At 55.6% G+C, this 115,343-nt stretch carries 75 protein-coding genes and 1 tRNA gene (2 of these 76 running past the window's edge); 56 read left to right on the top strand and 20 right to left on the bottom strand.

Annotated features, from left to right (window positions below):
* Positions 1-400: the 5' portion of an MFS transporter gene (locus IEW06_RS17220; protein ID WP_187731613.1), read on the bottom strand. 1,295 nt of this gene lie to the left of the window's left edge; 400 of the gene's 1,695 nt are visible here — the first part of the coding sequence; it begins with the start codon at positions 398-400; the stop codon falls past the left edge of the window.
* A 297-nt stretch (positions 401-697) separates the two neighbouring features.
* Between IEW06_RS17220 and IEW06_RS17215 the strand changes: the two genes are divergently transcribed.
* The 4 genes from IEW06_RS17215 to IEW06_RS17200 all read left to right on the top strand — a co-directional run bounded on the left by IEW06_RS17215 (position 698) and on the right by IEW06_RS17200 (position 8,295).
* Positions 698-3,883, top strand: a complete 3,186-nt coding sequence (locus tag IEW06_RS17215; RefSeq protein WP_188548645.1) for a SusC/RagA family TonB-linked outer membrane protein — start codon at positions 698-700, stop codon at positions 3,881-3,883.
* 227 nt (positions 3,884-4,110) lie between these two features.
* Entirely contained in the window at positions 4,111-5,556 is a 1,446-nt protein-coding gene (locus IEW06_RS17210; protein WP_187731614.1) for a SusD/RagB family nutrient-binding outer membrane lipoprotein, read from the top strand.
* A 227-nt stretch (positions 5,557-5,783) separates the two neighbouring features.
* Entirely contained in the window at positions 5,784-7,286 is a 1,503-nt protein-coding gene (locus tag IEW06_RS17205; RefSeq protein WP_187731615.1) for a calcineurin-like phosphoesterase C-terminal domain-containing protein, read from the top strand.
* 127 nt (positions 7,287-7,413) lie between these two features.
* Positions 7,414-8,295, top strand: coding sequence for a glycerophosphodiester phosphodiesterase (locus IEW06_RS17200; RefSeq protein WP_187731616.1), 882 nt, complete (start codon positions 7,414-7,416; stop codon positions 8,293-8,295).
* A 50-nt stretch (positions 8,296-8,345) separates the two neighbouring features.
* Here the strand turns inward: IEW06_RS17200 and IEW06_RS17195 are convergent, their stop codons facing one another.
* From IEW06_RS17195 to IEW06_RS17185, 3 genes are all read right to left on the bottom strand, one after another.
* Complete coding sequence (locus tag IEW06_RS17195) at positions 8,346-8,675, bottom strand: STAS domain-containing protein (RefSeq protein ID WP_187731617.1); 330 nt, start codon at positions 8,673-8,675, stop codon at positions 8,346-8,348.
* 223 nt (positions 8,676-8,898) lie between these two features.
* On the bottom strand, positions 8,899-9,303 hold the full coding sequence (locus tag IEW06_RS17190; protein ID WP_187731618.1) for a hypothetical protein: 405 nt from the start codon (positions 9,301-9,303) through the stop codon (positions 8,899-8,901).
* Between the two features lie 438 nt (positions 9,304-9,741).
* Positions 9,742-10,758, bottom strand: a complete 1,017-nt coding sequence (locus tag IEW06_RS17185; RefSeq protein WP_187731619.1) for a chemotaxis protein CheB — start codon at positions 10,756-10,758, stop codon at positions 9,742-9,744.
* Between the two features lie 322 nt (positions 10,759-11,080).
* Here IEW06_RS17185 and IEW06_RS17180 point away from each other — a divergent pair, with 322 nt between their 5' ends.
* The 3 genes from IEW06_RS17180 to IEW06_RS17170 all read left to right on the top strand — a co-directional run bounded on the left by IEW06_RS17180 (position 11,081) and on the right by IEW06_RS17170 (position 17,902).
* The gene (locus IEW06_RS17180) at positions 11,081-14,119 is read left to right on the top strand and encodes a CheR family methyltransferase (RefSeq protein ID WP_188548644.1); all 3,039 of its coding nucleotides are present in this window, start codon (positions 11,081-11,083) and stop codon (positions 14,117-14,119) included.
* 212 nt (positions 14,120-14,331) lie between these two features.
* Positions 14,332-16,302 (top strand): PAS domain-containing protein, encoded by a 1,971-nt coding sequence (locus IEW06_RS17175; RefSeq protein WP_188548643.1) that lies wholly within the window; start codon positions 14,332-14,334, stop codon positions 16,300-16,302.
* A 313-nt stretch (positions 16,303-16,615) separates the two neighbouring features.
* Entirely contained in the window at positions 16,616-17,902 is a 1,287-nt protein-coding gene (locus tag IEW06_RS17170; RefSeq protein ID WP_187731625.1) for an LruC domain-containing protein, read from the top strand.
* A gap of 88 nt (positions 17,903-17,990) precedes the next feature.
* Here the strand turns inward: IEW06_RS17170 and IEW06_RS17165 are convergent, their stop codons facing one another.
* Positions 17,991-20,156, bottom strand: a complete 2,166-nt coding sequence (locus IEW06_RS17165; RefSeq protein WP_188548642.1) for a hypothetical protein — start codon at positions 20,154-20,156, stop codon at positions 17,991-17,993.
* A gap of 210 nt (positions 20,157-20,366) precedes the next feature.
* Positions 20,367-21,068 carry a TVP38/TMEM64 family protein gene (locus IEW06_RS17160; protein WP_188548641.1) on the bottom strand — a complete coding sequence of 234 codons (702 nt, stop codon included), beginning with the start codon at positions 21,066-21,068 and terminating at the stop codon, positions 20,367-20,369.
* A gap of 231 nt (positions 21,069-21,299) precedes the next feature.
* Here IEW06_RS17160 and IEW06_RS17155 point away from each other — a divergent pair, with 231 nt between their 5' ends.
* Positions 21,300-23,084: a glycoside hydrolase family 15 protein gene (locus tag IEW06_RS17155; protein ID WP_187731629.1), complete on the top strand. Its 1,785-nt coding sequence runs from the start codon at positions 21,300-21,302 to the stop codon at positions 23,082-23,084.
* An 87-nt stretch (positions 23,085-23,171) separates the two neighbouring features.
* Here the strand turns inward: IEW06_RS17155 and IEW06_RS17150 are convergent, their stop codons facing one another.
* Entirely contained in the window at positions 23,172-25,349 is a 2,178-nt protein-coding gene (locus IEW06_RS17150; RefSeq protein ID WP_188548640.1) for a bifunctional alpha,alpha-trehalose-phosphate synthase (UDP-forming)/trehalose-phosphatase, read from the bottom strand.
* Between the two features lie 78 nt (positions 25,350-25,427).
* Here IEW06_RS17150 and IEW06_RS17145 point away from each other — a divergent pair, with 78 nt between their 5' ends.
* The 10 genes from IEW06_RS17145 (at position 25,428) to IEW06_RS17100 (ending at position 44,159) form a co-directional block, all read left to right on the top strand.
* Positions 25,428-25,571, top strand: a complete 144-nt coding sequence (locus IEW06_RS17145; RefSeq protein WP_187731630.1) for a hypothetical protein — start codon at positions 25,428-25,430, stop codon at positions 25,569-25,571.
* Positions 25,572-25,677: 106 nt separating this feature from the next.
* Entirely contained in the window at positions 25,678-28,473 is a 2,796-nt protein-coding gene (locus tag IEW06_RS17140; protein WP_188548639.1) for a hybrid sensor histidine kinase/response regulator transcription factor, read from the top strand.
* Positions 28,474-28,663: 190 nt separating this feature from the next.
* Positions 28,664-29,989, top strand: a complete 1,326-nt coding sequence (locus tag IEW06_RS17135) for a sugar porter family MFS transporter (protein ID WP_188548638.1) — start codon at positions 28,664-28,666, stop codon at positions 29,987-29,989.
* A gap of 261 nt (positions 29,990-30,250) precedes the next feature.
* Positions 30,251-33,409, top strand: a complete 3,159-nt coding sequence (locus tag IEW06_RS17130) for a SusC/RagA family TonB-linked outer membrane protein (RefSeq protein WP_188548637.1) — start codon at positions 30,251-30,253, stop codon at positions 33,407-33,409.
* Positions 33,410-33,430: 21 nt separating this feature from the next.
* Positions 33,431-35,152 carry a RagB/SusD family nutrient uptake outer membrane protein gene (locus IEW06_RS17125; RefSeq protein WP_187731633.1) on the top strand — a complete coding sequence of 574 codons (1,722 nt, stop codon included), beginning with the start codon at positions 33,431-33,433 and terminating at the stop codon, positions 35,150-35,152.
* Positions 35,153-35,194: 42 nt separating this feature from the next.
* The gene (locus tag IEW06_RS17120) at positions 35,195-36,088 is read left to right on the top strand and encodes a carbohydrate kinase family protein (RefSeq protein ID WP_187731634.1); all 894 of its coding nucleotides are present in this window, start codon (positions 35,195-35,197) and stop codon (positions 36,086-36,088) included.
* 147 nt (positions 36,089-36,235) lie between these two features.
* The gene (locus IEW06_RS17115) at positions 36,236-37,744 is read left to right on the top strand and encodes a glycoside hydrolase family 32 protein (protein WP_187731635.1); all 1,509 of its coding nucleotides are present in this window, start codon (positions 36,236-36,238) and stop codon (positions 37,742-37,744) included.
* A 387-nt stretch (positions 37,745-38,131) separates the two neighbouring features.
* The gene (locus IEW06_RS17110; RefSeq protein ID WP_187731636.1) at positions 38,132-40,492 is read left to right on the top strand and encodes a glycosyl hydrolase family 28 protein; all 2,361 of its coding nucleotides are present in this window, start codon (positions 38,132-38,134) and stop codon (positions 40,490-40,492) included.
* A 71-nt stretch (positions 40,493-40,563) separates the two neighbouring features.
* Positions 40,564-42,510 (top strand): glycoside hydrolase family 88 protein, encoded by a 1,947-nt coding sequence (locus IEW06_RS17105; protein WP_188548636.1) that lies wholly within the window; start codon positions 40,564-40,566, stop codon positions 42,508-42,510.
* Positions 42,511-42,536: 26 nt separating this feature from the next.
* Positions 42,537-44,159, top strand: coding sequence for a glycoside hydrolase family 43 protein (locus IEW06_RS17100; RefSeq protein WP_188548635.1), 1,623 nt, complete (start codon positions 42,537-42,539; stop codon positions 44,157-44,159).
* Positions 44,160-44,350: 191 nt separating this feature from the next.
* Here the strand turns inward: IEW06_RS17100 and IEW06_RS17095 are convergent, their stop codons facing one another.
* Positions 44,351-45,445, bottom strand: a complete 1,095-nt coding sequence (locus tag IEW06_RS17095) for a LacI family DNA-binding transcriptional regulator (RefSeq protein ID WP_187731637.1) — start codon at positions 45,443-45,445, stop codon at positions 44,351-44,353.
* Between the two features lie 320 nt (positions 45,446-45,765).
* Between IEW06_RS17095 and kduD the strand changes: the two genes are divergently transcribed.
* From kduD to IEW06_RS17000, 18 genes are all read left to right on the top strand, one after another.
* Entirely contained in the window at positions 45,766-46,536 is a 771-nt protein-coding gene (gene kduD, locus IEW06_RS17090) for a 2-dehydro-3-deoxy-D-gluconate 5-dehydrogenase KduD (protein ID WP_188548634.1), read from the top strand.
* A 129-nt stretch (positions 46,537-46,665) separates the two neighbouring features.
* Entirely contained in the window at positions 46,666-47,484 is an 819-nt protein-coding gene (gene kduI / locus IEW06_RS17085; protein WP_188548633.1) for a 5-dehydro-4-deoxy-D-glucuronate isomerase, read from the top strand.
* Positions 47,485-47,518: 34 nt separating this feature from the next.
* Positions 47,519-50,791: a SusC/RagA family TonB-linked outer membrane protein gene (locus tag IEW06_RS17080; protein WP_187731638.1), complete on the top strand. Its 3,273-nt coding sequence runs from the start codon at positions 47,519-47,521 to the stop codon at positions 50,789-50,791.
* Positions 50,792-50,811: 20 nt separating this feature from the next.
* Positions 50,812-52,695, top strand: coding sequence for a RagB/SusD family nutrient uptake outer membrane protein (locus tag IEW06_RS17075; protein ID WP_187731639.1), 1,884 nt, complete (start codon positions 50,812-50,814; stop codon positions 52,693-52,695).
* Positions 52,696-52,705: 10 nt separating this feature from the next.
* A complete protein-coding gene (locus IEW06_RS17070) occupies positions 52,706-53,050 on the top strand; it encodes a cupin domain-containing protein (RefSeq protein WP_187731640.1) in 345 nt (114 codons plus the stop codon).
* 27 nt (positions 53,051-53,077) lie between these two features.
* Complete coding sequence (gene pelA / locus IEW06_RS20790) at positions 53,078-55,132, top strand: pectate lyase (RefSeq protein WP_223284475.1); 2,055 nt, start codon at positions 53,078-53,080, stop codon at positions 55,130-55,132.
* A 10-nt stretch (positions 55,133-55,142) separates the two neighbouring features.
* The gene (locus tag IEW06_RS17055; protein ID WP_187731641.1) at positions 55,143-56,672 is read left to right on the top strand and encodes a tagaturonate reductase; all 1,530 of its coding nucleotides are present in this window, start codon (positions 55,143-55,145) and stop codon (positions 56,670-56,672) included.
* Positions 56,669-58,324 carry a UxaA family hydrolase gene (locus tag IEW06_RS17050; RefSeq protein ID WP_187731642.1) on the top strand — a complete coding sequence of 552 codons (1,656 nt, stop codon included), beginning with the start codon at positions 56,669-56,671 and terminating at the stop codon, positions 58,322-58,324. Before IEW06_RS17055 ends, IEW06_RS17050 begins: the two co-directional genes overlap by 4 nt.
* A gap of 258 nt (positions 58,325-58,582) precedes the next feature.
* The gene (gene uxaC / locus IEW06_RS17045) at positions 58,583-60,040 is read left to right on the top strand and encodes a glucuronate isomerase (RefSeq protein ID WP_188548632.1); all 1,458 of its coding nucleotides are present in this window, start codon (positions 58,583-58,585) and stop codon (positions 60,038-60,040) included.
* Positions 60,041-60,150: 110 nt separating this feature from the next.
* A complete protein-coding gene (locus IEW06_RS17040) occupies positions 60,151-61,158 on the top strand; it encodes a sugar kinase (RefSeq protein ID WP_188548631.1) in 1,008 nt (335 codons plus the stop codon).
* Positions 61,159-61,279: 121 nt separating this feature from the next.
* Positions 61,280-61,936 carry a beta/alpha barrel domain-containing protein gene (locus IEW06_RS17035; RefSeq protein ID WP_188548630.1) on the top strand — a complete coding sequence of 219 codons (657 nt, stop codon included), beginning with the start codon at positions 61,280-61,282 and terminating at the stop codon, positions 61,934-61,936.
* A gap of 78 nt (positions 61,937-62,014) precedes the next feature.
* Positions 62,015-63,370 carry an MFS transporter gene (locus IEW06_RS17030; protein ID WP_229743155.1) on the top strand — a complete coding sequence of 452 codons (1,356 nt, stop codon included), beginning with the start codon at positions 62,015-62,017 and terminating at the stop codon, positions 63,368-63,370.
* A 55-nt stretch (positions 63,371-63,425) separates the two neighbouring features.
* The gene (locus tag IEW06_RS17025) at positions 63,426-63,899 is read left to right on the top strand and encodes a nuclear transport factor 2 family protein (protein ID WP_223284477.1); all 474 of its coding nucleotides are present in this window, start codon (positions 63,426-63,428) and stop codon (positions 63,897-63,899) included.
* Between the two features lie 192 nt (positions 63,900-64,091).
* Positions 64,092-65,144 (top strand): class 1 fructose-bisphosphatase, encoded by a 1,053-nt coding sequence (fbp, locus tag IEW06_RS17020; protein WP_188548629.1) that lies wholly within the window; start codon positions 64,092-64,094, stop codon positions 65,142-65,144.
* Positions 65,145-65,185: 41 nt separating this feature from the next.
* Positions 65,186-66,538, top strand: a complete 1,353-nt coding sequence (locus IEW06_RS17015) for a Gfo/Idh/MocA family oxidoreductase (RefSeq protein ID WP_187731643.1) — start codon at positions 65,186-65,188, stop codon at positions 66,536-66,538.
* A gap of 250 nt (positions 66,539-66,788) precedes the next feature.
* Complete coding sequence (locus IEW06_RS17010; protein WP_187731644.1) at positions 66,789-68,333, top strand: aldehyde dehydrogenase family protein; 1,545 nt, start codon at positions 66,789-66,791, stop codon at positions 68,331-68,333.
* 226 nt (positions 68,334-68,559) lie between these two features.
* Positions 68,560-69,690, top strand: a complete 1,131-nt coding sequence (locus IEW06_RS17005) for a DmpA family aminopeptidase (RefSeq protein ID WP_187731645.1) — start codon at positions 68,560-68,562, stop codon at positions 69,688-69,690.
* A complete protein-coding gene (locus IEW06_RS17000) occupies positions 69,680-70,540 on the top strand; it encodes an aminotransferase class IV (protein WP_187731646.1) in 861 nt (286 codons plus the stop codon). The genes IEW06_RS17005 and IEW06_RS17000 overlap by 11 nt, the downstream gene beginning before the upstream one ends.
* A 46-nt stretch (positions 70,541-70,586) precedes the next feature.
* On the opposite strand, the gene IEW06_RS16995 is transcribed toward IEW06_RS17000, so the two are convergent.
* Both IEW06_RS16995 and IEW06_RS16990 read right to left on the bottom strand, forming a co-directional pair.
* Positions 70,587-71,456, bottom strand: coding sequence for an AraC family transcriptional regulator (locus IEW06_RS16995; RefSeq protein ID WP_187731647.1), 870 nt, complete (start codon positions 71,454-71,456; stop codon positions 70,587-70,589).
* 153 nt (positions 71,457-71,609) lie between these two features.
* Complete coding sequence (locus tag IEW06_RS16990; protein WP_223284478.1) at positions 71,610-72,059, bottom strand: DUF983 domain-containing protein; 450 nt, start codon at positions 72,057-72,059, stop codon at positions 71,610-71,612.
* 138 nt (positions 72,060-72,197) lie between these two features.
* Between IEW06_RS16990 and IEW06_RS16985 the strand changes: the two genes are divergently transcribed.
* Positions 72,198-73,856, top strand: coding sequence for an N-acyl-D-amino-acid deacylase family protein (locus tag IEW06_RS16985; RefSeq protein ID WP_229743154.1), 1,659 nt, complete (start codon positions 72,198-72,200; stop codon positions 73,854-73,856).
* 129 nt (positions 73,857-73,985) lie between these two features.
* Here IEW06_RS16985 and IEW06_RS16980 read toward each other — a convergent pair whose 3' ends face one another.
* The 3 genes from IEW06_RS16980 to IEW06_RS16970 form a co-directional block, all read right to left on the bottom strand.
* Complete coding sequence (locus tag IEW06_RS16980) at positions 73,986-76,415, bottom strand: ABC transporter permease (protein WP_187731648.1); 2,430 nt, start codon at positions 76,413-76,415, stop codon at positions 73,986-73,988.
* 207 nt (positions 76,416-76,622) lie between these two features.
* Positions 76,623-77,312 (bottom strand): ABC transporter ATP-binding protein, encoded by a 690-nt coding sequence (locus tag IEW06_RS16975; protein ID WP_187731649.1) that lies wholly within the window; start codon positions 77,310-77,312, stop codon positions 76,623-76,625.
* A 75-nt stretch (positions 77,313-77,387) separates the two neighbouring features.
* Positions 77,388-78,647, bottom strand: coding sequence for an efflux RND transporter periplasmic adaptor subunit (locus IEW06_RS16970; protein WP_188548628.1), 1,260 nt, complete (start codon positions 78,645-78,647; stop codon positions 77,388-77,390).
* A 316-nt stretch (positions 78,648-78,963) separates the two neighbouring features.
* On the opposite strand from IEW06_RS16970, the gene IEW06_RS16965 reads away from it, so the two are divergent.
* The 5 genes from IEW06_RS16965 (at position 78,964) to IEW06_RS16945 (ending at position 87,094) form a co-directional block, all read left to right on the top strand.
* Complete coding sequence (locus tag IEW06_RS16965) at positions 78,964-80,346, top strand: sigma-54-dependent transcriptional regulator (RefSeq protein WP_187731650.1); 1,383 nt, start codon at positions 78,964-78,966, stop codon at positions 80,344-80,346.
* The gene (locus IEW06_RS16960; protein WP_187731651.1) at positions 80,336-81,688 is read left to right on the top strand and encodes a sensor histidine kinase; all 1,353 of its coding nucleotides are present in this window, start codon (positions 80,336-80,338) and stop codon (positions 81,686-81,688) included. Before IEW06_RS16965 ends, IEW06_RS16960 begins: the two co-directional genes overlap by 11 nt.
* Before the next feature lie 120 nt (positions 81,689-81,808).
* Positions 81,809-83,803 (top strand): alpha/beta hydrolase family protein, encoded by a 1,995-nt coding sequence (locus IEW06_RS16955; RefSeq protein WP_187731652.1) that lies wholly within the window; start codon positions 81,809-81,811, stop codon positions 83,801-83,803.
* 174 nt (positions 83,804-83,977) lie between these two features.
* A complete protein-coding gene (locus IEW06_RS16950) occupies positions 83,978-85,108 on the top strand; it encodes a metallophosphoesterase (RefSeq protein ID WP_187731653.1) in 1,131 nt (376 codons plus the stop codon).
* Between the two features lie 258 nt (positions 85,109-85,366).
* Complete coding sequence (locus tag IEW06_RS16945; protein ID WP_187731654.1) at positions 85,367-87,094, top strand: CotH family protein; 1,728 nt, start codon at positions 85,367-85,369, stop codon at positions 87,092-87,094.
* A gap of 157 nt (positions 87,095-87,251) precedes the next feature.
* On the opposite strand, the gene IEW06_RS16940 is transcribed toward IEW06_RS16945, so the two are convergent.
* Positions 87,252-88,796, bottom strand: a complete 1,545-nt coding sequence (locus tag IEW06_RS16940; protein ID WP_187731655.1) for a hypothetical protein — start codon at positions 88,794-88,796, stop codon at positions 87,252-87,254.
* 480 nt (positions 88,797-89,276) lie between these two features.
* On the opposite strand from IEW06_RS16940, the gene IEW06_RS16935 reads away from it, so the two are divergent.
* The 10 genes from IEW06_RS16935 to leuB all read left to right on the top strand — a co-directional run bounded on the left by IEW06_RS16935 (position 89,277) and on the right by leuB (position 101,491).
* A complete protein-coding gene (locus IEW06_RS16935) occupies positions 89,277-90,182 on the top strand; it encodes a branched-chain amino acid transaminase (RefSeq protein WP_188548627.1) in 906 nt (301 codons plus the stop codon).
* Positions 90,183-90,193: 11 nt separating this feature from the next.
* Positions 90,194-91,867, top strand: coding sequence for a dihydroxy-acid dehydratase (gene ilvD, locus IEW06_RS16930; RefSeq protein ID WP_188548626.1), 1,674 nt, complete (start codon positions 90,194-90,196; stop codon positions 91,865-91,867).
* A gap of 8 nt (positions 91,868-91,875) precedes the next feature.
* Positions 91,876-93,612 carry a biosynthetic-type acetolactate synthase large subunit gene (gene ilvB / locus IEW06_RS16925; protein WP_187731656.1) on the top strand — a complete coding sequence of 579 codons (1,737 nt, stop codon included), beginning with the start codon at positions 91,876-91,878 and terminating at the stop codon, positions 93,610-93,612.
* 151 nt (positions 93,613-93,763) lie between these two features.
* Positions 93,764-94,369 carry an acetolactate synthase small subunit gene (ilvN, locus tag IEW06_RS16920; protein ID WP_187309164.1) on the top strand — a complete coding sequence of 202 codons (606 nt, stop codon included), beginning with the start codon at positions 93,764-93,766 and terminating at the stop codon, positions 94,367-94,369.
* A 166-nt stretch (positions 94,370-94,535) separates the two neighbouring features.
* A complete protein-coding gene (gene ilvC / locus IEW06_RS16915) occupies positions 94,536-95,600 on the top strand; it encodes a ketol-acid reductoisomerase (RefSeq protein WP_187731657.1) in 1,065 nt (354 codons plus the stop codon).
* Entirely contained in the window at positions 95,593-96,867 is a 1,275-nt protein-coding gene (gene ilvA, locus IEW06_RS16910) for a threonine ammonia-lyase IlvA (RefSeq protein ID WP_187731658.1), read from the top strand. Before ilvC ends, ilvA begins: the two co-directional genes overlap by 8 nt.
* A 349-nt stretch (positions 96,868-97,216) precedes the next feature.
* Positions 97,217-98,383: a 2-isopropylmalate synthase gene (locus IEW06_RS16905; protein ID WP_187731659.1), complete on the top strand. Its 1,167-nt coding sequence runs from the start codon at positions 97,217-97,219 to the stop codon at positions 98,381-98,383.
* 1 nt (position 98,384) lies between these two features.
* Entirely contained in the window at positions 98,385-99,776 is a 1,392-nt protein-coding gene (gene leuC / locus IEW06_RS16900; RefSeq protein WP_188548625.1) for a 3-isopropylmalate dehydratase large subunit, read from the top strand.
* Between the two features lie 9 nt (positions 99,777-99,785).
* A complete protein-coding gene (leuD, locus tag IEW06_RS16895) occupies positions 99,786-100,382 on the top strand; it encodes a 3-isopropylmalate dehydratase small subunit (RefSeq protein ID WP_187731660.1) in 597 nt (198 codons plus the stop codon).
* Complete coding sequence (leuB, locus tag IEW06_RS16890) at positions 100,370-101,491, top strand: 3-isopropylmalate dehydrogenase (RefSeq protein ID WP_188548624.1); 1,122 nt, start codon at positions 100,370-100,372, stop codon at positions 101,489-101,491. The genes leuD and leuB overlap by 13 nt, the downstream gene beginning before the upstream one ends.
* Before the next feature lie 238 nt (positions 101,492-101,729).
* Here the strand turns inward: leuB and IEW06_RS16885 are convergent, their stop codons facing one another.
* The 5 genes from IEW06_RS16885 to IEW06_RS16865 all read right to left on the bottom strand — a co-directional run bounded on the left by IEW06_RS16885 (position 101,730) and on the right by IEW06_RS16865 (position 111,204).
* The gene (locus tag IEW06_RS16885; protein WP_187731661.1) at positions 101,730-103,199 is read right to left on the bottom strand and encodes a glutamate synthase subunit beta; all 1,470 of its coding nucleotides are present in this window, start codon (positions 103,197-103,199) and stop codon (positions 101,730-101,732) included.
* Between the two features lie 222 nt (positions 103,200-103,421).
* Positions 103,422-107,939 carry a glutamate synthase large subunit gene (gene gltB / locus IEW06_RS16880; RefSeq protein ID WP_188548623.1) on the bottom strand — a complete coding sequence of 1,506 codons (4,518 nt, stop codon included), beginning with the start codon at positions 107,937-107,939 and terminating at the stop codon, positions 103,422-103,424.
* Between the two features lie 132 nt (positions 107,940-108,071).
* On the bottom strand, positions 108,072-108,407 hold the full coding sequence (locus tag IEW06_RS16875; protein ID WP_165963526.1) for an ASCH/PUA domain-containing protein: 336 nt from the start codon (positions 108,405-108,407) through the stop codon (positions 108,072-108,074).
* Positions 108,408-109,022: 615 nt separating this feature from the next.
* Positions 109,023-109,724, bottom strand: a complete 702-nt coding sequence (locus tag IEW06_RS16870) for an outer membrane beta-barrel protein (RefSeq protein WP_187731662.1) — start codon at positions 109,722-109,724, stop codon at positions 109,023-109,025.
* A gap of 247 nt (positions 109,725-109,971) precedes the next feature.
* A complete protein-coding gene (locus IEW06_RS16865) occupies positions 109,972-111,204 on the bottom strand; it encodes an NADP-dependent isocitrate dehydrogenase (protein ID WP_187731663.1) in 1,233 nt (410 codons plus the stop codon).
* A gap of 273 nt (positions 111,205-111,477) precedes the next feature.
* Here IEW06_RS16865 and IEW06_RS16860 point away from each other — a divergent pair, with 273 nt between their 5' ends.
* A complete protein-coding gene (locus IEW06_RS16860) occupies positions 111,478-111,930 on the top strand; it encodes a MarR family winged helix-turn-helix transcriptional regulator (RefSeq protein ID WP_187731664.1) in 453 nt (150 codons plus the stop codon).
* On the top strand, positions 111,921-113,276 hold the full coding sequence (locus tag IEW06_RS16855) for a serine hydrolase domain-containing protein (protein ID WP_187731665.1): 1,356 nt from the start codon (positions 111,921-111,923) through the stop codon (positions 113,274-113,276). The genes IEW06_RS16860 and IEW06_RS16855 overlap by 10 nt, the downstream gene beginning before the upstream one ends.
* A 136-nt stretch (positions 113,277-113,412) precedes the next feature.
* Here the strand turns inward: IEW06_RS16855 and IEW06_RS16850 are convergent.
* Positions 113,413-113,484, bottom strand: a tRNA-Glu gene (locus tag IEW06_RS16850).
* A 307-nt stretch (positions 113,485-113,791) separates the two neighbouring features.
* Here IEW06_RS16850 and gap point away from each other — a divergent pair.
* Positions 113,792-114,799 (top strand): type I glyceraldehyde-3-phosphate dehydrogenase, encoded by a 1,008-nt coding sequence (gene gap, locus IEW06_RS16845; RefSeq protein WP_187309187.1) that lies wholly within the window; start codon positions 113,792-113,794, stop codon positions 114,797-114,799.
* Between the two features lie 189 nt (positions 114,800-114,988).
* Positions 114,989-115,343: the 5' end (the start) of a diacylglycerol/lipid kinase family protein gene (locus IEW06_RS16840; RefSeq protein ID WP_187734295.1), read on the top strand. 524 nt of this gene lie beyond the right edge of the window; the window shows 355 of its 879 coding nt (coding positions 1-355); the start codon lies at positions 114,989-114,991; its stop codon lies beyond the right edge, outside the window.

Below are 115,343 nucleotides of genomic sequence, written 5' to 3'. Positions count from 1 at the left end.
GATTATTCAGCGCGCCGCCCAGGCCCAGCATAAACGTAAGCAGCAACAGCAGCCAGGGCGTGGTCAGGCCCATGAGCGTGAGCAGGGCCAGAAGCAGTCCTACCGATGCCATCCAGGTTTGAGTGAAAAGCAGCATCCGCCGCCGATCCACGAGATCGGCCAGAGCGCCGGCCGGCAGGCTGAGCAGGAATACGGGCAGGGCCGAAGCCGTTTGGAGTAAGGCAACCAGCACGGGCGAAGGCGTCAGGTCCGTCATCAGGCCCACGGCGCCCACGTTCTGCATCCAGGTACCGATGTTGGACACAAACGACGCTATCCAGAGCATCCGAAAAAACGGAATCCGCAGGGGCGCGAAGGGAGACGTAGGCGTAGGCTGGGTGAGCGTAGTGGAAGCAGGCATGGGGGGCAAATCTGAAGCTAAGCCGGGCGCAGGCGAACCTGTCAGCTTACGTACGGCTGCCGAAAACTGCCGGTCTCATTTGCCCGCCAAAAAAGCCCCCCACGGCCAAAGCGCCGCAACTGCAAGAGCCCCAGACTTTTCCTGCACACGGCGGCGCTCCTCCCCGCCGCGCGCTGTTAACGCAAGGTTTCTGAGTTAACCGTAAGGCAACTTATTCTACATGTTTTCATAGTCCTGGCTTAATCTCCCGGTAACCTCACGCTTCTAGTTTTGCGGCCACATCGATCAGGCAAAACTATGAAACACAATTACTTGGCTTCGCTGCTCAGGCTGTGCGCGGTCTTCGCGCTTCTCCTCTGGCACAGCGCCGCCCTAGCTCAGGGCCAACCCGTTACCGGCACCGTAACCGACGACAAGGGCGAAGGCCTGCCAGGCGCTACCGTCGTCGTGAAAGGCACCACCACCGGCACCTCCACCGACGTGGGGGGCAAATTTGCTATTACGGTGGCCTCAGATGCTACGCTACAAGTTACTTACATCGGCTTTCTGGCCCAGGAAGTGCGCGTGGATGGCAAGTCGGAACTCAACGTGCGTCTGGCCCCCGACAGCCGGCAGCTGAACGAGGTAGTGGTAACGGCCCTCAATATCAAGCGCGAGCAGAAATCTCTGGGCTATGCAACCCAGACCATCAACGGCGATGCGCTGCTGGAAGCGCGGCCCAACAACTTCGCCCAGGCCTTATCGGGTAAAGTGGCGGGCCTGAATCTGATTTCGCCCGGTTCGGGGCCGGTCAACTCCACGCGTATTTCGCTGCGCGGTGATAACTCGCTGAACCCCAATGGCAACAATGCGCTCATCGTGCTTGATGGCGTGCCCCTGAACAGCGGCCTGACCAGCTCCGGCGTGGGCAGCGCCTACGGAGCCGGCTCCGGCAACGACGTGCCCGTGGACTTCGGCAACGGCATTGCCGACATCAACCCTGATGATATTGCCAGCATCACAGTGCTGAAAGGGGCCAGCGCCACGGCCCTCTACGGCAGCCGTGCCGCCAACGGTGCCCTCATTATCACCACCAAAACCGGCGCCCGCAAACCTAAAGGTCTCGGCGTGACGGTGAATACCAACTACAGCGTGAACACCGTGCTCCGGTGGCCCGACTTCCAGTACGAGTACGGTCAGGGCACGGGGCGCTCCTTCAATGCGGCCGGCGAGCCATATTATTCCTACGGCGCTTCCCCCGACGGGGCCAGCACGGGCGGCACCAGCAGCGCCTTCGGCCCCCGCTTCGAGGGGCAGGAGTATTTTCAGTACGACCCGGTGACGCAGGCCCAGTCGGCGGAGCGGCTGCTGTGGCGGCCTTATGAGGACAACGTGACGGGCTTTTTTCGCACGGGTTCCACGCTCACCAACAGCGTGGCCCTGGAAGGCGGCACCGAAACGACCTCGGCGCGGGCCTCCGTTACCCACTCCAAAAACGAGTGGATTATGCCCAACACCGGCTTCGAGCGCCTGACCGCCGCCCTGAGTTTGAACCACGCCGTGTCAGCTAAACTGAAGCTGGGGGGCAAAGTGAACTTCACCAATCGCACCAGCGACAACCTGCCCGCCACTGGCTACAACAACCAGTCGATATCGTACTTCATGATTTTCCAGAACCCGAATGTGCCGCTCGACGCCTACCGCACCATCTGGAAAAACGGGCAGGAGCAGCTCGATCAGGTTCACCCGTTCAGCTCCTTCATCGACAATCCATATTTGATTGCCCAGGAGATGACCAACTCGGTGAACAACCGCACCACGGTCGGCAACCTGTCGGCCACCTACGAGTTTTCGCCCAAGTTCGACCTGCTGGTGCGCTCCGGCATTGCCATGACCCAGGAGGAGCGCGAGCAGCGCCGCCCTTACAGCACCGCCAACTTCCAGCGCGGCTACTATAAGCAGCAGGATATCAGCCAATACGAGGTAAACACCGACGCTCTGTTTACTTACTACGAGCCCCTGGGCGAGCACTTTGACGTGCGCGCCTCGGTGGGCGCCAACCGCATGGACCGCCGCTTCCGGGGCATCGACGGCGTGGTGCGCGACCTCGTGATTCCGGGCGTGTACAAGCTCACCAACGGCGTGAGCAGCCCGATTTTGTCGGCTACCACCACTGCCCGGCGCATCAATAGCGTGTACGCCCTGACCTCGTTTTCCTTCGACGACAAGATTTTTCTGGACCTGACCGGCCGCAACGACTGGTCGAGCACGCTGCCCAGCCAGAACAACTCTTTTTTCTACCCGTCAGTCAGCACCAGCTTTATTCTGAATGAGCTGCTGCCCATGCCCACGTCGATTTCGCTGGCTAAGCTGCGCCTGTCCGCCGCCCAGGTCGGCAACGATACGGAGCCCTACCGCACCCGCAAGTACTACGGCCGCAGCGACTTTCCCGGCGCGGGTTCTCTGCCCGCCACGCTCTACAACACGAACTTCAAGCCCGAAATCACGACCAGCTTCGAGGCGGGCGTGGAATACTTGATGTTTCAGGGCCGCATCGGTGCCGACGTGACAGTATACCAGAACACGACCCGCAACCAGATTCTGGAAGTGCCTCTCGACCCGACCACTGGCTACAGCCGGGCCGTGCTCAACGCCGGGGAGGTGCGCAACCGCGGCGTGGAAGTGGTGCTCAACGCGCGCCCCATCGACAACAGCGCCTTTAAGTGGCGCAACACCGTTACCTGGGCCCGCAACCGCAATAAGGTGCTGAGCTTAGCCGATGGCCTGGAAGATCAGCAGGTAATCGGGGCGGGTGGCACGGCCACGCTGCTGGCCACCGTGGGCGGCACCACCGGCGACATCTACGGCTTCGGCTTTGCGCGCAGCCCCGATGGGCAGATCATCTACAACAAGGACGGCCTGCCCGTGCAGCCGGCCGCTATCCAGTACATCGGGAGGGCCTTCGCCGACTGGAAGGGGGGCTTTCTGAACGAGTTCAGCTACAAGAATTTCCGGTTCAGCGTGCTGGTCGATGGGCAGTATGGAGGCCGCATCTACTCCCAGACCCACCACAAAATGATGGAGCAGGGCAAGCTCAAATCTACGCTGCCGGGCCGGGAAGAAGGCTTTATCATCGGCGACGGCGTAGTGCTGAACGCCGATGGCACCTACTCGCCCAATGAAACCAAGGTGATTCCGGCGGCCTACTACGCCGAGTACTACCGCCGCGCCAACATCGAGAGCAACTCCTTCGACGCGTCGTTTCTGAAGCTGCGCGAGATGCGGCTGGAGTTCAATTTGCCCCCCGCGCTGCTGGCTCGCACCAAGGCTCTGACCGGGGCCACCATCGGCCTCTACGGCCGCGATCTGGCCATGTGGACCAAGTTCCCCATGTTTGACCCCGAGACGGCAGCCCTCAACGGCGGCACCATTCTGCCCGGCGTGGAAATTGGCCAGCTGCCCAGCACCCGCACCATGGGCGTGAACCTCACCTTACAGTTCTAGCGCTGGAAAATGCCCCCCAGACGGTCATGCCGCCGCTTTATTAGAACGTCATGCAGAGCATGTGGCGCATCAAACCAGGGACGAAGCATCTCGCTCGCGCCGGTAGAGTAGTAATCCGGCGTCAGCACGCGAGATGCTTCGTCCCTGGCTTGATGCGCCACATGCTCTGCATGACCGCCTGGAATACTTTCCATCATCATCCTTTCGGATCAGACATTCCTTCTCCTATGAAAAAATATATAGCTCTAGTAATCTTCGCTTTAGGTGGCAGCCTCGTTTCGTGTACCAAGGATTTTGATGAACTGAACCTCGACCCCAACCGCATCGAGCGCATCAGCCCTGGCACCCTGCTGAACCCCATTATTTACGAGCTAGCTGCCTTCAATACTGAGCGGGCCGACGCGTTTACCTTCGATATTATGCAGGTGGCGCTGCCGTTTCCGAGTGTGTCGGGGGGCGTGCACCGCTACGTGGTAAGCGAAAGCGCCGGCAACTCCACCTGGACGACGTACTACCGCCTGCTGGCTAATATCCGGGAGATGCGCCTTGCCGCCCAAGCCGCCCAGGACCCCAACTACGAGGCCATTGCCCTGACCCTGAACGCCTGGACCTACGCCAACCTCACCGACTGCTTCGGCGACGTGCCCATGACCCAGGCCAGCCAGGCCGAGGAAGGCGTGCTTTACCCCAAGTTCGACACTCAGCCCGAGATCTACGCCCAACTGCTCGCCGATCTGGAAACGGCCAATGGGATGTTCGACAAAAGCCGCACCATGCCCTACGGCAGCGACATTCTCTTCAACAACAACGTGGACGCCTGGCGGCGCTTCTGCAACTCATTGCGGATGCGCCTGCTGCTGCGCATCTCCAAGCGCACCGAAACCAACGCAACCACTCAGCTGGCGGCCATGATCAACGACCCCGCTACGTACCCCGTGTTTACTCAAAACAGTGAAGCGGCCATTCTGCGCATTACCGGCGTCACGCCCACGGTGTCGCCCTGGGGCCGGGCCGTCGATTTTACCACGTTCCGGGCTGCGGGGGGCTTTTTTATTGATAACCTGAATACTCTGGCCGACCCGCGTTTGGCTAAATTTAACAGTCAGGCCCGGTCGAGCGACGGGCGCACTACCATTGGTTACCGTGGCATTCCGAGCGCCTACGCCGGCAGCGACGCCCAGTTTCAGTACCAGCCTTCCAACTTCAATGTATCGTTGGTAACGGCCACAGTGGCGGCGCCCATGCCGCTGGTAATCTTGACCTACGCGGAGGTGGAGTTCATCAAGGCCGAAGCTGCGCAGCGCGGCTACACCACCGCCGATGCCCGCCTGCACTACGAGCGCGGCGTGAAGGCGGCGGTGGAGCAGTGGGGGGCAATTTTGCCGGCTACCTATTTCCAGAACCCCGCCGCAGCCTACAACGGCACGCTGGCGCGCATCATGCTGCAAAAGTATTACGCGCTGTTTTTCAACGATTACCAGCAGTGGTTCGAATACCGCCGCACGGGCCTGCCGGTGTTGCCTCGCGGCCAGGATTTGCAGAATGGCGGCGTGATGCCCGTGCGCTTTCGCTACCCGCTCATCGTGCAAACCAATAACGGCGACAACTACCGCGCCGCCGTGCAGGCCCAGGGCCCCGACGACGTGAACACTAAAGTGTGGTGGGAGAAGTAGGTCGATGTGACGCCTGCTACCACTAGTCCGTCATGCAGAGCGGTAGCGAAGCATCTCGCGTGTTTAGTAGAATTAGTAATCAGACGACCGAGAGCGAGATGCTTCGCTCTGCTCTGCATGACGTTCTTTTTAGGTTATGCAGACTGCCATAAATGCCCTAAAAAGCCCCCTAAAGGCCATTCTGAGGACGCCGATTTACCCTTCTCTAAGAATCAAACCATTACCGCATGTCACAACAACGCCGCACGTTTCTCAAAGCAATCGGCCTGGCCGGGCTGGGCACTACCCTGGACTGGACCCAGGCTGTAGCCCGCCCGAAGGCGCCTGTCCGCGCCGGCAAGGAAGTAAGCGCAGCTACACTCAGCGGCCGGGTGCACGCGGGCGGGCAGGGCCTGGCGGGCGTGGCCGTCACGGACGGCACCACCGTCACGCTCACCGATGCCAGGGGGCAGTACGAGCTGGAAAGCAGCGGCGCCACCGAGTTCGTGTACATCTCGGTGCCGCGCGGCTACGAGTTTCCGCAGGAGCAGGGCGTGGCCCGCTTCTACCGCCGCAAAGAGCCCGTGCGCGGCCGCTTCAAGGCCGATTTCGAGCTGCGCAAGCTCAGCCGAGACGATACCCAGCACAACTTCGTGGTATGGGCCGATCCGCAGATGATTTCCAAGGCCGATGCCGCCGAGTTCAAGGCTACCGCCGTCCCTGATACTCAAAAGCTCATTGCCAGCTACCCGGCCGGCACCCTCTTCCACGGCATCGGCTGCGGCGACCTGGTCTGGGACCATTTCGAGTTGTTTGAGGACTACCAGCAGGGCGTGGCTGCCACGGGCATCCCTTTTTTCCAGGTTATCGGCAACCACGACATGGACCTCACGGCCCGCACCGACGAAGGCTCGGCAGATACTTTTCGCAAGCTGTTCGGGCCCACGTACTACTCGTTTAATCGAGGCGAAATTCACTACGTAGTGCTCGACGACGTGTTTTTCATCGGCGCGGCCAAAAAGTACATCGGCTACCTCACTGAGCAGCAGCTGGCCTGGCTGGAGCAGGATTTGAGCTACGTGAAGCCCGGCTCAACCGTGGTGGTGAGCCTGCACATTCCGCCCACTACCCGCCAGCATTTGCGCAACAAGGAAAAGGAGGAGTCGATGGGCGGCTCGGTGGCCAACCGCCGCGAGCTATACCGGTTGCTCAAGCCTTTCAAAACCCATATTATGTCGGGCCACACCCACTTCAACGAAACCCTCGTGACCGAGCAGAACGTGGTGGAGCACGTGCACGGCACCATCTGCGGGGCCTGGTGGACGGGCCCCATCTGCACCGACGGCACGCCCGCCGGCTACGGCGTGTACGAGGCGCGCGGCGGCGAGCTGAAGTGGTACTACAAAGCCATCGGGCAGGAGCGTACCCACCAGTTTCGCATGTACCCAAAAGGCAGCCTACCCGAGCGCCCCGAGGCCGTAGTGGTGAACGTCTGGAACTGGGACCCGGCCTGGAAAGTGGTGTGGTTTGAAGACGGGGTGCGCCGCGGCGACATGGAGCAATACACCGGCCTCGATCCGTTGTCGGTGCAGCTGCACGCGGGCCCGGCGCTGCCTGCCAAGCACAAATGGGTTGACCCCACGCTGACCGAGCATTTGTTTGTGGCCAACGTAACGGGCGCGGCGCGGGAAATGCGGGTGGAAGTCACCGACCGGTTTGGGCAAGTATACTCGGATACGCTGTCGGCCTAAAGCTACTGAGCCCTCCGCCTGCTGGTGCCCAAGCGCTGCCGGGGGGCTTTTTTGCGCCCTTCATCACACCGGAAAACGCAGCCGGTAGGGTGGGGGGCTTTTTTTGAATTCGCGTATGTTTACCCCGATGCTACGAACTATCCTTTCCTTGCTGATTGCCGCTTTCACGACGCTCGGCGCTTCGGCCCAGCGCCCGCCAATCGATTGGCAGGGCCACCGCGGCTGCCGCGGGCTGATGCCCGAAAATACCATTCCGGCCATGCGCAAGGCCCTTGATCTGGGCGTGACGACCCTGGAAATGGACGTGGTCATCAGCCAAGACCGGCAGGTGCTGCTTTCCCACGACCCTTACCTGAACGCCGATTTTGTGCGCACGCCGCAGGGTCAGCCCCTCAGTAAAGCCCAAGAGAAAAGCCTGCGCCTGTACGCCATGCCCTACGCCGACATCCGACGCTATGACGTGGGCAGCCAGGGCAACGCCAAGTTTCCGCGCCAGCAGAAGCTGCGCACCTACAAGCCCCTGCTGGCCGAAGTCATCGACTCGGCTGAGGCGTATGCGAAACGCAAAGGGCGGCCCGCGCCGCGCTACAACATCGAAACGAAAATGGCCCCCACCGGCGACGGCACCCTTCATCCGGCTCCCGCCGAGTTTGTGCAGCTCCTGCTGGCCGTCATCAACGCCAAAGGCATTCAGGACCGGGTTACGATTCAGTCCTTCGACCCGCGGGCTCTGGAGGAATTGCACCGGCTGCGCCCCGCGCTGCCGACGGCTTTGCTGGTAGATAACACCTCGGGCCTTGCGGCCAACTTGCAGCGCCTGAGCTTCCGGCCCACGCTGTATAGCCCCCATTACCGGCTGGTAACCAGCAACCTGGTGAAGGCCTGCCAGCAGCAAGGAATAAAGATTGTTCCCTGGACCGTGAATACGGCCGCCGAGATTGAGCGGCTGCTCCAGCTCGGCGTAGACGGCATCATCACGGATTACCCCGATTTACGAACTGGCCAGTAAGGAGGGTATGCTTAAGGACAGCACATTTGGCCAATCATCTTTTGCCGGACTCAGGCAGTGGCCGTCCAGCGGTTTGCTTCGTCGCTACGCTTGTTTGAAGGCTTGAGCACTTCAAAAACGGTATCCAGCCGGAGAAGATGCAGGACGCGGAATAGGGTAGGGCTCACGTTATAGAGCTGCACTTTGCCTCCACCTTGGTGCAATAGAAGCAATTGGGAAGCAAGGTGCGCCACGCCGTGTGTACGCAGGCAAGCAAGGTGCTCACAGTTGACGTGCAAGCGGGGCTCGCGCATGGTGGCAACGCGTACGAGGGTGCGGCCAAAATGCGCCGGATTGCTCGGATCAATGGTCAGCTTGACTGCGCGAGGAATCCAAGTCATGTGCCGAGAAGAGTGCGCTTGCATGAGTGGCTGGAATAAGGGGAGAGAATGAATAATTACTAGGTGCAGAGTTAGATACGGTAATAGGGCATGAAACAAATCTAAGCAGAACCGCTCCTGTTTATTACCGTAAAATCACGCATTTTCAACCCCCGTATTTCTAACTGCTCACTACGTAAGTGTGTACAGAGCGCCGCTCAATCTATTAACCAAATGCCGTTCCTCACTGCTTCAGCGTGATAGTGTGCGGCATGGAATGCCCCAGGCTAAACCGCCAGATGTGACTGTTAGAACTCAGACGGGCCAGGGTAAAATCGCCCTCCAGGCGGTGGCCATGCAGGTGCAGGAGCAAGTGCCCCGCTTCGATGTGGTGGCGCAAGGCTTCAGTTGGGTTTTCTTCCGACGCCTGGGTTATCGTACACTCGCCTGTATCTACCTCAACTTCGGGTAGGGATGCCGAATCGGATGCTTCACATAAATAGTAATAAGGAACCTCGATAAGTAAGCGCTGAGCGGGGCCCGGCAGCACCCAATGCATCAGCTGGCGCGTAGGCGAACACAGCGCCATGTGCTGAAAAACAGCACCTTCTGCTGCTTGTCGCAAAACAAACCGGAGTGGGAAGGACATAACCTGGGTAGTATTCTGTGCAAATGGGGCCGTATAGAAGTAAGAATTAAGCTAAATCCAGACGAGCTGTAAGTGGCCACTAAACCGAATTTAGCGTGCTCATGCAGTGGAGCAGTGAGGACTGCCCCACCGATGAGGAGCGACGGAGAGCAGAGGTAGCCCAAACGGCTACTTCAGTGGCGTTGCCCGGCAAAGTCAGAGGATTATACTCCCCGGCCGCAGTTCTTCACATTCCGAGCAGCCCACTCGCTTTCTTTAACGCCATTCAGGCCCACAAATACACTTGCATCATACGGAAAAACCATGGCGCGAACACGTAATTAGGCAAACGTATTTTTCGGACCTGCTCGTAGTTTATACGGATTGCTTAACACCCAAAAAGCCCCCTAGATAATCCTCTGGGGGCTTTTTTGGCTGAATTATGCAGTAGCCGTCCGGCTAGCTTTGCTCTTCCTCCGGAGCCGTCACGGCAGTGCTGCTTTTCACGCCGTTGAGCAAAAACTCACGCAGGCGGTTGATATGACCCTTTATTTCCTCAATACGCTCTTCCTGCTGCACCGAATACAAGCCTTCGCCCCGGCTGGCCATGCTTGTAAGCAGGTTTTTGCGCTCCTCCATCATGCGCAGCGCTACCCACAGGGTTTCCTCAAGGCTGTGCTGGCTGCTTTTGAGCAGTGCATCGGCGGTGAAAGCGTGGCCCGTGTGGCAGCGGTAGCGCAGGAGCTTACCATGCTTTAGCTCAAATAAGGCCCCACCACAGTCGGGGCAGGTCATTGTGCTGGGAGTACCCAAGCGCAGTACTTCATCCATAGTTCCCACAACTCTTTCCGCAATAGCGGCCTCCAGTTTAATATCATCTGGCACATTGCTATTGCCCGAGGACGGTATTTGTACCAATCTTGTCAGCAAGTCGCCCATGCGTGATATGGGCAGTACATAGTCGATGGGAACGTTGCTGAGCGCACTTTCAGGCATGCTCGGAAACTCCGCCTCGTTGGGGTCCTGCACCACGGCCAAGCCGCCAGCGCGCTTAATCAGCTCTAAGCCAGCGGTGCCGTCGTGGAGCATGCCCGTGAGCACCACTCCAATTACGGCCGTACCGTAGTACGCCGCGGCCGAGCGAAACAGGGCGTCGGCGGCGGGGCGGTAGTGGTTTTCGCGGGGGCCTTTGGTCACGAGCAGATGGCCGTCTTTCACCAGCAGATGGCGGTCGGGTGGAGCTAGGTACACAGTGCCGGGCTCAATGGGGTCGCCATCATTGGGTAGGCGACAACTAAGGCCTGTGTGACGCGACAGGCGCTCTACCAGATGCCAGCCCAGCGAATCGGGGGCAAAATGCTGCACAATCAGCACGGCAGCCGGCAAAGAGTCAGGCAGTTGCTCAACCAGGCGGCACAGAGCTGGCATTCCGCCGGCTGAGGCGCCAATCACGATAAGATGAGAGGGACTTTTCACAGAGGAAGAACGAAAAAGCAGCGTTACTGCGCCGAAGATTTACTTTAAGGTACGAGGTATGAAGTATTTAGTCGGTTGCTGAGTTTAAAAATGAAATCACTAGGCTACATACACAGTGATTCAAGCTGGTAGTTGGTCTTATCAAAAGAGGCAAGCAGCAAACACGGTTTTACTCGTCAAACATTCCTAAAAACAGGAGAGAAATGACCAAGCTGCTTGAGTCGATTAGTATAAACTTGACACTATTCATCGGCTTAGGAAAACCGTAACTTTACCTTAGTATACCTTTGGCCTTGCCCAAGCAACGCCCACTATCCTTAGTATGGATTCTCTTCAAGACGACCACGCCAGCGAGCCCGGCATTATTGTTAACTCCCACGACCTGGCTCAAATACCGGCTAACGTAACGCCGGATCAGTTGCGGCGCGCGGGTAGCCAGGAAAACCCGGCCGAGAAGTTCACTATTGTGGCGTTGGGCGGCTCGGCGGGCTCGCTGAATGCGTTTGAGCGGTTCTTCAAAAATATGCCCCCCGACAGCGGCATGGCCTTCGTGGTAGTAACGCACCTCTCGCCGGAGCAGGAAGGAACGCTGGCGCAGGTGTTGCAGCAGTACACGCCCATGCCCGTGCACGAAGTCACCGATGGGATGAGAGTGCGGCCCAATCAGGTGTATGTGATTCCGCCCAACAAGGATATGAGCTTGTTGCACGGCACGCTGCTGCTGTTTGCGCCTACTCAGGCGCGGGGTAAGCGCATGCCCATCGACTTCTTTTTTCAGAGCCTGGCTAAAGATTCGCGCGAGCGGGCCGTGTGCATTATCTGCTCGGGCATGGGCTCTGATGGCACCATTGGGCTGAAGATGATCATGGAAAACTTCGGGATGGTGATGGTGCAGTCGCCCGAAACGGCTGAGTACGACTCCATGCCGCGCTCGGCCATCGCCACCGAGTTTGTCGACTACGTGCTGCCCGCCGAGCAACTGCCGGCCAAGCTGCTCGAATACGTAAACAAGCCCCTGACCAGCCGGCCCCAGCGCGAGTCGGCCGAGTCGGCGGCCAAGCCGGCCCACGCCCTCCAGAAAATCTTCCTGCTCATCCGGGCCCATACCGGCCACGACTTTTCCTACTATAAGCGCAACACGGTAATGCGGCGCATTGAGCGGCGCATGAACTCTCACCAAATCAAGGACTTCACCCATTACGTGCGCTATTTGCAGGAAAACGTATCGGAAGTGGAAGCGCTGTTTAAAGAGCTGCTCATCGGCGTAACCAAGTTTTTCCGCGATGCGGAAGCCTTTGAGTCGTTCAAACAACACTTACTGCCGCTGCTGCGCACGAAGCCCGAGGGCAGCACGGTGCGGGCCTGGGCACCGGGCTGCTCTACTGGCGAGGAAGCGTATTCGTTGGCGATTACGCTGCTCGAATGCCTCGAAAATATTGCGCCCGGCCGCTACCTGAAAGTTCAGATTTTTGCCACCGACATCAACACAGACGGCATCGAGTATGCTCGCGCGGGCCTTTACCCCGACAACATCGTGGCCGACGTGAGCCCCGAGCGGCTGCGGCGCTACTTTACTAAGGTGGAAGGCGGCTATCAGATACGGAAGGACGTACGCGACCTGGTCGTATTTGCCCCCCACAACATCAACAAGGATGCGCCCTTCACCAAGCTCGACGTGCTGGTGTGCCGCAACCTGCTGATTTACTTGTCGTCGGAGCTACAGCGCACCCTGCTGCCGGTATTCCACTATTCTCTCAACCCCGGCGGAATCCTGTTTTTGGGGCCCAGCGAAAACCTGACCGGCTTCCAGGATTTATTTGCCCCCCTGGATATAAAGTGGAAGATTTCGCGGCGCCTGGAAGGAACGGCCACGATGCCGCGCCTCCTCAATTTTCCGTCGGGTTTGCTGGTGCCCACGCCGCACAGTGCACCCATCAGCTCGCGGCTGGAACAGATCCGCAAAGACGGCCCCTTCGCTACGCTGGTTCAGAAAGCACTGCTGCACTATTTTGCCCCCCCGGCCGTGGTGATTAACCCAAAGGGCGAAATCCTGTATGTGAATGGGCGCACAGGCCGCTTCCTGGAGCCGGCACCCGGCCTGAGCAACCTGAATATCTTCGAGATGGTGCGCGGGGAACTGCGCTATGAGCTGAGCGCCTCCATTCATCAGGCTAACACCAACCACAAGGATGTAGTGGTGGAGGATGTGAAGCTGGCCACCGAAGGCGGCTTTCAGCTGCTGCGTCTCAGTGTCAGGCATTTAGCCGAGCCCGAGCACTTGCAGGGGCTGCTGCTGGTGTCGTTTGAGGAGCAGCCCACCCCCCGCAGAGTGCGCAAGGGCAAGTCCGGCATTCAGGGCGAAGAATTGGGCCGCGACGCGGTGGTGGCGGCCCTGGAAAAGGAGCTGCAATACACCAAGCTACGCCTGCAAACCACCATTGAGGAAATGGATAGCAGTGTGGAAGAGCTGAAAAGCACCAACGAGGAGCTGCAAAGCGCCAACGAGGAGCTGCAAAGCACCAACGAGGAGGCCATGACCAATAAGGAGGAAATGCAGAGCATGAACGAGGAGCTGCTGACCCTAAATATGCAGTACGTGAGCCGGACGGAGGAGCTAACTCAGTCGGCCAACGACATGAAAAACCTGCTCGATGCCACTCAAATCGCTACTGTATTTCTTGATAATGATCTTGTAATCAAGCGTTTTACGCCGCCGGTAGGCCGCATTTTTAAGCTGGTGCCTTCGGACGTGGGACGCCCCATCACCGACTTTGCCAATACGCTACGCTACGACCACCTGGCCCGCGATGTGCAGCAGGTAATCGACCGCTTGGTGAGTACTGAGACCAACATCCAGACCACTACCGGCGAGTGGTACGCCATGCGCATTCTGCCCTATCGCACCCTCGATAACTATATCAATGGGGCCGTCATCACCTTCAATGACGTAACCCAACTCAAACATTTGGAAGAAAAGCTGCAGGCCAGCACCAGCTTTGCCGAGAGCATTATCGAGACGGTGCGGGAGCCCATGCTCGTGCTCAACAACGACTTGCGCATCCTTACCATTAGCCAGGCCTTCGCCAAGCGATATAATCTGAATATTGCCGACGTCAAAAACCAACTCCTCATCGAGCTGAACGGCGGCGCCTGGAACGTACCCGCGCTGCATACGCTGTTGCTGAATTTGGTAAGCGATAAGAAGGAAGAGTTTGACGAAGTGCCCCTGGAAATAAAGCTGCCCCAACTGGGCGTCCGCCAGGTGCTCGTGTATGGCCGGCGCCTGCTCAACCACGGCTCGGAAATGGATTGTTTGCTGCTAGGAGTAAGCGACGATAGCAGCAACGCGCCAGCGCAGTAACTGTTACCACTTAAAAGACCAATACGATTACTTTACTTTGGCTTGTCTGTTACAAAAAAGCCCCCCACCATGCTACCATATTTGCTACTTTGCGTACCACAATAACAGTTCAGCGAAAAGGCCGGCAATAATAGACTGGGGGGCTTTTTTGAGCGCTAAAGCGCTCTGCTTTTTGCTTTTGAGAATTAGGTCTATTTAATTCCTTTTGCGCTATGAACGACGAGCACCTGCATTCCGTGCACCAAGCTTTGCAGCAGCTACGCGACCGCGCCGAAATGCGCCAGCATCTGGTAACGCAAAGTGTAAGTGATGCCGTGCCGCCCGATATGCGGCGCCTCGTGCAGGAGCTGCAAGTGCACCAGATAGAACTAGAAATGCAGTACGAGGAGCTGCTGTTGACGCAAGCCTCGGCCGAAGCTGCTACCAGGCAATACATTGATCTCTATGACTTTGCGCCCGTTGGCTACTTTACGCTCACCGCGGATGGCCTGATTCAACAGCTCAATCTGCGGGCGGCACAGCTACTAGGCACGGTGCGTCAGCGCCTGCAAGACCGGCGCTTTGCCCTGTTCGTGACGATGGAATGCCGGTCTAAGTTTCTGGAGTTTCTGGTCAAAACCATGAGCTCTGACTCGCGCCATACCTGTGAGCTGGATATGTTGCGGGAGGATGGCTCGCACTTCTTCGCCCGGCTGGAGGGCCTGGCTATGCTGTCGGCGGCGGGGATAAAGTGCTGCCGTCTGGCAGTCATCGATATGACCGAGTCGAAGGAGGCCAGCCGGGCGCTGGAGGCCAGCGAGGCCCGTTTTCGGCTGCTGTTTGAGCAAAGCCGCGATGCCACCCTGCTCATCCAGGACAATTATATTATTGATTGCAACGACTCAGCCCTGAAGCTCTTTAACATTCATTACAAAGGCGAGCTACAGGGCCAGCACATCACGATTTTTGCCCCCCCTACGCAGCCCAATGGCAAACCCTCTGCGGAGGCCGCCGCTGCTCACACCGCCGAGGCCTTAAGCAAAGGTTGGAGCCGGTTTGAGTGGCTGATGGTTGGGCCGAATGAGGAGGAAATGTGGGCAGAAATCTCCCTAACTTCCTTCTCGCTGGATGGGCAATCGATACTGCACTCCGTAGTGCGCGACATTACCGTTCAGCGGGGCGCGCGCGAGCAGCTGCGCCGGGAGAAAGAGTTCTCTGAAAGCCTGCTCGATAATAGCGTCGATGGCATTATAGCCTTCGACGCCCAGCATCGGGTCACGGCCTGGAACCAGGTGATGGAGCAGAACACTCACAAAACCGAAGCCGAGGTGCTGGGTAAGGATATATTTGACCTGTTTCCGCGCCACCGCGAAGGACTCGAAGGAGAAGCCGTATGCAGGGTGCTGGCGGGTGAGCGCGTCACGCACTACAATCTGAAGCTGTATGGGCGCCCCGGCCACTTTGAGTCCTATTTTGTGCCCCTGCTGAATACTGAGGCCGAAGTAGAAGGAGGCCTGGTGCTGATTCGCGACGTGACCGAGCGCGTCCGGCTGGCCGAAGAGGCTACCCAGCTGAAGCTGCGCCAGCAGCAGGAGGTGCATTCTGCCATCCTCACCACCCAGGAAGAAGAGCGCAAGCGCATCGCGGAAGCCTTACACAACGGCGTTGGACAGCTGCTTTATGCTACCAAGCTAAATCTGGAAAACCGCGCGGGGGGCAATTCTTCCCGCGTGTCGGCGCTGGCCTTGCTGGAAGAAGCCATCAAAGCCACGCGCACCATCTCGTTTGAGCTGACGCCCGGCATACTCCAGGATTTTGGCTTGAAATCGGCGCTGGAGGAGCTGGTAAAACGCATTCCGCACGCGGGTTTGCACGTGCATCTGTATATGAAAGGCGACTTCGATAAATTGCCTCAGCAGCTCGAAGTATCGGTGTATCGTATTGTGCAGGAGCTGCTTAACAACATTATCAAGCACGCAAAAGCCCGCGAAACCTTTGTGCACGTAGTACATGAAGACGGCCACATATTCATATCCGTGGAAGATGATGGCCAAGGCTTCGAACCTGCTCAGGCAAAGGCCAAACACTCCGGTATCGGCCTCACCAGCATCCGCAACCGAGTCGATCTGCTGGCGGGCACCCTCTCTATAGACTCCCGCCCCGGCCGTGGTACTATAGTGAGTATTGAGCTGCGGGTAAAGTAAATGTAATAGTAGATAAGCAAGCAGCGCCGGCACTATGCTTTCAGCATGGTGCCGGCGCTGCTTGCTATTAGTGACTTCGGTAAAGCAGCCGAGCAATTAAGCTCGTGCGGAATGAGATTTCTACCCTTTGGGTAAAACAGACGAAGAACCCCAATTCTTCCGTCGTCTAAACTGCATAGTAGCTAATTGAATAAATTGTCTTTAATATAAATAATACAAGTATGATTATGTCTTTAATTATTATTAGTTAAAAAATTTATAAATTAGATTATAGGAAATTACATGATCTACCACCCTCTAAACCCTTGCAGCCATGAGAACTCAACCTCTACAGCAGAAGCTAACCTGGCTATTTTCGGTTGTAGCGCTGATGCTGACCTTCCAAAGTTGTTCGGATAAAGAAAACATTGCATCTCCTCGCACAACCAGCCAAGCGAGCACCCAGGACGTTGTTCTTCCTCCAGCCTGTCAGTCAGTATGTCTGGTAGCAGGTCAGCACAATCAAGTTGGAACAGTGGACGTGGCGATGGATGGTGGTGACGTATTGGTGACGTATAATCTGACGGCACCCGGTGTTACTCTCAAAGAGATACATCTGGATGTATTTACCAGTCTGCAAGAATTAAGAGATGAAAAGAAACTGAGCAATGGGGGAGCAATACCTGGCAAATTTACTTACAAACAGTCATTTAAGACTGGCGTAACATCTTATACCGTAAGAATTCCTGCCGCGCAGGTTCCAGACATTAACTGCTTTTTCATAGCATCACATGCTGCTCTTTCCAATGGCGAAACAGCTTGGGGTGGTGTATGCGACAACACAAGCAAAGGCGTGTCCTTAGCCAATGCCAACCAGTTCCCAGGTAATAATTGGTCAGTCTATTTCGAGTTCTGCAAGAGCAGATGCAGCCAAGAGATCGACTTCACGTATGCTTGGGAGGACATTAACAACACCAGCCCCGACCAAAACGACCGTGATTACAATGATTTGGTAGTACAATCAGATGTAATAAAAACTCCTACTCAGCTGATCATTAATTTCTTGGCAACAGCTAGAGGCGCTGCTTATGATCATAAGTTCAGCTTTAGGATTCCAATGGCAGGAATAACTAGTATTTCAGGGTCGCCTAGCGTTACGAATGACGGTACTTATTACTATGTCACCGTTTTCGAGAGCACGAAGGCAGCATTACCTGGCACGGGAACCGATGGATTTGCTAATACGGTGCAAGGTGAGCCATGCGTTCCTTTCGCTACAGAACAAATAACGCTCAATATCAACAGCGAATTCTCCTACAACCCCAGCGAGCCTTACGAACCTTATATTACGGTTTATCCATCTGGCTCCGTGAATGTTGGCTCTTCCTATGACTTATACATTTGGGAGGTTTCGAACAGGGATACCTATACTGTTGGAGGGAAGGTGTATCCAAATGGCATCCTGATTTCTGATGACTGGAGATGGCCTCTGGAAAGAGTTTCGGTTAATAATCCCTACTCTAGTTTCACCAGCATAACAGATGGATTCACCTACGGCTGGTTCAACTCCCCAGACCCTGGTTATGAGGCTGAAACGTTCAACAAAGCTACTTGCCTATAATGCGTGCTAAGTATCAGGCGTAAGCACGCCTGAGCATCAAAAAAGCCCCCCAGACGGATGTCTGGGGGGCTTTTTTGATGCTCAAGACTTACAACCGGATGCCGATACCCGGCCCGAGCAGGAAGAACAACTTGCCGCCGTTGAGCAGATAGCCGCCGCCCAGATACAGCGGAAAAGTAAGCTTGGCGTCGCTGCGCGTGGGGTAAACGGAGCCCAGAATCACGATGCCCAGGTTGCGGGCGCTGTTGGCGTCGGGGTTGAGGTTGAAGGCATTCAGTGCCACGAAGCCCGCACCGACCTTGTAGGGGCGCAGCTTGTTGATTTTGTTGGGGTTGTAGAAGCTGAACTGCGCCAGTGTAGCCAGACTGATACCGTTGAAGGTACCTACGCCCTGCACGTCGCTGTTCACCTGCTTAGTCAGCAAGCCCGCCGGGAAGCTCACGTCGATATCGAACTTTACGCGGCGCTGAAGCACGATGTCGAGCTTCTGCTGGAAGCCGGGCTCCGAGTACTTATCCGTGGCGTGCTTCACCGTAATCTGAATGCGGGCCCAGTCGTCGAGGTCGTAGGTTTTGCGGGTGCTGAGGTGGGTGTTGAGGCTAAGGTTGCCCACCTGGCACTGCTTATCCTGATAAAAAGCCCCCCGGATGGAGTTTTCGCCGGGACAGATCACGACGTTGTCGAGGGTGCGCATCTCAATCAACTCGCCCTTGCTGTTCAGAGTCCGGATCTCGAAGCTCAGGTATTGCTTGCCGTAGAGCTGAGCGTCGGTGTCGATGGCATCGGCGTTGAAGCTAAACACCACGTCGCGGATGGACTTGTCGTAGAGCACGGGGCCGTTGAGGCGGGTGATGGGGCGGGGTGCTTCGCCAAAGGTTACGCTTACAAAGTCGAGCGGGTGGGGGCGCTGAAACTCCCGCACATTCAGAACGTGGCTCGTTGGTTGGCCAGCATTGAAAATGGTCAGCCGTTTCTTGTCGATGTTCAAAGGCACCTGCACCCGATACACCACTGCCGTCTCGGAGCGAACGGAAGAATCGGAAGGCACTACCAGCACATCCTCAAAGTGGAAGCGCGCTTTCTGCAACGATTCGCCCTCCAGGCGCACGTCCACAGTTTCGCCGGGATTCACGGTTTGATTGCCTGTCCAGTCGCCACCGCGGTGCCGCACCTGCACGCCTGTAATGCTGGTTTTGGGCGACACGTTGAAGTTGGTGAGGTACTTGGGCTGGTCATTTTCCTTGATGTAGAGGTAGCTATCGGTTTGGCGGTGGGTGTTGTACACGCGCAGCCAGCACAGCACCCGGTCGTTGGAAAGGTAGCTGCGGGTCACCAGCTCAGCAATCAATGGTCCGCCCTGTTCTTCCTGGTCTTCAATGCGATAGGTGCGCTTAAGGTCGAAGCTGCGGCCATTGTCCAGTATAATTTCCACGCCTTGCCGGCGCGACGCTTCATTGAGCGTAATCTCCTTTTTATCGACGCTCAGAAACCGCAAACGGCTGGACTTCACCGTGAAATCCTGACGGAGCGGAGCCAGACTGTAGCTAAGGCGGCGGTTATTTTCGATGAGAAACGGCCGCTCCGTCTGGGGCCGCACCATCAGCGTGCGGTTGCCCGGCACATTGGGCAGCACATGCAGGCGCAAGGTGCCATTCTGCTGACTGAGCCGGTAGTCAATGTCCTGGCCCCGGGTCCAGTCGGTGCTCACACGCACGTTTTTGGGGTTGTTGCTGGTCAGGTCAAACACCTTTTCTTCCCCCACATACAGCTCCGTATCGTTAGGCCGGAAGGCCAGCGTGGTGCGCGTAACGGGCAATGCATTCACCGACTGCGTCTGCAAAATGCCCCCCGTGTTTTCAGGATCCTGGGTGAAAGTGAGCCGGAGGAAGCGCGTAGCAGTCAGGTCGCGGAAACGGATTTTGGCCCGATAAAAGGCATTGTCTACGGCCGTGAGCGAGTCGAGGAGCTGAAAGTCGGCGGAGCGCTGGAGGCGGAGCGGGCGCTGGGAGGCAAATTGGGTGGGGTAAACCAGCAGCTCGGCCGTCTCGTCGTCTTGGCGGTAATAGAAATACAGGTGCGGCTCATTCTCGACCGTTACTACCTGACGGCTAAGGTGGTAGCGGGCCGTATCGACGTGCAGCACCACCTCACGCAACAGGGGCGCCTGCGCGAAAGCGGCAGAGCCGGTTCCCAGGAAAGGCAACAGTAAAAACGCGGTGCCGACAATGCGGCCGAAGTCTGGAAGAATGCGCACGGAGCGGTTCAGGTCAGAGAGTGAGCAGCCGGAAGCCAGAAGCGCGAACCACCCAAGCAGTCCACAACAGGACAAAGGTAGAAGGGTAGAAGCGTCTGGCGAAAGCAAAAAACGGTTTTTTCCGCCTTCTCCCGCCTGCATCCGGTAGGATGAATCAGTTCTGGAAAAGCCCCTACAATGACTGTGCTATTTTACCCTCGAAGCGTTGTTTTAAGCTTTTTGCCGGCGCTTGTCCCACCACACATACCAGCCAAACAGCACCAGGCTCACGCCCGATACCCACAGCAACCCGCTTTTGAGGCGGTCATTCTCTTCGCCCAAGTACGCCAGCAGCGCGATGAGTGGTAAAATGCCCCCCGTGGTAGCTATCAGGAACTTTAGGTAGCCCATGCGTGCCAGGCCCGCCACGAAGCTCACAGCATCGTTGGAGATGATGGGGGAGATGCGGGCAATAACCACGGCCCATATACCATAGCGCTGTACCTGATCTACCACTTTCTTCTCGTTTTTCTCGCCCAATAAGCCCCCCACGAAGTTTGAGCCCAGCACGTGCCCTAGCCCGTAGCCCACCGACGAGGCCACCACTACCCCCACAAAGGACCACATCGAACCCCACCACGGCCCATACGCCAGAATAGCCACTAGAATCAACAGGACCACGTTAATCACTACCAAAAACATCTGGATGATGAAGGCTAATATCAGCCAGATTGGCCCCCACGGACCAAATTGCTGCACCCACTTAGCGATGCGCGGCCGCTCGCCGCTGGTCAGAATATCGAAAGCTTCGCGTATGGCGTTTTGAAATGCCGGCCACAAAAAATAACAGCCCACTAATAAGACGATTGCCCCCGCCGATACATACAAGGGTACATGGTTGGATGCAGGTTGAGCGGAAGCGTTGTCTTTCAAGGCTTTAAAGCTGTTTGTGAGGTGATGGAAATGGCACGCTGAAGATTTATCGCAGATCGCTTAGCACAGTGAAAAATAGATTTTCGGGTGGGTTCAGCATAGCGTAGCTGCCATTACGCAGAACTGCCTGCACGCGGTCGGCGGCAACCTGAGCGGCGCCAATAAGGTACACTACTGCTGAGTGGCGTCTAACATGCCTTTGAGCCGCTTTCATCACCTATTCCCCTCTCCATGACGACAAAGCACACCTACGATATGGGCGTGATTGGCAACTGCGCCTTTCTAGCCTTGGTAAAACAAGACACTTCTATTTCCTGGCTTTGCTGGCCCCGCTTTGATAGCAGCTTCGTGTTTGGCAGCCTGCTCGATACGCGCAAAGGCGGCGAGTTCAGCATCAAGCCGTCCACCGAAGAGTTTAGCTCGCACCAGTTCTACCAGGAAAATACCAACGTACTCTGCACTGAAATCGAGAACGAGGACGGGCGCTACCGGGTCACGGATTTTGCCCCCCGCTTCCCGCAGTACGACCGCTATTACAAGCCCCTGATGCTGATTCGGAAGATAGAGCCGCTATCGGGCACGCCCCGGGTGAAGGTGGTTTGCTCGCCGGTGGGTAACTACGGTGAGCTGCCTCTGAGCCGTCGGCGTAGCTCCAACCATATCGCCTTTCTGGGCTTGGAGGAGGAAATTCGTCTTACCACTAATATTCCCCTGACCTATATCTTGGATGAGGAGTTTTTTGTGCTCAACGAGCCAAAATACTTGGTGCTCACCTATGGAGCACCATTGGAAGCCCCGTTGGAAAGCACCGCCGAGCGGTTTTTGCGCAGCACGGTGCAGTACTGGCAGAAATGGGTGAAAAGTACCAGCATCAGCAGCTTCTATCAGGAGGCCGTTATCCGGTCGGCGCTGGCGCTCAAAATTCACCAGTACGAGGATACGGGGGCTATTATTGCGGCTAGCACCACTAGCTTGCCCGAGGCGCCCGGCAGCACCCGCAACTGGGATTACCGCTTCTGCTGGATGCGTGATACGTACTACATCCTCACGGCCTTCAACAACATTGGTCACTTTGAGGAGATGGAGCAGTATTTCCACTACATCGCCAACATTTCCACGAAGGTTAAAGAAAAGTATCAGCCGCTCTACAGCATTAGCGGCGGCACAGAACTGATTGAGCGTGAGCTGGATCTGGAAGGATACCTCGGCAATAAGCCCGTACGCATTGGCAACGACGCTTACACGCACATTCAGAACGACGTGTATGGGCAGGTGCTAGTGGCCTTGCTGCCGCTCTATGTCGACCGCCGCTTTATCGATGGTGAGCGGACTGACTCGCAAAAGCTGATCTACGACGCGCTGCGCATGATCGACAAAACCATGAATATGCCCGACGCTGGTTTGTGGGAATTCAGAACGCTGGCGCAGTATCACAGCTATACTTACCTCTTCCATTGGGCCGGTGCGCACGCCGCGCGTCACGTAGCCCGCCGCCTAAGAAACCCTGAGATGGAAGCTCTGGCGACGCGCCTCATAGAGGAAGCAAGTCAAAAAATCGAAGAATGCTTTGATACCAAGCGCGGGGTGTACACCAACGCCATCGGCTCGCCCCACCTCGATGCCAGCACTATGCAGCTCATCATGATGGGCTACCTCGACCCAGCCTCAGAAGTTGCCAAAACCCACCTCATAGAGCTGGAAAAGGAGCTGAAAACGCCCGAAGGCCTCTTCTACCGCTACCGCCACGCCGACGACTTCGGCACACCCGAAACCACCTTCCTCATCTGCTCTTTCTGGTACGTGGAAGCTCTGGCCTGCGTAGGCCGCGTAGATGACGCCATTCGCGAGTTCGAGTCACTACTGACGTACACCAACCATCTGGGCTTGCTCTCGGAAGATGTGGATGCGCGCACCGGTTCGCAGTGGGGCAATTTCCCACAGGCTTATAGCCACGTAGGTTTAGTGAATGCAGCTTATCGTATTGCCAAAAAGCTGGACCAGCCGAACTTTGTGTAACACTTACACAAGCCTCTGACTTGTTTAAACTAAAAAAGCCCCCCGGAATACATTCGGGGGGCTTTTTTGTAATCATATAAAGCTAGGCTACGCCTCTACCAAAGCCCGTAACACGCGCCGTACATCGTGGTGGGTATCAAGGTGGAAGCGGGCCAGGGAGCGGTGGGTGCTGCCTACTTTTACGGTGTAGGCGTGGGAGGGCATAGCACCAAAGGTATCCTCATCGGTACGGTCGTCGCCGATGGCGATGATAAAGTCGGCGGGGTAGCTGGCAAGCCAGCGTGCGGCCCCCGCGCCTTTGTTTACGCCGGCGCTTTTTACTTCCACCACCTTATTGCCTTCCATCACTTGCAGGTCGCTGTTGGAGGCCAAAAAGTGCAGATGGCTGGTCAGCTCACGCGCCCGTACTTCGCCAAGCTCTATGTCGGCGCGTCGGTAGTGCCACACCAGCGAGTATTCTTTTTCCTCTACAAAGGAGCCCGCCGTGCGGCTTACATGCAGGTCGAGAATAGGCCGAATTTCGTGCATCCAGTCGTTGGTAAGCGGCCGCAGCATGGTCCACTCTTCGCCCAGCGCCCGCAGCCACACCCCGTGTTCCACAATGAAGTCGAGGGGCAAATGGCCGAGCCATTTCTCCAAGGTAGCCCGGTCGCGGCCACTCACGATAACTACCCGGTTGCGCTTATCGGCGCTCAGCTCGGCTAGCAGCATAAGCAGCTCCTGATCGGGACCAGCCAGTTGGGGGTTGGAGTTGAAACCCGACAGCGTGCCATCATAATCCAGAAATAAAAGCCGCTGGGAGGCATTTTGGTATTCGCTGGTCATGCGCTGCAGCTCATCTGCATTTAGTGTGGTAGTAGCCAAGGTTTCTTGTTTTAACTTGCTGTAGGTGAGGCGGTCCATGAATAGATTTACCCAGTGGTGAATGTTATACTTCTTTACCAGCGCCTGCATGGCGCCCATGCGTTGCCGCTGTTCGTCCTCAGGCATCATCAGCGCCTCGTGCATGGCCTCGGCCAGCTGGTTGGTGTCGGTGGGGTTGATGATGATTGCATCTGATAACTCGCGGGCGGCTCCGGCGCGCTCACTCAGAATAAGGACCCCGGGGTTATCAATCTTGCTGGCTATAAATTCTTTAGCTACCAAATTCATGCCGTCACGCATCGGCGTAACCAGCGCCACTTCGGCCATCCGATACAAAGCCGACAACTCCTCAATAGGAAAGGAGCGGTAGAAATACTGAATCGGATTCCAGGAAATAGTACGGTACATGCTGTTGATGCGGCCTACCAGCTCGTCAATTTCCTCTTTCAGCTCCTTATATTGATCCACCTGGTCGCGGGAGGGCACCACCACCATCAGCAGCGTCGCCCGCTCGCGCCACTCGGGGTAGGTTTGCAGCAACAGCTCGTAGGCCCGCAGCCGCTGGGCAATGCCTTTGGTATAGTCGAGGCGGTCGATGGACAGGATAATGCGCTCGTTGCGGAGCGCGTCGCGGTAGGTTTGCTCGTGCTTGCGGGCCTCCTCCGACTGCGCCACCTCCGCGTATTTGGCCTGATCGATGCCCATCGGGAAGGCGTCAACCAGCACACTGCGCGTGCCCACTTCCACCAGTCCGTTCTGGCTTTGGTAGCCCAGCAACTGCGACACCGAGCTCAGGAAGTGACGCATGTAGCCGTAGGTATGAAAGCCAATCAAATCGGCCCCCAGCATACCTTCCAGCAGTTGGCGCCGCCAGGGCAGCACCCGAATCAGCTCGTAGGAGGGAAATGGAATGTGCAAAAAGAAGCCAATGCTGCTTTTGGGCCGAGCTTTCCGTAGCATCTGCGGCAACAGCAGCAGCTGATAATCGTGCACCCAAATGGTATCATCGGGGCCAGCCAGCTCCAGCACGGCGCGGCAGAATTTCTCATTCACGGCCACGTACGCATCCCAGTGCGATTGGTCGTAGATGGCGTACTGGGCAAAATAATGGAAGGTCGGCCAGAGCGTTTCGTTGCTGAAGCCTTCGTAAAAATCCCGGATTTCACTTTCCGTCAGAAATACGGGTCGCATGCTGTCGGCGCGGAGCTTTTCGCGCACTTCCTGTTCTTCTTCTTCGTCGACAGAGATGCCGGGCCAGCCCACCCAAACGTTATTATCAGCCCGATAAATAGAGCCCAAGCCGGTGGCTAAGCCCCCTTCGCTGGGGGAAAAAGACAGGCCCTCTTCACTGCGTAATACTTTAGTTGGTAGGCGGTTAGAAACGATAATCGTTCGGGACATAGGGTATTCACTTCGTACACAAATAGGTTTTCTTACGGTAAAAAGAACCGTTTCGGCGAAAGTGTTTGTAATCAAACCGTGAAGCAACGCGCCCAAATCGGGGCGGTAACCAGCGAGAATGCCAAAAAAGCTCCCCAGTCGGCACCTGGCGGCGGACAGTCGGATAGAGAGTTGCAATCAATGGGCTTTCTGCCAATAAAGTGCGTCACGGTGTGCGGCTAGGGGAGAAGTCAGTCGGGAAAGGCGCCGCGCCAGCCGAACAATACCAAATCTTTCCTCAGGTATCTGCATCTTTGATTACTCCACGCCACCCAGCCCACCCGCTCGAATGATTATTAATTTCTCAAAACGATGGAATGAGCGCTTGGCCTCTTGCCTGGGAGGCACGGTGCTTTGGCTGCTCGTATTCGTTTTGCTGAGCGGCTGCGCTGAGCCGGCTCCCGCTGATCGGGTCAAGATTGGGTTCTCGCAGTGTACCAACGGCGACGCGTGGCGGCAGGCCATGCTGGCTGGCATGAAGAAGGAGCTGAGCTTTCACCCCGAAGTGGAGTTCAAAATGAAAGACGCCCACGACAACAGCACCCTCCAGCGCCAGCAGATTCAGGAATTCCTGCAAGAGGATATTGACCTGCTCATCGTGTCGGCCAATGAGGCGGAGCCCATTACGCCCATTGTGGAAGAAGTGTTCAACCGGGGTATTCCGGTCGTAATTCTCGACCGCCGCACCACTTCCAAGCTGTATACGGCGTATGTGGGGGGCAATAATGTGGAAGTAGGCCAGACGGCGGCCAACTACATCAGCACGCTGCTGCGGCAGCGAGGCAACGTGTTGGAAATCAAGGGCGCATCTGGCGCTTCGCCTGCCCTCGACCGCCACAAAGGCTTCGCCGAAACGCTGGCCGCGTACCCCGGCATGCGCTTGGTAGCGCAGATGCACGGCGACTGGAAGCGGCCCTCCGTGATGCAGAACCTTCCTGCCTTACTCAAAGCTCACCCCGAAGTCGATCTGATTTTTGCCCACAACGACCGTATGGCCCTGGGCGCCTACCAGGTGTGTAAGCAGCTGGGCCTCGACCGCCGCATTAAGGTGGTGGGCGTAGATGGTCTGCCCGGTCCGCACGGCGGCATTCAGTTCGTGCAGGATGGCATCCTGGCGGCCACTATTCTCTATTCGCCGGGTGGGGAGGAGGCCATTCGGACGGCCATGAAAATTATCAAAGGGCAGCCGTACGAAAAGGAAAACATGCTCGGCACCATGGTCATCGACTCGACCAACGCGCTGACTATGAAGATGCAGACCGAAAAGCTGACCAGCCAGCAGCAGGATATTCAGCGTCAGCAGCAGCTTCTGCAACAGCAGCGCGATACCTACGCCAGCCAGCGCACCGTACTATATATCCTGCTCGCGGCGCTGCTGGGGGCTGCCATATTAGGCTTGGTGGCGTGGCGGGCTTTTCAGGTAAACCGCCGCCTGATCAAGCGATTAGAAAGGCAAAATGAGGAAATCAGCTCCCAGCGCAACCAGATAGCCGAGTTGGCCGAGCAAGCCCGCATCGAGACGGAAGCCAAGCTCCGCTTCTTTACCAACTTCTCCCATGAGCTGCGCACGCCGCTCACCCTCATTCTGGGCCCGGTAGAAGAAATGCTGACCGCCAGCGCCGATTTATCGGCCGGGCAGCGCCACGACTTAACGCTGGTTCACCGCAACACTCAGCGGTTGCTGCAATTGGTGAATCAGCTCATGGATTTCCGAAAAATCGAGGTCGGAAAAATGCCCGTGCGGGCGTCGGAGGGCAATATTGTGGCCTTCGTGCGCGAGATTATGGACGTATTTGAGAAGTCGGCGAGGCAGCGCGGCATACTGCTTCGTTTTCTGCCCTCTGAGCCGGTTCTTCCCCTGTGGTTTGATGTTAATATTCTGGATAAGGTTTTCTTCAACCTGTTATCCAACGCCCTGAAATTCACCCCCGACCGGGGCCAGATTACGGTCAGCATCCAGCGCGTACCCACCGACAACACCGTGCGCGTGAGTGTAGAGGACACGGGCTGCGGAATCTCGGAGCAAGACCGGGAACACATCTTTGAGTGGTTTTACCAAGGGCACCAGCCGGCCGCCAAAGGCTCGGGTATGGGGCTGGCGTTGGCCATGGGCCTTGTGCGCCTGCACCAAGGGCAACTATCGTTTACCAGCCAGCCGGGGCAAGGCAGCACATTTGTCGTGACACTGCCCCTGGAGTTGCCGGTGGCCCTTCGGAGCGATACGCCCTATTCGGCCCTGCCCGCCAGCTTCGCTCAGGAGGACGAAATGCCCCCCAGATCGAAAGAAGAACCAGCGCCCACGCCTATTTCCGCAAGCGAATCCTTGATATTGGTGATTGAGGATAATGAGGATGTGCGCGACTTTGTCGTTCAGAAACTAGCGCCGCACTTCCAGGTGTCATCGGCGGCTGATGGCGATACGGGCTTGCGCCTAGCCGCCGAAACCATCCCTGACCTTATTGTGTGCGATGTAATGTTGCCCGGCCTCACCGGCTTGGAAGTAGTGACGCAACTGCGCGCCGATTGGCGCACCTCTCATATTCCGGTGGTTATGCTCACGGCCCGCAACGCGCCTGAGCAGCAGCTGGAAGGGGTGCAGTCGGGCGCCGACCTATACCTGACCAAGCCTTTCAACCCAACCTTCCTGCTGGAAAGCATCCGGACTTTGCTGGCCAACCGAGCCCACCTGCGCGAGCACTTCCGCCGCGAGTTGTCAGTGGACACCGCCACCGTAGCGCCTCAGCGTGTCGACCAGAAATTCCTGGCTGAACTCACCGCCATCGTGGAGGCCAACCTTACTCGCACCGATCTGAGCGTGGAGGATGTGGCGCGCAGCTTGGGCATCTCGCGGGTGCAGCTCTACCGCAAGGTGAAGGCCCTGCTGGGCACCGGCGTCACCGACTTTATTCAGGGCATCCGCCTGACCAAAGCCCGGCAGATTTTGCTCGATGATAGCCTGACTATTGCCGAAGTAGCCTACCAAACTGGCTTCTCTTCACCCTCCTATTTCTCCACCGCCTTCAAAGCCAAGTACCAGATTTCGCCTTCCGAGTTCAAGGCCTTGCACGTGACGCCCCAAAGCTGAATCAAATTCGAAAGTCAGGTATCATGAGCGAAACTTTAGCTTTAAAAATGAAGCGGGTTCAATAGTTAAATGGTTGATTATAACACCTTTAAGTATTACGTAAACGTTGTATCAAAAATGGAAGACTTTGGAATAATAGAGCACGCTTAGGCAGCCTCCACGACCGAATTTTGAAGAAAAAAAAACGGTCGTGAAAAACAGCAAAGTATTCTTCTGGTCCATTGTCATTGCCCTGGGGGGCTTTTTGTTTGGCTTTGATACGGCCGTTATATCCGGCGCGGAAAAAGCGATTCAGCAGCTCTGGCAACTCACCGCTTTCGAGCACGGGTTCACCATATCTATTGCGCTTATAGGTACGGTGCTCGGCGCCTTGCTGGGGGGCATTCCTTCCGATAGGCTAGGTCGCCGCAAGACGCTGATTTGGATTGCGGTCCTCTATTTCATCTCGGCTTTGGGCGCGGCATTGGCGCCGAGTTGGGTGCCTTTTCTAATCTTCCGCTTCCTCGGTGGGCTGGGCGTGGGGGCCTCCTCCGTCACGGCGCCGCTCTACATTTCTGAGATTTCGCCGGCCGCCTCGCGGGGTCGCATGGTGGCGCTGTTTCAGTTCAACATCGTCTTCGGAATCCTGATTGCTTATCTCTCCAATTACCTGCTGGCCGGCAGCGGCGACGCGGCCTGGCGCTGGATGCTTGGCGTACAGGTGTTCCCGGCCGCCGCGTTTTTACTTCTGCTCTTCCGCGTGCCCGAAAGCCCCCGTTGGCTGATCACCAAGAAGGGGCGGGTAGAAGAAGGCCGCGAGATTCTGCGCATCATCAACCCCACCTCATTTGACAGCGACGTCACGGCGATCCTGACCTCACAGGCGCAGGAAGGCGCGGGCGGCGAGTCGCTCTTTACCCGCAAGCACATGAGCCCGGTGATGCTGGCAGTGCTGTTCGCCGTCTTCAACCAAGTGTCTGGCATCAACGCCATCCTGTATTATGCCCCCCGCATCTTTGAAATGACGGGTTTGGGCACCAACTCGGCGCTGCTTTCGTCGGCGGGCCTGGGGCTGATCAACTTCGCCTTTACGCTGCTGGCCATGAACTTCATCGACCGTTTTGGCCGGCGTAAACTCATGCTCATTGGCTCGTTCGGCCTGATTGTCACGCTCGGTTTGGTAGCCCGTTCCTTCTACACCGAGCAGTTTACGGGCTTCACGGTACCTATCCTCCTGTTCGTGTACATCGCCTTTTTCGCCTTCTCGCAGGGGGCTGTTATCTGGGTGTTTATCTCCGAAATCTTCCCCAACAGTGTGCGCGCCAAAGGGCAAGCGCTCGGTAGCTCCACACACTGGATTATGGCGACCATCATCGCCTTCACCTTCCCTTATTTCGCCGAGCACCTAGGCGGGGGCCACACCTTCCTGTTTTTCTGCCTGATGATGGTGCTGCAATTAATCTTCGTGTGGCGCTTCATGCCCGAAACCAAAGGCACGAGCCTGGAGCAAGTCGAAAAGATCTTGGTGATCCACTAAGAGTCTATTCAAAGACATAAAAAGCCCCCCACAAGAACGTCATGCAGAGCGGCGCGAAGCATCTCGCGTGCTGACGAGAGGTTAGTAATCTTACTAAACACGCGAGATGTTTCGCGCCGCTCTGCATGACCATCTGATTGGATTGTGGCAATGACCGCCTGATTTAAAAGCGTCTTTCCGAAAACGATTACAGCTCCTTAGCAGACTTTTTTGCCCCCCAGAGCTGACCAACCTATACTCCCTCCACTTTACACAACACCCATGAAAAAGATTGTACTCATGCGCCGCCGGACACTCTTGCCCACGGCGCTGGCTGCTCTGCTACTTGCGGCTCCAAGCTTGGTAGTAGCGCACACCCGGATAGAACGAATCAGCGCGTACCAAGCTGATATACAAGTGACTGGTCAAGTTGTGGACGACAAGGGTGCCGGAATACCCGGCGTAACGGTGCTAGTGAAAGGCACTACCAACGGCACCTCTACCGACCCCGATGGCCGCTTCAGCCTCACCGTGCCCGACAATGCCGTGCTGACCTTTTCTTCTATCGGGTTTTTGTCGCAGGAAATTGTACTCGGTGGCCGCACCAGTATCAATGTGACGATGTCTGTCGATACTAAGACCCTGGACGAAGTAGTGGTGACAGGCTACCAAACCCAGCGCAAAGCCGACCTAACCGGTGCCGTGTCGGTAGTTAAAACGGAGGAAATCAAGGATATGGCCTCCAATGATGTAACCCGCAACCTGCAAGGCCGGGTGCCGGGCGTGAACATCACCACCGACGGCGCGCCGGGCAGCTCTGCTACCGTGCGTATTCGGGGCATAGGCACGCTGGGCAACAACGACCCACTCTACGTCATCGACGGCATCCCGACGCGGGAAGGCATCAACCAGATCAACCAGAACGATATCGAGTCGATTCAGGTGCTGAAAGACGCTTCCGCCGCCAGCATCTATGGCTCTCGGGCCAGTAACGGCGTCATTATCATCACAACCAAAAAGGCCAAGCAGGGCGCCACGCGGGTAGACTTTTCGACCTTCTTTACGCTCCAGACGCCGGGCCCGCACATTCAGATGCTCAACACCCAGGACTATGGCCGGGTGTACTGGCAAGCGGCCACTAACGACGGCGCCGTACCCAGCCGCCCTTTCTACACCTTCCAAACGCGCACCGGCACCGATGGACGGCCCGTGCTCGACCAGGTGCTGGTGCCTGAGTTCATCGACAAGGAGCAAACCATGCGCGCTGCCGACACCGACTGGTTTAAAGAAACTGAGCAGAATGCCCTGATTCAGAGCTACAACCTGAGTGTGAGCAGCGGCGGCGAGCGGGGTGGGGCGTTGTTTTCGCTGAACTACTACGATAATAGCGGCACCCTAAAACACACCGATTTCAACCGCTACACGGCCCGCCTCAACTCCGACTATAACTTCCTGGGGGGCAAATTAAAGATTGGCGAAAACCTGACCGTCGTGAAGTCGCAGCGGGCGGAGTTCGATCTGAACCTAGTGCGCGACCGGACCACTCAGCTGCCGTCTATTGTGCCTGTGCGGACGGTGGATGGAATAGGCTGGGGCGGCCCCGTGGAAGGTATGAGCGACCGTGATAACCCGTTGCGCCTGCTCTCTGATAACCGCCAGAACCGCTCCAACACGGGTCGGGCCTTCGGTAACGTGTTTGCCGACGCCGAGCTGCTGCCGGGCCTGCACCTGCGTACCAGCTTCGGCATCGATTACAGCATGTACAAGTTCCGCCAGATTTATAAAACCTATAAGGCGGGTTTCCTCTCCGAAGCGAACAATCGGGTAACCGACAACCAGCGTTTTTATGGTAACTGGGTGTGGCAGAATACGTTGAACTACGACATGACGCTGGGGGGCAAACATCAGCTGAACTTCGTGGCCGGTACCGAGCGCATCAGCTACTACGATGAGAGCAGCTACGCCTCCCGTACCAATTTCGCCAGCGAAGACCCCACCTACGCCTACCTCGATGCGGGCGCCGCCAACAAAGACAACGGTGGCTCCGGCACTGCCTACAAACTGGCTTCGTACTTCAGCAAATTCAACTACTCGCTGGCCGACAAGTACTTGGCCTCCGTTACAATTCGCCGCGATGGTTCCTCCCGCTTCGGCGAAGACAACCGGTTCGGGGTATTTCCGGCCGCGTCGGTGGGCTGGCGCTTGAGCGAAGAGAACTTCGTGAAAAACACCGCGCCGTTCTTTTCCGACCTGAAGCTGCGCGCCGGCTGGGGCCAAACTGGCAACCAGGACATCGCCAACTTTGCCTCCCGCGGCCTTTACCAATCGTTGCTGGGCACCCTTGATCCCAACTTTGAGTACGACCGCGGCACCGCTTACGACATCTTCGGCAACGACACTAATTTGCCCTCCGGCTACCGCCGCGTACAGCAGGCCAATCCTGACCTGAAGTGGGAAACCACGACCCAAACCAACCTCGGTGTTGACTTCGGCTTGCTGGATAACCGCCTCACGGGCTCGGTCGATTACTTCATCAAGAAAAGCGAAGACATCCTCGTGAATCTGCCTTACCTAGCCGTAGTGGGCGAGGGTGGCGACAAGTTTGTGAACGGTGCTTCTATCGAAAACAAGGGCTGGGAATTTCTGGTAGGTTATCAGAACGAATTGGCTAACGGCCTGACTTACAGCGTTACGGGCAACCTGTCTACGTACCGCAACAAGCTCACCTTCCTGCCCGACGAGGTAATCAACGCCTACGGCGGCAACGGCCAAGACGTAACTCGCTTGGGCCACTCCATCAACGCGGTGTACGGCTACGTGGCCGACGGCTTGTACCAGAATGCCACCGAAGTGAGCGAAGGCCCCACACAAGTAGGCGCCGCTCCCGGTCGTATCCGCTACAAAGACCTGAATGGCGACGGCAAAGTCGACAACTTCGACCAGACCTGGATTACCGAAGGCGTGCCGGATTTCAACTACGGTCTCAACCTAGGCGCTGGCTACAAAGGCTTCGACGTGCAAGTGTTCCTGCAAGGGGTACAGGGCCTGGAGGCTTACAACAACGCCAAATTCCGGACTGACTTCGCGTCTATTGCCTCGGGTGAGAACTGGGGTGAGCGGCTGCTCGACGCTTGGTCGCCGACCAACACGGGCTCTTCCATTCCGGCCCTTACCCTGCAAAACTCCAACAACGAAGGCCGCGCTTCGACCTACTTCATCGAAAACGCTTCTTACCTGAAGCTGCGCAACATTCAGCTGGGTTACTCGCTGCCCGCCACCTTGGTAAGCAAAATCAAGCTGCAAGGAGTGCGCGTGTATGTGCAGAGCCAGAACCTGTTCACCGTCAAGAGCAAGGAGTACACTGGCCCAGACCCCGAGGTGACCAACTACCAGTACCCGGTTCCCCGCATTTTCACCACCGGCCTCAACGTTTCCTTCTAATCATCCGCCAGCCTACCTACCATGAAAATCCTGAAAACCAGCGCACTGGCGATTTCGCTGCTCGCCCTTTCCTCTGGCTGCAACGACAAAGAATTCCTGAATGTGCAGCCCACTGGCGCCCTCAGCGACGACCAGCTGAATACCGCCGCCAATATTGAAAAGCAGGTTATTGCCACCTACTCCCAACTGGGCAACGACGTGTACCGGGCTCCTTACACCTCCCTGTGGCCCTACGGCAACGTGCGCGCCGGCGACGCCTACAAGGGTGGCAATGGCACGGCCGACGTGGATGCGTTTCACTTCTACGAAACCTTCACCTTCAACCGCGTCGACGTGGGCAACACCGACGAGCTGTGGTTCCTGATCTACATAGGCATCTCGCGCGCCAACGACGCCCTGCGCCGCCTGGAGACCATCAACGCTACGGCCATGCCCAACAAGGCCATTCGTCAGGGCGAGATGCGCTTTCTGCGCGGCCACTTCTACTTTATGCTGAAGGAGCTGTTCAAGCGAGTGCCTTATATAGATGAAACCATCCCCACTGAGCAGTATGCTTCGGTATCAAACGTAGCCCTGAGTAACGACGAGCTGTGGACCAAGATTGCTGATGACTTCCGCTTTGCCGTGGCGAATCTGCCCGATACCCAGCCGGAAATCGGGCGGGCCAACAAGTCGGCGGCGCAGGCTTATCTGGCCAAAACGCTGCTTTTCCAAGCCTATGTGCAGAGCGACAATAATGCTGTGACGTCGGTGGATCAGGCCAAGCTTCAAGAAGTGGTGACGTTGACCAATCAGGTCATTGCCTCGGGTAAATATTCGCTGCACTCTGATTTTGCTACCAACTTCCTCACGGCCGGCGACAACGGGGTAGAATCGGTATTTGCCATCCAGTTTTCGCGCAACGACGGCACGCCCAAAGGCCGCACGGACCGGGGCAATGCCCTGAACTACCCGATGAATCCGGACTACGGCTGCTGCGGGTTTCATCAGCCCAGCCAGAACCTGGTCAACGCCTTCAAGACGGACGCCCAGGGTCTGCCCCAGTTTGAAACTTTCAACAACTCGGACCTAAGCGCCCCCGCTGATTTCCAGACGAACACCGTCGATCCGCGCCTCGACCACTCTGTTGGTATTCCCTCGCACCCTTACAAATATTCTCCATCGTTCATCTTCGAAACCTCCTGGCTGCGCGACCAGAACACGTACGGAGTGTACATGTCGATGAAGGAAAACGTGCTGCCTTCGGACCCAAGCTTCCAGAAAACGCCCCCCTTCATGAGCTCATCGAAGAACTGGACCATCATCCGCTACGCTGATGTATTGCTCTGGAAAGCGGAGGCCCTGATTGAGCTGAACCGCCCGGCCGAAGCTCTGCCCATCGTTAACCAGATCCGGCAGCGCGCTCAGAACAGCACCGCCCGGTTGAAAACTACTACTGGTGCCAACATCTCCAACTATCGTATCGGCCAGTATTCGGCCGGGGTTTGGAACCAAGCGTACGCCCGCCAGGCGCTGCGCTTCGAGCGTCGCTTAGAGTTTGCGCTGGAAGGTCAGCGCTTCTTCGACCTAGTGCGCTGGGGAATTGCGGCCGATTATCTGAACACTTACTTCGAAAAGGAAAAAACAAAGCGTCAGCACCTGAAGGACGCCCGCTTCACCCGCGGCCGCGACGAATACTTGCCAATTCCGTTAAATCAGATCAACTTCAGTAAGGGCCTGTATCAGCAGAATCCGGGTTGGTAGACACACGGTTGAATGCCACAAAAATCATCAAATCAGCTTCTTATGAAAGATACAGTTGTGTGTTTCGGCGAAACGCTCTGGGATGTGCTGCCTTCGGGCAAGCAGCCTGGTGGGGCGCCCTTCAATGTGGCGGTGCACTTGCACCAGTTTGGGCAACCTGTGGAGCTTATCAGCCGCGTTGGCGACGACGATCTGGGGGGCGAATTACTGACCTTTCTCGAAAGCCGGGGCGTTAGCACGAAGTATGTGCAGCGCGGCAAAACCCACCTGACTGGCGTAGTGAAGGCCAACGTGGACGACCGCAATGAGGTGGTTTACAAGATTGTGCAGCCCGTGGCCTGGGACTACATTCAGTACGACAACGACGTGCGCGACCTGGTAGCCAACGCCAAAGTATTTGTGTATGGGAGTCTGGCTGCGCGTAGCCAGGCCACGCGCGAAACCTTGTATCGGCTGCTGCAAAGCGCCCAACTCAAGGTGTTCGACGTAAACATGCGCCCCCCGCACTACACCCGCGAGGTCATTAAATACCTGCTGGAGCAGGCCGATGTGGTAAAGATGAACCACCATGAGCTGGCCGAAATCCTGGATTGGTTTGGCGGCAGCACCGACGACGAAGCTGCCCTAGCTGGCCTGGCTAGTCGTTTCGGTTTGAAAGCCGTGTGCGTCACGCTTGGCGCTGATGGGGCTATGCTGTGGGCTGGGGGGCAAATTTACCGCTCACCCGGTATCAAAGTCGAAGTAGTGGATACCATCGGCAGCGGTGACGCATTCTTAGCGGCTTTCCTACGAGCTTGGCTGAGCGGTCGGCCCTACGACGAATGCCTGCGCATTGCCTGCGCGAGTGGAGCGTTGGTTGCCACCTATCAGGGAGCCACCCCGGCGCTTAGCGAATCGCATATTGCGGAGCTGCTGGGAGTAGGACGCCACGCCTAAATTCACTTACATGAACGTCATGCAGAGCAAAGCGAAGCATCTCGCTCGCTTCGTTGCAATGCTAATCCTGACGATTGCACGCGAGATGCTTCGCTTTGCTCTGCATGACGTTCTTTTTTATACAGTAAGCTTTAATCGCCTCTCCCTATGAAAAAACTGTTTTTACTGACTGTAAGCTTGCTGGGCCTGACGCTCAGCGGCTGGGCCCAACGGCCGCAGGCCACCGAGCAGTACCGCCCCAAGTTTCACTTCACCCCGAAGGCCAACTGGATGAACGACCCGAACGGAATGGTCTTCCATAAGGGCACCTACCACTTGTTCTATCAATATTACCCCGACAGCACCATCTGGGGGCCGATGCACTGGGGCCACGCCACCAGCAAGGATCTGGTGAGCTGGCAGCACCAGCCTGTTGCCTTGTACCCCGACAGCCTGGGCTATATCTTCTCGGGCAGCGCCGTGCTGGACGTGAACAATACTTCTGGCTTCGGTAAAAACGGGCAGGTGCCGATGGTGGCCATTTTTACGCATCACGATCCGAAGCTGGAGAAGCTGGGGGGCAATAAGCACCAGAACCAAAGCATTGCCTATAGCCTGGACGAAGGCAAAACATGGACGAAGTACGCCCAGAACCCGGTGCTGAAAAATCCTGGTATTCAGGACTTCCGCGACCCGAAGGTGAGTTGGTACGAGAAGGACAAGAAGTGGATTATGACCCTAGCCACCAAAGACCGCATCACGTTCTATTCCTCGCCCAACCTGAAGGACTGGACCAAGCAAAGTGAGTTTGGCGAGAAGGTAGGCGCCCACGGCGGCGTGTGGGAGTGCCCCGATCTGTTTCCGCTGACGCTGGGGGGCAAAACGCAGTGGGTGTTGCTGGTCAGCATCAACCCCGGCGGACCCAACAAAGGCTCGGCCACGCAGTACTTTGTAGGCGACTTCGACGGCAAGAAGTTTACGCCGCTTTCCACCGACACCAAATGGGTGGACTACGGCCCCGACAACTACGCGGGCGTCACGTGGTCGAACACCGGCGACCGGAAGATTTTTCTGGGTTGGATGAGCAATTGGGAATATGCCAACCAAGTGCCCACGCATCCTTGGCGCAGCGCCATGACCATCCCCCGCGACTTGTCGCTGCGCAAAGTAGGAACGCAAGTGCTGTTGGTGTCGCAGCCATCGAAGGAGGTAAGCAAGCTGGGATCAAGCGAAATTACGCTTGATAATGTGGCGGTGAAAGGGGAGATGAACCTCTCGGACAAAACCAAAAACACGGGCCCATTTCAGTTGAAACTAACTGCTGATCAGCTCGCTGATTTTGCTGTAGTCTTGACCAATGACCGCAAGGAAGAAGTGCTGATTGGCTACGACAAAAAAGCCAACCAATACTACATCGACCGCACCAAGTCGGGCAAGTTTGACTTCAGCAATAAATTTGCGATGCGCGCCACTGCGCCCCGCCTTACCACCAGCGCCAAGATGGACCTCACGCTTATTGTAGACGCGGCTTCGGTGGAAGTATTTGCCGATGAAGGCCTGACCGCCATGACGGGCATTTTCTTTCCCACTGATGAATTTAAAACCATCAAGGTTCGGGCAGCGAATCCGCTTACGCTGCGCAAAGTCACTTACAAGCGCATGGGTGTCGGAATTTGATTGCTCCGTAACAGCTTCATCGTAGGAGCCGCGGAGTGAAAGCCAATCGGGTAGCAGACGGAGCGAAACTTCGACTGCTACCCGATTGGCTTTAGATGCATCATCATAAAATGCAACAATGGCGTAGACTCGCCGGCTTTGCGTACTGCTACGAACCACCCAAATCGGCATCAGAAGCGCGATAATGGAGTACAGCGAAGGGCACAGAACCGAGGAATGAGAACGTTCCCGGTAACGATTGCGCAAATAAACTCTTCGCTAAGTCCGTTTCCCTCACGGCTCCGTCTGTAGCTTAAGCTATTGCTCAATAGCTGCTGAAGCGGCCGTATCAGGAAAGAATTACACTCCAGCCGGTGCTGGGGGGCTTTTTTCCCTAACGCTCATTCGATGAAAAAATACGCTGTATTGCTGCTGTCACTGGTAGCCCTGGCTTTCCGCCCGGCCGAGGAAAAGAAGGTTCAAGTGTTTCTGGTCGGCGACTCTACCATGTCGGAGAAGCCGGACCGCAGCAAGCCCGAGCGCGGCTGGGGCATGTACTTCGACCAGTTTTTTGACGGCGAAACCGTCGTGCAGAATCACGCCATGAACGGGCGCAGCACCCGCAACTTTCGCCACGAAGGCCGCTGGGCCAAGGTGATGGAGCAGGTGAAGCCCGGCGACTGGGTGCTCATCCAATTTGGCCACAACGACCAGAAAAAAGAAGACACCGCCCGCTACGCCGCGCCCCAAACCGACTACCGCAAAAACCTGACGCGCTACGTGCAGGAAGCCAGGCAGCGGGGGGCAAATCCGGTGCTGCTCACGCCCGTTGGCCGCCGCTACTTCGATGAGCAGGGCAAGCGCAAAGACGACCACGGCGAATACCCGGCGGTGGTGCGCGAGGTAGCCAAATCGCTGAAAGTGCCGCTGATTGATATGCACGAAAAAAGCTGGGCCTTGTACTCCCAGCTCGGCGAGAAAGGCAGCCGCGACCTTTTCTGGAGCTACCAGAACGGCTATTACCAGGAGAATCCGGTGGCCCCCGCCAAGAACGACAACACGCACTTTTCGGCCTATGGCGCTGAGCTGATTGCGCAGCTAGTAGCACAGGACGTAAAAAAGCAAAACCTTGGCCTAGCTAGTCACCTGAAGCCGCTGGCCTTCGCGGGCAAGTATGCTTTCGATCTGCCGGTAGTGCTCCAGCCTTCATTCCGTGCCGATACCTTTAACATCACCAAGTTCGGGGCCGTGGCCGATGGGCAAACGCTGAATACGGAGGCATTCCGCAAAGCCATTGAGGCTTGCAGCCAGCAAGGTGGTGTGGTATTGGTGCCACGCGGCCTGTGGCTCACGGGGCCTATTCAGCTGAAAAGCAACGTGAACCTGCATGTGCAGCGCGGGGCGCTGGTGCAGTTCAGCAACAAGCTTTCTGACTACAAACTCATTAAAACCAACTGGGAAGGCGAGGATGCCGTGCGCAATCAGTCGCCCATTTCGGGCTACGACCTCGTAAATATTGCCATCACCGGCGAAGGCACTTTCGACGGTGCCGGCGACGCCTGGCGCATGGTGAAGAAGGAAAAGCTGAGCGAAGGCCAGTGGCAGAAGCTGGTGAAGTCGGGGGGCTTTTTGGATGAAAAAGGCACCACCTGGTACCCGACGTCCAGCTCGCTGAAAGGCTCGCTCTCGCCCAAAATCTGGGTTATTCCGGCTGGTCAAGCCGAAGTAGATTTCAACCGCTACACTGAAGTAAAAGACTTCCTGCGGCCCAACATGCTCAGCCTACAGCGCTGCAAGCAGATTCTGCTGGAAGGCTTTACCATTCAGAACTCGCCGGCCTGGACCATTCACCCGCTGCTCTGCGACAACATTACGCTGCGCAACGTGACGGCCAAGAACCCGTGGTACGGCCAAAACACCGACGCGCTGGACCTGGAATCTTGCCGCAATGGTTTGGTAGAAGGCTGCACCTTCGACGTGGGCGACGACGGCATTTGCATCAAGTCGGGCCGCGACGAGCAGGGCCGCAAGCGCGGTGTGCCGACCGAGAACTTCATCATCCGCGACACCAAAGTATATCACGCCCACGGCGGCTTCGTAATCGGCTCGGAAATGTCGGGCGGCGCGCGTAATATCTACGTGACCAACTGCACTTTCATGGGTACTGATGTGGGGCTGCGCTTCAAAACGGCTCGCGGGCGGGGTGGGGTAGTGGAGAACATCTTCGTCGACGGAGTAGACATGACCGACATTGCCGGCGAAGCCATTCTGTTTGATATGTTTTACGCCGCCAAAGACCCCGTGCAAGTGAACGGCGAGGCGTTTGCCATTCCCGAAATTAAGGCTGAACCCCTGAACGAAGGCACTCCGCAGTTCCGCGGCTTCCGCATCAAAAACGTAACCTGCAAGGGGGCCAATACGGGTATCCTGATTCGCGGGGTGCCCGAGATGAACATCAAGGATATCGAGATAGAAAATACGGTGCTGGAAAGCAAAAAGGGCCTCGTGTGTCAGGAAGCCGACGGTATCCGGCTTAAAAATGTGGCCCTGTTTTCCACCGAAACAAAGCCGGTGCTGGAAGTACAAAACAGCCGTAACATCGTGATGGACAACATCCGCTATACCAACGGCGCCGACCTGCTGCTGCGCGTAACCGGCGACCGTAGCAAGAATGTGAAGTTGGTAAACACTAACACGAAGGGCGCGAAGGAGGATGTGGAGTTCGGGAAGAAAGTGTCGAAAAAAGTGGTAACTGTTTCGAGCCGCTAACCAGTAAGAACATCAATCCCCGCCTCAGCCGAGGCGGGAAATCGTTTATCGCTTAAGCTCACGTATAGCCTATGTTCCGAAGTCTCATTCTTGTCGGTTTTCTGTTTTCGTTTGTTGCGGCGACGGCCCAAAAAGCCCCCCAGACGGCCACGCAGCCCATGTCGCAGCGCATGGCTGATTCGTTCATCAAATGGCACCCCGATTCCATCCTTATCGGCAGCCGCAAAACGACTCGGTGGGACTACGAGCAGGGCTTAATGCTGAAGGCTCTGGAGCGGGTGTGGCAGCGCACCGGCGACCCCAAATACTTCACCTACATTCAGAAAGATATTGACTTGTTTGTGCAGCCTGATGGTAGCATTCGTACCTACAAAATCGAAGATTACAACCTCGATAATCTGACTACCGGCCACGCGCTGCTGTTGCTGAGTCAGATGTCGTTGGGCAACTCGGCAGCGCAGCAGAAGTACGTGAAAGCCGCCCAACTGCTGCGCAAGCAGATCGCTGAGCAGCCCCGCACCAAGGCCGGCGGCTTTTGGCACAAGAAGATCTACCCCAACCAGATGTGGCTGGATGGCCTGTACATGGCTCAGCCCTTTTACGCCGAGTACAATAAGGTTTTCAACCAGCCTCAGGACTTCGACGACGTAGCCAAGCAGTTTGCGCTTATCGAGAAAAATCTGGTTGATGCGAAGACTGGCTTGCTCTACCACGGCTACGACGAGAGCCGGGAGCAGCAGTGGGCCAACAAGCAAACCGGCCAATCGCCCAACTTCTGGGACCGGGGCATGGGCTGGTACGCTATGGCGCTTGTAGATGTGCTCGATTACTTCCCCAAAGAGCACAAAGAGTATGCGAACCTGGTGAAGTATGCACAGCGACTGGCGCCCGTGTTGGCTAAGTATCAGGATCAGAAAACGGGCACCTGGTCGTTGGTAGTAGATCAGGGTTCACGCAAAGGCAACTACGCTGAAGCCTCGGGCAGCAGCATGTTTGTGTATATGCTGGCCAAAGGCGTACGCATGGGCTATCTGGATAAATCGTATCAAAAGGTGGCTGATAAAGGCTATCAGGGCCTCCTCAAAACCTTCGTAGCCAACGAGGCTGACGGGGCTCTGGCGTTCAATGGCACGGTGAGCGTAGGCGGTCTGGGGGGCAAACCTTACCGCGACGGCAGCTTCGAGTACTACCTGAGTGAGCCGCTGCGCAAGAACGATTTGAAAGGCGTCGGCCCGTTCATTCTGGCTAGCGTGGAAATGGAAATTGCCGCTGAAAATAAGCTCGGTCAAGGCAAAACCGTAGGTCTGGATACGTACTTCAATCACGAGTCGCGCAAGAGCCCGATTACCGGCGAAACAGAGCCGTTTCACTACACCTGGGAAGAGCGTACCCACGGTGGTTTCTGGTTCTGGGGCAACCAGTTTCGTGAGCTGGGGGGCAAAACTATTTCGATTCCAACCGCGCCAACGGCTGCCGCACTCAAAGGCGTAGATGTCTACATTATCGTTGACCCGGACACGCGCAAGGAAACGCCGAATCCGAACTTTGTAGAAGCCGCGCACGTGCAGGCCATCAGCGACTGGGTGAAGGCTGGCGGCACGCTGGTAATGCTGGCGAATGATACGTCCAACTGCGAGATTCCGCGCTTCAACCAACTGGCTCAGGCCTTCGGAATGCGCTTCGCCAACACCAGCCTCAACATGGTGAAAGGTGACCAGTTTGAGCAAGGCAAAGTAGATTTGACGTCCGGCAAAACGGTGTTCAAAACTGCTAAAACTGCCTATGTAAAAGAGCTGGCTCCCCTGGAGATAAAGTCACCCGCACAGCCGCTGGTAAAGAACGGCAGCCACGTGATTATGGCCACGGCCAAAGTAGGCAAAGGAACGGTGTTCGCGCTGGGCGACCCATGGCTGTATAATGAGTACGTAGATGGCCGCAAAATCCCAGCTACCTACGAGAACTTTCAGGCCGGTAAAGACCTGGCTACCTGGCTGCTGCAGCAAACTGTCCGCAAGTAAGGCTGAGCCATTTAGCTTTGCTTCTCATGAAAATTCTTGGTCTTCTGTTTTTGCTGCTTCTGCCCGTTTTGGGTGCAGCGCAATCATCTTCTTTGTCGAAAGTGTGGGTGCCGGACTTGGGCAACGGCACCTACAAAAACCCGGTGCTGTACGCCGATTATTCCGACCCAGATGTCGTGCGCGTCGGCTCCGATTATTACCTCACTTCGTCGAGCTTTAATGCGGCGCCGGGCCTGCAGATTCTGCACTCGAAAGACCTAGTAAACTGGACGATTATCAGCACTGTTTTTACGCAGCAGTCGCCGCTGGATGTATTCAGCAAACCTCAGCATGGCAATGGGGTTTGGGCCCCAGCCATTCGCTACCACAAAGGGCAGTTTTATATCTATTACCCCGACCCCGACTACGGCATTTATGTAACGCGGGCGAAGAACCCGGCAGGGCCGTGGGAGACGCCTATTCTGATTAAAGAAGCGAAAGGTTGGATTGACCCTTGCCCTCTCTGGGACTCGGACGGACAGGCCTATCTGGTGCATGCCTTTGCCGGCTCACGGGCCGGCTTTAAGAGCGTGCTGGCTGTGTCGCGCATGTCGCCCGACGGGCTGAAGCTGCTGGGTGATGAGGTGATCATTTTCGATGGCCACGAGAAACACCCGACTATCGAAGGCCCGAAGTTTTATAAGCGCAACGGTTACTACTACATTTTTGCGCCGGGCGGGGGCGTATCCACGGGCTGGCAGGTGGTGCTACGCTCCAAGAATGTATTTGGTCCCTATGAAGACCGGATTGTAATGGCCCAGGGCAATACGCCCATCAACGGGCCCCACCAAGGTGCGTGGGTGACCACGCCCGGCGACAAGGAAGACTGGTTTATGCATTTTCAGGACCAGGGGCCTTACGGGCGCGTGGTGCATTTGCAGCCCATGGTCTGGAAAAACGACTGGCCCGTCATCGGCAACGACCCGGACGGCGACGGCAAAGGCGAACCTGTACTAACGTATCGCAAGCCCGCTTACAAAGGCGCTGCGCAACCGCTGGCCACGCCCGCTACTTCCGATGAGTTTGATGCTACCACGCTGGGTCTGCAATGGCAGTGGCACGCCAACCCGCAGCCAGGCTGGGCGTTCATAAATGCCCCCCAGAGCACGCTACGCCTCTACTCCGTGCCGCTGCCCACCGATTTTAAGAACTTCTGGCAAGTGCCGAATTTGCTGCTACAAAAGCTGCCCGCCGCGGCTTTCACGGCTACTACTAAACTCAGTTTTACCCCGCGTTTTGAGGGGGAGCAAACGGGGCTGATTATGATGGGGATGGACTATGCGCGCCTGAGTCTGATCAACCAGAATGGCCGGATTTATCTGGCCCCAACGGTGTGCAAGAATGCGGACAAAGGAGAAGCAGAAGTAGCTGCCGCGCCTCCCGTAGAAGTTCCGACCAACCAGCCGATTTATCTGCGCATGGCCGTGCGCGAAGGCGCCAAATGCCAGTTCAGCTACAGCCTCGACGGCCAGCAGTTTCAGCCCATCGGCACCGAGTTTCAAGCCCGCGAAGGCCGCTGGATTGGTGCCAAAGTAGGCCTGTTCTGCACACGCGCCAGCAAAACCAACGACGCCGGCTCTGCCGATGTCGATTGGTTTCGGATTGAATAAAAAAAGCCCCCCAGCGTTGCTAAGCTGACGCGGGGGGGCTTTTTTATTCGTCTGGTTTAACAGAACGATGTATAGACGCGGCATTTCGCGTCTCGTCGTTGCTGATGTTGTTTGGTAAGTGCGGTTTTCGTCGTTCAACCGATGACGAGACGCGAAATGCCGCGTCTCGTCATCGGTTGAACGATTTGCCCTTAAATAGACAGCACGAAATCACGCGGCTTTGACTTCTGATCCTCGGGTGATGCCGTCGCTAAGCGCGCCATGATATGCTCTGGTAGCCGCGTAGAGTCGCGTGCGATGAGCTCGGTGGCAATACGCACGGTGCCTACGGGCTGCGCGCGGTGCTTGCGCTCAATCAAATCGATGAGGCGCTCGGCCGCCACCTGCCCGATTTCCTGGGCCGGCTGAACTACGGTGCTTAGCGAAGGCGACAAGAGCTCGGCTACGTTCAAATTGGTGAAGCCAATAAGCGAGACATCGTCGGGAATGGTGAGGTTGCGCTGGCGCAGGGCCGTGAGGCAGCCCACGGCCAGCCGGTCGCTGGCGGTAAAAAAGGCGTCGGGCGCGACGGGCAGCGCCATTAGCTCATCGACCATGGGGCCTACTTCATTGGGCCCGAAGGTGCCGTAGCGCACCAAGTTTTCATCGTAAGTCAGGCCGTACTTTTCCAGGGCCGCCCGGTAGCCGGCCAGGCGCTCCTGCGTAATGCTGAGCCAAGGCTGAATGGTAAGATGAGCAATGCGCCGCCGCCCCGATTGAATCAGATGCTCGGTGGCAGCAAAAGCGCCCTTAAAGTTGTCGGCTACCACTTTGGTTACTTCCAGCTCCGACGAAACCCGGTCGAAAAGTACGATAGGAACGCCCTTATCGTGCAGCTCGCGCAGGTAAGTAACATCGGAAGTCTCGCTTGATAAGGACAGCAGCAAGCCATCCACGCGCCGCGACATAGCCTGCTCTACGTTAGCCACTTCCCGCTCGTAGGACTCGTGGCTCTGGAAAATGATAACGTGGTAGCCGCGGTTGTAGGCAATGGCCTCAATGCCATTGATAGCTTGAGAGAAAAAGTAGTTGGCAATCTGGGGAACAATAACGCCAATGGCGCGGGTGCCGCTACCTTTCAGGCTCAGCGCTATCGGATTAGGACGATAGTTGAGGCGCTCGGCGCATTCCATCACCAGCCGCTTGGTTTCGGGGTTGATTTCGTAGCTGCCGCGCAAGGCTCGCGAAACAGTGGAGGTGGAGATGTTCAGTTCGCGGGCAATATCCTTAATGGTGAATGTTTCCAAGAAAGTAGCAGTGTAAGGGAGAGGAGTAAGGAGCGTCGTGAGGGGGCAAAACTGACTAAAGTTCAAGAACCATAAGCGTGCCGCCACTGCTTGTAGCACCTTGGCAGCAGAAATATCCACTTGTTTTCAGCGCAAATCCTAGTCGGGACCGGGGAGAGTCGGCTTTGTGGCAACGTTCCCGATAACGTTTGCGCGAATAAAAACCGGGTTATACTTCCTGTTAAGCATCACTTGATATGATATTAACAGAGCGAATAATTTGATCAGTGTCTTAAAAGTACACTGAATTTCTTTGAAAAGTTTATAACAACAACACCTGCATGAGTGCATCTTCTCTCTTCAGCTTGGCTGGCAAAGTGGCCTTGGTAACGGGTTGTAACCGCGGTATTGGGCAGGCAATGGCCCTCGGACTGGCTGAAGCCGGTGCCGATATTATCGGCGTGTCGGCCTCACTCGAAGCCAGCGGAAGTGAGACGGAACGGCAGGTGCGGGCCTTGGGCCGCAAGTTCACGGCCTACCAGGCCGACTTCAGCCAGCGCCCCCAGGTCGATGCCTTTATTCAGCAGGTGCAGCAGGACTTCCCCCGCATCGATATCCTGATCAACAACGCCGGCACCATCCGCCGCGCCCCCGCCGCCGAGCACTCCGATGCCGACTGGGACAACGTCCTGGCTATCAACCTCGACTCGCCTTTTCGCCTCGCTCGCGCTATTGGGGGGCAAATGTTGCGGCAGGGCAGCGGCAAAATCATCTTCACGGCTTCGCTCTTGACGTTTCAGGGCGGTATCAATGTGCCCGGCTACGCGGCCAGCAAAGGTGCTATCGGCTCCTTAGTGAAAGCCCTGGCCAATGAATGGGCTGGCAAAGGTGTGAATGTAAACGCCATTGCCCCCGGCTACATCGCCACCGATAATACGGAGGCCCTACGCAACGACCCCGAACGGAGCCAAAGCATTCTGGGCCGCATTCCCGCCGGCCGCTGGGGAACGCCCGAGGACTTTAAAGGACCCACCGTTTTCCTGGCCTCCGAGGCCGGCAACTACGTGCACGGCACCATCCTCACCGTCGATGGCGGCTGGATGGGCAGGTAAAGGTGAAATTGTGAAGTGGTGAAATGGTGAGTTTGTCGTTCGGCTGAAGCAGTAGTACAAGGAACCTCACCACCTCACCATTCCACTACCTTACCGCTTCACCATTTCACCACTTCACTAATTCACCTTATGATCCAGCGCCACGCCAGCAGCCCCCGCGAAACCGTTACCCTGACCACCGACCAGCTCCGCGAGCAGTTCCTGATCGAACAGCTCTTTGTCGAAGGTCAGATTGAACTCGTGTATTCCCACTACGACCGCATGATTGTAGGGGGCGCGGTTCCCGCCGGCCAGACGTTGACCTTGCCCAACCCCGCGAACCTGAAAGCGAACTACTTTCTGGAGCGCCGCGAACTGGGAATCCTCAATGTGGGCGGCGCGGGTCAGGTAACCGTGGATGGCACCAGCTACGAGCTAGGCAACCAAGACTGCCTATATGTCGGTAAGGGGGCGCAAACCATTATGTTCAGCGGCCAGGAGGCCCGCTACTATCTGCTCTCCGCGCCAGCCCACGCCACGCACCCAACCACGCTGCGCACGCAAGCCGAAGCTACTCCGGTAGAAATGGGGGCCATGGAAACGGCTAACGAGCGCACCATTTACAAGTACATCTACAACGAAGGCATTCAGAGCTGCCAGCTCGTGATGGGCCTCACCCAGCTCAAGCCCGGCAACGTGTGGAACACCATGCCCGCGCACACACACGACCGGCGCATGGAGGCCTATCTGTATTTCAATTTGCCCCCCAACCAGCGGGTGCTGCACCTGATGGGCGAGCCCAACCAGACCCGGCCGCTGTGGGTGAGCAACGAGCAGGCTATCATCTCGCCCCCTTGGTCGGTGCACACGGGCTGCGGCACCAGCGCCTATGCCTTCATTTGGGGCATGGCCGGCGAAAACCTGGAATACACCGACATGGACGCTGTTGGCATTCATGATTTACGGTAAGTAAAAAGTAAAACCCACCATTCCCATTCCCACAATGAAAAAATATCTATTCCTCTTCTGTCTGCTGCTGGGTGCGGTGACAGGGGCTTACGCGCAGGCCCAGCGAACCATTACGGGCGTGGTGCGGTCGGCAACCGAGGCCTTGCCCGGCGTAACCGTGCTCGTGAAAGGCACGACCAATGGCGCCTCTACTGATCCGGAAGGCCGCTTCACGCTGACCGTACCCGCCGACCAGGACGTGACTCTGACCGTCAGCTCCATTGGCTACCTCTCCCAGGACGTAGCCGTGGGCACCCGCGAAGCGGTGAACGTAACGCTGAAGGAAGATACGCAGCAGCTGAACGATGTAGTAGTAATTGGCTACCAGGAAGTAAACCGCCGCGACGTGACCGGCTCGGTGTCGTCGGTAAGTGCCCAGCAAATCAAGGATATTCCCGTCAACTCGGCCGCAGAGGCCTTGACTGGTCGCTTGGCGGGTGTGCAGCTGACCAGCGCCGAGGGTACTCCCGGCAACCAGAACGTGCAGGTGCGGGTACGGGGCGGTGGCTCCATCACGCAAGACAACTCGCCGCTATATGTAGTGGACGGGGTGCAAATTGAAAATGCGCTGAGCGTAATTGCCCCCCAGGATATTGCTTCCGTTGACGTGCTGAAAGATGCTTCGGCTACGGCCATCTATGGCGCACGCGGTGCTAACGGGGTAGTAATTATTACCACTAAGAAAGGAATTGAGGGCCGTACTGTAATCAGCTACAACGGATTTGCTGGTGTCCGGCGCCTTGCCAATAAACTAGGGGTGCTCAACCCCGAGCAATACTTAGACTACCAATTCGAGCGCGCCCAAATAGCGGGCTCTGGTACGGGCGGTTTGCCTTCTTTCCGCTCCCTCTTCGGGAGCAGCAACTTCAACAGCGATACGCTGCAACGGGCTCGTAGTGCTCCGTTCATCGACTGGCAGGATGAAACCTTCGGCAGCGACGCGTTTCAGCAAACCCACAACGTATCGGTGGCCGGGGGTGTGAAAGGCACCACCTACTCATTAAGTCTGACGCGCAACCTGGAGGATGGTATTCAGCGCGGCTCCGATTATGACCGTAAACTCGTCAACTTCCGCTTTGATACCAAAGCAAGTGAGCGGCTGCAAGTGGGGTTGAACGTACGTTTCAATGACCAAACCACCGACGGGGCCGGTACTTCCACTACGGGTTCCAATACCACATCGCGGCTGCGCAACACGGTGCAGTATCAGCCCCTGTCGGTGCCCAGAGCATCCGGCGCGGTGCTCGATCCGAACACCTTCGATGATGAGTTCCTCGCCATTTCTTCGCTGGTGAGCCCAATTGTGGCTATAGACAGTGAATACCGTCGTGATAAGCGCCAAACATTCAACATAAGCGCTAATGCGGCTTTGAAAATCGTCGAGAATCTGACGTTCCGAACTACGGCTGGTTTCGATATCACGAATGCCAACCTCGGCACCTTTAATGGTCGTTTCTCACCGCTGCTGCGGCAGCCCGCCGGCAACTACCAGCAGCTGCCAACCGCTTCTATCACTACCGGCGTGCAAAACACGTTCAATAACTCCAACGTGTTGGACTACAATTTCAAAAAAGACCTGCACTCAGTAGGGGTGTTGGTTGGCCAAGAAATTTACCAGCAGCGCAACACCCAGCAGTACATCCAAACCAACTTCCTGCCGCTGGATATCACGGCTGAGCGGGCTTTGGCTAACATAAACCAGGGCGTGCTGCCCGCTGGCCAGACGTCGCAGCCAGTGTTGCCACAAACCAGTATTCCACAAGATTATCGTCTCCTTTCAGGGTTTGGCCGCGTCACATACTCTTACGACGACCGATATCTGTTTACGGGTACCTTCCGGGCAGATGGCTCATCGAAGTACCGGCCAGGCAACCGCTGGGGCTATTTCCCCGGTGCTTCGCTAGCCTGGCGTATCTCGCGCGAGAGCTTTTTCCAGGATATAGAAGCCGTTTCGGACCTAAAACTGCGCTTGAGCTACGGCAAGGCTGGAAACAACCGCATTGCGGACTTCTTAGGTGAGCAGCTCTTCTCAGCCGGCAGCGCTCCTTATTCTATCAACAACTCCATCGTGCTGGGTTCAGCTGCCACTTCGCTGGCAAACCCCAACCTGAAGTGGGAGTCTACCACATCGCGCAACATCGGGGTTGATCTGGCCCTGCTTGATAACCGGGTGCAGTTCACCGCCGATGCTTATTACAATACTACCAGCGATCTGCTGATCAACCGTACCATTCCGGCGTTTCTGGGCTACACTAGCCAAACCCAGAACATCGGGTCTACTTCCAACCGCGGCCTGGAGCTGCAACTGACCGGCACCATTATTACTAATGATGCCTTCACCTGGACGGCAACGGCGAACTCCTCGTTCAACCGGGGCCGTATCGAGAGCTTGGGTGAGGGTCTTGATGAATTACCGGCCATCAGCTCCGGTTGGGCGGGAAGCGCAGCTACGCTCAGTCGCGATTACGTGGCTAGAGTTGGCCAGCCAGTGGGTCAGATGTTTGGCTACGTAACTGATGGTTATTACACAGCTGATGATTTCCAGAGCTACAATCCGGCCAACCCAGCCGCTCAGCGGTGGGTTTTACGAACCGATCGCCCTGGCTTATTGACTTCAGGCACACCTGATGGCTTGGCAGCGCAGCCGGGCTTACTGAGGTTGAAAGATCAGAACGGCGACGGTGTAATCAATGAGGAAGACCAAGTAGTTATCGGCAATGCCAACCCCAAAATGGTAGGTGGCTTAAACCAGCAGTTCACTTATAAGAACTTCGACGCCAGCGTATTCCTGAACTTCGTGTTGGGCAACGATGTGTACAATGCCAACAAGATTGAGTTTACTACGAACACAGCGAATACGGTATTTAGCAACGTGCTCGACGACATGAACTCGCGCTACCGTATCACCGAAACCGACGGTACGTTCATCACGTCGGCAGAGCGGCTAAGCGAAATCAACCAGGACGCTAATATCTGGCGGCCCACATCCAGCTACTTCCTGCATTCGTGGGCGGTGGAAAATGGTTCGTTCCTGCGCGTGAATAACGTAACCGTAGGCTATACTCTGCCCAAAGCGCTAACTGAACGGGCTAAAGTCCAGCAGTTGCGTTTCTACGTGACGCTCAACAACCTATACACCTTCACCAAATACTCGGGCTACGACCCGGAGGTGAACACGCGCCGCAGTACACCGCTCACGCCCGGTGTTGATTACGCTGCTTACCCACGCAGCCGCGCCTTCATGTTTGGGGTGAATCTTTCTTTGTAATTCTTTATCCGTTACTCGATATGAAACCCTCTGTTTTTTTCCGGGCTGCACTAGCCGCTAGTGCGCTAGTCGGTACCGCCGGGATGGTAACGTCTTGCAAAGACTACCTCGACGTAGAACCCATTGCGCTCAATACAACCGAATATACTTTCAGTACCGTAGCAGGCGCCACGGCGGCCGTTATCGGGGCTTATGATCCACTGTCGGGAGATAATAGCTACGGACAGCGCATAAGCATGTATTTCCCTTATGATAGCGACGAAATGATCAGCTCACCGGGCCCGGCAACGGATGGCGGCCGCCGGGGCATCGCGCGCTACAAAGCGCTGGCAACGAACAGCGACTTAACCAATCCCTGGAATACTCTCTACCAGGGCGTGGAGCGATCCAATATCTGTATTCAGCAAATTCCTTTGTCGCCTCTTTACAACGGCGGTACCCCCGCCGACACGGCGGCCATGCACCGGCTGCACGGCGAGGCACTTACCTTGCGGGCTCAGTACTATTTCGACCTGGTGCGCCACTGGGGCGACGTGCCGGCCCAGTTTACACCATCGGTATCGGGCCAGGATTTTCTGCTGCCCAACGCCGACCGTCAGGCCACGCTGGCCAAACTGATTGAAGACCTGGCGCTGGCGCAGAAGCTAGTGCCATGGCGCTCCGCTGCTGGGGTGGCTAGCGAGCGGATAACCAAAGGAGCTGTGAAAGCTCTGCGTGCCCGTATTGCCCTGTTCCGGGGCGGCTATAGCCCTAACCCCACCACTGGTGCAATGGAGCGCCCCGCCGACTACCTTGACTATTACCGCATTGCACGACAAGAATGCAGCGAGATAATGGCGCGGCCCGCCGAGCATTCGTTGAATCCTAGCTTCGAAGGACTATTCAAGAGCATTAATCAGCTGCAATACGAAAGTGCTAATGAAATTATGTTTCAGGTGGGAATGACAGGCTCAACAGCCGCGTCGGACAGCAAACTGGGCTACTATAATGGACCCCGTTTGCAAAATGCTTCCAGCATTTATGGCTCTACCCAGGGAGGTGTAAACGTGGTGCCCACTTACTTCTACGCTTTCGACTCCACAGATACGCGGCGCGACGTAACCATTACCACCTACGGTATGGCGAATAACAGCACGTTCTTTACGGGCGTGGCTCTGAACGTGATAGCAGACGGCAAATTCCGCCGCGACTGGCGCACCCCGCTGCTCACGGGCGCAAGCAACTACTTAGGCTACAACTGGCCCGTCATTCGGTTTGCCGATGTGTTGCTGATGTTCGCGGAAACAGAAAATGAGCTCGAAGGCCCCACTGCCAATGCACGGGAAGCCATGCTACGCGTCCGGACTCGCGCTTTCGGTGGTAACCGTTCCCGGGCTGAGGCCACGCTCGCGCAGGGCGGGTTCAGGCTGACCAGTAAATCAGATTTTTTCAATGCTATAGCAAACGAGCGATATCTGGAGTTCGGCAGCGAAGCTATTCGCAAATACGACCTGATCCGCTGGAATCTGTTCAGCGCGAAAATGGCCGAAGTGAAGGCCAATCTGGAGAAGCTAGCCAGAGGCCAAGCACCTTACCAGAACGTGCCGCAGTATATGTACTTCCGCACACCAACTACTGTAGGCAGCAGCGTACAGTGGACGCGCTCGTTCTATCGTCCATCACCTACTCTAAATACTGCTCCTACGGGTACAGTACGGGTGAACTGGCGTCAGGCAATTGACGCGGCGTACATTGCCAATACTAAGCCTCTGGGTACTTCCTTCACACTTGGCACTACCACTGCCGTCAGCCTGGGTACTGGTTTAGCCGCCGAATACGTGCCTAACGCCGGTAGAGAGTTGTTACCCATTCCGCAGGCTACTATTGCGGCAGATAACAAGCTGGTTCAGAACTTCGGTTACTAGCCGCTTACTGATGGCAACTACACCCACGTCAGGCACTTTCTTCGAATCCGACCGTCTTCCCTGGGAGACGGTCGGAGAGGGAGTAAGCCGGCAGATTCTCACCTACGAGCCTGGCTTGATGCTGGTGCGCGTGAGCTTCGAGGCGGGCGCCGTGGGGGCGCTTCACCACCATATGCACACGCAGATGACCTACGTGGAAAGCGGCGTATTTCGGTGCACGGTGGGAGAGGAGGAGCGCACGCTGCGCGCCGGTGATGCTTTCTACGCCCCTTCTTATGTATGGCACGGCGTGGTGTGCGAAGAAGCAGGAAAATTGGTGGATGCCTTCAGCCCCATGCGGGAGGATTTTGTGTAATGCCGCTCAGGTACTGACACCTTGTTCATGAAACAATTCTTTCACTCCCTAGTGCTGCTACTGCTGCTGGGGGGCTTTTTGTCCCCCAGTCAGGCCCAGCAGATCGTGGTGGCCCAGAACGGCTCGGGGAAGTTTCGCACCATTCAGGAGGCCATCAATAGCCTACCAAATGAGGCGTCGAAGCCGCGGGTAATTCTGATTAAAAACGGTACGTATCGCGAGAAGCTTTTCATCGACGGCAAGAGCAATATTACGCTCAAAGGCCAAAGCGAAAAGGGTACTATAATCACCATTTCGCAGGCTCGCGACGCCTGGCGTTGCGACCCTGTAAAGGGCGCTGACGATTGGGGCGTGGCAACGCTGAACATGCGTAACTCGCCCGATATCACGCTCGAAAATCTGACTTTCATCAACAGCTACGGCTTCGATGCGAAGGGTGAGACGACGATTGACTGCCCGGCTGATCCGAGCGGCAAGAAAGTGGTGCAAAAAGATGGTCATCAGATGGCCATGCGCACCTTCGGGGGAGCTACCCGCATCACGGTGCGGCACTGCACTTTCCGCGCTCTGGGTGGCGACACGGTTAGCCCCTGGGACACCGAAGGCGGCATGTTCTATTTTCAGAATTGCACCCTGGAAGGTGGCGTCGATTTCTACTGTCCGCGGGGCTGGGCTTACATCGAAAACAGCCGCTTTATCTGCCACAATATGTCGGCCGCTATCTGGCACGATGGCTCGGGCAACCGCGACTCCAAAACGGTGCTGAAGAACTGCACTTTTGAGGGCGACGACAACTTCAAACTGGGGCGCTACCACCGCGAGTCGCAGTTCTATCTGATCGACTGCAAGTTCCCCAAGAACATGGCCGATGCCGACATCTACCATTCGCCTTCCGGGCCGGGTACACCCAATTGGGGTCGGCGTGTGTACTATGCGAACTGCCACCGCGAAGGCGGCGACTACGCCTGGCACAAGGACAACCTAAATACAGCAGAAAATGCCCCCCAGGTGCGCGCCATTACGGCTAACTGGACTTTCGGTGGCCGTTGGAACCCCGACCGTAAATCGCCGGCCATTACGGCCTCTACGGCTCCCGCTGCCATCGACACCATCGCCGAGAAGATGCTGGTGTACCAGCGCAGTGTAGGCGGCTGGCCCAAGGCCGTAGGCGACGTGAAAGTAGATTACAGTAAGCCGCTCAGCGCTGCTAAAAAAGCCGCTACGCTCGATGATGCCAATCGTAATGACGCTACCATCGACAACGATGCCACCACGCGGGAGATTAAGTATCTGATGGAGGCATTCAAGAAAACCAACAATCAGGCATATCGGAGTGCGGCTCAGAAAGGCATTCAGTACCTGCTGAAGATGCAGTACCCGAATGGGGGATTTCCGCAGTTCTACCCCGATATGAGCAACTATCGGCACTACATCACCTACAACGACAACGCCATGATTCGGGTGCTGGTGTTGCTGCGGGATGTAGCCCAGCAGAAAGGCAACTTCGCCATCGTGAATTCGGCCCTGATACCGCAGGCCCAAGCAGCCGTAACGCGCGGCATCGACTGCATCCTCAAAACCCAATATGTGCAGAATGGCAAGCTCACCGCCTGGTGTGCCCAGCACGACGAGAAAACTCTGCTGCCGGCAAAAGCCCGGGCCTTCGAGCTAGCCTCGCTCAGCGGCATGGAAACCGTGGAAATAGTCGAGTTTCTGATGGCCGTAGATAAGCCTTCGCCTGAGATCAAAAAGTCTATTGAAGCTGCCGTGGCTTGGCTGGATGCTGTGAAGCTGTCGGGCTACGCGGTGAAGCTCATTGACGCGCCGAAGGAGCCTACTGGCAAAGACCGCGTGATTGTACCGGAGCCCGGCTCAGTTATCTGGGCCCGCTTTTATGATTTGGAAACCAACAAGCCCATTTATGTGGGCCGCGACGGGGTGAAAAAAGCCACTCTCGCCGAAATTGAAAACGAGCGGCGTGCCGGCTATGCCTATGCAGGCACCTGGGGGGCAAAATTGCTCGCCAAAGAATACCCCAAGTGGCAGCAGAAATGGGCCAACACCACCGGAGCGAAATTATAAGTATTGCATTATGAAGAATTTAAATCGCGCCACAGCCTTAGCTGAAACTGAGGCACCCGTGCTCCGACCCACTGCTGCTTTGCTGGAGCTGCCCGAAAAAGTGCTGCAATTCGGTACCGGCGTACTGCTGCGCGGCCTGCCTGATTACCTCATCGACAAAGCCAACCGCCAGGGTATTTTTAACGGCCGCATTGTGGTGGTAAAGTCTACCGACGGAGGCGACATGACAGCTTTCGAGCGTCAGGACAACCTATATACGTTGGGTATTCGGGGCGTGGAAGACGGCCGTACCGTGGAGGAAAACGTGCTGTGCGCGTCCATCAGCCGGGTGCTGTCGGCTAAAAGTCAGTGGGCGGAAGTGCTGAAATGCGCCGCTAATCCCGATTTGCAGGTCGTTATTTCCAACACCACCGAAGTCGGGATTCAGCTTACGGCTGATGATATCCAGCAGGAGCCCCCGCACTCTTTTCCGGGCAAGCTGCTGGCCGTGTTGTATGCTCGCTTTCAGGCCTTTAACGGTGATCTAAGCAAAGGCCTGATCATCGTACCCACTGAGTTGATTCCGGAAAACGGCAGCAAGCTGGAAGCTATTCTCTTGGAATTGGCTCACCGCAATGGCCTCGAACCCGAGTTTATCGAGTGGCTGGAAACGGCCAATCAGTGCTGCAATTCGCTGGTGGACCGTATTGTGCCCGGTAAGCCTGATGCGGCGACTCAGCAGGCACTGACTACGCAGCTTGGCTACGAGGACGAGCTGCTGACCATGGCGGAAGTGTATCTGCTTTGGGCCATTGAGGGCGACGAGCGGGTGAAAGAAATATTGTCTTTCCACCAGGCAGATCAGGGAGTGGTTATCCGCACCGATATCAACCTGTTTCGGGAACTGAAGCTGCGCTTGCTCAATGGCACGCACACGCTGAGCTGCGGACTAGCTTATTTGAGCGGTTGCGAGACGGTGCGCGGGGGCATGGATAATGATTGTGTGGCCACGTTTGTGCACAATCTGATGCTGGGTGATTTGCTGCCGGGCATTCCGTATGCCGTGGACGAGAAAGTAGGTCAGCGCTTCGGTTTGCAGGTGCTGGACCGCTTTCGGAATCCTTACATCGAGCATCGGTGGCTGGCCATTACCATGCAGTACACCATGAAAATGCAGATGCGTAACGTGCCCACCTTGCTGCATTATTATAAGCGGTTCAACACGGCGCCGCAGTATGTAGCGCTGGGGTTTGCGGCCTACTTGCTGTTCATGCGCGGCACTAGGCAGGATGGCAAAACGTGGTTCGGTACAGCCAACGGCACGGAGTATCCGATTAACGATGATCAGGCGGGATACTTTGCTGAGCTGTGGGCCCGCAACTTATCTGCGGCCGATCTGACAACGACTGTTCTACAAAATCAAGCGCTCTGGGGCCACGACCTCAGCCAGTTACCCGGCTTTGCCAAACGTGTAAGTGACAACTTGCAGCAAATGCTGGAAACCGGTGTTGCGGCCACTGTAGCAAAGCATTTAAATAAAAAAGCCACCTTAGTCAAATGAAGCATCAGGTAGCCCGAATTCATCCCGACGATAACGTACTGGTGGCCCTGGCCGATTTGCCAGAAGGCACGCCCGTACCGTGGGATGGCACGACCATCACGACGACGGCTCGGATTCCGGCCAAGCACAAGCTGGCCACCCGCGACTTTGAGCCGGGCGATTTGATAACCATGTACGGTGTGCTGGTGGGCAAAGTCCGCCAGTCGATACCGGCTGGCGGCTTGCTCACGACCAGCAACATTCAGCACGCCACCGACAGCTACGACGAGCACCAGCACGAAAAAGCCCCCTGGACGGCTCCTGACGTAAGCCGCTGGCAGGATCGCACCTTTATGGGCTACCACCGCTCCGACGGGCGCGTGGGCACGGCCAACTACTGGCTGGTTATCCCGCTGGTATTCTGCGAAAACCGCAATATACAGGTGCTGGAAGAAGCCTTGGTAAATGACCTGGGCTACGCCCGCCGCAAGAGCTACCAGCCTCAAACGCAAGCCCTTATTTCCTTAATGCAGGCGGGCAAGTCGGTGGAAGAAATCCTGCAAACCGATCTGCATAGTTCCGAAAATGCCCCCCAGGGACCGAATCGTTTGTTTCCGAACGTGGATGGTATCCGGTTTCTGAGTCACGAGGGCGGCTGCGGCGGTATTCGCCAGGATGCGCAGACGCTGTGTGGGCTGCTGGCCGGCTATATCACGCATCCCAACGTTGCGGGTGCTACGGTGCTGAGTCTGGGATGCCAGAACGCGCAGGTGAGCATGTTGCAGGACGAAATCAACAAGCGTAGCCCCAACTTCGATAAGCCGCTGTTCATCTTGGAGCAGCAAAAAATCGGGACGGAAGAAGCGATGATTAGCGCGGCGCTGCGCCAGACGTTTGCGGGCCTGATGCAGGCCAACCAGATTCGACGTCAGCCGGCGCCGCTGAGCAAATTGAATATTGGTTTGGAGTGCGGCGGTTCCGATGGCTTTTCTGGCATTTCGGCAAACCCCGCTGTGGGCTACGTGTCGGATATGGTAGTGGCGCTGGGAGGCTCGGTTATCCTGGCCGAGTTTCCGGAACTGTGCGGCGTTGAGCAGGAATTGGTGAATCGTTCGGTGGATAACGCTACGGCTGAGCGCTTTAGCCAGCTGATGAAAGCGTACGGCGACACCGCTATTGCCGTGGGCTCTGGCTTTGATATGAATCCTTCGCCCGGCAACATTCGGGATGGGTTGATAACCGATGCTATGAAGTCGGCGGGTGCGGCGCGGAAGGGGGGAAGCTCGCCCGTAGTGGCCGTGCTCGACTACCCCGAGCCCGTGACCAAGCCCGGCCTTAACCTATTGTGCACGCCCGGCAACGACGTGGAATCTACCACGGCCGAGGTAGGCTCTGGCGCTAACGTAGTGCTGTTTACCACTGGCCTGGGTACGCCTACCGGCAACCCGATTGCCCCAGTCGTGAAGATTGCCACCAACACGGCGCTGGCCAAGCGCATGCCTGATATTATCGATGTGAACACCGGCACAGTCATCGACGGCGAAGAAACCATTGAGCAGGCTGCCGAGCGAATTCTGGATTATGTAGTTCGGGTAGCCAGCGGCGAGGAAGTTGCTGCTGTACGCCACGGACAAACCGACTTTATTCCGTGGAAACGCGGAGTTTCGCTGTAAGAAATCAGAACGACCAACTCCCCTCCTCAGATGAGGAGGGGACGCGGCGCCAACGGCGCCGCTGGGGTGGTTGACCTCGTTGCTGATGTTGTTTAGTTGTTTAGTAAGTATTAAAAAAAGCCCCCCACGCGCATCGTTCAACTAAACAACGACCGCAACCACCCCAGCCGCGCCTTCGGCCCGGCATCCCCTCATTATCAAGGGGGGGAGCTTCGTTCACTAACTGAAATTTGCACGCTACTTTATCAGCTACGCACTATGAAAAAGCCTTTTCTCAACGACGATTTCCTGCTGCAAACAGAAACTGCCCAGCATCTCTACCATGAGTTTGCGAAGCAAATGCCCATCATCGATTACCATTGCCATTTGCCCCCCGACCAGATTTCTGAGGATCGGCAGTTCGAAAACGTTACCCAAATCTGGCTGTACGGCGACCATTATAAGTGGCGCGCCATGCGCACCAACGGGGTAGATGAGCGCTTCGTAACGGGTGATGCGTCTGATTGGGAAAAGTTTGAGAAGTGGGCCGAAACGGTGCCGCAAACCGTGCGCAATCCGCTCTACCACTGGACGCACCTGGAGTTGCAGCGCTACTTCGGCATTACGGAAGTGCTGAATAAGGACAGCGCCCGCCGCATCTACGAAGCCTGCAACGAGAAGCTGCGCACGCCGGAGTATTCGGTGAAAAATTTGCTGCTTAAAATGCAGGTGAAAGTCGTGTGCACTACCGACGATCCGGCCGACTCGCTGGAGTATCATCAGGCCATTGCGGCCCAGCCGTTCGGGGTACAAATCCTGCCTACTTTCCGGCCCGATAAGGCCATGTCGCCGGAAGACGTAACGGCCTACAACAGCTACCTGGATAAGCTGGGCGCGGCGGCCGACATTACCATTGCTACCTACGACGACTTGCTGGAAGCCCTGCGTCGTCGTCACGATTTCTTTCACGCTCAGGGCTGCCGCCTTTCTGATCATGGTTTGGAGCGTCTGTACGCTTCCGACTACTCGGCGGAGCAAGTGGCGAATGCCTTCGCGCAAGTGCGTGGGGGGCAAAAACTAAGTCTGGAAGACACCGAAGCGCTGAAGTCGGAGCTGCTGCTGGAGCTGGCCCGCATGGACCACGCCCGCGGCTGGACCCAGCAGTTTCACGTGGGCGCGTTGCGCAATAACAACGCCCGCATGCTGCGCCAGCTCGGCCCCGATACGGGCTGGGATTCGATCGGTGACTTCCCCCAGGGCCGCGCGCTTTCCACCTTCCTCGACCGGCTGGATTCGTCGGATCAGTTGGCCAAAACTATTCTTTACAACCTCAACCCCGCCGACAACGAGCTGATGGCGACCATGATTGGCAACTTCCAGGATGGCACCGTGGCCGGTAAGGTACAGTGGGGCTCGGGCTGGTGGTTTCTGGACCAGAAAGACGGCATGGAAAAGCAGATTAACGCTTTGTCGAACATGGGCCTGATCAGCCAGTTTGTGGGCATGCTCACCGACTCGCGCAGCTTCCTTTCTTACCCGCGCCACGAGTACTTCCGCCGCGTGCTCTGCAACCTGTTTGGCAACGACGTGGAAAACGGCGAGCTGCCCGACGACATGGAGCTGCTGGGGGGCATTATTAGCAACATTTGCTACTACAATGCCAAGCAGTATTTCGGGTTTGATGCCGTAGCGCAGGCCGCGCCCGCACCCACGTCAGGTGAGTACATGAAGGTATAGCTGTTCTTATTGTCCATCTTGCTCTTGGTCCGAAATGGATAGGAGCAAGATGAACTTGGGCTTACCTGCGAATTGATTTCGCTTTCCCTCTCAGCATTCCTTACATTCAGATGAAACAAGTTGTCACTTTCGGCGAGATTATGCTGCGGCTCTCGCCTCCTTTGCACTATCGGTTTACGCAGGCTAACAGCTTCGAGGCAACGTACGGAGGCGGTGAGGCTAACGTAGGCGCCGCGCTGGCGGGGCTGGGTGTACCGGCCGCGCACGTCACCTGCTTTCCGCCCAACGAGCTAGGCCAGGCGGCCACCCAAAGCTTCCAGCGTCTCGGCGTAGACATGAGCCACACCGTGTACAGCGGCAAGCGGCTTGGCCTCTACTTCCTGGAAGTAGGCGCATCCATGCGGGCCAGCAAAGTGGTGTACGACCGCGCTGATTCCTCCTTCGCTAACCTCGATCCAGCTGCCTTCGATTGGGATGAAATTCTGAAGAATGCCCAGTGGCTGCATTGGACGGGCATTACGCCGGCCATTTCGGCCTCAGCAGCCCAAGCCATCAGCGAAGGAATACAAGCAGCGCGGCGCATGGGCCTTACTGTATCGGCCGATGTAAACTACCGCCGCAACCTGTGGCAGTACGGGCAGCGCGCTCAGAATGTAATGCCCGACCTCGTAGCTGGCTGCGATGTAGTGGTGTGCTCCGAAAATGACGCCGACGATTTATTTGGTATCAAGCCCGCCGCCGGAACCGACAATAAATTCGCTTCCATTAGCGAGCAGCTGATGACGCGCTTTCCGCAAATCAAGCAAGTAATCAGCACCCGTCGCAAAACCCAAAGTGCCTCCCACGAGCGCATCAAGGGCCAGTTGTTTGACGGCGCTTACTCTGAAACACCTTACTACGACATCACGCCTGTGGTGGACCGCATCGGGGGCGGCGACGCGTTTCTGGGGGGCTTTATTTATGGCACTTTAAACTACGCTACGCCCCAGGAAGCGCTGCACTTCGCGGTAGTCGCCTCGGCTCTCAAGCACACCATTCACGGCGATGTAAACTTGGTGACAGTGGCCGAAGTGGAGCACGTGCTACAAGGAAATACTACTGGCCGCCTAGTGCGGTAGAACCCCAATTATGTCATGCTGAGGCACAAAGCATCTCGCGTGTTTAGTAAGATTAGTAACCTCACATCAGCACGCGAGATGCTTTGTGCCTCAGCAAGACAATAGCCTATAAATCAATAAGATGCCTCGTTTTTCCTCTGATCATATTTTAGAAACCGTCCTGCGCCACCCCATCGTGCCGGTTTTTTACCACGCCGAAGCAGCCTACGCGAAGCGTATTATGCAGGCTTGCTACGATGGCGGACTGAGGGTATTTGAGTTTACAAATCGGGGCGAAAAAGCCCCCCAGGTCTTCGCTGAGCTGGTTGCTTTCGTGCGCGACACCTGCCCGGATATGCTACTGGGCATCGGCACTATTTATCAGGCCGAAGAAGCCGAGCGCTTCATTGCCGCCGGCGCCGATTTTGTGGTGCAGCCCGTAACCACGGCCCCCGTGGCGGCGGTGTGTCAGCACCACGATGTGCCCTGGCTGCCGGGTGCTATGACTTTGAACGAAATCTACAACGCCACTCAGCTGGGCGCTAAGCTCGTGAAGGTGTTTCCGGGCAACGTGGTAGGACCGGGCTATATCAAGAGCTTGCGCGGACCGATGCCTGCCGTGAAGCTGATGGTGACCGGCGGCGTAGAGCCCACCACCGAAAGCCTGCAAGAGTGGTTTGGCGCCGGCGTCAACGTGGTCGGGATGGGTTCTCAGCTCTTCAAAAATGCCGACGATACCGCCGCGCTAAGCCGGCAAATTGCTGAGTTGCTACAGTTTGTAGAGACCTTGAAAAAGTAGCGCCTTTTGGGTGACGCGCTGTCGTCATCGGTTTGCTTACGAGTACGAGTTCTGCCTTGCTATCAATTCCCACAATCGATGATGATACCTTCTCCCACTCAATCGCCGCCCGGCACCCCACTTGCTGCTGCATCCGACAAGATGAGCAAGTACCGGTGGACCATCTGCGCGCTGGTGTTCTTCGCCACCACCGTCAACTACCTCGACCGGGCCGTTATCTCGCTGCTCAAGCCCTACCTGGAGACGGAGTTTAACTGGAACTCAGGTGATTACGCCAACATCGAAATAGCCTTCAAAGTGGCCTATTCGCTGGGCATGCTGGTAGCGGGGCGTATCATCGATGCGCTGGGCACCAAGATCGGTTACGCGTTATCTACTTTTCTGTGGAGCCTGGCCGCAATTGGTCACGCCTTTGTCAGCAGCACCTTCGGCTTCAGTGTGGCGCGCGCTTTTCTGGGCGTAACGGAGGCGGGTAACTTCCCGGCCGCTATCAAAACCACGGCCGAGTGGTTTCCGCAGAAGGAGCGTGCCCTGGCTACCGGTATCTTCAATTCGGGCTCCAATGTGGGCGCTATCATTGCCCCGCTCACCGTGCCGCTTATTGCCGAAACCATAGGCTGGAAATGGGCTTTCATCATCACGGGCGCCATTGGATTTGTGTGGCTGATTCTGTGGTTTATTTACTACGAAGTGCCCGCTAAGCAGGCCCGCCTGACCAAAGCCGAGTTCGATTACATCCACAGCGACGTGGACGATATGGCGGCGGCCTCGATTACGACGCAACCCAAAGTTTCCTGGTTTAAGCTCCTGACTTTCCGTCAAACCTGGGCTTTCGTGTTGGGCAAATTCCTCACCGACCCGGTGTGGTGGTTTTACCTCTTCTGGCTGCCCGACTTCCTGAACAAGCAGTACGGTTTGAAAGGCACCGACGTGGCCTTTCCCGTAGCGGCCGTGTACATCTTGTCGAGCATTGGTAGCGTGGGTGGCGGCTGGATTCCGCTGAACTTTATGAAGCACGGAATGCCTGCTTTTAAGGCTCGCAAAACATCCATGCTGCTGATTGCGCTGTGCGTGTTCCCGATTGTATTTGCCCAATACCTCGGGCAGATTAACATGTGGCTGGCCGTGCTGGTAATTGGTATTGCCGCCGCTGCTCATCAGGCGTGGAGCGCCAACATTTTCACCACCGTATCAGATATGTTTCCAAAGCGGGCTGTGGCTTCGGTTACGGGTATCGGCGGTATGGCCGGTGGTCTGGGGGGCATTTTGCTGACGGCTTTAGTGCAGAAGCAGATGTTCGTGTACTACGAGAGCATCAACCAGCTGGAAACTGCTTACTTCATCATGTTCCTGATTTGCGGCGGCGCTTATCTGCTGGCCTGGGTGCTCATGCACTTCCTGGCACCGCGCATGAAGCAAATTTCCCTTGACTAAGTAGCTGATGCCTCCGCTGCTGCGCTGTCCTTTCGCACTCTAACTCCCCCATGTTATGCAAAAACATTTTCTGCTCCTGGCGCTCCTATTGTTGGTGCTGCCGGTGCTCAGCTTCGCCCAAAACAGGAAGAATATGGATGCCGCTAAAGAAGTGGAAGCGTTAGAGCGCCAGCGCTTTGCGGCCCAGGTGAAGAAAGATTATGCGCTGCTGGAGAAGTACTTTGGTGACGACTTAGTTTACACTCACGGAAGCGGCAAACAGGATAACAAAGCCACGTACATCCAAAGTATTCGCGACGGCAAAAGCGTGTATGATAAGATTGATGTAGAGGCGATAAATGTGCGTGCCTACAACGAAGGGCTCACGGCCGTGGTGAACGGCACCATTCTGATTACCTCGCCGCCTACCCCCGATGGGAAGCCTAATCTGGCCCGCATCAAGTACGTGGTAGTTCAGATAAAAGACCCCAAAAAAGGCTGGCAGGTTGTGCTTTGGCAGGCCCAAAAGCAGGCCGAGGCAAAGAGCTAGGCCACAAGCAGTACAATATATTTTGGGCCGTTGCATAATACCCAACGGCGCACAAAAAAGACACAAAATGCTGTGTCTTTCCATAATTCCTGCAATATAAAATAGCTTCATCTTAGTCAGAAGATGCTGTTTACTGCCTTTCATCTTCTGGCCTTTAGTCACAAATTCTCTGCTCCCATTTATCCTACTTCTATGAATCCCGCTCACGAAAACAACCTAGCCCAACCCGTTGGCACCACGCTGGACCGGTATATCATGCGCAATCAGTCCGAGTTTGCATATGCAACCGGCGAGTTGTCGCAGCTGCTGCGCGATATTGCCTTAGCCGGAAAAATCGTGAACCGTGAGGTAAATCGAGCGGGACTTACGACAATTATTGGCGCGGCTGGGGCGCAAAATGTGCAGGGGGAGCAGCAGCAAAAACTGGATGTGGAGGCCAATATCCGCTTTATCCGGGCCTTGACGAATGGTAAGGAAGCCTGCGCGGTACTATCAGAGGAGAATGAGGATATCATTCATACGGGCAACACTGAGGGCCGCTATGTGGTAGCCATCGACCCACTGGATGGCTCGTCAAACATCGACGTGAATATCAGTATTGGCACGCTGTTTAGTATTTATCGGCGGGTGTCGCCGATAGGCACGGAAGCTACACCAGCCGACTTTTTGCAGGGCGGACGTAAGCAGGTGGCGGCCGGCTACATTCTGTATGGCTCCAGCACCATGCTTGTGTACACTACCGGGCACGGCGTGGCGGGCTTCACGTATGAGTCGTCGTTGGGTGAGTTTTTTCTCTCCCATCCCAATATCCGCATCCCCGCTACCGGCCCCGTATTCTCTTGCAACGAGGGTTACTGGTTTGAGTACCCCGAGTACGTGCAAAAATTCCTGATGAGCTGCAAGCGACGCACTATGAGCGGGCGCTACGTGGGCTCCCTCGTTGCCGATTACCATCGCAATCTGTTTACGGGGGGCATTTATTTGTATCCGCCCAATAAAAAAGCCCCCCAAGGCAAGCTGCGCCTGCTGTACGAAGGCTACCCGCTGGCCTTCATCATTGAGCAAGCCGGAGGTTTGGCTTCCTGCGGAAAGCGAGCAATCCTTGACCTTGAGCCTACCGATTATCACCAACGCTCCCCGCTGTTTATTGGCTCGCCCGAGTTAGTGGCCGAGCTGATAGCGGGCAACATGGAGCCAGTTACGACTCCGGCCTACGAGGCCGCGACAGATCTACATAGCGTTTAAGAATTGATATTCTCTCTCTTCAACTTCTGATAGTTAGTGCTATGAATGCAACTCAGAACGATGCTTCCCGTCGGGAATTTTTGCAAAAGTCGATGCTAGCAACGGCAGGCCTGCTTACGCCGCTGCCATTCAGCGTATTGGGCGCCCCAAAAGCCAAGCGCCGCGTGGCCATGGTGGGCACCGGCCACCGCGGCACCGGCATGTGGGGCAAAGAGTTACTGGCTGAGCACGGCGACGTGATTGAGTTTGTGGGTCTGTGCGACAGCAACAAGGGCCGCCTCGAAACCTCCAAAAAGATGATGGGCGTCAACTGCCCCACCTTCACGGACTTCGAGCAGATGATGCGCAAAACCAAGCCCGAAATCTTGATCGTGACTACCGTGGATAGTACTCACGATGAGTTCATTATCAAGGGTATGGAAATGGGAGCCAATATCGTGACGGAGAAGCCCATGACCACCGACGAAACCAAGTGCCAGGCTATTCTGGACGCGGAAAAGCGGACCGGCAAGAAAGTGACGGTGACCTTCAACTACCGCTACTCGCCCCACCGCCAGAAGATGTACGACCTTATTCGGCAAGGCGAAATCGGCACGGTAACGTCCGTCGATTTTCATTGGTACCTCGACAACCGCCACGGCGCCGACTACTTCCGCCGCTGGCACCGCCTGACGGAGAAAAGCGGTTCGCTGTGGGTGCACAAGGCCAGTCACCATTTCGACTTGCTCAACTGGTGGCTGGAGTCGGAGCCCGAGACGGTGTATGCGAAAGGCGCTCTGGAAAACTATGGCAAAAACGGCCCGTTCCGCTTCACCAACTGCCGCCCCTGCCCGCACAAAGACAAATGCCCCTATTACTGGGACATGACCAAAGATGCCCGCCTGATGGCTCTGTACGCGGCCAATGAGCAGTACGACGGTTACCACCGCGATGGCTGCGTGTTCAAGGAAGACGTGAACATCTACGATAAAATGGCCGCCACTATCGGCTACGCCAACGGTGTGCAGGTTAGCTATTCGCTTACTGCTTATTCGCCCTACGAGGGCTACCGCATTGCCTTCAACGGCACCAAAGGCCGCATCGACGCCTGGATAAAAGAGTCGGGAGCGATGAAAAAGGAGCCCTACGATGAGATTATGCTTTCCCGGAACTTCGGCAAAGTAGAGTACTTCCAGATTCCTCAGGCCGAAGGCCACGGCGGCGGCGACAAGCTCCTGCGGGCCCAGATTTTCCGTCACCCCGAAGCCGCCGACACGTATCGTCAGGCCGCCGGCAGCCGCGATGGCGCCATGGCTATCTTGGTGGGCGTGGCGGCCCGCAAAAGCATAGCCAGCGGCCAGCCCGTGCGCATTGCTGACCTTACCAACCTGAAGCCTGTGGCTGTTAAAGCATAGGGCTTAACCAACTTAGGCGGTCATGCAGAGCGGCAGCGAAGCATCTCGCGTGTTTAGCTGGATTACTAATTAGACGACCGCGAGTAAGATGCTTCGCTGCCGCTCTGCATGACTGCCTATTGGATTTCTTAATTTGAGATTTTAAGCTGCTGAGTCCGATAGCAGCCTTAGTGTTCTAACCTAAACCACTACCTCTTTCCTCCTAGAGCCAAGTTGACCTCAACTTCACAAATGGCTCTTTTCCTGCACTATGCCCAAAATAATTGCCCCCCAGGTCGAGTTCAGTTACTTGCTGAGCCAGGTTAAAAGTGTTACCCCCGAAATCCTGACGCCCGACGGTCAGTTTCTGAACCTGATGGAAGGTCGCTGGCAGGAGCCCGGCAAGCCCCGCAAATTCACCTCGCCCGTAGACGGCACCGATCTGGGCGCCCTGCCCATGCTCGACCACGAAACCGGGCTCCGGGCCGTCATTTTCGCTAAGCAGGAAGCCGCCGCTTGGGCCGCCACCGACCTCGACGAGCGCAAAAGCCGGGTTCAGGACTGCCTCAATCAGCTCCGCGACCAGGTTGATTTAGTGGGCAAGCTGCTCATCTGGGAAATCGGCAAAACTTACAAGCTGGGCTTCACCGACATCGACCGGGCTATTGAGGGCGTGCAGTGGTACGTCGATAATATCGAGGAGATGCTGGGGCAGCGCAAGCCCCTGGGGCTGGTGAGCAACATTGCCTCCTGGAACTACCCCATGTCGGTGCTGCTGCACGCGGTGCTGGTGCAGGCGCTCTGCGGCAACTCCGTTATTGCCAAAACGCCCACCGACGGCGGTTTTATCTCTCTTAGCCTCACCTTCGCCATTGCCCGCCGTTGCGGTCTGCCCGTCACACTGGTGAGCGGTCCGGGGGGCGAATTGAGCGACGTGCTGGTGAAGCACGATGCCATCGACTGCCTCAGCTTTGTAGGCGGCCGCTACAACGGCCGCAACATTGCCGACGCCCTAAGCGCTCATAATAAGCGCTATATGCTGGAAATGGAAGGCGTAAACACCTACGGCATCTGGGACTACAGCGACTGGAACAGCATGGCCGATCAGCTCAAAAAAGGCTACGACTATGGCAAACAGCGCTGCACGGCCTACGTGCGCTTCGTGGTGGAGCGCCGCCTGTTTCCGCAGTTTCTGGAAACCTACCAAAGCGCCATCCGCAGCCTGAAAGTCGGCAACCCCACGCTCGTTGATAACGCCGACGACAAGCTGCCGGACTTAGCGTTTGGCCCCGTTATTCACGCCCAACAGGCCCAGGATCTGGACCGGTTGTACAAAAACGCCCTCCAGACTGGCGCTACGCCCATTTATGAAGGCAAGCTCGACGACAGCCTATTCCTGCCCGGCCAGGACCGTTCGGCCTACGTGGCGCCCCGTGCTCTCGTCAACCTGCCTCGCCAGAGTGAGCTGTACTTCAAAGAGCCTTTCGGCCCCATCGACAGCATTGTGCTCGTGGATAGGGTAGAGGAGCTGGTGGGCGAGATGAACATCAGCAACGGCGCGCTGGTAGCAGCCATCGCCTCCGACGATGAGAAGCTGGCTCGTCGCACGGCCAAGGAAGTGCGTGCCTTCAAAGTGGGCCTCAACAAGCTGCGCTCCCGCGGCGACCGTGAAGAAGTTTTTGGTGGCCTGGGCGAGAGTTGGAAGGGTGCCTTCGTGGGGGGCAAATTGTTGGTCGAAGCCGTGACAGAAGGTGGCCCTGGACAGTCGGTGTTGGGTAATTACGAAGAAGCTACGTTGCTGCCGGATAAGATTTAAACGCTAGTTTCATTCAAGCTTATAAAGGCTCGAAAAAGGATCCTGGGGGCTTTTTCGGGCCTTTTACTTATGTTGGTAGGACGAAGGATTTGAAAGTCGACTGCTTTACATAGCATTTGCTTCCTGTGCACCCACTGAAGGAATAATGCGCCACTGCTCGTTTAAGCTTTTCGCTGGTACATAACTCTCCGCCTGATACCCTTAACTACTCTTCTTGCCCCACCACATGAAACTATCCTTGCTCGTGCTGTTACTTGTAGGCTTGGCCTTACAGGCTCGAAGTCAAGAACGTAAACGCGCCCGAGAGTATGGCATCCGCATTGGGGTGCTGCCCACCGGTGTGCTCAATGCCATTACCGATGTACAAGGCGTGCGCGTAGGGCATACTACCCTGGTGCAAGGCCAAGAAGTGCGGACCGGGGTAACAGCCATTGTGCCGCACGCCGGCAACGTGTTTCAGCAGAAAATACCGGCGGCGGTATACGTTGGTAACGGCTTTGGTAAGCTGGCGGGCAGCACCCAAGTAGTAGAACTCGGCAACCTTGAAACGCCCATCGTCCTGACCAATACGCTCAGCGTGGGCACGGCTATGAAAGCGGTGGTAGAGTATGTGCTGCGGCAGCCCGGCAACGAAGCGGTACAGTCGGTAAATGCCTTAGTAGGAGAGACCAACGACGGTGGCCTCAACGACATACGTGGCCGTTATATCACGGAGCAACACGTGCTGGCCGCCATTGAGCAGGCCCAGGCAGGCCCGGTGGCGGAGGGCAACGTGGGTGCCGGTACGGGCACGGTGTGCTTTGGCTTTAAGGGTGGCATCGGTACCGCCTCGCGCCTGTTGCCTGCCAAGTTGGGGGGCTATACTGTGGGCGTGCTGGTGCAAACAAATTTTGGCGGCGTGCTCCAGGTCAATGGAGCGCCGGTAGGGCAGGAGCTAGAGCAGTTTTACCTGAGTCAGCAGTTGAAAGACCGCGCCGATGGGTCCTGCATGATTGTGGTAGCCACCGATGCACCTGTTGATGCCCGCAACCTGGAGCGCCTAGCCAAACGTGCCTTCCTGGGCCTGGGCAAAACGGGTGGCATAGCCACGAACGGTAGCGGCGACTATATCATCGCTTTCTCCACTCATCCGGGCTTGCGCGTGCCGTATGCGTCGACGGCTACGACTCAAACGACTACCACACTCACCAATGAAGCAATGTCGCCACTGTTTCTGGCGGTTATTGAGGCCACGGAAGAAGCCATTATCAACTCGCTTTTCAAGGCCGAAACCATGCAGGGCAAGCAGCAACAGCGCATTGAGGCTTTGCCGCTGGATAAGGTTCTAAAGATTTTAAAGCAACATCATGCCCGCTAACCAGCCTCTGTACGCTTATATCCACGGCCAGATCACGCCTCTTGAACAGGCATTTCTGCATGTCAGCGACCTGGCCATACAGCGTGGCTACGGCGTGTTCGATTTCTTCAAGGTACATGCGGCGCAGCCGTTATTTCTCGATTATTACCTCAACCGCTTCTACCAATCGGCGCAACTCATGGAGCTGACTGTACCCTTGGCACGCCCGGCGCTGATCGAGGTGATTCAAGCCCTGATTCGGCGTAACGACCTGCCGCTGTCTGGCATTAAGATGATCCTGACCGGCGGCTACTCAGCCGACGGCTACAACCCCGTCGAGCCCAACCTCCTCATTATACAGCAGCCATTGATGCTGCCTACGCCCGAGCAGGTAGCAAGGGGCATCAAAGTAATAACGCACGACTACCTGCGCGAAATCCCGCCGGCCAAAACCATCAATTACTCCATGGGTATCCGGCTTATCAAGCAGATTAAGGCCCAGGATGCCGACGATGTGCTTTACCACCATCAAGGTTTTGTAACAGAATTTCCGCGCGCCAATTTCTTTCTGGTAAAGCATGACAACACGGTAGTTACCCCCGCTACCAACGTGCTGGCGGGTATCACGCGCCGCAATGTCTTGGCGCTGACTGAGCAACCCTATCCAGTAACAGTGGGCACGGTAACTCTTGACGATATATATCAGGCCAAAGAAGCTTTCCTGACCAGCACCACCAAGCGGGTACTGCCAGTCGTGCAGATTGATGATGTAGTACTAGGCACTGGCAAGCCCGGCCCAGTAACTATGGCTCTACTCCAGGCACTGCTTCAAATGGAAGAACAACAGCAGCAAACGGTTGTCATAAACTAGGCAATAGAGCAGGCAGAGGCAACCCGGCACACGCCATTTGTCATGCTCAGGCATTTTGGTGCTGCCGAAAAGCTTCGGGTGTCTGGCCTGCGTACTTTTTAAAGTAGCGAGTAAAGTAGGAGGCATCCTCAAAGCCTAGTGCGTCGGCAATTTGCGCCACCGACTGCGCCGAGTGTTTCAGCTGGCGCTGGGCCTCCGTTACGACTCGCTCATGAATCAGGTCGCTGGCGGTTTTGTTGAGTAGGCGGCGGCAGATGGCGTTCAGATGGTTCGCCGTCAGCGACAAGCGCTCGGCATAGTAGCCCACCGTTTTTTCGGCGTGGAAATGCTGGGTTAGCAGCCGGCCAAACTCCCGCACATGCTGCTGCGCATAAGCGGGCGCAGGCGGTGTCTCGTGCGGATACAAGCGCGCCGCAAGCTCCAGATACAGAAAAAGATAGCCCCTCACGACAACGTCACTGTTTGGGGCCGGCAAGGCGGCCGTATTCTCTTGGTAGATGCGTTCTAATAAAGGCAGCAAGCCGGCTTCAGCAGGCACGGAGTAAACAACCGGCTCATTGGTCGGGTTAAAAAACGGATATGCCGCCAGCCTGCTCGCCGGAAACTGCTGCAGATAGAAGGCCTCACTGAAAAATAGAATAAATCCGCGGGTATCATCCGACAGCGACCAGGAATGAACCTGCCCCGGCATCAGAAAAAACAGGCTGCCCGGCCGCAGGTCGTAGGTTATCAGGTCGATGGTGTGCGTGCCGTGGCCGTGCGTGACGTAGAGCAGCAGGTAAAAATCGTGGGCGTGCGGCTCTTGCACATGCGGAAACTGCGCCACGTGCACCTCCAACTGCTGAATGTAATACAGGTGCTGCTGATGCGAGGGAAAGGCAGCAAGGGCTAGAACAGGCAGCGACGGAGCTTTCATACAGACGGCAGGTCGGGGCCGGTATAGTGGCCCTAACTCGTCTGCGCAAGCTACGCAACGTTCGCTTCCGAAAGCGGCTCTTCTGCTACCGCATCAACCTGGAATCAGCCTAAAAAGCAATGCCAGCCTGTGCAGGCTGGCATTCTGCGTTATTTAAGCGACTACTCTTAAAGTGCTCTTCCGCTTGTCGGGCTTCGACCCAGACTCTGCTGAGGGTCGGTTATTATACTTCGGGTCGTAGTGAACGAAGCCGAACAGATACAGCATGATGGCGCGGGAGTAGCGCAGCGTAAGCGGCGCCGTGAGCAGCACGAAGCCCGTTACCATCAGCACATATACCCACACCGCCGGGTCATGAAAGAGGTAGTAAGTTGCTACTCCACCCACGGCAAAACACGCGACCGAAAAGGCGTAGCTCACAAACATTGCCCCCCAGTAAAAGCCAGGCTCGGGCTCATACTGCACCTCGCACACCGGGCATCGCTCGGGCATCACGGCGTACTTGGTCAGGTTGTATGCAGGATAGGAAAACAACTTGCCCTGATGACAGCGCGGGCAGCGCAAATCCAGAAGGGCTAACGCGGAAGAATCAATAGGTTTCATAACAGTTTGATTATGAATAATTTGATAGTACAAAGATAGTCTCGGTGCATTAGCTAGGTAAGACACAAACTCGGGTAGTTACCGCACAAATCAACGATCTGTCGGCTTTGGGTTGGTGTAGGACTTGTTGCTAGCAGTATGCCCACCTTTTCACTGAACGATGATGCCGTGATATTGCGCTACTATTCTACGCTTGGCGCTACCTTAGCCCCTATGCGCCACGTCCTGCTATTTGCTCTGCTGCTATTCGCCCAAGCTCTCTCAGCCCAAACCCCGAAGGCCGATATTCTTATCCGCAACGGCCGTCTCTACGACGGCACCGGCAACACGTGGACTCTAGGCGACGTGGCCATTCGGGCGGGCCGCATTGCGGCCGTGGGCCGACTGCCGGCCGACTATCCGGCCGATACCGTGCTGGACGCGAAGGGCTTAGCCGTTGCGCCGGGCTTCATCGACGTGCACACCCACATCGAAGATGATGAGGTGCACCAGCCCACCGCCGACAACTTTATCTACGATGGCGTGACTACCGTAGTAACCGGCAATTGCGGCTCGTCGCGGCTACCGCTGGGGGGCTATTTTAAGGTGCTGGACAGCCTACGCTTGTCGGTGAATGTGGCATCGCTGGTGGGGCATGGCACCGTGCGCAAGGCGGTGATGGGCCGGGCGCAGCGCACACCTACGGAAACGGAGCTGCTGCGTATGGAAAGCCTGGTAGACAGCGCCATGCGGGCCGGAGCGGTGGGTTTGTCTTCGGGTCTGATTTACATTCCCGGCACCTACGCCCGCACTCCCGAGCTGGTGCGCCTGGCGCGAGTAGCGGGCCGCCATCAGGGCCTCTACGCCACCCATATGCGCAACGAGTCCGACAGCGTCACTTATGCCATTCGGGAGGCGCTGCGCGTAGGCCGCGAGGGTGGGCTGCCCGTGCAGATTTCTCATCTCAAATTGGGTGGACAACAGAACTGGGGTCGTACCGCCGATCTGCTCAATCTTATCGAGTCGGCCCGTCAGGCTGGCCAGCAAGTCACCATCGACCAATACCCGTACACGGCCAGCTCCACCTCGCTCAGCACTCTGATTCCCGAGGATGTGCAGGCCGATGGCCGCGACTCTCTGCAGGCCCGCTTGGCACGCCCCGCCGTGCGCAAGGCTGTGGAGGCCAGCATGGTGGCGCGGTTGCGGCGTCGCAAGCTCAAGCACTTCAGCTACGCCGTAGTAGCCAGCTTTCCGCCCGATACCAGCTACAATGGCCGCAGCATAGAAGAAATCAACCGCATGCGAGACCGTCGGCACAAGGCCCGCGTTGAGGCCGCTACAATCCTTGATCTGGTGCTTCAACACGACGCGGGCATGGTATTTCACGGCATGAGCGAAACGGACGTGCAAAACATTATGCGCTACCCGCAGAATATGGTGGCTTCCGATGCCAGCATCCGGGTGTGGCAGGAGGGTGTGCCGCACCCGCGCGGCTACGGCTCCAACGCCCGTGTACTGGGCCACTACGTGCGCGAAAAGCGCGTCCTGACCTTAGAAGAAGCCATCCGTCGCATGACCAGTTTGCCCGCCCAAACCTTCGGCTTTACCGATCGGGGCCTGCTTCGTCCCGGTTTCGTCGCTGATATTGTCGTCTTCGATCCTGCTACCGTAGCGGACCGCTCTACCTTCGAGAAGCCCCACCAATACTCTGTGGGCATGCAGTACGTGCTGGTAAATGGCCGCCTCACCCTGCGCGACGGCCGCCACACTGGCACCCGCTGGGGGCAAATTCTATACGGTCCGGGCCGGCAGTTGTAGTACTGGGCTGGCCTTTTTCTGCAGTACTACCAGATCTTAATTCAGAGTACCCCAACATCAGAAAGGCCCTCGGAAAAAGCCCCCCAGAGAGCTTTTGCCAAGAGCCTTTCTGATGTTGTTAGTTAAAGCTTACTCGGTGCGAAGATTTTTGATGGGGTTCGTCGTTGCTGCCTTTATTGCCTGATAGCTAATCGTCAGGAAAGCTACTAGAGCAGCTGCCACGCCGGCCGCAACAAAGACCCACAGCGGAATATCGATGCGATAAGCAAAGTCCTCCAGCCATTTACGCATCACCAGCCAGGCAATCGGGAAAGCAATAACGGCTGCCACTACCACCAGCTTAACAAACTCTTTGGACAACAGCCCAACAATGGTCGACACATCGGCCCCCAGCACTTTCCGAATGCCGATTTCCTTTTTGCGGCGCTCGGCCGCGTAAGTAGCCAACCCGAATAAGCCCAGACAACCCACGAAAATAGCGACGCCTGTAAAGATCCAGAGCAAGGATTTGAGCTTGTCTTCGGCCTTGTACATCTGGTCGAAGTTCTCGTCTAGAAACTTGTATTCAATGGGATAATCAGGCGAGAATTTGCCCCACACATCTTTCACATGGGCCACCGATTGGCTGATATTTTCGCCCTTCATTTTCACGGCCACTTTCCAGTAATCGTCGGGGTGAATATGCAGCACCGCCGGCTCTACTTTGTCGTAGAGGCTCTTGTAATGGAAGTCTTTGACCACGCCAATGACTTGCCCTTTCTTGACTGAGTCAGGCTGGGATGGGCCTAAACGCTGCCATATTAAGGTTTTGCCAATGGCCTGCTGGGGTGTGCCCAAGCCAAATTCTTTAACGGCCGTTTCATTGATGATATAGGCCTGGCTCTTATCCGTGGTCAACTCCTTTGAGAAATTCCGACCGTTCACCAGCTCCAGGCCTAAGGTTTTGATGTAATCGTAGTCGACCATCAAGTGGGTGGTGGAATGGAGCTTTTGCTCGCCATCCTTCGGAACTATAATCTGGTCGCCGGCGACGGCATCCCCGGGAAAGCCATAGCCAATAGAAACCGAAGAAATGCCGGGTCCTTGGGCAAGCTCGTTTTTGAAGGTTTCGTAGCTCCTGTTCATGTTGTCGCCCCGCATGGGGAAAAACATGATTTGCTCGCGGTTAAACCCCAGGTCTTTGGTGTGCAGATAATTCACTTGCAGAAAGACCACCGTCGCGCTGATTAGCAAGAAGATAGTCAGGGAGAACTGGATGACGATCAGGCCGTGACGCAGCCACTGTACGCGGCCAAACATTCCCTCGCTTACTACAGTGCTTTTCAACACCTTCACTGGCTTGAAGCCTGATAACACCAACGCCGGATAGAAGCCGGCTATTAAACCAACCACAAGCGTCAGCACAACCAACAGCAGAAAGACAACTGGGTTGGTGAGCAGATTGAAGCTCATGTCCTTGCCCGTAAAGTCATTGAGTGCGGGCAGCAACAACGAGGCAAGAACCACCGAAATAACGACGCTGATAAAGGTGAGCAGCACGGTTTCGATCAAAAACTGCAGCATCAGTTGCTGCTGACTGGCCCCGATGGTTTTGCGAATACCAACTTCCTTGGCTCTCTGCACCGACTTAGCCGTAGCCAGATTCACGAAGTTGAAGCACGCAATCAGCAGAATAAAGACCGCAATGATGCTCAGCGCCTTCACGTAGGTGATGTTGCCTCGGGGCCCCGTATCGAACTTGAAGTTTGCCGAGTGTAAGTAGATATCCTGCAACGGCTGCAGGTAAGGCACAAACCCAATGGGGTCATCCTTGGGCATCAGGGGCTGCACCTTCTGCGTGATATAGTCCTGCAGCTTGGCCTGGGTTTGCTTGATATCCGTGTCCGGCTTCACCCGCACATAGGTGTAAAACTGCTGCCAACCCCAGCTGCTCATGCGCTCGGCCGGTATCTCAGCCGCCGAAAGAGGAATGACATAGTTGACCTTCAGGTGAAATTTCGATTGATTATTCTGAATCACTCCTTTCACCAATAAAGTCTGCTTATTCATCTTAAGCTCTTTGCCAACCGGGTTTTCGTCGCCGAAAAAACGCTTGGCCACGTCTTCCGCCAGCACAACAGAGGCGGGCGCATCCAAGGCTTGAGCCGCCGAACCGTATTTGAAGGGCAGCGGGAAAATATCGAAGAAGGTGGAGTCGGCGATGAGACCGTTCTCTATGTATAGCTTCTTGTCGCCCACCTCCAGCAGGCTAATGGCCGAGTACATCAGAATGCGCATGCTCTGCTCCACCTCCGGGAATTCCTGCTTCATGGTGGTGGCAAACATAGGCGGGACGGAGGCCATGCTTTCCGGCGATTCGCTGGTAGTGCCCTGCGTATACACGCGGTACACCCGGTCGCCGTTGGGCAGAAACTTATCGTACTGCAGCTCATCGAACACGAAGAGGCCAATGAGCAGGCAAGCTGTGAGGCCCAGCGCCAGACCAGCAATATTGAGAAACGAAAAGCCCTTGTGCCGGATGAGGTTGCGGTAGGCAACTTTCAGGTAATTCGTGAACATACAGAAGGCAATTAAACGGTACGTAAATGCGGTGGATGAAGCTGTGGGGGGCTTTTTTGACGACCTGAAATGCAAATAGACCATCATACAGAGCAGCGCGAAGCATCTCGCGTGCTGACGTTTAGATTACTAATCCCGCTAAACACGCGAGATGCTTCGCGGTGCTCTGTATGACAGACGCGGGTTTTAAGAAACCCCAAACACACATTAGACCGTGAACTGCTTGTGCACGTTTTCCATCACTACCTCGCCATCAAGCAGCCGAATGACACGGTGGGCGTAGCGGGCATCATGCTCGGAGTGGGTCACCATGATGATGGTAGTGCCGGCTTCGTTGAGCTCCGTGAGCAGTTCCATCACCTCGTTGCCGTTGCTCGAATCGAGGTTACCCGTGGGCTCGTCGGCCAGAATCAGGCGGGGGGCATTTATCACCGCCCGGGCCACGGCCACGCGCTGCTGCTGACCACCGGAGAGCTGCTGGGGAAAGTGGTTGCGCCGGTGCATGATCTGCATTTTCTCCAGCACCTTTTCCACTTTCTGCTTGCGCTCCGCCGCGCCTACGCCCAGATAAATCAGCGGTAATTCCACGTTTTCCAGCACTGTAAGCTCCTCAATCAGGTTGAAGCTCTGGAACACAAACCCTAAGTTGCGCTTGCGCAAATCGGCCCGCTTCCGCTCGTTGTAATGGGCTATTTCCGTCCCGGCAAACTTGATGCTGCCACCGTCGGGCTCATCCAGCAACCCGATGATATTCAGTAAAGTAGACTTCCCGCACCCCGACGGCCCCATGATGGCTACAAACTCTCCGTCGTTCACCACGAGGGATACTTTGTTGAGCGCTTTGGTTTCAACTTCCTCCGTGCGGTACACTTTTTCGAGGTTTTCAATCTGGATCATAAGGCTGGTGGTTGGGCTAGTTTATGCTTATTTCTGTGACGTTGTTTTTGGTTGTATTTCCGGCTCTGGGGGGCTTTATTTCTCTTTGTCTTTGAGTACTAGCTCGCCCATGTCTTCGTAGCCTTCGTAGCTGGAAGTCACTACTTTATCGCCGGGCTTCAGGCCTTCGAGTACTTCGTAGTAATCAGGGTTTTGGCGCCCCAGGCGGATGTCGGTTCGGTAGGCTTTGGTGCCGTCCTCATTGACTTTGAAAATCCAGTTGCCGCCGGTTTTCTGGTTGAATCCGCCCTTAGCCACGCGCACCGCCTGGGTTTGGTCGCTTAAGGACAACCGCACCTGCAGCGTCTGGCCGCGGCGAATGCTCTGGGGGGCATTTCCCACGAATTCTAAGTCTACCTGCAAACCTTTATTTACCTGCGTGAAGATCTTTTTGACGCTAAGCTCATAGCGCTTGCCGTCGAGCATAAACTCACCTTTCTGACCCGGAAAAATGCGCGAGATGTAGTACTCATCAATGTTGGCGCGCACCTTCAAACCATTCAGCATATCCAGCTGCCCAATGCGCTGCCCCGGCGCAATCGACTCGCCCACTTCCGCGTTCAGCGACGTAATACGACCCGCCACGGGCGCTTTAATGGTCAGGTCATCCATCTTCTTGTGCATCAGGGCAAGGTTGCTTTGCATGCGCCCCACCGACTCCTGCATCTGATTGACCTGCTGGCGCATGGCTACCGAATCCTGCTGCAGCGTTTGGTTAGTGAGCTGCCGCTTGCGCACCTGGTACTGGTAGTTGTTCTGGCTTTCCGTAAACTCCTGCCGCGAAATGACTTTCTGCTCATAAAGCGACTTATTCAGTTCATAAATGCGCTTGGCTTCCTTAAGTCGAAATTCAATATCAGCGAACTGGTTGAGCTGCTGAATGCGGTTTTGCTGCATCAGGTTGCGCGTGTTCTGCAGGTTATTCATCAGGTCGAACACTGCCGTTTCGCGGTTCACCATTTCCAGCTGCAGGTCTGTGTTGGTGAGCTCCAGAATCGGTTGGCCGGGCGTGAGCGTAGCACCATCTTCTACTAGCACCCGCTTCACGGTGCCGCCTTCGGTAGCGTCCAAGTAGATGGTTTTGATGGGCATCACAGTGCCGTCAATCGGAATAAACTCCTGAAAAGCCCCCCGAGTAACTTCGCTGATGGTGATGCGCTCCGGATCGACGTTGAGCTTGCTGGAGCCTGCCGAGGAGAAGTAGCTTGCCGCCAGCAACGCCAGCACCACCACAATTCCGCCGGAAAGCAGCAGCTTACGAAGCGTCCAGGTTTTCTTTTGAATGGGAACGTCCATGTAACTTTTGAAATGCTTTGGATGCCTTTTTCAAGGCCTTACCATCTGTACTAGTAAGGATAGTGCCAGCTAGTTAAAATATTGATTATTAAGTAGTTATTTAAGACGTATTTCGTATACGTGCACCAACTGTTCGCTTTCGATACAACTAAGTGTGCGCTAGTGATACAACTATGCAGGCAGCCCAAACAAAAACCCGCTCAGAAAGTCGGAAAGGGAGATTATTTTATTTAGTATAGTTTATGGTAGGCATTTGGATACTTAGCATTCCGAATCGATAAGTCCGGTTCTTCCATCTTCTCTTGTAGTAGTTTCCATGGCTTCCAATAAGGCGCGCGTTCTGGTAGTAGATGACGACCGTGATGTACTGTTCGCGGTGAAACTGCTGCTCAAAACCGAGGTGCAGGAAGTGGTAACGGAGCGCAATCCGGAAAACCTGCTCTCCGTGCTGAGCCGGCAGACGTTCGATGTCATCTTCCTGGACATGAACTTCAAAAGCAATCTGGGCACCGGCAACGAAGGCCTGTATTGGCTGAGCCGCATCCTGGAGCGCGACAAAGACGCCACCGTGATTATGATCACCGCCCACGGCGAAATCAGCACGGCCGTACGCTCCCTGAAAGCCGGCGCCACCGACTTCATTGTAAAGCCCTGGCACAACGAGAAGTTCCTGGAGACTCTGCACGCCGCCCTGCAGCACAAAGCCACCAAGACCAATTTGCCCCCCAATGCGCCTAAACGCCCCGCCTCCTTCGCCGATATGGCCATGCTGGGCAACTCGGAGCCCATGCAGGAGCTGTTTCACACCATCGAAAAAGTGGCGCCCACGGAAGCCAACGTGTTGTTATTAGGCGAAAACGGCACAGGTAAAGAACTGGCCGCCAAGGCACTGCACCAACGGTCATTTCGCGCCAATAAGCCATTCATTACCGCCGACCTGGCGGCCATGAGCGAGGGTATTTTTGAGAGCGAGCTTTTCGGCCATAAGAAAGGCTCATTCACCGATGCCAAAGACGATAGGGTAGGGCGCTTCGCGGCGGCCTCCACGGGTACTTTGTTTCTGGATGAAATCGGCAATATCTCGCTGCCTCAGCAAGCCAAACTGCTCACCGCTTTGCAAAACCGGCAGGTGATTCCGCTGGGCAGTAATACGCCCATTCCCATCGACATTCGGCTTATTTCGGCCACCAACGTGCCCATTTATGAGTTGGCGGCCAAGAATCAGTTTCGCAAAGACTTAATCTACCGCATCAACACCGTCGAGATAACCTTGCCGCCCCTGCGCGACCGCGGCGACGATGTAGTTATGCTCGCCCAGCATTTCGCGGGTTTGTATGCCGCCCGCAATCACAAGCCTCGCCCCGAGTTTGACCCGGCGACCCTGAAAAAGCTACTGCAGCACCGTTGGCCCGGCAATATCCGCGAACTGCAGCACGCCGTTGAGCGCGCCGTTATTCTGGCCGAAGGCCAGGTGCTTAGACCTCAGGATTTTACTTTCTCCGCCATGGAAACGCCGCGGCCCGCTGGGGGGCATTTTTTGCCAGATTTCGCCGATGGTCCGTTGCAGCTAAATGAGATAGAGAAAAACACAATTCTGCGGGTAATCGAGCGCCACCACGGCAACATCACCAAGGCGGCTAAGGAACTCGGCCTCACGCGCACCGCTCTCTACCGCCGCCTCGATAAGCATGACCTATAAACGGCTCGAAATCGGCATTTTCTTCCGGCTGCTGGGTATCCTGGTTTTGCTGTACGCGGCGGTTCACTATGGATACCGCGGCTCTTATGCGCCTGTGGTTTTTGCTGGCTTGCTGGTGATTGCGCTCGTGTTAGAACTGGCCCGCTACGTGACGCGCAGCAACAGAGAGCTGGCCAACTTCCTGCTGGCCGTGCGGTACCGCGACTTTTCCCAGCACTTCAACGAAGCCCATGCAAATCCCGCTCTAAGGCAGCTCTACTCGGCTTTCAACCAGCTCAATACCACTTTCCGGCAGCTAAGCGCTGAAAAGGAAGCCCAATTTACTTACCTCCAAACGGTGCTCGAACTCATCGATACCGGCATCATCTCCTACGACGCAGACGGGCACGTGGAATGGGTCAATGAGTCGTTTAAGCAGACACTGGAGCTGCCTTACCTCCGCACCATTCAGACCCTCCAGAAACGCCATGAGGGTCTGTACCACGCCATCATGCAGCTAACACCGGGCAGCCCGGCTGTGGTGAAGCTGACGGTTGGTCAGAAAACGCTGCAACTCTTATTGTCGGCCACGTCGTTTAAGCTCCAGGGCCGCGAATTCACGCTCATTGCTTTCAAAAATGTCAGTCACGCCCTCGACGAAACCGAAACGGAGGCCTGGCAGAAACTGCTGCGCGTAATGACCCACGAAATCATGAATTCCGTGGCTCCCATTGCCTCCCTGGCCGATACCCTGCGCCGCCACGTGCAGCTCGAAAAAGCCAAGGGCTCAGACACTCATCTTCAGGACATTGACTTGCTGGATGATGTGGAAGAGGGAATCAGCATCATTCAACACCGCAGTGAGGGCCTGTTGAACTTCGCGCAGGTATACCGCAATTTCAGCAAGATCACCACTCCGCTACTGACAACCATCTACGTCAAAGAGCTTTTCAGCAGTGTTCAGGCCTTGCTGGCTCACTCCCTGGCCGAAAAGAAAATTGAATTGCTGGTGTCGGTTAAGCCTCCAGACCTGCTTTTGCAGGCCGACAGTCATCTGATGGAGCAAGTGCTGATCAACTTGGTGCTCAATGCTGCCCACGCCGTGGAGGAGCGCCCTCGCCCCCAGATTCAGCTTGTGGCCTACACCGATGACAATGAGCGCGTTATCCTGGAGGTAATCGACAACGGCACCGGCATCCCCGCCGACTTACTGGACAGCATTTTTATCCCTTTTTTCACTACGCACAAAAGCGGTTCGGGCATAGGGCTGAGTCTGGCTAAACAGATCCTGCACCTGCATAAAGGCAGTATTCAGGTCCAATCGGTGGAGGGAGCGGGCAGTATTTTTCGGCTACTGTTTTAAAAGCGCATTACATTCTCCTGAAGGCCCGAAAATGCCTGTATTCGGGCCTTTTTCTTGCTGTTTAATGATTGGCTTTCGGTAACTTTAAGAGTGGCCAATCAATATATTCAACTATCCTTCGTGAAAGTTTTGCTGCTTTCCGTAGCGCTCGGATGGCTGCTTACCGGGTACGCTCGCGCCCAAGCGCCCTACGACGTTATTGATTGGAAGGCGCCTACTACGCTCAATACCTACTTAGTCCAACAGATTCATCAACAGTCTGACCAGCGCCGCGCTGCCTTCACTGCTGCCTTAAAGACGGGCGTTGCCATGCAGGCGTATCAGGATACGGTTCGGGCGCGCTACCGTCGGCTGTTGGGTCCGCTTCCGGCCCGTACGCCGCTCAAGGCCCGCGTGGGGGGCAAAATGGAGCGCTCCGGCTACCGGGTAGAGAAAGTGGTGTACGAAAGCACCCCCAACCATCATGTTACGGCCAATTTATATGTGCCGAAAGGCAAAGGCAAATGGCCCGCCGTGCTGCTCTTTTGCGGCCACGAAGCCACCGCCAAAGCCACCGAGTCGTACCAGAAAACGGCTATACTATTCGCTCAGAATGGCTTTGTGGTGCTGGTAATTGACCCCATTTCCCAGGGCGAGCGATATCAGCTCACCGATGCCAGCGGCAAGCCGCTCACCCGCGGCGGCACCACCGAGCATACCCTGCTTAATGGTGGCGCGGCCTTGCTTGGAACCAGCGTGCCCGCTGCCCAGCTATGGGATAATGTGCGCGGCCTCGATTATCTGCTTACCCGCCGCGAGGTCGACGCAGACCGCATCGGCTGCCTCGGCAACTCCGGGGGCGCCACCCAAACGGCCTATTTCATCGGGTTCGATCCGCGGGTGAAGGTGGCCGCGCTGTGCAGCTACGTGGCCAGCGGCGAAAGAAACCTGGAGCTTACCGGCCCCGCCGATGGCTGCGTGCAGATTCCGGGCGCCGGCCAGGCGGGCCTCGACTTGGCTGAGTGGCCCATCATGTTCGCGCCCAAGCCCTTGCTGCTTCTGGCGGGCCGCTACGATTTCGTCGATTATGCCAGCATTCAGGCTACGTATCATGAGTTAAAGCAAGTCTACACTAAGCTGGAAAAACCTGGGCGAATCAACCTGTTTACCTACGACGACGGACATGGAATTTCCCGGCCCAAGCGGGAAGCTGCCGTAGCCTGGTTTCGGCGCTGGCTGCGCGATGATGCTCAACTCGTGCCGGAAAATAACATAGCTACTTTGTCGGCTGAGCAGCTGAACTGCACACCTACAGGCCAGGTGAACACTGCCTTCCCGAAAGAAAGCACACTATCGGAGCAGTATGTGGCCCAGGCGCAAGCGTTGGCTTCGCAGCGCCAGCCCCTTACCTATGCCAGCCTGACGGCTGCAATCCGGCACGTATTGGCCTTGCCCGAAATTACGGCCATCATTCCTCCGGTAGAGGCCGCCGACGAAGGCAGCGTGCAAGCCAAAGGCACCACCATGCGCAAGCTGTTGCTGCGCCGCGCCGGACAGCCGCCCTTACCCACCCTGCTAGCCCTACCCCCCGGAAATTTGCCCCCCAGCAAGGTTATTGTCTGGCTACCCGACCAAGGCAAGGCGGCGCTTGCTGATAGCGCTAACCTGGTCGCCAGTTACTTGCGAGAACGGGCCGCAGTCCTGCTGGTAGACCTGCGCGGCCTGGGCGAAACCACCGATCCGGCGGCCTTCAACGACCCCAAATACTACAACCGCGAGTACCGCCCGGCCCTACTGGCACTGCACCTGGGGCGGCCGCTCCTGGGGCAGCGGGTGGAGGATGTGTTTTCGGTGTTAAACTTTATCCGGCAGGATGACCGGTTCCATACCTTGCCCATTGAAGTATATGCCAATGGGCGAGCCACGCCGGTGGCGCTGCACGCAGCGGTGCTGTCGCCCCAAATTACCCGTTTGGAAGTAATCGATTTGCCCGGCTCCTTCCACGAGATTTTGACGCAGCCTACGCGCAAGGACTGGTACTCGCTGGTACTACCCAACGTGTTGCACTACTACGACTTACATGACCTGGCGGTGGTAATTGGCCCCCAACGGCTTCACAGCAGTAGCGTGCGGTAGAGATGTCATTCGGCCTGCAAAATCAGATACCTCTATTTTAATGTTTTTAAGCCCGACAGTGGCAAGAAAGTTGAATCAATCTTAGACGACGGGAAGCATATAGGGCTGCTGAAAAATAGTTTTAATACAGAGAGGTACTAATTGGCTTACCTTTCCAGTCGTAATATCAGCTTCATGTCATCTCGTCTTTTCTGGGTTTCGCAACGACTTGCACTCGTTTTTTGCCTGTGTGTACTGGTCCAGTTCAGTTATGGTCAGCGGTTCGCAGCCATCGGCGACTATGGCTATGCAGGGCGGGCGGAAAAGGAGGTAGCGGACTTGGTTAAAAGCTGGGATCCAGAGTTCATTATTACGCTGGGAGACAACAACTACGAGCTAGGCGACTCTGCCACCATCGATCAGAATATTGGCCAGTATTATCACGCCTATATTCATAAATACAAAGGCCGTTATGGCCCCAGCGCTTCAACCAACCGGTTCTTTCCCTCGCTGGGCAACCATGATTATTACACCTCGAATGGTGAGCCCTACCGTGACTATTTCACCCTGCCCGGCAACGGCCGCTACTACGACTTCGTGCGCGGCGACGTTCACCTTTTCGCTATCAATAGCGACCCTGCTGAGCCCGATGGTATTGATGCCAACTCGGCACAGGCCAGTTGGTTAAAGAAAAAGCTTGCCGCTTCTTCAGCACGGTGGAAAATAGTATATTTTCACCATGCGCCTTACTCGTCGTCGGGGCATCACGGCAGCATTGCAGTTATGCAGTGGCCCTTCGGCGAATGGGGCGCCTCAGCAGTTTTAGCCGGGCACGACCATCATTACGAGCGGTTATTAGTAGATGGATTGCCATACTTTGTGAACGGCGTAGGCGGGCGAAGTGTAAATGCCATTAGAAAGCAGCCTTTACCCCAAAGCCAGGCTATTTATGACACCAACTATGGGGCAATGCTCCTGAATGCCACCCCGGATAGCTTGGTGTTTCAATTCTTCAACCGGCGGCAGGAACTCAAGGATACGTATGTGCTGCGGCCGGCCCCCCTCACGACGCCCACGCTCTTCCCTGTCAGCCCCAATCCTTTTCAGGATGCCACCCAGATTGAGTTTTCGCTACCAAGCGCTGCCGAAGTGCAGGTGAAAATTCTGAATACATTAGGTCAGGAAGTAACTACGCTGCACCGAGGTGTGGTAAAAGCCGGCCGCCGCCGCCTCACTTGGCAGCGCAATGCCTTGCCTGCCGGTGTGTATTATGTACAGTTGGTTGGTAGCAACTTTTCGCTAATAACCCGTGCCATAGCTTACTAATAAGCTGTAAAAAAGCAGCCTGCATAGCCACCCGTGGTTATGCAGGCTGCTTTTTTATGCCATCAGTAGATAGCGCAATCAAAGCGAGTATTTGAATATGTTGCTTGCTATATGCTTGAAATACAGAAATTTATATACTTATACTAACTTCTTAATTTAATTATATAAACGAAGTTTCTGGCATGTTTTTTAATGGCTGAGTTCAGTTATATAAATGTGTTCTCAAACTAACTGTTCATAAATTAACTAAAACTGATAATGCAAAAACCGTTTACTCCCAAAAGCATAATAATTATATTTAGTCTTATTATTCTTGCAATAGTTGATACGCTGGCTGGCGTTACCCTTACAGTTCCTACGGAGTTCTACCATATTGACGATAAAAAAGATTTAATACTTGTCAATCGGAACATCAACGATATTGACACAGATGGCGAAGGAAATATCAGTGAAATCGTACTTAATAAAAAATATAGCTTTATCACGCCAGTCACGACCTTAAGTACGGCTAACTCATACCGGGTTAGATTTGAGGAATCGACATATACGCTGTATTTTACTCAGTTGCCCGTAATTCAGATTGGCGTTAAAAAGGAAATAATGGATAGCCCAAGTATTTATGCCGGCTTCACTATGTCAGAGTTAACCGGTGCTGTTACTGAGTCGGCGATAGATATTGAAACCAGGGGTGCTTTTTCGCAAACATTCCCAAAGAAATCGTATGAAATAGGCTTTTTAACCGATACTGTTACGGCAGAAAGCCGAGATATGCGTCTTTTACAGATGAGAACCGATAATAAATGGAATCTGCAAGCGATGTATAATGAGCCATTGCGGATAAGAAGCAAAGTATCGAATGAATTATGGCAGAACATCCACCAGATATATTATAAAGACAAAGAGCCAGAGGCTAAGAACGGTATAGATATAGTCTATGTGGAGCTTTTCATTAATGAGGAATATAAAGGAGTGTACGCTTTAAGTGAGCGGGTAGATCGCAAGCAACTAAAGCTGAAAAAATATAGCAACGGTGTAAAAGGTGAGCTGTATAAAGGCGATAACTGGGGCGGAGCTGTTACTTTTACTGCTCTGCCGCCTTTTGATAACACAAGCTTGCTCTGGGGCGGATTTGAGTATAAGCACCCGGAAGAAGAAACTGATTGGTCTAGGATTTACGACTTTGCTAATTTTGTAAAGAATAGCCCAAACGAGGAATTTTATCGCGACTATCAGAAAAAATTTCATTTAAATAATGCCGTTGATTATTTTATTTTTTTGAATTTGTCCAGAGCCATTGATAACACTGGCAAAAATGTTTATATTGCTAAATACAAGACTGATGACCCTTATTATTATGTCCCGTGGGATCTTGACGGCGTATTCGGTACTAACTGGCAGGGTTGGGATGTAAATATTACCAATGATATCTTGTCCAATGGATTTTATGACCGTTTGATGCAGGATCGTTCAGCAAATGGATTCCGCGCTACTGTTAATCGCCGTTGGGCAGAGCTACGCTCTTCAATAATAACGGAGGAGTTTATACTGACAAAATTCAAGAAGAACCATGATTATTTATTAAACAATAATGTGTACGAGAGAGAAAATAAGGCGTGGAGCGCATTTGAGCGCGACGAAGCTCAGCTAACTTATATTTCCACATGGCTTAAAAACAGGTTAAATTATTTGGACGTAGCTTTTGGTAGTGCTCTTGTTACTTCAGATGTCGTTTTGAGCACTACAAATAATCAGACTAACGCGTCGTTTGATCTTTATCCTAATCCAGCCAGCGATTATTTAATTATTACTTCTTCTGCCATGGCATTTGAATTAATTATTCAGGACCTGAATGGAAAGGTGGTATTGAAGTCATCTTTCTCAGGAAAAACTAATAAAATAGCTATCCATCAGATCAAGAAAGGATTGTATATAGCTACCGTAAAAAGTGATAAAAATATCAAAACTCAGAAGCTGTTGATAAACTAAGCTGCTGATAAAAAGTAATATATGCCTTCGAAGTTTGCTTTCTGCCTAAACTGAAGGGCCTGAACGAGAGGTAACGCAATAAAAAGCCCCCCACAGTAACGAGGGGGGCTTTTTTTATGAAGTAAATACTGCAACAAAGTAGGTGTGCAGGGATCAATTACTTTAACAGCAAGAATTTCCGCTGAATAATCTCCTGCACAGGCGCGTTCTCAATCTTGCTTTCCAGCCAGGAAATAATGTCGAGGTAGAGGAAGGGGCGGCGCTCAAAGGGGTTGGCCGCAATGCCGATTAGCTGCTCCTTCAGCTGCACAAACGCATCTTTCAACTGAGAGGGCGCCACATCGCCGAGGCTGCGCAGAAACTGGAATATGGCCACCTGCATCTGCTGCTGCTCGTTCATCTTCCCCAAAAACCGATACACCGATTTTATCTGATACTCCAGGTCCTCGTCGCGGCCGGCCTCGTAGTGCGCAATCAGGTTCAGGATGCGGGCGAAGCACTGAATGTCTTCGCGCAGGCTTACGTCCTTGTACTGAATGACTTTGGTCAGATAGTCGATGGCTTTATCATGGTCGCCGCTGCCGAAATACAGGCTGGCAATCTTGTAATAAAACACCAGCCGCCGGTGTGGGTCGAGCTGTTGGCGGAAGCGACTTAGGTTGTCGAGCAGCTCTGGGATGATGGTGAGGCCCTCGGTGAAGCGCCCGCGCATGAAATAGGCGTTGATACGGTTGGTGTACACGTACAGAAACAGCAGCATGTCCGTGTTCGGATTCGTACGCCGATCGGGTTGGTTTGACAAGGCCTCCAGCGTTTGTAATACTTCGTTGAACTTACTGTAATACTGTAAGTTGAATAGCGAAACTAACAGGTTGTGCAGGCCCTTGAGGTAGAGCATAAACTGCTGCTCCTGCTGGCCAGGGTATTGGGCAAACAGGTCGACCCACTTCTGCGCGTAGCGATAACAGGCGCGGAAATTCTGAGTGATGGTGTGGTACCACACCTGCGCTTGGTAGTAATACAGCTTCTCAAAAAAGCCCCCCGCAGTCAGGTCAACCTTGGCTACCTCGGCCCGGAAAAGCGCGGTGATACTTTCGGAGTCTTCCTGGTTGCGAGAGTGGCCAATTTTAATGTACAACCCATACATGCGCAGGGCCAGATTGGACAGCTCGTGCTCTTGGGCTAAGTGAGCTACCGTGTCCCGCACCTCCGCCGATAGGTTCTCCGCCTTGCCCCGCAAGCTGCGCGTAATGTATTGAGCCTCAATTAGTTTTTCAAAATCTAGAGCTAGTAAGACGATGTGGGGCATCTCGGCCTGGTGGGCCGCTACCTTCACTTTCTCCAGCATCTTCAAGCTCTGCTGGTACAGGCCGCGGTTGTAAAGCACACGGGCATAATCAAGCTGTTCGCGCAGCTGAATATCCAGGTTCTGGCCCATGTGGTAGAGGCGCAGGCTGGCCAGCATCTGCTTATATAAGTTGGCTTTCAGATTAGCCAGCTGCACCTTTTTGATGGCCGGCACCTGCGAAAGCACGCGTTCCTCGTCGTAACGCTCCTGCTCGTCGAGCGCGTCAAAAAGCTGCAAAAATTTCAAGCCCTCATTGGAGCCTTGCCGGTTGGTAAATAGCCGAAAGTGCCGCTTTTCAGTGCGGGTTAAGGACTTAATTAACTGAAAAACCGGGTCAAGACTTTCGTTGGGCATTGTATTCTGCTGTTTACTAAACCATTATAAAAGAGCGTGTTGCATCTGAGAAAGCTGCATTTGGAAATAGTGAATAAAGTAAATTTTGTTTTTAGCTCAATAAACAGGCGGTGCTACTTGCGTGCAGCTTACAGCAATGAAGGGCCGGCTTTCAAGCTAACTGCGACACTCAGCGAAAGTGCACTGTAGCGCCGCAAGCTAAACAGAAAGCAGCACCTGCTTATTGCCCGCAAGTTGACCGTCCTGACCGACAACTCAAATGAATTTACGTGCATAGTTGGGCTCCTCTTTCCTGCATGCATCAACAACGCCACCGCTCCAGCCGCCATGCTTTTTACCGTCTTGGTCGTCATTCTGGTCATTATTCGGCTGCCGCTGGGCTGAAGGAGCTACTTCTGTTTTTCAAGAACAAGCCTTTCTAAGCCCCGCGCTCAGAAAGGCTTTTTACTGCTGACTACTTACCTCAAATTCACTGCTTCTATGTATTTCAAGGAAAACACTGTCGCTTTTGTAGATGGTGAGTTTGTTCAGGCCGATCAAGCTACCTGTAGTGTCTATGCCCAATCGTTGCACTATGGATATGCCGTTTTTGAAGGCATAAGAGCATATAATAGCCCCCAGGGCTCCCAGATTTTTAAGGCGCGTGAACACTACGAACGGCTGGAATACTCGTGCAATACCGTAGGAATGCCGCTGCCATACTCGGTGGAGGAACTGATTCAGATCAGCTACCAACTGCTGGAGAAAAACGGCCTGACGGACGCTTACATTCGGCCGCTGGTGTATGCCGCTACGCCCAATATGAGTCTGAAATGCGCGAGCAGCAGCAATCTGCTGATGGCCGTGTGGGAGTGGGGCAAATACCTCGGCGACCAAAGTCTGCGCCTTACCATTTCGCCCTACGAGCGGCCCAACCCCAAAGCAGTGCCCATCGAGGCTAAAATATCCGGGCACTACGTTAACTCCATCATTGCCAGCACCGAAGCGAAAGGTCGGGGCTACGACGAAGCCTTGTTGCTGGACATGAACGGCTACGTAGCTGAGGGGCCGGGGGCCAATTTCTTCTTTGAGAAAAACGGGGAATTATTTACCGCGCCGGCCGGCAGCATTCTGCGCGGCATTACCCGCAATACTATCATTGATTTGGCCAGAGAAGCAGGCATTACGGTGCACGAAAAGTTCTTCACGCCCGCCGCGTTGCAGGGCGCCACTGGAGCCTTCATGACCGGCACCGCCGCCGAAGTAATTGGTGTGTCTTCCGTGGACGATGTGGTGTTCGAGACGCCTTTTCAAGATACCATAGGAGCCCAACTGGCCCGCCGCTACCAGGCGTTGGTAACTGGCGCCTTAGCACCAGCTCTTTCCTCAAAAACGACTCCCGCTTAGCACCGCTTTTCATGGCTCTCAATCCTTACAGCCGCATTTACACCCAAGACGACAGTTTGCCAGCCTCTCAGGCTATGCTGATTGGCTCGGGCCTGTCGGAAGCCGATTTGCGCAAGCCGTTTGTGGGAATTTGCTCCACTGGCTTCGATGGCAACACCTGCAATATGCACCTGAATGGGCTGGCCGATCAGGTGAAGGAAGGCGTGGGCGCTCACGGCATGGTGGGGCTGCGGTTCAATACAATTGGCGTAAGTGACGGGATTACGAACGGCACGCCGGGCATGCGTTATTCGCTGGTTTCGAGGGAGATAATTGCCGATTCTATTGAAGCTATGGCCGCCGCGCACAACTACGATGCGCTGGCCTGCGTGGTGGGATGCGACAAAAACATGCCCGGTTCGCTTATAGCGATGGCGCGCCTGAATCGGCCTTCGCTTATGGTGTATGGCGGCACCATTAAGGGGGGCAATTTCAAGGGGCAGCAGCTCAACATTGTCTCGTGTTTTGAGGCCTATGGGAAGAAGCTACAAAATGCCATTTCCGACGAAGATTACCGTGGCATAATCAACCACGCCTGCCCGGGTCCTGGCGCGTGCGGGGGCATGTACACGGCCAACACGATGGCCTCGGCGGCGGAAGTGTTGGGTATGTCGGTACCGTATTCTTCTTCGGCACCGGCGGTGAGTTCTGCGAAGCGCGAGGAATGTCTGCACACCGGTGAGTACTTGCTGCGCCTGCTGGAAAAAGACATTAAGCCGCGGGATATTCTGGTGCGCGAAGCCTTCGAAAACGCCATGGTGCTGATCACCGCGCTGGGGGGCTCTACCAACGCCGTTATTCACCTCATTGCCATTGCCGACGCGGCAGGCGTGAAGCTGACGTTGCGTGACTTTCAGCACGTCAGCAATCGGGTGCCCATGCTGGCTGATCTCAAGCCCAGCGGCAAGTATTTGATGGAAGATCTCTCGGCGCTGGGTGGCGTGCCCGCCGTGATGAAAACGCTGCTCAACGAGAAGCTGCTTACCGGCGACCTGCTGACTGTAACTGGTAAAACTGTGGAAGAAAACCTCACCAGCGTGGCTGCCTTGGATGAAGAGCAGGATTTGCTGCGGCCGTTTTCCAATCCTATTAAAGCGGATGGTCACATCCAGATACTGTACGGTAACCTCGCGCCGGAAGGAGCTGTGGCTAAAATCACGGGCAAGGAAGGGACCAAGTTCGTGGGTCCAGCCAGCGTGTTTGATTCGGAAGAAGAGCTGAATGAAGGATTGACCCAGGGCAAAGTCGAGGCCGGTCAGGTGGTGATTATCCGCTACGTAGGTCCGAAAGGTGGACCGGGTATGCCTGAGATGCTCAAGCCAACATCGGCCATCATCGGAGCGGGCTTAGGCGACAAAGTAGCGCTGGTAACAGACGGCCGATTTTCGGGTGGAACTCATGGCTTTGTTATCGGTCATGTGTGCCCCGAGGCCTACGACGGCGGCCCCATCGCGCTGGTCCGCAACGGCGACCAGGTGGTGCTGGATGCCGCGAACAACACGATTAGTGTGCTGGTGGAAGAGGACGAAATGACGGCCCGTCGGGCCCAATGGACTCCGCCAGCCGAAAAAGCCCCCCGGGGCGTGTTGCGCAAATATATCCGCACCGTGGGCTCCGCCAGTGAGGGGTGCATCACCGATTCATAAGCAAGACTATGTTCACGAAGGAAGAACCAGTCCAACTTCTGCAGGAAAAAGCCCCCCAGACCATGTCGGGAGCGGAAATGACGCTGCGTGCGCTGCTGGCTGAAGGTGTAGACACTGTTTTTGGCTATCCGGGCGGGGCTATTATCCCCATCTACGATGCGCTTTTTGACTTCAAAGAGGAGCTAAATCATGTGCTGGTGCGCCACGAGCAGGGCGGTATTCACGCAGCCCAGGGCTATGCGCGCGCCTCCGGCAAAGTAGGGGTGGTGTTTGCCACCAGCGGGCCCGGCGCTACCAATCTGGTCACGGGCCTGGCTGATGCGCTTATCGACAGCACGCCCTTGGTGTGCATTACCGGCCAGGTATTCGCGCATTTGCTGGGTACTGATGCCTTCCAGGAAACCGATATTATTAACATTACGACTCCGGTTACCAAGTGGAATTATCAGGTAACGGAGGCGAGTCAGCTACCGGAGGCGTTGGCCAAAGCGTTCTACATTGCCCGTAGTGGCCGTCCCGGCCCGGTGTTGATTGACATCACCAAAAATGCTCAGCAGCAGAAGTTTGGCTTCTCGGAGTACACGCCCTGTACGCACATCCGCAGCTACCGGCCCGCGCCTATTGTACGCCCCGAATATGTGACTAGGGCTGCTGCGCTAATCAACCAAGCCAAGCGGCCCTTCGTGCTCTGGGGTCAGGGGGTAATATTGGGAGCAGCCGAGCAGGAATTCTGCGCTTTTATTGAAAAAAGCGGCATCCCGGCCGCCTGGACTATCCTGGGCGCTGGCGCTCTGCCTACTGATCATCCGCTAAACGTGGGAATGCTGGGTATGCACGGTAATTACGGCCCCAACATGCTGACCAACGAGTGCGACGTACTCATTGCCATCGGTATGCGCTTCGACGACCGGGTAACCGGCCGCCTCGACAAATATGCCAAGCAGGCCCAGGTAGTTCACCTCGACATCGACCCCACGGAGATTGACAAAAACGTGACTACCACCGTGCCGGTGTGGGGCGATTGTAAAGAAACCCTACCGCTGCTTACAGAGCTGATTGAAACGAAAAGCCACCCGGAATGGCGGCAGCGCTTTGAGCAGTTCCAGACCGAAGAAGTAGCCGCCGTTATTCAGGACGAGCTTTTTCCGACGTCGGATGAGTTGACCATGGGCGAAGTTATCCAGCAGCTAAATGAACTAACTCAGGGCGACGCCATTGTGGTGACGGATGTGGGCCAGCACCAGATGATTGCCTGCCGCTACGCCCGGTTCAACCATTCGCGCAGCAACATTACCAGCGGCGGGCTGGGCACGATGGGGTTTGCCTTACCCGCAGCCATCGGAGCCAAATTTGGTCGCCCCGACCGTCCGGTGGTCGCCATTATTGGCGATGGTGGTATCCAAATGACGATTCAGGAGCTGGGCACCATTATGCAGACCGGCGTGGACGTCAAAATCATCATCCTCAACAACCAGTTTTTAGGCATGGTGCGGCAGTGGCAGGAGCTGTTCAACGACCGGCGCTACTCCTTTGTGAACATCGCCAGCCCCGACTATGTGACCGTGGCCAGTGGCTACAGCATCAGCGGCAAACGCGTTTCGGAGCGCGCAGAGTTGAAAAGCAGCCTCCAGGAAATGCTGCAGCATTCTGGCTCATTTCTGCTAGAAGTAATGGTGACAAAGGAGAACAACATTTTCCCCATGGTGCCGCAAGGCTGTAGCGTCAGCGAAATCCGACTGCGGTAAGCCTAGCGCTGCAATCGTTAAAAGAACGTGTCATGCAGAGCACAGCGAAGCATCTCGCGTGCTGATGCTGGATTACTACTCCCACTAAACACGCGAGATGCTTCGGCTCTGCCTCTGCATGACGTTCGATAATTGAGTAAAAACAAAAGCTATGAGTGAGCAACCCATCGACCGGCAGGAATACAACATCACGGCTTACACCGAGAATCAGATCGGCTTGCTCAACCGCATTGCCATCATCTTCTCGCGCCGCAAAATCAACATTGAAAGCCTGAACACCTCGCCCTCCGAAATCGATGGGATTCACCGTTTCAACATCGTAATTCACGAAACAGAAGACGTGGTGCGCAAGATTGCCAAGCAGATTGAGAAGCAGGTGGAAGTGCTCAAAGTGTATTTCAACACCAACCAGGAAGTGATTTGGCAGGAGATGGCCCTATACAAAGTACCCACTGATATTATTGCTGAAAAAGCCTCCGTGGAGCGCCTATTGCGCGAATACGGTGCCCGCGCCGTTGTGATTCGCCGGGACTATACAGTATTCGAAACCACCGGCCACCGCGAGGAAACCGACAACCTGATTAAAGTGCTGCAGCCTTACGGCCTGATTGAGTTTGTGCGCAGCGCCCGCATCGCCATCATCAAGCACAGCGACGGCTTCAACCGCAAGTTGCGCGAATTCGAGCGCACCGAGCCGGGCTCAGAAGTCATTGAGAACGAGTTTCTCAACGACCGTGACAAGGTCTTTACGATGTAAAAGGGCAGTCATGCAGAGCGGAGCGAAGCATCTCGCTCGCGGTCGTGGAATTACTGACCTGACATCAGCCCGCGAGATGCTTCTGCTCCGCCTCTGCATGACGTTCAAAAAAGCCCCCCAGCCCATAGCAAAACAACTTTAATCATAAAACTCTAACTCCAACAACATGGCAACCATCAATTTTGGCGGCGTAGACGAGACCGTAATTACCCGCGACGAATATCCGCTGTTCAAGGCGCAAGCCTACTTGAAGGACGAAGTAATTGCCGTGATTGGATACGGGGTGCAGGGCCCGGGCCAGGCGCTAAACCTGCGCGACAATGGCTTCAACGTCATCATCGGGCAGCGCCAAGACTCGCCTTCCTGGGAGAAAGCCCTGCAAGATGGGTGGGTAGAAGGCGAAACGCTATTCTCTATTGAGGAAGCGGCGGAGCGCGGCACCATCATCGCCAACCTGCTGTCGGATGCTGGCCAGATTGCGCTGTGGCCTACGCTGAAAGCCCGACTGACACCCGGCAAAACGCTGTACTTTTCCCACGGCTTCGGCATCACTTTCAACGACCAAACCAACATCATTCCGCCCGCCGACGTGGACGTGATTCTGGTAGCGCCTAAGGGTAGCGGCACTAGTCTGCGGCGGCTGTATTTGCAGGGTGGGGGGCTAAATTCGTCGTTTGCCGTGTACCAAGACGCCAGTGGTGATGCTTATGAAAAAGCTATTGCATTGGGCATAGGTGTGGGCTCCGGCTACCTGTTTGAAACCGATTTTAAGAAGGAAGTTTATTCGGATCTGACCGGGGAGCGCGGCGTGTTAATGGGTGCTCTGGCCGGCATCATCGAGGCTCAGTATCAAGTGTTGCGGCAGCGCGGCCACTCGCCCTCGGAGGCCTTCAATGAAACCGTGGAAGAACTAACGCAGAGCCTTGTACCGCTGGTGGGCGAAAACGGCATGGACTGGATGTTCAGCAACTGCTCCGTAACGGCCCAGCGCGGTGCCCTCGACTGGAAAGGCCGCTTCCGCGAAGCCACCTTGCCCGTGCTCAATGAACTCTACAACAGCGTGGCCTCCGGCAAAGAAGCCGAGCGCACTATTGAGCGCGGCTCGACGCCTAATTACCGCCAGGAACTGGAAGTGGAATTGAAGGAAGTTCGCGACTCGGAGCTGTGGCAGACCGGCGCTACTGTGCGCCAGCTTCGCTCCCTGAAAAAGACCCAAGAAGCTGATGCATAGCGAAACTATAGCCACTTCTGCCCCGGCGGTGCTGCTGAAAAATGTAGAGCAAGCTGCCCGCAACCTTCAAGGAGTGATTTATGAAACCCTCCTGCAGCAGAATCTAGGCTTGTCGGCTGTTTACGGGGCCACTATTTACCTCAAGCGGGAAGACTTGCAGGTGGTGCGCTCCTACAAGATTCGGGGCGCTTACAACAAGATTTGCACGCTAACCCGGGAGCAGGGCGCGCACGATGTAGTGTGCGCCAGTGCCGGCAACCACGCCCAGGGTGTGGCCTACGCGTGTCAGTTGCTGGGGCTGAAGGGCTATATTTTCATGCCGGCTAACACACCGGCCCAGAAGGTGAGCAAGGTGCGCCTATTCGGCAAAGATCAAGTAGAAGTCATCCTGACCGGCAATACCTTCGACGACACGTTTACGGCCGCCAAACGTTTCTGCGACGAGCGCGGTAGCACATTCGTTCACCCCTTCGACGACATGGCTATTGTGGAGGGCCAGGCCACCGTAGGCCTGGAAATTCTGCAAGCGTCGCCCGTACCCATTGATTATCTTTTTATGCCCATCGGCGGGGGCGGGCTGGCCTCGGGTGTGGGGGGCGTTTTTCGGCAGTTGAGCCCACATACCATGCTCATTGGGGTGCAGCCACAAGGTGCGCCCTCTATGCAGCAAGCTATTCAGGCCGGGCAACGTCAGGCGTTAGAGAATATCGAGAGCTTCGTAGATGGAGCCGCCGTGAAGTGCCCCGGCGCCCTCACGTTTGAGTTGTGCCGTGAGCTGCTCGATGATGTGGTGCTGGTGCCGGAAGGACAGGTGTGCGAAGATTTGCTTAAAATGTACAACGAAGAAGGCATCGTGCTGGAGCCCGCCGGTACGCTGAGCATTTCCGCCCTGCGCCAGTACGCCGCTAAAATTAAAGGTAAAACAGTGGTGTGCGTGCTCAGTGGCAGCAACAACGATATCACCCGGATGGAGGACATTAAGGAGCGCGCCATGCGTCACCAGGGCCTGAAGCACTACTTTATGGTCACCTTTAATCAGCGCCCCGGTGCGCTCCGCCGCTTCGTGAACCACGTCCTTCACCCCGACGACGACATCATCCACTTCCAGTACATCAAGAAAAACAACAAGGAAAAAGGCCCCGTTTTCGTGGGAATCGAAGTGAAAAAGCCCCACGATATTGAAGGCATTCAGTTTCGGATGGAGACTGAAGGCTTCGCTTATGAGTACCTCAACGGCAAGCAGGATTTCTTAAGCTTGCTGGTGTAAGCTTATATTGAACTAACAGTCTAAGTTTCAGAAAGAACGTCATGCAGAGCAACAGCGAAGCATCTCGCTCGCTCCGTTAGATTAGTAACCTGACATCAGCCCGCGAGATGCTTCGCTGTTGCTCTGCATGACGTTCTTTAGGGGGCATTTTTAGTATATATCCAGCAAAAAAATATAGCCGGTTTAAGCGTTGGCCATTGTATCTGGTATTAATATTAAAAATTGATAATCAATGTGTTATAAGTTGAAAAGTCGCAATTAGAAATAGTAGGCTTCTCGAAAATTCGTTTCTCCTCTCACGTTTTGCCGGTGTACTTGCAATAGCTATCCGCTAAAAGTACCCCGACCTATGGCAGCTGAGAAAATACAAATCTTCGATACCACGCTCCGCGACGGTGAGCAAGTGCCGGGCTGCAAGCTCAACCGCGACGAGAAACTCATTATTGCCGAGCAGCTCGAACGGCTCGGCGTAGACGTTATCGAGGCCGGTTTTCCCGTCTCTAGTCCTGGCGATTTTGAGGCGGTGCAGGCCATTGCAGCCCAAACCCGCGAGGCAACAGTCTGCGGCCTTTCCCGCGCCGTGGAAAACGATATCCGGGTGGCGGCTGAAGCGCTGAAGCCGGCGCGCTATCCGCGCATTCATACCGGCATCGGGACTTCCGAATCGCACATTTTGCACAAGCTTTGCAGCACCCAGGATAAAGTGCTGGAGCGTGCTGTAGCTGCCGTGAAGTTGGCCAAATCCTTTGTAGAAGACGTGGAGTTTTACGCCGAAGATGCTGGCCGCACGGCGAATGATTATTTGGCTCGCGTGTGTGAGGCGGCTATTAAGGCCGGTGCCACCGTCCTCAACATTCCTGATACCACGGGCTACTGTTTGCCCGACGAGTATGGCGCTAAGATCAAATATCTGCGTGAGAATGTGCGGGGCATCGATAAGGTCTGTTTGTCAACGCATTGCCATAACGATTTGGGGCTGGCTACGGCCAATTCCATTGCAGGCGTGCTAAATGGCGCCCGCCAGATTGAGTGCACCATCAACGGGGTAGGAGAGCGGGCCGGCAATACAGCGCTGGAAGAAGTCGTCATGATTTTGCGCCAGCATCCTTACCTGCAACTGGATACCAATATTACCTCCCAGCGTTTGGCTGATACCTCAGCCTTGGTGTCGGCGATGATGGGGATGCCGGTGCAGCCCAATAAGGCCATTGTGGGCTCCAATGCCTTCTCTCATTCCAGTGGCATTCACCAGGATGGGGTGATTAAGAATCGGGAAACCTACGAAATCATTGATCCGCGCACGGTGGGCGTGGCCGATTCTTCTATTGTGCTCACAGCCCGATCGGGTCGGGCGGCGCTGGCATACAGGCTTCAAAAATTAGGATATGAATTTGATCGGCCGGCTCTCAACAAGGCCTATGCTTGCTTTATGCAGATGGCTGATCGTCAGAAGGAAGTAGTAGATAATGATCTGCACTTATTAGTGGAACAGGAAAATTTGGTAGCAGCCAATTAACATGGGTAAAACGTTAGTTGATAAAATCTGGGATGCGCATGTGGTAAAGGCCGTGGGCGATTTGGAGGTGTTTTACATCGACCGCCATCTGATTCATGAAGTGACCAGTCCGCAGGCCTTCGACGAACTCGCGGCCCGTGGCTTGACTCTGCACAACCCCGCCCAGATAGTGGCCACCGCAGACCATAACGTGCCCACGCGCAACCAGCATTTACCTATACAGGACCCGCTTTCGCGCTCCCAGGTTGATAAATTGACTGAAAATTGTGCCAAGCATGGCGTTGAGTTATTTGGTTTAGGCCATGAATACCAAGGCATTGTGCATGTCATTGGGCCTGAGTTGGGTATTACCCAGCCCGGTATGACCATTGTTTGCGGCGATAGCCACACTTCTACTCATGGCGCTTTTGGCGCCATTGCTTTTGGTATAGGTACCAGCCAGGTGACGCAGGTAATGGCTTCGCAGTGCTTGCTGATCAGTCGGCCTAAGCGCATGCGCATTACTGTGGACGGCGAGTTGCGGCCAGGCGTCACGGCCAAAGACTTGATTTTGCATGTGATAGCCCAGCTTGGTACGGGTGGGGCCACGGGCTACTTCGTGGAATACGCGGGCAGCGCCATCCAGGCTCTGAGCATGGAAGGCCGCATGACGGTGTGCAATATGAGCATCGAAATGGGCGCCCGCGGTGGCCTCATTGCCCCCGACACTACCACGTTTGCCTATCTGAAAGGCCGCCCATTTGCCCCCCAAGGCGAGCGGTGGGAGCAGGCTGTGGCGTATTGGCAAACGCTGTACTCCGACGCTGATGCCGCCTTCGATGCCGAACTACAATTCGACGCGAGGGGCATTTTGCCCATGATTACCTACGGCACAAACCCTGGTATGGGAATGGCGCTTAATGGCAACATTCCGTTGCAGGTGCTAGAAGGTGAGGCGGTTAGCTTTGATAAGTCCTTGCAGTACATGGGTTTTGCGCCCGGCGAATCATTGCTGGGCAAGCAGATCGACTACGTGTTCATTGGGAGCTGCACCAATTCGCGCATTGAGGACCTCCGCGCTGTCGCGGCCTATGTGAAGGGGAAGCACAAGGCGGCGCACGTGGAGGCCATCATTGTGCCCGGCTCCAAGCTGGTGGAAAAGCAGGCCATTGCCGAAGGCTTAGATCAGGTGTTGACTGCGGCCGGCTTTGAGCTGCGCGAACCCGGTTGCAGCGCCTGCCTAGCCATGAATGACGACAAGATTCCGGCCGGCGCTTACTGCGTCTCTACTTCAAACCGCAATTTCGAGGGGCGCCAGGGACCCGGTGCGCGCACCCTGCTGGCCAGTCCGCTGGTAGCGGCTATAACGGCCGTGGAAGGTCATATCGTGGACATTACCGAATACTTAAACTAGTCCGCGCCCATGGAAAAGTTTCAAACGCTCCGCTCAAAGGCCGTGCCGCTGCCCATCGAGAATATCGATACGGACCAGATCATTCCCGCTCGCTTTCTGAAGGCGACGACCCGCGAAGGTTTCGGTGCCAACCTGTTCAGCGACTGGCGCTATACATCCGATGGTCAGCCCAAACCGGGCTTCGTGCTGAACGATGCTCGCTATGGGGGGCAAATTCTGCTGGGGGGCAAAAACTTCGGTTGCGGCTCCAGCCGCGAGCATGCTGCCTGGGCCCTGTATGATGCTGGTTTCAAAGTGGTCATCTCCAGCTACTTCGCTGATATTTTCAAAGGTAACGCCCTGAACACCGGGCTGTTGCCGCTGCAAGTATCGGATGAAGTTCTGCAAAGACTTTTCAAGCAAGTGGAGCTTGATCCGCAGACGCAACTGATTGTGGACCTGCCGACCCAAACGCTCACAGTACCGCTGTGGGAGGAAAGCTTTGGCTTTGAATTGGACCCTTACAAAAAGGAATGCCTGATCAATGGGTACGACGACATTGATTTTCTCATCAACCAAAAAGCGGCCATTGCCGCTTACGAACAGCAGCGACCATGGGCATACTAAGAAAGCGAATTGTGGTATTGGCCGGCGACGGTATCGGTCCGGAAGTGTGCCAGGAGGGAGTGCGGGTGCTGAAAGCCATAGCCGAGCGCTTCGGCCACGAGTTCATCTTCGACCACCAACTCATGGGCGCCTGCGCCATTGATGCCACCGGCGACCCGCTGCCGGAAAAAACGCTGGCCGCTTGTTGGCAGGCCGATGCGGTGCTGCTCGGGGCCATCGGCGACCCGAAGTATGACAACAACCCCGCCGCCAAAGTACGTCCCGAGCAAGGGCTGCTGAAGCTGCGCAAGTCGCTGGGGCTCTACGCTAACATTCGCCCTGTTACGGCCTATGACCGATTAATTGAGCATTCTCCCCTCAAAAAAGACCGGATACAAGGTGCCGACATGCTCATCTTCCGGGAGCTGACGGGGGGCATTTATTTCGGTGAAAAGGGTCGTGCGGAAGATGGTAGTGCTTTCGATCATTGCACTTATAATCGGGGGGAAATTGCTCGTATTGCGCACCGCGCTTTTCAGGCCGCCGAAAACCGTCGGCAGAAGCTGACTTTGGTAGATAAAGCTAACGTGCTGGAAACGTCGCGCTTATGGCGCGAAGTGGTGCAGGAAATTGCCCCCCAGTATCCCAGCGTAATGGTCGATTACCTGTTTGTGGACAACGCGGCCATGCAGCTTATCCTCAATCCGCGGCAGTTTGATGTAATGCTGACCGAGAATATGTTCGGCGATATTCTCTCCGACGAAGCCTCTGTAATTGCCGGCTCTTTGGGCCTGTTGCCTTCCGCTTCCGTCGGCGACCAGGTAGCGTTGTTTGAGCCTATTCACGGGTCATTTCCGCAGGCTAAAGGCAAAGGCATTGCCAACCCGATAGCTACTATCCTATCGGCAGCAATGATGCTGGAACACTTTGGTTTACAAGCCGAAGCCGACTGCGTGAAGGATGCTGTAGATAATGCCCTGGAAAGAGGCGTGCTCACGCCCGAACTGACTTCCGGCGTGCCGTACACCACTGAGCAAGTAGGCAGCTTCATTGCCTACGGCGTGCTGGATCTACAGGATTGTCAGCTGCATAGAAGCAATATTGAACTCGGCTTGAGCACAATTATTTAGATCATAAACTGAAAGGAATAGAAATCACAAGAACGTCATGCAGAGCGGTAGCGAAGCATCTCGCGGGCTGACGCCGGATTAGTACTCCTACTAAACACGCGAGATGCTTCGCTACCGCTCTGCATGACGTTCTTTTTAGATTTAGGTAGCCACTGTACTCAGCCAGAAGTCAAAAAAGCCCCCCAGCATACTACTGACGGTATGCTGGGGGGCTTTTTCTGTATTGAAACACAGTAGTTCAGGCAAACATCGCCACCGCATTCTTACTGGGTAGCGCAGTTTTGCCAGTTAAGAAAATGTCTACTTGCCGTGCTGCTTCCCGGCCTTCCGAAATAGCCCAGACTACAAGGGATTGCCCGCGGCGCATGTCGCCGGCCACGAATACATTCGGTAGGCTGGTGCGATAAGTATCGTTGGGTGCGTGCACGTTGCCTCGGCCATCAAGCTCTACGCCAAGCTGTTCGAGCAGGCCTTGATACTGCGGTGAGGCAAATCCGAGGGCTAATAGCACCATGTCGCAAGGTATTTCGCGTTCGGAGCCTTCTATTTCGGTAAAGGCGATGCGGCGGCCGAGTACATCGGTTTCCCAGGTTACGTCGGTAACCAGTACAGCTCGTAATTGGCCTTGCTCATCGCCCAGGAAAGCTTTCGTATGAATACCCCAGTAACGATGGCAGCCTTCCTCGTGGGAGGTGCTGGTGCGGAAAACAGTGGGGTAGCTGGGCCAGGGCGCGTGTGCGGGCCGGTCGGTAGAGGGCTCGTGCATAAGGGCAAATTGGGTAACAGAACTGGCTTGCTGGCGGTTAGCGGTGCCCACGCAGTCCGAGCCTGTGTCGCCACTTCCAATCACAATTAACCGACGGTCGGTGGCCAGAATCGGCTCATTTGTGATGGGCAACTCACTTACCCGGCGGTTGTGCTGGGTCAGGTAGTCCATGGCAAAGTGAATTCCGGACAGTTCGCGGCCCGGAATGGGCAGATCGCGGGCCATAAGGGCGCCACCGGCAAGCACCACCGCGTCGAAGGTGCGGGTTAGCTCGGCGGCGGGCAGATCTTTGCCAATCTCTGTGTTGCAGCGGAACTCAATTCCATCTTCCTCAAGCAGTTGGATACGACGGTCAATTACCCATTTATCCAGCTTGAAATCAGGGATTCCGTAGCGTAAAAGCCCCCCAGGCCGGTCATCGCGCTCGAATACAGTCACGGAGTGGCCAGCCTTCGCTAGTTGAGCCGCCGCCGCTAAACCAGCCGGCCCGGAGCCGACCACCGCCACCGTTTTTCCCGACTTAAGCAGGGGCGCAGATGGCGCCACATAGCCTTTGGAGAAAGCAATTTCGATGATGTGCTTCTCAATTTCCTCGATGGCAACCGGCTCACGGTTAATGCTCAGCACGCACGCGGATTCGCACGGCGCGGGGCAGATACGCCCTGTGAATTCCGGGAAGTTGTTCGTAGAAGATAGGATCTGGTAGGCTTGCAGCCAGTCCTGCTGGTGCACGGCGTCGTTGAATTCGGGAATGATATTACCCAGCGGACAACCAGAATGACAAAACGGAATGCCGCAGTCCATGCACCGCGCCGCCTGCCGATTGAGCTGCTCATCGGTGTAAGTGCTAACAAATTCCTGGTTATGCGCTACCCGCTCCTGAGGCGCTGCCTTGGGGGGCAATTCCCGCTCAAATTCCTTAAATCCTGTGATGTGCGCCATAGCAGTTTTAATGTAGAGACGCGATACTTCGCGTCTTGGCGTTGAACAATTCGCTTTGAGCAGTTAATTAATTTCGTCTGTCATGCAGAGCGGTAGCGAAGCATCTCGCGTGTTTAGTAGGAGTACTAATCCGGCGTCAGCCCGCGAGATGCTTCGACTCCGTCTCTGCATGACAGTTACTTTGGCAACATCAGCAACGAGGAGACGCAAAATTTTGCGTCTCTACACCGTGGCGTACTGCGCGCGTTGCAGCACCTTTTTGTATTCGGAGGGGAAGACCTTGACGAACTTGCCCGCTTCTTCAACCCAGCTATCGAGCAGGTAGGCTGCTAACTGACTTTGAGTGAGTTGTACATGTTTGCGCAGCAGCGCCCGTATCTGATCCTCGTCGTCGGAATCCAGCGGGTCCAGCTCCACCATTTCAGTGTTGCAATTGTCGGGGAAGCTGCCGTCGGGGTCGTAGATCCAGGCGATGCCACCGCTCATGCCGGCGGCAAAGTTGCGGCCGGTTTTGCCCAGAATAAGTGCCCTCCCGCCCGTCATGTATTCGCAGCCGTGGTCGCCCACGCCTTCTACTACAGCCGTGGCGCCCGAATTGCGCACTGCAAAACGCTCCCCGGCCTGACCGCGCACAAACAGCTCGCCGGAAGTTGCGCCGTAGAGGGCCACGTTACCAATAATGATGTTTTGCTCGGGTACAAACTGGCTATTCAGCGACGGAAAAATGGCCAGTTGCGCGCCCGAAAGCCCTTTGCCGACGTAGTCGTTGGCTTCACCCTCAAGAGTAAGCGACACGCCCTTGACACTAAACGCCCCGAAGCTTTGCCCAGCGGAGCCGCTGAATCGGAAGTTTATGGTATTGTCGGGCAGGCCGGCGGCGTGGTAGCGCTTGGTTATTTCGTTGGACAGCAGCGTGCCAATAGTGCGGTCGATGTTGCGAACAGTGAAGGAAGCAAAGACGGGAATGCGCCCATCCAAAGCGGGTTTGGCATGCCGGAGCAACTCCCAGTCAAGAATGTTATCCAGGCCGTGGTCCTGCGTTTCGCTGTTGTATAAAGTGCCCCCCGAAGGATTGGGCGCAGGGTGCAGCAGGCCGCTTAAGTCCAGCGTGCGGGCTTTCCAGTGGCTGATGCCTTCGCGCACCTTCAGAAATTGGGTTCGGCCTACCATCTCGTTTATAGTCCGGAAGCCCAACTCCGCCATGATTTCGCGCAGCTCTTCGGCCAGGAAACGAAACAGATTCACGATATGCTCTGGCTGGCCCGTGAACAGCTTGCGCAGCTCCGGGTCTTGGGTCGCTACGCCGACGGGGCAGGTGTTCAGGTGGCATTTGCGCATCATCACGCAGCCGCCCGCAATGAGGGCAGCCGTCGCCACGCCCCATTCTTCGGCGCCTAGTAAAGCCGCAATAGCCAAGTCGCGGCCCGTTTTAAGCTGACCATCAGCTTGCAGCACCACGCGGCTACGGAGCTGATTACGGAGCAAGGTTTGGTGGGCTTCGGCTAGGCCTAGCTCCCAGGGCAGCCCGGCGTGCTTAATAGAGCTCATGGGCGAAGCGCCCGTGCCGCCATCATAACCAGCAATGAGAATGACATCGGCGTGGGCTTTGGCAACGCCGGCTGCAATGGTGCCGACGCCTGCCTTCGACACCAGCTTCACATTGATGCGGGCCGCCCGGTTGGCGTTTTTCAAGTCGAAGATCAACTGAGCTAAATCCTCAATAGAATAAATGTCGTGGTGGGGTGGGGGCGAGATCAGACCTACCCCGGGTGTGGCGTGGCGCACTTTTGCAATCCATTCATCTACCTTATGGCCAGGAAGTTGGCCGCCTTCGCCCGGTTTTGCCCCTTGAGCCATTTTGATTTGCAGCTCGTCGGCATTGGTGAGGTAGTGAGCCGTGACGCCAAAGCGGGCCGAAGCAATCTGCTTGATGCTGGAGCGCATGGAGTCGCCGTTGGGCAAAGGCTCGTAGCGCATGGCATCTTCGCCGCCCTCGCCGGTGTTGCTCTTGCCGCCAATGCGATTCATGGCAATAGCCAAGGTGCTGTGCGCCTCGTGCGAAATTGAGCCAAACGACATGGCCCCGGTCGCGAAGCGCCGCATGATGCTTTCGGCGGGCTCTACTTCCCCAAGGGCAATAGGCTCGCGGTGGTAAGCAAAATCCAGCAGGCCCCGAATGGTGAACGCACGGGCAGATGACTCATTCAGTAAGCGGGCGTAGCGCTGATACGTCTGGTAGTTGTTGGTGCGCGTAGCGTGCTGGAGCAGGTGTACGGTTTCGGGGTTAAACATATGCGCTTCGCCCCGGCGGCGCCACTGGTACACGCCCCCATCGGGCAGAAGCTGCTGCTCCTCCAGCGTGGTGCTGGTGAAGCCCTGAAAGTGCTTATAGAGCGTTTCACGGGCTATTTCATCGAAGCCCAGCCCGCCAATACGCGTGACGGCCCCCGTGAAACAGTAGTCCACCACTTCCTGATTGAGGCCTAGAATCTCAAATACCTGCGCGCCGTGGTACGACTGCAAGGTGGAGATGCCCATTTTGGAGAAGATCTTGAGCAAGCCGTCACAAACCGCCTTCACATAGTTTTTAGCTAGCTGCGGATGATGCTCGGGCGAGTCAAATTGCCCCCCAGCGTGCATCGTCCGTATGGTTGATAAGGCCAAATAAGGGTTGATGGCCGTGGCGCCGAAAGCCAACAGGCAGGCAAAATGATGCACTTCCCACACGTCGCCAGCCTCAACTACCAGGCCCACCGAACCCCGGTAGCCCTTGCGGATAAGGTGGTGGTGCACCGCCGAAACCGCCAGCAGCGAAGGGATGGGGGCATGCTCCGAGTCAAGGGCGCGGTCGGAGAGGATCAGGACCTCAAAGCCGTCGCTCACCGCATCTTCGGCGTAGCGACACAGCCGATCTACGCCATTTTGTAAGGAGCCCGGCTTGCCATCGGCCTTGAAATAACTCATCAGGGTTTTGGCGTGAAACAGCCCCGTATCGATGCTGCGCAGCTTTTCCAGCTCGTGGTTGGTCAGGATGGGCTGGTGCAGGGCCACGCAGTGACAGTGCATTTTGTCCTCATCGAGGATGTTGCCGTTGTTGCCGATGAAGGTAGCCAGACTCATCACCAACCGCTCTCGAATCGGGTCGATAGGCGGGTTGGTGACCTGGGCAAAAAACTGCTTGAAGTAGCTGGATAGGTGCTGGGGCTGGTCGGAGAGCACCGCCAGCGGCACATCCACACCCATCGAGCCGATGGGCTCTTTGCCTTCCACGGCCATGGGCGTGATAATGCTGTCAATATCCTCGCGGGTGTAGCCAAACACCTGGTGGTATTTGAACACCGACTCGGCCGATAAATCGGTGAACATCTGGCGCGGCTCGGGTAGCTCTTCCAACCGAATCTGGTACTCGTTTAGCCATTGGTCGTAAGGCTGCTGACTCGCGGCCTGGGCTTTCAGCTCCTCATCCGTAATAATTTGCCCCCCAACGGTATCTACGAGCAGCATTTTGCCGGGCTGCAAGCGACCTTTCTGCACAATGGTGGCATCGGGGATAGGTAGCACGCCGGCCTCGGAAGCCACGAGTACCCGCCCATCATTCGTTACTACGTAGCGCAGGGGGCGCAAACCATTGCGGTCCAGCATGGCCCCGATCATCTTGCCATCGGTAAAGAGCAAGGCGGCCGGACCGTCCCAGGGGCCCATAAAGGTGGCGTGGAACTCGTAAAACGCCTTTTTCAGCGGGTCCATCTGCGTATTGCCGTCCCAGGCCTCGGGCACGAGCATCATCATCACGTGGGGCAAGGAGCGGCCGGAGTGAAGCAGAATCTCAGCAATGTTGTCGAGGCAGGCCGAATCCGACTGATTGTTGTCGATTACGGGTAGCAGCATGTCCATTTCCTCGTCCGAGAAATAGGGCGAGACGTAGGAGCGGAGACCGGCATAAAACCAGTTCAGATTGCCCCGCAGCGTGTTTATCTCGCCATTATGAGCCAGCAAGCGAAACGGCTGCGCCAGCTTCCACGAAGGAAAGGTATTCGTGGAAAAGCGCGAATGCACCAGTCCAAAACCTGACGTGACCCGCGGATCCGAGAGGTCGGGGAAGTAGTGGCGCACCTGATAGGTAGTCAGCTGGCCTTTATACACAATAACCCGGCAGGAAAGCGAGGCGAAGTAGAAGTCATTTTCCGCCTCCGGTACCGATTCCATAACCGTTTTCGTAATCAGCCGCCGCAGCACAAACAGCTTGCGCTCAAAGTCTTCGCTGTTCGTAATGTCGGTTGGCCGGGCCACAAAAACCTGCTCCATCACGGGCTCCGCTGCCAGGGCCGTTTGCCCGATACCCGCCGCATTCACCGGCACCGGCCGATACCCCAGCAGCTGCATACCCAAGCGCGCAACGGCCGCGTTGATGCTGGCGCGGCAAGCCTCGCGCTGGGGGGCATTTTTTGGCAAAAACACCATGCCCACTCCGTAGCAACCCGGCTCGGGCAGCCTGATATTCAGGGCCGTACACTCTTCCAGAAAAAACCAGTGCGGCACCTGTAGCATCAAGCCGGCCCCGTCGCCCGACTCGGCGTCGCAGCCGCAGGCGCCGCGATGCTCCATGTTCTCGAGCATGGTCAGGGCATCCGCAATCGTTTGGTGCGACTTATGGCCGTTGAGGGAAGTGATAAAACCAGTACCACATGCATCATGCTCGAATTCGGGGCGGTACAGGCCTTGCGGGTCAGTAGATTTCATCACCAGAAGTAGGGCGTTAGAGTTCTGTCGTGCTGAGCATGGAGCAGCAGCACAGGGTTATAAGTGAGGCAGTACCAAAAGAGAAATAGGTGCCGACTGAGGAAAAAATTTCTTCAGTCGGCACCTATTCGGTTACCACAATCGGGTGTCGCTTACGCCAGGCGGCAGAGGCCGCAACTCGGTTAAGCCCAGGATGCACCAGCCAGCTTGCAGGCCAAAAGCGCCGCCTTGCAGCACGTAGCTGATCCAGCGGGCCGTGGAGCGGCCACTGTAGGTCTCGCTTTCTGGTTCATATTCGCACAACTGCACGGCGTCGCCCACTTGATAGTTGCGGTCGTTTTCGCGCACGTCAAACGTCTTGGCCCCCGACAATGTAGCTTCGAAGCAGGCGGGCCAGATTTTGAGCTCGTGGGTGCGGGTGTGCGACAGGGAAGTAGGTTGATCGAGGGTTGCTATATGGGTAATCATGCTGATGGTCATTAGAAGTTGATGTGGAGCCGTGCAGACAAGCACAGCCCATCACGCAGACGTGGGGTCGCAGACCTGCTGGCAGGTCGTCATTTTCAACAAATACAAGTGCCCACACCTGTCACCCGACGTATACCCCAGGCCTGAGCCTGGAAGTCAAGGTTTAAAAATGGTTGCCTTTTAAATGGAAGGCTGAAAAAAGAAAAATGATGGTACAGTTACCCAGCACCATAGCAAAAGGCCGAGCCTTTCGGGTAAGCTGGTTCGCCTGCTCCCTGTTGCAGGCGGAATATTGAGCGGGCCGGGTGGGAGGGCGGCAGCAGCTCCAGAGCGTACGTTGGCTGAATATAAGAAATAAATGATTTAAAACTTCAATACTCTTACTTCAGTGCTGTTTAAATAATGAGTGAATTAGAAAACTAAAAGCCAACAACACAGGCAAGTAGCAAAGCGTGCCATCAAATAACAGATACGCAGTCCAAAACAAAAAGAACGGGCCCTGGGGGGCAAAACGAGCGCCGCGGCTGAGTTATTCAGCCGCGGCGCTCGTTTTGCCCCCCAGGGCGGTTTCTCTTATTGCAACCTTATAAAAGGAGGTGCCGAACGTAGCAGCAACTATTTGGACTTGGAGCGCCTGTACAGTTGAAATCCGCCTTCCAGCACTAGCTGTTGCATTCTGCGCGTCAGAAAGGCCGACTTGCCGGGCGCGGGAAAAGACTGCTTATAAGGAGAGAGGCCCCACTCATACCGAACATTCAGATCCAGGCGGCCCAGCGTAACGCCTGCCCCGGCCTGCACTGCTACCTGCCACCGCTTGGGATTTGCGTCCAAGGCGCTCATCACGGCCTGCAATTCCGGATCCGGGGAAGTAAAATTTCGCGAATTATAGAGATAGTAACCGATGCTAGGGCCCGCAAACAAGCGCAGCGGCCCAGATTGATAGCCCCCCAGCAGTCGGGCATCAAGGCGCCGGATGCGGCTATTGGCATAAGGATAGGCGCCGGTAGCGTTGGATAGTAAAACCGGAGTTTCCAGAGCCGACATATAGCCCAACTCTGGTTGCACATACCAGCCACCTGCCTGGCCAATCTTCCAGCGACCAAACAGCGTGATGCTGTTGCCCGTCTCATCGTTGGATTGATCGGCCAGCGGATCAATCAAAACGGAGTTATACCGAAAAGCATAACGATCTGCCTTGAGGCGTGCGACATTAAACCCTGCGCTAATGCCGGCAGCTTGTAGCTGCTGGGCGTAAGTGGGCGTTGCAAAGCAATACAAGCCTAGCGCTGCAAGGCTGCTGAGTGTAGCTTTTTTCATTTAGTTGAAGGAAGGATAGATCTAAGAAGAGATGATAGCGAAGACAAATCTTAAAAAAAGCCCCCCAGATATGCTGGCTGACCAACTATGCTAGCGGTATTTTATAGAAGAGCTTACCTGACCATTTAATAGTTGCAGACTAATGGCAGAAATCTCACTGCTTAGAGCCCGGCTTATCAGTAAAGTAGCGCCACAAAAAAGCCCATTCGATCATCGAATGGGCTTTTTTATACCAAGTGAAGCAGACTTATTTGCCCAGCTTAGCTTTCAGATTTTCATCCAGCGCTTCCAGAAACTCTTCGGTGTAGAGGTAGTCTCTGCCGTGCTCTACCTTGTTGCCGTGGATGCAAACAGCCAAGTCCTTGGTCATTTTGCCGCTTTCTACCGTTTCGATACAAACGGCCTCCAGAGCTTTGCAGAAGCCGATCAGCTCCTGATTGTTGTCCAGAATTCCGCGGAACTCCAGCCCGCGGGTCCAGGCAAAAATAGAGGCAATCGGATTGGTCGAGGTAGGCTTGCCGGCCTGGTGGTCGCGGTAGTGACGCGTTACGGTGCCGTGGGCGGCTTCGGCCTCCATCACGGTGCCGTCGGGCGTAACCAGGGTAGAAGTCATCAGGCCGAGCGAGCCAAAACCCTGGGCTACGGTGTCGCTTTGTACGTCGCCATCGTAGTTTTTGCAGGCCCACACAAAGTTGCCGTTCCACTTCAGCGCCGAAGCCACCATGTCATCAATCAGGCGATGCTCATAGGTGATGCCAGCGGCCGTGAACTTGGCGTTGTAATCCTGCTCGTAGATCTCCTGGAAAATGTCCTTGAAACGACCATCGTATTTCTTCAGGATGGTGTTTTTGGTTGACAGGTACAGGGGCCAGCCTTTCATCAAAGCCTGGTTGAAGCAGGCGTGCGCAAACCCCCGAATCGACTCATCGGTGTTGTACATAGCCAGCGCCACGCCGTCGCTCTTGAAGTTGAATACTTCAAAAGATTGGGTTTCGCCGCCGTCCTCTGGGGTAAACGTGATAGTGAGCTTGCCTTTTCCTTTGGTCACGAAATCGGTAGCCCGGTACTGGTCGCCGAAAGCATGACGGCCAATGCAGATGGGAGCCGTCCAGTTAGGCACCAGGCGGGGTACGTTGCTCATCACGATAGGCTCGCGGAAAACAGTGCCGTCCAGGATGTTGCGGATAGTGCCGTTCGGCGACTTCCACATCTGCTTCAGGTTAAACTCTTTCACTCGCTCCTCATCCGGCGTGATGGTGGCGCACTTAATGCCTACGCCGTATTGGCGGATAGCATTGGCGGCGTCGATGGTAACCTGGTCGCTGGTTTCATCGCGGTACTCTATTCCCAGATCGTAATACTTGATGTCGAGATCGAGATAAGGCGTGATCAACTTGTCCTTGATGAACTTCCAGATGATGCGCGTCATTTCGTCGCCATCAAGCTCCACTACCGGGTTTGCTACTTTGATTTTTGTCATTTCCTCTGGGAAAGATGGTTGATGTTTTTCCGCTTAATGTGTAGCCCGAAGATACGGGCCCAAGCTTATCTTGTTCACAGGGCTCCGACAAAATCAACTAACGCGGGCAGGATTGCCCCATCGGGTAGTGAATAGCGGGAAAGAGTGCGGATAAACTGGTCACCCGTGAGGATGAGTGTAAAAAAGCCCCCCATACTTGAATAGTGGTGGTGAAAATAATTATTGCTATTATTTGTTGATATATCAACTATATTTGTATCAAATAAAATACCTATGACCATCGATACTCCCACTCAAACTGTCCTTTACACGCTTGAACAAGCGATAAAAACGTATCGCAGGCTTTGCCAGCAGAACATTGATCGAGTAGTAGACAAGCTCACTGTAGATCAGGCCCTGATCTTAATTGTGCTGGATAAGCACCCTGCTCTTAGCCAGCAACAGATTGCCGAGCTGGTCTTCAAAGACAAGGCATCCCTGACCCGCATCATTGAGTTGTTGGTTCAAAAAGGCTTGCTAACAAGGGGGATGCACTCTGCCGACCGCCGGAAATTCGAGCTGCACCTCACGCCTCAAGGCCAGCACACTCTCGCCCAGCTAACCGATACCATTCTGCTCAATCAGCGAACGGCGCTGGCAGGCCTGAGTGAAGAGGAACTCGTTCAGTTTCACTCGACACTGCAGAAAATCATTGCCAACTGCTCCACGCCGGCCCCATGCGCCTAGCCATTATTGTACTGCTTTTTTGCCTGGGCAGCATCAGTACCAGTGTGGGGCAATTGCACCTGCGGCAGCAGTTAGCAACCTATATGCAAGCCCAACACGACGTGAACCGCTTCGCAGGGGTTGTGCTGATCACGCGTCACGATACCATTTTATTGCACCAAGCCTACGGGCTGGCCGATGCGGAGTGGGCCGTTTCTAACACTCTGGACACCAAGTTTGCCCTGGCCTCCATCACCAAGCACATCACTGCTTTGGCTGTTCTGCAGCTAGCCGAGCACGGCCGGCTCCAGCTCACGGATAAGCTGAGTACGTTTCTGCCGGGCTTCCCAAACGGCGACGCCATATCCTTGCACCAGCTGCTGACCCACACGGCCGGCCTAGCCCTGGATTTTGAAGAACTGTACCTGTACCACACGGCCGTCTCAAAAGATTCTGCCCTGGCGTTTATCCAAAAGCAGCCAGCTCAGTTTGATCCTGGCACCCGCATAGGATACAGTAACGTTGGGTACTTTTTACTGGGCCAGATCATTGAGAAAGCTTCGGGGATGTCGTACGGCGAGTATCTGCAAAAAAATATCTTCGACGTGGCTGCTATGACGAACACCGGCCTGCATAGTAATACCGCCCTCGTGCCCAGCTTGGCCCGGTCATACTGCCGGGAGGGCGAGACATTTGTCAAAAACCCTTACATCAATTGGGACCTCAACGTGGGCCACGACGGGCTGTATTCCACGGCCGGTGATCTGGCAAAACTCGACCGGGCATTGCGGGGCACGGCGCTGCTTTCGGAGGCCTCTAAATCGCTCATGGCCACTCAGCACAACAAGCGGTTTCCGGGCAACGGCTTTCTGGATCATTACGGCTACGGCGTGTTTGTCGACCCCTATTACAGCCACGGCCGCCACCTCTTGACCCACAGTGGGGGATATTTCGGAGCCATGACCACTCTGGACCGATACCCTCAGGATGGAATTTTAGTCACGGTGTTATCGAACAATCAAGCTGAATCGCACTGGATAGGCTATGGGCTGGCTGGCATCCTGTTCGGCAAAGCGGTGGAAGTACCGTACGTCCATCGCCCTATCGCCGTCGCTCCGCCCAAGCTGGCCCACTACGCCGGACACTACAAGGAAATTCGCATCCTCTACATCAATGGCCAGCTGTATCTACAGGATCAGGACACGCCATTAGTGGCTGAATCCCCTCGAAAGTTCTTTAACCAGAACATTCCTGACCGTAAGGTCGAATTCCTGACCAACAAAGCGGGGCGCGTGTATGCCCTGACGCTGACCAAAGGAGGCGTAAAAGACCCTCCCCGGAAAAAAAGCGGTTCCGCCGGACGTTAATAATGTCTGCTGTCTAAGCGCCAGCTTTATGTGGTGATAGTCGCAAACCGTCATGTGGTGCACAAACCGCTTAAACGCAAAAAGCCGCTCTGCATAATGCAGAGCGGCTTTTTATTGCCAAAAACGAGTGGTTAAGTAGTCCGTAGGGGAATCGAACCCCTGTTGGTAGAATGAAAATCTACTGTCCTAACCCCTAGACGAACGGACCAGATGATGTGCCTTACTCGTTTTTAGTGGTGCAAAGATAAGGCAAGGATAATTCAGCGCAATACGTAGCGCCAAAAAAAAAGCCCCCCAGCAGCAAATAGGCTGACTTTCAGGAAGAAATTCTTTTTGTAGGGGGCAAATTTTAAGCTTCAAGCCCGTCGGGAACGGCAAAAAACCGTAAGAAGAAAAGCAAAGCAGATGGCTTAGTGGTTGATTTGGCTATATTCCCTTAGCCCTGTACCTTCGCTGCGCGTTTCCACCAGGGCCCCTCGTGGTCTTCTTAATTCCCAAACCCCAAACCTCTCATCATGGCTAAAATTAAAGTCGCCATCAACGGCTTCGGTCGCATTGGTCGTCTCACGTTCAAGTCTCTGCTCGGCCGCGACAACGTGGAAGTTGTAGCAATCAATGACCTGACTGATAATAAGACGCTGGCTCACCTGCTTAAATATGACTCCGTACACGGCCGCTTCGATGGCACGGTGGAGTTTGATGATAACAGCCTGACTGTAAATGGCCAACGTATTCAAGCGCTGGCCGAGCGTGATCCTAAGCTATTGCCTTGGGGCGAGCTGGGCATCGACGTAGTGCTGGAGTCTACGGGCCGCTTCGTGGACGAGGCTGGCGCTGGTCAGCACCTCACTGCCGGCTGCAAAAAAGTTGTGATTTCGGCCCCTGCCACGGGCAACATTCCAACCGTAGTATTGGGCGTAAACGAAGACATCCTGACCGGCGACGAAACCATTCTGTCGAACGCCAGCTGCACTACCAACTGCCTGGCTCCTATGGCGAAGGTGTTGGACGAGGCTTTCGGCATTGAGAAAGGCTATATCACCACCGTACACGCGTATACCTCCGACCAAAACCTGCAGGACGCACCGCACAAGGATCTGCGCCGCGCCCGCGCTGCTGCATTGAGCATCATTCCGACCAGCACCGGCGCCGCTAAGGCCGTAGGTTTGGTGTTGCCCCAGCTAAAAGGCAAGCTTGATGGTATCGCCATGCGCGTGCCCGTGCCGGATGGCTCTACTACCGACCTGACCGTAATTCTGAAGCAGGAAGTAACGAAGGAGCAAATCAATGAGGCCGTACGCAAGGCCGCTGAAGGCCCCATGAAAGGCATCATCGAGTACTCTACCGATCCGTTAGTAAGCATCGACATCGTAGGCAATCCGCATTCTTGCATCTTCGACTCGCAGCTGACGGCCGCCAACGGTACGCTGGTGAAAGTGGTAGGCTGGTATGATAACGAGTTCGGCTACAGCACGCGCACCGCTGATCTGATTCAGCAGTTGGGCCAGAAAATGGCGAAATAGCTCCTGCTACATTGCTTTCTAACAGAAAAGCCCGCCCACTTTGGGTGGGCTTTTCTGTTAGAAATTTAAAGCGACTGGGGGGCTTTTTCGAGTGTTTTGACCAGCATCAGCACCCGGCATTTTACCTCTCGCCGCTTCTACTTATTTCGCTACTCAACCTTGCGCTTCGCGCCGCGTTTCTATCCATCTATGCCCGCCAAGCCGCGTATCTGTTTTATCCTGAATCCTGCTTCCGGCACCAACCGTGCGCAAGATGTGCCGGCCCTGATTGAGCAACACCTCGATCATTCCGCCGTTGACCACGCCTTGCGCCTGACGGCTTATGCCGGGCACGCGGAAGAAATAGCTCGTACGGCCGCCGCTGAAGGGTTTCGTACGGTAGTGGCCGTGGGCGGCGATGGCACGGTAAACGAAGTGGGACGCGGCTTACTGGGTACGAATGCCGCCATGGGGATTCTGCCGCGAGGCTCCGGCAATGGCCTAGCAAGGCATCTGGAGGTGCCATTGGCCCTGCCAGCCGCAATCCGCCGAATGAGCCAGCCCG

Source organism: Hymenobacter qilianensis (assembly GCF_014638675.1).
GTDB lineage: Bacteria > Bacteroidota > Bacteroidia > Cytophagales > Hymenobacteraceae > Hymenobacter > Hymenobacter qilianensis.
Note: the sequence above shows the minus strand (reverse complement) of the source record. Positions and strands in the feature narration are given on the sequence as shown.

Excerpts from the sequence above, each read along its gene's own strand:
- IEW06_RS16875 (WP_165963526.1), bottom strand. The coding sequence starts at position 108,407 with ATGATTACCCATATAGCAACCCTCGATCAACCTACTTCCCTGTCGCAC.
- IEW06_RS17035 (WP_188548630.1), top strand. The coding sequence starts at position 61,280 with ATGCCTCGTTTTTCCTCTGATCATATTTTAGAAACCGTCCTGCGCCAC.
- IEW06_RS17075 (WP_187731639.1), top strand. The coding sequence starts at position 50,812 with ATGAAACCCTCTGTTTTTTTCCGGGCTGCACTAGCCGCTAGTGCGCTA.
- IEW06_RS16935 (WP_188548627.1), top strand. The coding sequence starts at position 89,277 with ATGTATTTCAAGGAAAACACTGTCGCTTTTGTAGATGGTGAGTTTGTT.
- IEW06_RS17025 (WP_223284477.1), top strand. The coding sequence starts at position 63,426 with ATGCAAAAACATTTTCTGCTCCTGGCGCTCCTATTGTTGGTGCTGCCG.
- leuD (WP_187731660.1), top strand. The coding sequence starts at position 99,786 with ATGGAAAAGTTTCAAACGCTCCGCTCAAAGGCCGTGCCGCTGCCCATC.
- IEW06_RS17080 (WP_187731638.1), top strand. The coding sequence starts at position 47,519 with ATGAAAAAATATCTATTCCTCTTCTGTCTGCTGCTGGGTGCGGTGACA.
- IEW06_RS16865 (WP_187731663.1), bottom strand. The coding sequence starts at position 111,204 with ATGACAAAAATCAAAGTAGCAAACCCGGTAGTGGAGCTTGATGGCGAC.
- IEW06_RS17100 (WP_188548635.1), top strand. The coding sequence starts at position 42,537 with ATGAAAATTCTTGGTCTTCTGTTTTTGCTGCTTCTGCCCGTTTTGGGT.
- IEW06_RS17180 (WP_188548644.1), top strand. The coding sequence starts at position 11,081 with ATGGATTCTCTTCAAGACGACCACGCCAGCGAGCCCGGCATTATTGTT.
- ilvD (WP_188548626.1), top strand. The coding sequence starts at position 90,194 with ATGGCTCTCAATCCTTACAGCCGCATTTACACCCAAGACGACAGTTTG.
- IEW06_RS17140 (WP_188548639.1), top strand. The coding sequence starts at position 25,678 with ATGATTATTAATTTCTCAAAACGATGGAATGAGCGCTTGGCCTCTTGC.
- IEW06_RS17000 (WP_187731646.1), top strand. The coding sequence starts at position 69,680 with ATGCCCGCTAACCAGCCTCTGTACGCTTATATCCACGGCCAGATCACG.
- IEW06_RS17015 (WP_187731643.1), top strand. The coding sequence starts at position 65,186 with ATGAATGCAACTCAGAACGATGCTTCCCGTCGGGAATTTTTGCAAAAG.
- leuB (WP_188548624.1), top strand. The coding sequence starts at position 100,370 with ATGGGCATACTAAGAAAGCGAATTGTGGTATTGGCCGGCGACGGTATC.
- IEW06_RS17155 (WP_187731629.1), top strand. The coding sequence starts at position 21,300 with ATGACGACAAAGCACACCTACGATATGGGCGTGATTGGCAACTGCGCC.
- kduI (WP_188548633.1), top strand. The coding sequence starts at position 46,666 with ATGATCCAGCGCCACGCCAGCAGCCCCCGCGAAACCGTTACCCTGACC.
- IEW06_RS17175 (WP_188548643.1), top strand. The coding sequence starts at position 14,332 with ATGAACGACGAGCACCTGCATTCCGTGCACCAAGCTTTGCAGCAGCTA.
- ilvC (WP_187731657.1), top strand. The coding sequence starts at position 94,536 with ATGGCAACCATCAATTTTGGCGGCGTAGACGAGACCGTAATTACCCGC.
- IEW06_RS17195 (WP_187731617.1), bottom strand. The coding sequence starts at position 8,675 with ATGACTTGGATTCCTCGCGCAGTCAAGCTGACCATTGATCCGAGCAAT.
- IEW06_RS16870 (WP_187731662.1), bottom strand. The coding sequence starts at position 109,724 with ATGAAAAAAGCTACACTCAGCAGCCTTGCAGCGCTAGGCTTGTATTGC.
- fbp (WP_188548629.1), top strand. The coding sequence starts at position 64,092 with ATGAATCCCGCTCACGAAAACAACCTAGCCCAACCCGTTGGCACCACG.
- IEW06_RS16945 (WP_187731654.1), top strand. The coding sequence starts at position 85,367 with ATGCAAAAACCGTTTACTCCCAAAAGCATAATAATTATATTTAGTCTT.
- uxaC (WP_188548632.1), top strand. The coding sequence starts at position 58,583 with ATGAAAAAGCCTTTTCTCAACGACGATTTCCTGCTGCAAACAGAAACT.
- IEW06_RS17055 (WP_187731641.1), top strand. The coding sequence starts at position 55,143 with ATGAAGAATTTAAATCGCGCCACAGCCTTAGCTGAAACTGAGGCACCC.
- IEW06_RS17210 (WP_187731614.1), top strand. The coding sequence starts at position 4,111 with ATGAAAAAATATATAGCTCTAGTAATCTTCGCTTTAGGTGGCAGCCTC.
- IEW06_RS17005 (WP_187731645.1), top strand. The coding sequence starts at position 68,560 with ATGAAACTATCCTTGCTCGTGCTGTTACTTGTAGGCTTGGCCTTACAG.
- IEW06_RS16950 (WP_187731653.1), top strand. The coding sequence starts at position 83,978 with ATGTCATCTCGTCTTTTCTGGGTTTCGCAACGACTTGCACTCGTTTTT.
- IEW06_RS17040 (WP_188548631.1), top strand. The coding sequence starts at position 60,151 with ATGAAACAAGTTGTCACTTTCGGCGAGATTATGCTGCGGCTCTCGCCT.
- IEW06_RS16960 (WP_187731651.1), top strand. The coding sequence starts at position 80,336 with ATGACCTATAAACGGCTCGAAATCGGCATTTTCTTCCGGCTGCTGGGT.
- pelA (WP_223284475.1), top strand. The coding sequence starts at position 53,078 with ATGAAACAATTCTTTCACTCCCTAGTGCTGCTACTGCTGCTGGGGGGC.
- gap (WP_187309187.1), top strand. The coding sequence starts at position 113,792 with ATGGCTAAAATTAAAGTCGCCATCAACGGCTTCGGTCGCATTGGTCGT.
- IEW06_RS17120 (WP_187731634.1), top strand. The coding sequence starts at position 35,195 with ATGAAAGATACAGTTGTGTGTTTCGGCGAAACGCTCTGGGATGTGCTG.
- IEW06_RS17105 (WP_188548636.1), top strand. The coding sequence starts at position 40,564 with ATGTTCCGAAGTCTCATTCTTGTCGGTTTTCTGTTTTCGTTTGTTGCG.
- IEW06_RS16980 (WP_187731648.1), bottom strand. The coding sequence starts at position 76,415 with ATGTTCACGAATTACCTGAAAGTTGCCTACCGCAACCTCATCCGGCAC.
- leuC (WP_188548625.1), top strand. The coding sequence starts at position 98,385 with ATGGGTAAAACGTTAGTTGATAAAATCTGGGATGCGCATGTGGTAAAG.
- IEW06_RS17030 (WP_229743155.1), top strand. The coding sequence starts at position 62,015 with ATGATGATACCTTCTCCCACTCAATCGCCGCCCGGCACCCCACTTGCT.
- IEW06_RS16860 (WP_187731664.1), top strand. The coding sequence starts at position 111,478 with ATGACCATCGATACTCCCACTCAAACTGTCCTTTACACGCTTGAACAA.
- IEW06_RS16940 (WP_187731655.1), bottom strand. The coding sequence starts at position 88,796 with ATGCCCAACGAAAGTCTTGACCCGGTTTTTCAGTTAATTAAGTCCTTA.
- IEW06_RS16970 (WP_188548628.1), bottom strand. The coding sequence starts at position 78,647 with ATGGACGTTCCCATTCAAAAGAAAACCTGGACGCTTCGTAAGCTGCTG.
- IEW06_RS17200 (WP_187731616.1), top strand. The coding sequence starts at position 7,414 with ATGCTACGAACTATCCTTTCCTTGCTGATTGCCGCTTTCACGACGCTC.
- ilvA (WP_187731658.1), top strand. The coding sequence starts at position 95,593 with ATGCATAGCGAAACTATAGCCACTTCTGCCCCGGCGGTGCTGCTGAAA.
- IEW06_RS17010 (WP_187731644.1), top strand. The coding sequence starts at position 66,789 with ATGCCCAAAATAATTGCCCCCCAGGTCGAGTTCAGTTACTTGCTGAGC.
- IEW06_RS17215 (WP_188548645.1), top strand. The coding sequence starts at position 698 with ATGAAACACAATTACTTGGCTTCGCTGCTCAGGCTGTGCGCGGTCTTC.
- ilvB (WP_187731656.1), top strand. The coding sequence starts at position 91,876 with ATGTTCACGAAGGAAGAACCAGTCCAACTTCTGCAGGAAAAAGCCCCC.
- IEW06_RS17130 (WP_188548637.1), top strand. The coding sequence starts at position 30,251 with ATGAAAAAGATTGTACTCATGCGCCGCCGGACACTCTTGCCCACGGCG.
- IEW06_RS17205 (WP_187731615.1), top strand. The coding sequence starts at position 5,784 with ATGTCACAACAACGCCGCACGTTTCTCAAAGCAATCGGCCTGGCCGGG.
- gltB (WP_188548623.1), bottom strand. The coding sequence starts at position 107,939 with ATGAAATCTACTGACCCGCAAGGCCTGTACCGCCCCGAATTCGAGCAT.
- IEW06_RS16885 (WP_187731661.1), bottom strand. The coding sequence starts at position 103,199 with ATGGCGCACATCACAGGATTTAAGGAATTTGAGCGGGAATTGCCCCCC.
- IEW06_RS16995 (WP_187731647.1), bottom strand. The coding sequence starts at position 71,456 with ATGAAAGCTCCGTCGCTGCCTGTTCTAGCCCTTGCTGCCTTTCCCTCG.
- IEW06_RS17110 (WP_187731636.1), top strand. The coding sequence starts at position 38,132 with ATGAAAAAATACGCTGTATTGCTGCTGTCACTGGTAGCCCTGGCTTTC.
- ilvN (WP_187309164.1), top strand. The coding sequence starts at position 93,764 with ATGAGTGAGCAACCCATCGACCGGCAGGAATACAACATCACGGCTTAC.
- kduD (WP_188548634.1), top strand. The coding sequence starts at position 45,766 with ATGAGTGCATCTTCTCTCTTCAGCTTGGCTGGCAAAGTGGCCTTGGTA.
- IEW06_RS16905 (WP_187731659.1), top strand. The coding sequence starts at position 97,217 with ATGGCAGCTGAGAAAATACAAATCTTCGATACCACGCTCCGCGACGGT.
- IEW06_RS16855 (WP_187731665.1), top strand. The coding sequence starts at position 111,921 with ATGCGCCTAGCCATTATTGTACTGCTTTTTTGCCTGGGCAGCATCAGT.
- IEW06_RS17115 (WP_187731635.1), top strand. The coding sequence starts at position 36,236 with ATGAAAAAACTGTTTTTACTGACTGTAAGCTTGCTGGGCCTGACGCTC.
- IEW06_RS17150 (WP_188548640.1), bottom strand. The coding sequence starts at position 25,349 with ATGTCCCGAACGATTATCGTTTCTAACCGCCTACCAACTAAAGTATTA.
- IEW06_RS17070 (WP_187731640.1), top strand. The coding sequence starts at position 52,706 with ATGGCAACTACACCCACGTCAGGCACTTTCTTCGAATCCGACCGTCTT.
- IEW06_RS16990 (WP_223284478.1), bottom strand. The coding sequence starts at position 72,059 with ATGAAACCTATTGATTCTTCCGCGTTAGCCCTTCTGGATTTGCGCTGC.
- IEW06_RS16965 (WP_187731650.1), top strand. The coding sequence starts at position 78,964 with ATGGCTTCCAATAAGGCGCGCGTTCTGGTAGTAGATGACGACCGTGAT.
- IEW06_RS17170 (WP_187731625.1), top strand. The coding sequence starts at position 16,616 with ATGAGAACTCAACCTCTACAGCAGAAGCTAACCTGGCTATTTTCGGTT.
- IEW06_RS17050 (WP_187731642.1), top strand. The coding sequence starts at position 56,669 with ATGAAGCATCAGGTAGCCCGAATTCATCCCGACGATAACGTACTGGTG.
- IEW06_RS17190 (WP_187731618.1), bottom strand. The coding sequence starts at position 9,303 with ATGTCCTTCCCACTCCGGTTTGTTTTGCGACAAGCAGCAGAAGGTGCT.
- IEW06_RS16985 (WP_229743154.1), top strand. The coding sequence starts at position 72,198 with ATGCCCACCTTTTCACTGAACGATGATGCCGTGATATTGCGCTACTAT.
- IEW06_RS17125 (WP_187731633.1), top strand. The coding sequence starts at position 33,431 with ATGAAAATCCTGAAAACCAGCGCACTGGCGATTTCGCTGCTCGCCCTT.
- IEW06_RS16975 (WP_187731649.1), bottom strand. The coding sequence starts at position 77,312 with ATGATCCAGATTGAAAACCTCGAAAAAGTGTACCGCACGGAGGAAGTT.